Consider the following 113189-nt stretch of genomic DNA (forward strand, 5'->3'; position numbering starts at 1 on the left):
CGGCAGACAGGAACCTGGACGTCGCGGCCCGCGAGGTCTCCGGCACGTCACCACCGAGGTAGCGGTCGGTGAGGAGCCCCTGCGCAAGCGGCGAGAACACGATCCCGCCGGCCCCGACCTCATCCAGCACGGGCAGCAGGCCCCGCTCGATGTGGCGGTCGAACATCGAGTACCTGGGCTGGTGGATGGTGAGCGGGATGCCGTGGCCCGCGAGGAGGCGCGCCGCCTCGCGCGTCTGGGCGGGGTCGTAGTTCGAGACGCCGACGTAGAGGGCCCGTCCGGAGTCGACCGCCGTGGCGAGTGCCCCCATCGTCTCCTCGAGCGGCGTCTCCGGGTCGAATCGGTGCGAGTAGAAGATGTCGACGTAGTCGAGGCCCAGGCGGCCGAGCGACTGGTCGAGCGAGGCGAGCACGCTCTTGCGTGACCCCCACTCTCCGTATGGCCCCGACCACATGGCGTAGCCCGCCTTCGAGGAGACGAGGATCTCGTCGCGGTGGGCGGCGAGGTCCTGCGCGAAGATCCGGCCGAAGTTCTCCTCGGCCGAGCCGGGCGGCGGGCCGTAGTTGTTCGCCAGGTCGAAATGGGTGATGCCGAGGTCGAACGCCCGGCGCAGGATCGCCCGCTGCGTCTCGAGGGGCCGCTCCCGCCCGAAGTTGTGCCAGAGGCCGAGGGAGAGCTCTGGGAGCTTCAGCCCGCTCCTCCCGGAACGGCTGTAGCGCATCCGCTCGTACCGGTCGGGGGCGGCCTCGTAGGCGGGGCGCGATTCGTCGGTCATGCACCGATTCAGCCACTTTCACTTTCGTAAGTCAATGGCGCGTCTAATTTACGATGACGTAAGCTCTCTCGGGTGAACACATCGACGTGGATGCCCGGCCCCCAGAAGATCCGCTTCGGCGGCGACTACAACCCCGAGCAGTGGCCTCGTGAAGTGTGGGACGAGGACATCCGCCTCATGCGCGACGCCGGCATCAACCTCGTCAGCATCGGCATCTTCTCGTGGGCCCTCATCGAGCCAGAGGAGGGCGTCTACGACTTCACGGTGCTCGACGAGATCATCGGGCTGCTCCACGCCGCCGGTATCGACGTCGACCTCGCGACGCCGACCGCCTCCCCGCCCGCCTGGTTCTACCGGAAGTACCCGCACACGAGGGCCGTCACTCGCGACGGCGTCCCCCTGGCCTTCGGCTCGCGCGGCATCGTCAGCCCGAGCTCCCCGGAATACCGCCTCGCGGCGACGGCCGTCGCGGCGAAGCTCGCAGAACGATACGCGCAGCACCCGGCAGTCGTGCTCTGGCACGTGCACAACGAGTACGGCGCCCCGATCACGGAGAGCTATGACGACGCCTCCGTCACCGCGTTCCGCGCCTGGCTGCAGGACCGCTACGCCACACTCGACACCCTCAACGCGGCCTGGGGCACGAACTTCTGGGGACAGCGCTACGGCTCCTGGGACGAGATCGACGCCCCTCGCACCTCGGGAACGGCGAGCAACCCCGCCCACCGCCTCGACTTCCATCGCTTCAGCTCGGCGGCGCTGCTCGAGTGCTTCAAGGCCGAACGCGACGTGATCCGCGAGCACGCCCCGCAGCCGATCACCACGAACTTCATGGCAGGCATCTGCCCGAGCGTCGACCTGTGGCAGTGGGCCGACGAGGTCGACATCGTCGCCAACGACCACTACCTCACCGCCGAGCAGGACGACAACCACATCCAGCTCTCACGCGCCGCCGACCTGACACGCTCACTCGCCCGAGGCAAGCCGTGGATCCTCATGGAGCACTCGACCTCCGCCGTGAACTGGCAGCCCCGCAACATCGCCAAGCGCCCGGGCGAGATGCGGCGCAACAGCCTCGCACACGCGGCCCGTGGCGCCGACGCGGTGCTGTTCTTCCAGGTGCGGGCAGGACAGAAGGGCGCAGAGAAGTTCCACTCCGCCCTCATCCCCCAGGCCGGCGAGGCATCGCGGAAGTGGCGCGAGTCCGTCGCGCTCGGAGCCGACCTGACCGCCCTCGCCCCGATCCTCGGGTCCCGAGTGCACGCTCGGGTCGCGATCGCCTGGGACTGGACCTCCTTCTGGGCGCAGGACCTCGACTGGCGGCCGTCCGTCGACCTCGACCACCGGGAACGGGTCGAAGCGTTCTACTCGGCACTCTGGCGCCGCGGCGTGACGGTCGACTTCGTCCACCCCGCCGCCGACGTCACCGGTTACGACGTCGTGTTCGCCCCCTCCCTGTACCTCATCGAGGACGACGCCGCCGCCAACCTCCGCGACTACGCCTCAGGAGGCGGCACGCTCGCCTTCTCCTACTTCTCCGGCATCGTCTCGAGCAACGACGACGTGCCGACCGGCCCATACCCGGGGCAGCTCCGCAACGTGCTCGGACTTGTCATCGAGGAGTTCCTCCCCCTGCGCGCCGGGGAGCGGACGACGCTCGCCGACGGATCGATAGGCCGTGTCTGGAGCGACGACATCGAGCTCCAGGGCGCACACAGCGTCACCGACTTCGCCGACGGGCCCGGCGCGGGCCGACCGGCGATCACCCGGAACAGCTTCGGAGAGGGCACCGCCTGGTACCTCTCCACCGCGCTCGACGGTGCAGACCTCGACGGGTTCGTCACGGCCGTGCTCGACAGCGCCGACTCCCCATACTCACCGATCAGCGACCTCGAGACCGTCGTGCGCCACGGCGACGGCACCGACTACGTGTTCCAGATCAACCACGGGGCGCTGGATGCGGGCGCGGGCATCGCCGGGCACGACCTCCTCGCCGACAGGGCGGTGAGCTCCGACGACACCGTCCCGGGCGGGAGCGTCCGCGTCGTCGCCGTTCCGCGCGCCGACGACTGACGGGCGCACTCCGAAATGGTCAGGGTCTCGTCACGGCGCGCTGATAGGAACGAGTCATGACACCCCAGACGACGCCCGCGTTCGGCACGCCCCAGTTCGATGCGAGCTCGACGGCCCTCGACGTCGTCGAGGGTGTCGACCTCACCGGCAGGACCGCGCTCGTGACGGGCGCGAGCTCCGGCATCGGCGTCGAGACGGCCCGTGCGCTCGCCTCGGCGGGGGCGGCGGTGACGCTCGCCGTCCGCGACCTCGACGCTGGCCAGCGCACCGCGGCCGACATTCGCGCATCCACCGGCAACCCGGACGTGCGCGTCGAGCACCTGGACCTCGCCGACCTCGCGACCGTGCAGAGGCTCGCCCAGGCCTGGACCGGGCCCCTGCACCTGCTCGTGAACAACGCCGGCATCATGCACACCCCGGAGCTCAGAACCCCGGGCGGCTGGGAGCTGCAGTTCGCCGTCAACCACCTCGGGCACTTCGCGCTCGCCAATGCGCTGCTGCCCGCCCTCACCGAGGCGGGGAACGCGCGCGTCGTGGTCGTGAGCTCGAGCGGGCACGCCTCGAGCGGCATCCGCTTCGACGACCCCTTCTTCGTCGGGGACGACTACGACTCCGGGCTCGCCTACGGGCAGTCGAAGACCGCGAACGTGCTCTTCGCGCTCGAGGCGACGCGGCGCTGGGCCGACCGCGGCATCACGGCCGCGGCGCTCATGCCCGGAGGGATCTGGACGAACTTGCAGCGACACTGGGACCCCGAGGTGCTCGCCGACATGAAGCGACGCTTCCCGACCAAGACACCCGAGCAGGGCGCCGCGACGTCCGTGTACGTCGCAACCCGCGCCGAGCTCGGACCCGGCACGCCGGCCTACTACGAGGACTGCCACCCGGCGCAGCTCGTCGAGGAGGTCACCGACGGCGTGCACGGCGTCGTCCCGCACGCCGTCGACCCTGATGCCGCTCGCAGACTCTGGGAGCTCTCAGAGTCACTCCTCGCGGACGAGGCCTCCAGGCCCCGCGAATGCTGACCGCGCTCCGAGAGCTGCTGGCTGAACCGGCACGGGAGTAGGCACGGAGGTGGGCGCGCGAGGTGGGCGCGCGAGGTGGGCGCGCGAGGTGGGCGCGCGAGGTGGGCGCGCGCGGTGGGCGCGCGCGCCCGTGATGACACGGGTCGGGGCGTCGGCGGGTCGCGGTGCCTTCGTGAGCATTCCCATCGGGACCAGCTTCCGCCTCACTAAAATTTTGTGAACGCTATTTCACGTGCTCACAGGACAGTTAATCGTACACAGCTACGAATATTGACCAAGCTGAGTGCCTGCCGTTTCTGGGGATATCTCCCTTGAACGCCCGCATATGGCTTCGGGAGCCTGAAAAAGTTATGCACGACCCTCCCGACAATCGGACCGGTCCGGTAGACTAGGGTCCATGCAACAGCACCGCAGCAACGACGTGGCCGATCCGGGGTTCGACCCTTTGGACCCGGCTTCTGTCGCGGCTCGACGGTCCGAGATCCTCGCGATGGAGGAAGCAGCCGCGGCGATGCTCGCGGCCGGCGCCGCCCTGCAGCTGCGAGCCCACGCCGCCGCGTACGACTTCGGGCACGCCCTCGATGTCGCCGAGGGGTGCGCGGAATCGGCCATGCACGTGCGATCGATCGCGAACGAGGTCGGCCTGCTCGTGAAGCTCGCCGCCGGCACCGCCCAGGGACACCTCTCGTCAGCATCCGTGACGCTGCGCGAGTTCCCGGCCCTCGCCCTCGCGCTCGAGAGCAATCTCGTGCCCCCCGCGCAGGTGCACAAGCTCGTCGAGACCGGCCTGAAGGTCAACCACGACGACCCGGCCGAGCAGACCCTCCGGCGGGGAGAGTTCGTCCAGGTCATGCTGGAGCGCGTGCGCCGGGAGCCGCTCCCGCCGGCAGCGCTGCAGCACGCGGCCGAGCGCGTCGCGGAAGAGCTCACCGGGGAGTCCATCGATCAACGCCACGAACGCGCGAAGCAACGGCGCCGCGTGAGCGTTGAGGACCTCGGCGACGGCATGAGCATCCTGCGGGTGCTCATGAGCTCGTTCGTCGCGCACGCGATCCGCGACCGCGCGCGGAAGCAGAGCAAAGCCATCATCAGAGCCCGCCCCAAGCAAGCCACCAACACCACCCCCAAGAGCAGCACAGCCGGTCGGGCCGGCGAGACCGCCGAAACGGGCGAGACAGGTGACACGGTCGCGCCGGATGAGCGCACCCTCGATCAGGTCATGTCCGACGTGATCGCGGACCTGCTCCTCACCAGCGACCCCACCGTCTCGAGCGCCGCGAAGGGCATTCAAGCCACCGTGCAGCTCAGCATCCCCATCACGACACTCTTCCCCGACCCCACCCGGCCGGGTCGAGCGCCGGCGCTGCTTCAGGGCATGTCCCCTATGCCCATCGAAGACGCGAAACGCCTCGCCGCGACCGCACCCGCCTTCATCCGCCTCCTCACCCACCCCATCACCGGAGCACTCCAAACCGTCGACTCCTACACCCCCACCGCGGCCATGCGCGCCTTCCTGAAAGCCCGCGACATCCACTGCCGCTTCATCGGCTGCCGCCAACCCGCCACGAACTGCGAACTCGACCACACCATCGACCACCAATACGGCGGCACAACCGCCACCTGGAACCTCAGCGACTTCTGCAAAAACCACCACATCATCAAGCACCACACCGCCTGGACCGTCACCCAACACGACGGCGGCACCCTCGAATGGACCACCCCAAGCGGAAAAACCTACATCGATCACCCCGAACCCCACGGCCCCACCTTCACACCCACCGATCAACTCTTCAGACCAGCGGACGAGCACCCAGGGCCCAACTCGAGTGAGCGCTCGGCCCCTGAAGAAGACCCGCCGCCGCAGCTCGGCCCCGCCTCCAGCGCGCCACCGTTCTGACTCGGCGACGCGACCCCGGGCGACGCGACCCGCGGGCGACGCGCTGCCTCCACGAGGTGCGCTCGCAGAGGTGCGCCCTCGCTCGTGAAACGAGCGAGGGCGCACCCAAGTGGAAGTCGCGAGTCGCTCCGCGCTGCTCGCTCTCTCCTTCTTGCTACTTCACACTTCCCGCCGCCTACCGTTGGTCGCCGACGGGCTCCGGCTACCGAGCCCCGACTAGGCCGGGCGACGCACCCACGCGGTCGCCTCGCCCGCCAACTTCGTGCCACCGTCGAAGTCGCTGCGCAGCAGCACCTCAGCGTCAGCGCCCAGGTCGAACGGCTCGGACCCGAAGTTCGTCACGATCTCCCAGCCGTTCGGGCGGGCGAAGCGAAGCACGTCCGCTCTCCCGCTCGGCAGCCACTCGAGCTCCTCCCCGCTCTGCAGCTCGTGCCGCAGCGCGAGGGCCTTCCGGTAGAGCGCAAGCACCGAACCGGCGTCCTCTTCCTGGAGCTCGACGGCCGACGCGCCGAACCATCCGGGCTGGGGAAGGTGCGCATCCGCTTCCCCGAACCCGAACGATCGACCCTCGGCAACCCAAGGCAGAGGAACACGGCACCCGTCGCGGCCGATGTCGACGCCGGGGTTGCGGAAGAAGGTGGGGTCCTGGCGCTCCGCATCTGGGATGTCTGCGACCTCGTGGAGCCCGAGCTCCTCACCCTGGTACAGGTACGCAGAACCCGGCAGCCCGAGCGTGAACAGGGTCGCCGCCCGCGCCCGACGCAGCCCACCCTCCGCGTCGAGCACAGGGTGCTCGCCACCCGAGAGCAGCCACTCGGAGCCGTGCTTCACGACCGGGTGCCCCTTCTCGCTGCGCTGCGGATGCGGGAGTCCGTAGCGCGTCGCGTGACGGACCACGTCGTGGTTCGACAGCACCCACGTGGTCGACGACCCAGAGCGCTCGGCGAGCTCTAGGTTGTCGGTCACGATGCTCGAGAACTGGCGGGCATCGAAGTCGGCCTCGAGGAGATCGAAGTTGAACGCCTGCCCGAGCCCCTCCGGGCTCGCGTAGCGCGGGCGGCGGTCACGCTCGACCCACGCCTCGGCGACGGCCGTCCGCGGTGGGTCGTACGAGTTGAAGACCTTGCGCCACTCGGCGTAGACCTCGTGCACGTCGTCGCGGTCGATGATGGGGTGATTGCCGTCGAAGGGCAACGCGTCGAGCACCGCCTTCGACGGCAGCTCGCCGCTGAGGTCCTTCGTCAGCATGTGGGCGACGTCGATGCGGAAGCCATCAACACCTCGGTCTGACCAGAACCGCAGGGTGTGCAGGAAATCGGCCCGCACCTCGGGGTTCGCCCAGTTGAAGTCGGGCTGCTCGACCGCGAAGTTGTGGAAGTACCACTGGCCGTCCTCGACACGATGCCAAGCCGGTCCGCCGAACACCGACTCCCAATCCGTGGGCGCCTCCGCCCCGTCCGGCCCATTGCCGTCGCGGAAGATGTAGCGGTCGCGCTCCGGGGAGCCAGGCCCAGCGGCAAGAGCCGCCTGGAACCACTCGTGCTGGTCGGACGAGTGGTTCGGGACGATGTCCACGATCACGCGGATCCCGGCACCGTGCAGGGCCGCGACCATGCGGTCGAAGTCCTCGAGCGTGCCCAGGCGGGGATCCACGTTGCGGTAGTCGGCAACGTCGTAGCCGCCGTCGGCGAGCTCAGACGGATAGAAGGGGCTGAGCCAGACGGCGTCGATGCCAAGCGCCTGCAGGTACGGCACCTTCGCGGTGATGCCCGGCAGGTCGCCGAGCCCGTCGCCGTTGGCGTCCGCGAAGCTGCGCGGATAGATCTGGTAGACCGCCGCCTGACGCCACCAGTTGGCGTCCTGCGGGCGGGCGCGGGTGAGGACGTCGGTCTCTGCGGAGAAGGTCGAGCTCATAGTCGGGTATTCCTCGGGTTGTTGGTGGTCTGTGACTGAGAGAGGGTTCTGGGTTCGAGAGGACTCGCGGTAGGCGCGAGATGCTCCTGTGGAAGCGCGTGCAGCGTCCGCGAAGCGGTCATCCCTTGACGGCGCCCTGCGTGACGCCCTCCATGACCCACCGCTGCGTGAACAGGTAGGCGATGAGCGCCGGCGCCATCGCCATCAGGTAGGAGGCGAAGGACACGTTGTAGTTGTTGCTGAACTGGGTCTGGAAGATCTTCTGCACCACGGGCAGGGTCTGCATCGCCGGATCGGAGATGATGAGCGACGGCATCATGAAGTCGTTCCAGGAGGCGAGGAAGGCGAAGATGCCGACCGTCGCGCTCATCGGGGCGAGGAGCGGGAAGATGACCCGCCAGAACGTCTGCCACGTGCTGGCACCGTCGATGCGGGCGCTCTCCTCGAGCTCGCCCGGGATCGACCTCAGGAACGCGGTGAAGAGCAGGATCGAGAAGCTGAGCTGGAACATGACGTGGAGGATGATGACGCCGACCGGGTTGTCGAGCCCGAAGAGTCCGCTCATCTGGATCTGTGGGAGGGCGACAGCCGGGAAGGGCAGGAACATCGCCGCCAGCAGGTAGTAGAAGGAGCCCCGGAAGAACCGGTTGTTCCAGTTGCGCGTGATGGCGTACGAGGCGAGAGCCGCGAGCAGGATGACGCCAGCGACGGTGCCCGCCGTGATGAACACGGAGACGCTGAACGCCTGCGGGAAGTTGGTGAGATTCCAGGCCTCGACGAATCCGTCGAAGCTGAAGGGCGCAGGCAGCGCGAACACGTTGCCGCTGACGGCCTGAGAGGTGGTCTTGAAGGCGGTCACCACGGTCACGTAGAGCGGGATGAGCACGGTCACGGCGCAGAGGAGCAGGATGATCGTCGTCGACCATCGACCTCGTCCGCCACGGTTCCTGCTCGCCGGGGCCACTCGTGCGCGGCTGACGATGGGCTGTTGAAGTGCCATCAGAGTTGGTTCTTTCCCTGGGTGAGGCGGAGCTGGAGGAGGGAGATGACGACGACGAGGACGAAGAAGAACGTCGCGTTGGCCATCTGGTAGGCGTAGTCGCCGCCGCTGAAGCCGGTGAAGATCGTCATGGCGATGCTTCTGGTCGACGTGCCCGGGCCGCCGTCCGTGAGGCCGACGATGATGTCGTAGGCGTTGAGGAAGTTCTTGAAGCCGAGGATCACGTTGATGACGACGTAGCCGGCGACGAGCGGCAGCGTGATCTGCAGCATCTGCTGCCACTTCGAGGCGCCATCGAGGTCTGCCGCCTCGTAGACGTCGCCGGGAACCGCGAGGAGACCGGCGATGTAGATGAGCAGCGTGCCGGGGATCGCCTGCCAGGCCGTCACGATGACGATGCCGATCCAAGCGAGGTTCGGGTTCGCGAGGATGCTCTCCGACAGCCACGGGATGTTCAGACTCTGCCCGAACGCCGGCACGGCGTTGGAGAACAGGAAGTTGAACACGAACGCGATGACGATGCCCGAGATGACCATGGGGATCACGAACACGGTGCGCAGCGGAGCTTTGAGGCGGATGCGCGCGACGAGGCCGATCGCGAGGAGGAACGCGAGCACGTTGACGAGGATCACCGTGACGGCCGCGAAGCCCATCGTGAACCCGTAGCTCTGCCAGATGGCGGGGTCGCCGAACATGGCGATGTAGTTGGTGATGCCGACGAAGTTCCATTCGCCGAAGCCGATGGAGTTCGTGAAGCTGAAGAAGATGCCGATGACGGCGGGGATGGTGATGGCGATCGTGAAGAGCACGAGCGTCGGGACGAGGAAGAGGTAGTGGACGCGGTCGATGCGACGTGAGCTTCGCGGCCTGATCTTCTTGCCTTCGCGGGCGGCTTCCTCGGTGCGGATCGCCTCCGTGGTGGTTGCCTCGATGGTGGTCGACATTGGTGTCTCCGGTCCGGTTCTTGATCGAGTTGGGCTGGCCGTCATTGGCGCAGCGCGAGGCGGGCCCAGTCGGCGTCGAGCGTGCTGAGCGTCGAGTCGACGCTCGCTCCCCCGGTGACGAGTCCCTGCATGTAGTTCTCGGTGGGGATCGTCAGCGGGATCGCCTTCGACGGCCCCTGGTAGAAGGCGGCGTTCTCGTAGTACGGCTGGAGTTCGACGAGCCGCGGGTCGGTGACCGGGTCGGCATCGACGGTCGTGCCGAAGCCGAGCTGGGCCGCGTTGTAGGCGTTGATGACCTCCGGCTGGAAGAGGTACTGGAGGAACTCGCGCGCTTCCTCCTTGTGCTTGGAGGCCTCCGGGATCCAGGCGGCGAGGTCGATGTTGACGCGCACCTCGCGGTCGTCGGCGTTCTCCGTCATCGGGAGGGGGAACATGCCGAGGTTCGCGTCCGGGTTGGTCTTGGCGATCTCGCCGAGCGCCCATGGACCCTGGAGGTACATGGCGGCCTTGCCCTCGGCGAAGGCCACGTTGCCGTCGCCGTAGCCCCGGCTGCCCGCATCCGCGTTCGTGTAGGTGCTCGCGAGCTCCGTCATCCGCGTGACCGGGTCGGTCATGGTCGACTCGAACGAGACGGGCGAGTCCGGTCCGACGTCGGTGCCGAGCTCGTTGAGCTCGTCGTAGAAGCCCGCGACGTCGATGGAGCCGCCCACCGTGTAGTCGAACCATCCCTGGCTCACCGTCCACGGGTCCTTGAAGGTGGCGTAGAACGGGTCGATGCCGGCCGACTTGAGCTGATCGCAGACCTCGATGAGCTCGCTGTAGGTGGTCGGCACCTCGAGGCCCTGCTCTTCGAAGATGTCCTTGTTGTAGATGACGGATGCGGCCATGACCGAGTAGGGCAGCACGCTCGTGCGCCCCGGGTAGCTGGCGTACTGGTCGACGAGGCCCTGGATCTCCGGCAGGATGCGGTCGGCCTCGGGCAGGTCGGACAGGTCTGAGAGCGCGCCGCGTTCCATGAAGCGGGCCATCTCCATGTTGTAGTTGAGGAGCCCCAGGTCCGGCGGGTTGCCGCGAAGGAACCCGGCCTGCAGGTTGGAGGAGGTGTCGAGGACGACTCGCACCTCGCTCTGCGAGGAGTTGTAGTCCTGGATGAGCTCTCGGAAGTACGGGATGGCTTCCGGCTTGCTGAGGAAGAAGCGCACCTCGGTGGGCCCAGTGCTGGTGCAGGCTGCGAGTCCTGAGCCGGCGAGCGCGATCACGAGCGCGGCGACAAGCGCACGCAGCAGGGCGCGGGGCCGGAAGCGTTTCGAAGGTGTTGGCACGTCGTTGTCCCTTGGGCTGAGCTGGCCGCTGCGGACGCTGGCCAGACATTGAAACGAACACTAAATTTTGTGTCTAAATTTACTGCTGGAGGTAATGTAAACCCACGGCCAGCGAAAGGTCAACACCGTGTTCAGCCTTCCCAGCACCCCACCTCCCCTGAAGCGCGCCAACCTGCAGCTACTGCTCGAGTACGCCTGGAGCTGCGAGGCATTCACCGCGACGGATGCCATGAGCATCGGCCTCACGAGGTCGACCATCATCGACCTCCTTGACGAGCTCGCCGCGTGTGGGCTCGTCACCGAGCTCCCCAACTCGCGACAGGACGGCAGCTACCAGAAGGGGCGACCCGCGCGCCGCTTCGAGTTCGCGGCGGACGCAGGAGTCGTCGTCGGCGTCGACGCCGGACGCGAGCACCTGACGACGACGGTGTCGAACCTCCGTGGCTCGACGATCAGCACCGGCCAGGTCGAGGTCGACCCGGAGGCCGACTCCCCCGAGACGAGGCGGGACCTCCTGCGCCGGGTCGTCACCGACCAGCTCGGCGTGACCGGGCACGCCTTCAAGGAGGTCGCGGCGATCTGCATCGGTGTCCCAGCGCCCGTCGACGCGCGCGGCACCTCCCCCACGCACGTCGACAGGTTCTGGCAGCGCACCAACCCGGACTTCGTGACGGTCTTCGAGGAGCAGATCCCGATCATCCGCGTCGAGAACGACGCCCTGCTCGCCGCCGTCGCGGAGGGCAGCGTGGGTGGAGGCGTCGGCAGCAGCGACTTCGTGACCTTCCTGAGCGGCGAACGCTTCGGTGCGGGCATCGTCGTCGATGGGCGACTGCTCCGTGGCGCCCACGGCGGGGTCGGCGAGATGCTCGGCCTCGACCTCGTGGCCGGCGCGGGAGGCGTCGACGGCCTCGGGCTGCGCGCTGCGCGGCTCGCCAGGGCGGCCGTCGCCGACGGGAACGTGCTGCCCGGGAGCGCACTCCTGCGGGTGGAACCGGAGCAGCTCAATGGCAAGCTCGTGCTCGAAGCGGCCAGGGACGGAGACCCGGACGCTCGTCGGGTCGTCACGGAAGTCGGCGGAGTGCTGGCTCGCATCGTGGGCCTCGTCGCAAGCCTCTTCGACCCCGAGCGGGTCATCATCGCGGGAGGCGTCGCGCCGGGCGCCGACGGCATCATCGCGGCGGCCCGAGAGGAACTTCCCGCACTCCTGCACCTGCCCGTTCCGCAACTCGTGCGCTCAGAGCTCGGCGCCGGAGTCGTGTCGATCGGAGCCGTGCAGCATGCGCTCAGCTCCGTGAGAACCAGCGTCCTCGACCTCTGAACGAGGAGCTCCCCGAACGAGGACTTCCTGAACACGGGCTGCCCGAGCGCGCAACACGCCCGCACGGAATGCGAGCGGGCGTGCCGCTGTTCGATCTGTGGGGCTGCGCATGAGCGGGCCCCGCGATCCGAAAGGCAGTCCCAGTGGACCTCTTCTCCCCCTTGACTCTCGGCGACATCGAGCTCGCCAACCGTGTCGTCATGGCGCCGCTGACCCGCACCCGCGCAGACGCTGCAGGCGTACCGGGTGAGCTCGTCGCGGAGCACTACGCGCAGCGCGCGAGCCTTGGCCTGATCATCACCGAGGGCACCTACCCGAGCGCCGAGTCGCGCGCCTACCCGGGCCAGCCCGGCATCGTCACCCCCGAACAGGCCGAGGGCTGGCGCCGTGTCGCCGAGGCCGTGCACGCCCGCGGCGGGCGCATCGTGATGCAGCTCATGAACGGCGGCCGCGTCTCGCACACCGAGATCACGGGCACCGACCGGATCGTCGCTCCGAGCGCCATCGCGATCGACGGCGAGGTGCGCACCCCGAACGGGAAGCTCCCCTACCCGGTTCCGCACGCACTCACGACGGCTGAGCTCGCCGAGGTCCGCGAGGAGTTCGTGGATGCCGCCAGGCGCGCCATCGAGGCCGGCCTCGACGGCGTCGAGATCCACGGCGCGAACGGCTACCTCCTGCACGAGTTCCTCTCGCCCGTATCGAACCAGCGCACCGACGAGTACGGCGGCTCGCCCGCGGCCCGCGCCCGGTTCGTCGTCGAGGTGACGGCAGCCGTCGCGGAGGCGATCGGCGCGGGACGCGTCGGCGTGCGCCTGTCGCCCGCCCACAACATCCAGGACGTCGTCGAGACGGACGAGGCTGACGTGCGCGCAACCTACGACGCGGTGGCCGATGGCCTCGCCCCACTCGGCCTCGCGTACCTGAGCGTGCTGCACGCCGACCCGGAAGGCGCGCTGGTGCAGGACCTGCGGGCCCGCTTCGGCGGCGCCTTCATCGCGAACAGCGGCTTCAGCAGCGTCACGACCCGCGAGGAGGCCCTCAACCTCGTCGGCCAGGGCAACGCGGATGCGGTGGCCGTCGGCCGCCTCGCGATCGCGAACCCCGACCTCGTCGAGCGCTGGCAGGGCGACCACCCCGAGAACGAGCCGAACCCGGCGACCTTCTACGGCGAAGGGGCGGTCGGCTACACCGACTACCCGCGGCTCTCCGCGTAACCCGCGCAGCCCAGCGAGGCGCGCGCCACCCTGCCAGAACGGCAGGACGGCAGGACGGCAGGACGGCAGCTCGCGCACGACGCCACCCGACTGATCTAGGGGTGGCGTCGTGCGCGGTTCGATCACGCACCGATGTCGTGCGTCGTTGCTCCACACCGCCATTGCGGATCTCCGCCCCCGTGCTAGCATGCGTTATACGATTAACTGATCCACGAGGAGGTGGGCAATGGCGAGACGCCCCAAGACGACGACGATGTCACAGGTGGCAGAGCACGCCGGTGTATCGCAGGCCACGGTGTCGCTGGTGCTCAACAACGTCGCGGGCTCCCGCGTCGCCGAAGCCACCAAGGAGCGCGTTCTGGAAGCGGTCCGCGAGCTCGACTACCGGACGAACGCCTTCGCGAAGACCCTGCGGAGCGGCGAGTCCGAGATGATCGGCTTCATCTCCGACGAAGTGGCCAGCTCCCCCTTCGCCGGCGGGCTCCTGAAAGGCGCACAGCGCCTCGCTTGGGAGAACGGCAACGTGATCCTGACCGTCGACACCTACAACGACGCTGGACTCGAGCAGGCCGCCGTCGAGATGATGCAGTCCTACCGAGTGCGCGGCGTCGTCTACGCCTCGATGTACCACCGGATCCTCGATGTCCCCGAGGCACTCAGCGGAGTGCCCACCGTCGTCGTCAACGCGCAGGACCGCGCCGGCCTCGTGCCGAGCGTGTTCCCCGACGAGGAGATGGGTGGCTACGCGGCAACGCGCCAGCTGCTCGACGCGGGCCACACGAAGCTGGCGATGATCAACATCCAGCCCCAGATCAGCGACCTGCCGGCCGGTATCGGACGCCTCGCCGGGTTCCGGCGAGCGCTCACCGAAGCTGGCCTCTCACCGAGGCCCGAGTGGATCCTCCCCGGCACCGGAATCGTCGAGGATGGCCTGCGACTCACGAAGGAGCTCATGGCGGGCGACGACCGACCGACGGCGATCTTCTGCGGCAACGACCGAACCGCCTGGGGCGCCTACCGCGCCCTCGAGGCCCTCGGCCTCAGCGTGCCAGACGACTGCTCCATCATCGGCTTCGACAACCACGAGATGCTCGCGCCCCACCTCGACCCCGGCCTGACCACGGTCGCCCTTCCCTACGAGCAGATGGCGCGGACCGCCATCGACCTGCTCCTCGAACCGACATCCTCCCCATCCCTTCACATCCCACTCGAGTGCACCGTCGTGACTCGCGGGTCTGTAGCAAAGGCCAAAGCATGACCACGAAGATCACCCTCCCGGCACGCAAACCACGGCAGTCCCGGCAGCCGCGCCGCCCGCGACGAGATTTCAGAACTGAAGTCCACCGCGCCATGCGGAGCTGGCAGTTATACGTATTACTTCTCCCCGCACTCGCCTCGGTGCTGGTCTTCAAGTACTGGCCCATGTACGGCGCGCAGATCGCCTTCCGCAACTACAACCCGGCAGACGGATTCGCCGGGAGCCCCTGGGTGGGGCTCGAGCACTTCGAACGCTTCGTCACCTCGTTCCAGTTCGAGCGACTCATCGCGAACACCCTGACGCTGAACGCACTCGGGCTGCTCATCGCGTTCCCCGTGCCGATCATCCTGGCGCTCATCGTCAACCAGCTGCAGAGCGAGCGCTTCAAGAAGTTCACGCAGACCGTCCTCTACTCGCCGTCGTTCATCTCGGTGGTGGTCGTCGTCGGCATGATCTACCTGCTCTTCTCGCCGAGATCCGGAATCGTCAACAACGCCATCACGGTGTTGGGCGGCGACCCCATCTTCTTCATGGGCTCGGCGGAGTGGTTCAGGCCCCTCTACATCGGCTCGGACATCTGGCAGAACGCGGGATTCTCGATGATCGTCTACCTCGCCGCCCTGACCGCCATCGACCCGTCGCTCCACGAAGCGGCGCGCGTCGACGGGGCCAACAAGTGGCAGCGGATCCGGCACATCGACATCCCCGGGATCCTCCCCGTCATCACGATCCTCTTCATCCTCGCGATCGGGAACCTCTTCAACCTCGGCTTCGAGAAGGTCCTCCTCATGCAGACCGACCTCAACCTGCCGACCTCCGAGGTCATCCAGACCTACGTGTACCAAGCCGGCCTCAAGCAGGCCCAGTTCAGCTACTCGGCCGCCATCGGCCTCTTCAACTCCCTCATCAACATGGTGCTGCTCCTGACCTTCAACTGGGTCGCGAAGCGTGCAGGCCAGTCGACTCTCTGGTGATGAACATGACTTCAACGGCCTCACGCCCCCAATCCGATGCACCCGCGCCGCTCGACCACGGCGCGCGACCCCGGGTGGCTCCCCACCCTGTGCCGCGCCGACGGGACCCCTGGCGCAAGCGCATGGCAGACCCGGTCTTCAACACCTTCGCGGTTGGGACCCTGCTGCTCGCCATCGCCGCCGTCCTGTACCCGCTGTACTTCATCGTGATCGCCTCCGTCAGCGAACCCGCCGAGATCCTCAACGGCAACGTCTGGCTGTGGCCCCAGGGGTTCACCCTCGAGGGCTACGCCAGGATCTTCGCGGACGCGGCCATCTGGCAGGGCTTCGGGAACTCCGTGCTCTACACGAGCGTCGGCACCCTCATCAGCGTCGTGTCGATCCTCTGCGGCGCGTACGCGCTCTCGCGGAAGGACCTGTACGGGCGCAAGGTCCTCATGCTCGTCTTCATCCTCACGATGTTCATCGACGGCGGCCTCATCGCCCGCTACCTCGTCGTGCGCGACCTCGGCATGCTGGACACGATCTGGGCCGTCGTGCTCCCCGGTGCGGTCGGCGTCTGGAACCTCATCATCGCGAGGGCCTTCTTCGAGAACAACGTCCCGAGCGAGCTCCGGGAAGCCGCTCAGATCGATGGAGCGAACGACTTCCGCTTCTTCTTCCAGATCGTGCTCCCGCTCTCGAAGCCCCTCATCTTCCTCATGATCATGATCCACCTCGTCGCGAACTGGAACGCCTTCTTCGACGCCCTCATCTACCTCGACGACGAGAGCAAGTACCCACTCCAGCTTGTCCTCAGAAACGTGCTCATCCAGTCGGAGGTCAACTCCGCAGGAGGCACGGGCGCAGTCGATTCCTACGCCGCCGCTCAGCGCCTGGGCGAGCTCATGAAGTACGGAATGATCGTCATCTCGAGCCTGCCGCTGCTCATCGTTCTGCCCTTCATGCAGAAGCACTTCACCAAGGGCGCCCTTCTCGGCGCCGTCAAGAGCTGAACAGCTCCTCATCCCACCATCGCTCGACAAGAAAGACAGAACGAACATGAAACAGCGACGTTTCGCGACCTCGATCGCCCTCGTGACCGTGAGCGGCCTCCTGCTGACCGGATGCACCGGCGGCAGCGGCGGCGGCGAGCTCACCGACCTCTCCTCCGACTACGGATTCAACGCCGAAGGGCTGCCCATCGTCACCGAGCCCCTGAGTCTCACGTTCGGCGGCACCAAGTCAGCGCTCGCCCCCGACTACGCCTCCATGGAACTCGTCCAGCAATGGGCAGCGGACACCAACATCACGATCGACTGGCGCAACCTGCCCGAGCAGGTCTACGCCGAGAAGAAGAACCTCATGCTGGCCGGAGACGAGCTCCCCGACGTGCTCTTCAACTCGGGCCTGAGCGACTCCGAGATCGTCCAGAACGGCTCGAACGGCACCCTCATCCCGCTCGAGGACCTCATCGCAGCGCACGCGCCCACCCTCTCCGGCATCCTCGACGCTCGACCTGACATCAGGGCCGCGCTCACCGCATCCGACGGGCACATCTACACGCTCCCCTCCGTCGAGGAGCTCGGCATCCTCCAGTACCCGAACTTCCTCTACATCAACAAGCAGTGGCTCGACACCCTGGGCCTCCCGATGCCGACCACGATCGACGAATACCAGGCTGCGCTCGAGGCGTTCAAGACACGCGACCCGAACGGCAACGGCAAGGCCGACGAGGTCCCACTTTCGTTCCGAACCGACTCCTTCGCCGCCAACCCCTCCGACCTCATCACCGCCCTCGGCGGCCAGCCGGAGAACAACGACCACCGCATCGTCCGCGACGGGACCGTGGAATTCACCGCCAACACGAGCGAGTACCGTGCCGGCGTCGAAGCGCTCGGCGAGTGGTACGCGGACGGGCTCATCGACCCCGAATCGTTCTCGCAGGACGACGTCGCCTACCTGTCCAAGGGCAAGGCGGAGACGCCGATCCTCGGGTCCTTCTTCTGGTGGGAGCTCGAAGAGATGGTCGGCGAGGACAAGAGCGGCGACTACGAGCTGGTCGGCGTCCTCGAGGGCACGAACGGCGAGCGCCTCGCGAGCGTCTCCAACAACCAGGAGATCAACCGCGGCGCCATGGCGCTCACCCGCGCCAACCAGTACCCGTCAGCGACCATCCGCTGGGCAGATCGCCTCTTCGACCCGGTCATGTCGGCCCAGACCAGCTGGGGACCCATCGGCGTGACGCTGGAAGAGGACGCAGCTGGCATCCTCGTGCAGATCCCCGCCCCGGAGGGCGAGTCCGAAGGCGAACGACGCCAGAAGGTCGCCCCGGGCGGCCCCAAGATCACGACAGCCGAGGACTTCGAGACGGTCGTCGCGCCAGAGCCCCGCGCGAAGCTGCGCCAGGACCTCGTGAACGAGAACTACGCGCCATACGCCGCCAACGAGGCGTACCCACCAGTGCTGCTGTCGAACGAGGAGCTCGACCAGACCGCCTTCGCGCTCACCGACATCAACAGCCTCGTGAAGGAGAAGTTCGCGAGCTGGGTCGTGAACGGGAACATCGACGCCGAATGGGAGAGCTACACGTCTCAGCTCGAGGGTCTCGGCGTCGCAGAGGTCACCGACATCTACCAGCAGGCCTACGACCGGTTCCAGCAAGGCGGCGAGTAGCCGAGGTGCGGCGGGACTCTCCCGGTCCCGCCGCCATCGCGCCTACCCCGTCCGAAGCGCAGAACCGCCCCGCACGAGCTGCCACCGGCAGAGATCAGCTGCCTGAGCTCACGTGCAAGAGATCTCCCGTGAGCGCTCACCCGTGAGTGCTCACCTTCAAGAACGGAACGCATCCATGACCATGACTCCCCCGACGACCACGGCCGTCACCCCGCTGCGGCCATCCGCTCACTTCACGTCCCACACGTCCTGGCTGAACGACCCGAACGGACTCGTCTACCACCAGGGCGTCTACCACCTGTTCTTCCAGACGAACCCGTTCGGCAGCACCTGGGGCAACATCTCCTGGGGGCACGCCACGTCCACCGACCTCGTGTCCTGGACGGAGCAGACCGTCGCGATTCCCGCTACCGACGAGGAGATGGCGTTCTCGGGAAGCGCCGTCGTCGACACCCGCAACACGGCCGGCTTCGCGAACGACGGCGAGACGGCCCTCGTCGCCATCTACACGAGCGCACGCCCACCCGTGGGAGAGAAGCCCGGCCTGCAGGCGCAGTCGCTCGCCTTCAGCACCGATGACGGCGCCACCTGGACGCGGTACGCGGGGAACCCGGTCCTCGACATCGGCTCGTCCGAGTTCCGAGACCCGAAGGTCTTCTGGCACGGCGGCGACGACGGCAACTGGGTCATGGTGGTGGTGGATGCGGTCGCCAGGAAGGTGCTGTTCTACACCTCGAACAACCTCATCGACTGGACGTTCGCGTCGGACTTCGGGCCAGCGCACGCGACGAGTGGCGTCTGGGAATGCCCCGACCTCTTCCCGCTCCGAGTCGAGGAGACCGGGGAGACGCGGTGGGTGCTGATCGTGAGCATGAACCCCGGAGCGCGGGCCGGCGGGTCCGGCACGCAGTACTTCGTCGGCGACTTCGACGGCACCACCTTCGTCGCCGAGCGCCTGACCGCCTCCGACGATCTTGAGGAGTACGACTGGCTCGACCACGGGCGGGACTACTACGCGGCCGTTTCCTTCGACAACGCCCCGGACAACCGCCGCCTCATGATCGGCTGGGCGAGCAACTGGGACTACGCCAACGAGACGCCGACCTCGCCGTGGCGCTCCGCGATGTCGCTCGTCCGCGAGATGAGGCTCGTGCGCTGTGCCGACGGCCGCCACCGGCTGGGCCAGGTTCCGGTCATCGGGGAAGGCCACGCGGGCATGACCATCTCGGAGCACACGATCGCCGTCGAGCCGGGTAGTCGGTCGACGATCGTGCTCGACAGCGATGGGGCTACCGACGAGCAGGTGCTGGTCCACTTCGATCGCGACGCGCACTCCGCCAGCCTCACCCTCGAGCGCGGGAGCAGCGGCATCGTGGACTTCCATCCCCGGTTCGCGGCCCCCAACCGAGTGCCGATCGGCGCGCACATCGCGTCACCCATCGACGTCAGGATCGTGGTGGACGCGACCGTCATCGAGATCTTCCTCGCCGACGGCACGCAGACGGTGACGGAGCAGATCTTCCCGAGTGTTCCGCTGAGCCGCGCACGAACACAGCAGTGAGCAGCGGCACGGACCTCGGATCACGTGGGACAGTTGGCCATGCGCATCGCCGACTTCCCCGTCCCTGATTCCGCCGCCGCCCGAGGCGCGCTCGAGCTGGCGCTCCAGTACCAGACGGCGTCGCTCACCGCCCACGCCGTCCGCTCGTGGCTGTGGGCGGAGGGCATCGCCGCGGTCGAGGGCCGAGCTGGTGTCGACCACGAGCTGCTCTACGTCGCAGCTCTCCTCCACGACATCGGGACGGTGACGGAGTACGACAACCACACCGTCTCCTACGAGCACGCGGGCGGGCACGTCGCCGTCGCCCTGACGGCCGGTGCGGGCTGGGCCGCGGAGCGTCGAGCGCGGGTCCTCGACGTGATCGTGCGCCACAACTGGACGAGCGTCGACCCACGATTGGATCTCGAGGGGTACCTGCTCGAACGCGCAACCGGCCTCGACATCACCGGGAGCAGGCCGGATGCCCTGCCGGAGGGATTCCTGCGGGAGGTCCTGGCAGCGCATCCGCGAGGCGCGATCGCCGCCGAGTTCGGTGCATGCGTGACCGACCAGGCGGCGAGGAAGCCGACGACCTCCGCCCGCAGGCTCGTCGACGGCGGCCTCCTCCAGAAGCTCGCGGCGAACCCGCTGGAGCAGCTCGGGTAGTCGCTGAGTTCCGGCGGTTCCAGCGGCTCCACCGGGACTCATCCCCGTTCTCGTTCAGGTTCACTGCCACCGTCACTCGTAGCGCAGCGACTCCACCGGGTCGGCTCGTGCGGCTCGAGCCGCAGGCAGCGTCCCTGCCAGGAACGCGATGACCATGACGACGAGGATGACCACGCCGATCGAGACCGGGTCGAACGCGATGAGCGTCAGCCCCGGCAGGTCCGCCAGCAGCGTCGTCGCGAGCGAGGCACTGATGACCGTCCCGGCGACCACCGCGACGACCGCACCGATCGCGCTCCCCAGCAAGCCGATGAACGCCGCCTCGATGCTGAACAGCGTGAACACTCGGCCGCTGCCCATCCCCATGGCCTTCATCAACCCGATCTCGCGAGTTCGCTCCTGCACGGACATCAGCAGCGTGTTGACGATGCCGAAGCTCGCAGCGAGGAGCGCGATCACCGCGAAGGCGTTCAGCACGAGCACGATCCCGTCGATCACCGTCTTGATCGTGCCGAGCTGATCGGCGACGGTGCTCCCGGTGTAGCCGGCATCCGAGAGCCGCTGCTTGAGGAGATCGATGTCGCCGCTGCTCGCATCCAGGCTGAACCAGACCGTGGCCTGTGCGTAGCGCTCAACCTGATCCGCAGGGATCCCGATGTTCTGCGTGGCGTAGAGCTGATCCGTGAGCGCGTCGTTCGGCACGAGCGCTGCCCCCGTCGGCGAGGCGATGCTCTCCTCGGCGACGCCGACGACAACCGCCTGGGTCTCGTGGGTGCCGCGGAGCGCATCCGTGCTGCCGATCGTCACGGTCTGGCCGACCGCCGAATCCGCGTCGGCGAAGCCGAGCGGCTCGACGTAGGACGTCGGCAGCAGCACCTGCAGCTCGCCGCTCGCATCATCGGGATCGGAGCCGGCCTGCAGCTGGACGGTCTGACCCTCCACGAGACTTCCCGCCCCCACCGCGAACCTCGTGCCAGCACCGGCCTGCACGAAGTCGACCGAGAGCGACTTCGTGGCCTGCACGTCGACGACACCCTCGATGCCCGCGAGCGACTCCAGGTCGGCGGGCAGGAGCGCGGTGACGGTCGACCCTGGAGGGCCTGCGCTCGCAACGGCGTCCGGGTTGTATTCGAGCGGGCCGGACTCGCCGCTGCCGAAGCCCGTCGCGTCGCTCGTCTTCGTCACCGTCAAGGTGTCCGCCGCCCCCACCCCGTTGACGGTGTCGTCGATGTAAGCGTTGATGCCCGTGCCGAGCCCATTCGTGAGCGTCAGCGTGAACGCTCCGACGAAGATCGCCAGGATCGTGAGGAGCAGGCGAGTCTTCGAGCGGAACGTGTTCGAGACGGCGGTGCCGATGAGGTCCATGGTTCTCATGCCGCCACCTGCGCAGAGTCTTCGACGATCAGGCCATCGCGGATCAGGATGCGGCGATCGCAGCGCGCCGCGAGGTCCTCATCGTGGGTGACGACGATCAAGGTGATGCCGTTCTCCCGGTTCAGACGGAACAGGATGTCCTCGACAACTCCGCCGGTGCCGGTGTCGAGATTGCCCGTCGGCTCATCCGCGAAGATGATCCTCGGATTGTTGACGAGCGCACGCGCGATCACGGTCCGCTGCTTCTGGCCGCCAGACAGGTTGAGGGCCTTGCTCCTCGCCTTGTCATCGAGCTCGAGCTGCTCGAGCGCCGCCAGCCCGCGCTTGCGCCGCTCGCCGCGCGGAACGCCGGCGATTTTCATGGGGAGCACCACGTTCTCGAGCACGGAGACGTTCGGGGTGAGGAAGAACTGCTGGAACACGAAGCCGAACGTCTTGTTCCTGGTTCGGTTGAGCCTCTTCCCCCGCAGCGTCCGGGTGTCGGTGCCCTCCAACTCCACGGTGCCCGAGGTCGGCACGTCCAAGAGCGCGAGCACGTGCATGAGGGTCGACTTCCCCGAGCCGCTCTTCCCGACGATGGCCAGGCTCTCCCCCTCGCGGATGTCGAAGCTCACGCCCTTCAGGGCTTCGAAGCGGTTCTGTCCCCGACCGTACGAGCGACGGACATCGCGGACGGAGATGATCGGTGCTGGCATGCTGCCTCCTAGCTGGTGCCGAGGTCTCGACCCTCTGATGCTCGCGGCTCCCCGAGCGCCGCGCGTCCCCCGACCGCGGTCACCGAGTACTGCGGATGCGGTACAGCCGTGCTCTCGACGGGGGACGCGCGAGCAAGATGCGGCGGGCACACTTGGTCCATGCAGGAATCCCGCAGCACCGCGCCCGGCCAGGGCAGGCCGCACTCGCCGATGGCAGGCCGCGCCAGGACGCTCCCCCGAGCGCCATCCTGGGTCGTCGACGTGCTGGCTGCGCTCTTCATCGTCGGCGTCGCCGTCATGCCGTTCGGCGGGGACGAGTTTCGACCGAGCACACCCTTCGCGTTCGCGATGGTCCTGGCCCCGGCCGCCCTCCTGCCGTTCCGCCGCCGCTACCCGGTCACCGTGCTCGTCGCGACGCTCGTGATCTACGGAGCCACCGCACTGACCGGAACCCTCTCACCCGGCGTCGTCCTGGCCGCAGCGATGGCGATGTTCAGCGTCGCGACGCAGTCGACCCGCCGCAGGGCGGCCCTCACCGCGGCCCTCGCCGTCCTCGGCGTCGCCCTGCTCAGTCTGTTCGCAGCGCTCGGAAGCGTCTTCGATCCGCGTGCGATCCAGTTCGCGGTCACCATCGCCTTCGCCGCGGCCGCCGGAGACGCGACCCGCTCCCGGCGCGAGTACATCGTCGCGATCACCGAGCGAGCCGAACGCGCCGAGCAGACCCGCGAATCGGAGGCACGCCGTCGTGTCACCGAGGAGAGGCTTCGGATCGCGCGCGACCTGCACGACGCCGTCGCCCACCAGATCTCCGTCATCAGTCTGAACGCCGGGGTCGCCTCGAGCACCCTCCGGACCCGCCCCGAGCGAGCCGAGGACGCGCTCCTCACCATCCGAGGGGCTGCACGCTCAGTGCTCGCCGAGATCGGCGACCTGCTCACCGTGCTCCGCGCCGACGACACAGGCGACGCATCCGCCGCCCCACAGCCTGGACTCGAACGGCTCGACGCCCTCGTCGAGTCGTTCGGCGAAGCAGGACTCCACGTCAAGGTGCGAGCTGAGGGCGAGCTGCAGCAGGTCACGGGCGCGACGAGCCTCGTCGCGTACCGCGTCATCCAGGAATCGCTGACGAACGCGCACAAGCACGGCGCCGAGAACCGCGCGCACGTCCTGCTTGCCCTCACGGAGACGGAGCTGCGCGTCATCGTCACGAACCCCGTGTCGGGCCCAGTCGCGGCGGCGGACTCGCCCCTTGCCACGGACGAGCCGGACGCCCGCGCGTCGGGCGGGCTTGGGCTCCTCGGCCTCCGCGAGCGGGTCGCCTCGGTGCGCGGCACCGTCACGACAGGCACAGCCGCGGGCGGCTACCGTGTGGCTGTGACCCTCCCCCGGCAGGACCGTCCGCACCTCGGCGCAGCCGCCCACGGAGACCCCCGATGACCCGCGTGCTCGTCGTCGACGACCAGGCCCTCATCCGGCAGGCCGTTTCCGACATCCTGGGCCAGGAGCCCGGCATCGACGTCGTCGGCGAGGCACGAAACGGCAGGGAGGCCGTGGCGCTCGTCGCCACGCTGCGACCCGACGTCGTGCTGATGGACATCCGGATGCCGGAGCTCGACGGGATCGAGGCGACCGCCGCCATCTGCGGCGATCCGCGGAACACCGACGTGCGCGTGCTCATCCTGACCACCTTCGAAGAGGACGAGTACCTGCTGGCCGCCCTCCGCGCCGGAGCGAGCGGCTTCATCGGGAAGGGTGCAGAACCCGACGACATCGTCCGAGCCGTCCGCGCGGTCCACGCCGGCGACGCACTGCTCTCTCCGGCCGCGACCCGCAGCCTCATCACGAGATACGTGCTCCGCTCGCAGCCAACAGGCACCTCCGTCGTGCCGCAGCAGCTCGAGCAGCTGACGGATCGCGAGCGCGAGGTGCTGCTCCTCGTCGCTCGCGGACACGCCAACGCCGAGATCGCCGAGCTGCTCTTCATCTCGCCGCACACGGCGAAGACGCACGTGAACCGCATCATGGCGAAGGTCCACGCCCACGACCGGGCGCAGCTCGTGATCATCGCCTACGAGAGCGGACTCTTATCGCCCGGAGGGCACTGAGACTCGTCTGGGGAGCACAGCGACTCACCGGAGAGCACGGAGAAGAGACGGTGCAGAGACCTGGCGGTGCCAGCACCGTGCGGGCCGTCACAGCGCATCAGCGGAGGGCGCCGCACACGCAGACGCCCCGCCGGAACCGGGTGGTTCAGGCGGGGCGTGTGACGTGCGTGCGGCAACCCGTGGTGGCTAGGCGGCGCCGTCGAACATGGAGGTGACCGATCCGTCGGTGAAGACCTCGGTGATCGCGCGAGCGAGCGTCGGGGCGATCGGCAGGATCGTGAGCTTGTCGAAGCGCTTCTCGGGCGGCAACGGCAGCGTGTCGGTGACGACGACCTCGTCGATCGCATCCGAGCTCAGACGCTCGACGGCCGGGTGCGAGAACACGGCGTGCGTGGCCGCGACGACGACACCGATCGCACCGGCGGCCTTGAGCGCCTCGGCGGCCTTCACGATGGTTCCGCCCGTGTCGATCAGATCGTCGACGAGCAGGCAGACGCGACCCTTCACGTCACCCACGATCTCGTGCACGCTCACCTGGTTCGCGACCCTCGGGTCGCGGCGCTTGTGGATGATCGCCAGCGGCGCATCCAGCTGATCGCTCCACACGTCGGCGACGCGCACGCGCCCCATGTCCGGGGACACGACGGTGAGGGTCGCCGGGTCGAGCTTCTCGCGGAAGTGCTGCAGCAGCACCGGCATCGCGAAGAGGTGGTCGACGGGCCCGTCGAAGAAGCCCTGCACCTGCGGGGCGTGCAGGTCGACCGACATGATGCGGTCGGCGCCGGCCGCCTTGAAGAGGTCGGCGACGAGACGGGCCGAGATCGGCTCGCGACCGCGACCCTTCTTGTCCTGACGCGCGTAGGGGTAGAACGGTGCGACGACCGTGATGCGCTTCGCCGACGCGCGCTTGAGCGCGTCCAGCATGATGAGCTGCTCCATCAGCCACTCGTTGATGGGCGGGCAGTGCGACTGGAGCACGAACACGTCGGCCCCTCGCATGCTCTCGCCGTAGCGAGCGTAGATCTCGCCGTTCGCGAAGGTGCGCGACTCGGTCTCTCCGAGCTCGATGCCCAGTTCTGCGGCGACTGCCTCGGCGAGCTCAGGATGAGCTCTGCCCGAGACGAGAACAAGTCGCTTCTCCGTGGAGGTGATGATGCCAGACACGCTGTACCGCCCGTTTCCTGTGCTTGCTCTGTTGTTACGCGTTCGGTGTGGAATCTGCAGCAGAGGCTGCCTCGGCGGCCTCTGCCGCGGCGGTGCCCGCTCGGTTCTTCAGCACCCACCCCTCAGCGTTGCGCTGAGGTGCGACGTTGATGGCGAGTGCACCAGCCGGAACGTCCTTGCGGACGACGGTCCCGGCCCCTGTGTAGGCTCCGTCGCCAATCCTAACCGGGGCGACGAAGACGTTGTGCGAGCCGGAGCGGACGTTGCTGCCCACCGTGGTGCGGTGCTTGTTCACCCCGTCGTAGTTGGCCGTGATCGTGCCAGCGCCGACGTTCGAGTTCTGACCCACCTCGGTGTCCCCGATGTAGGAGAGGTGCGGGACCTTCGAGCCGTCGCCGATCTGCGCGTTCTTCGTCTCCACGAACGTGCCGATCTTGCCTCCGACCCCGAGGATCGTGTTCGGCCGAAGGTACGCCCACGGGCCGACGGTCGCACCAGCGCCGATGACGCTGAGGGTCGCGTCGGTGCGCTTCACGACGGCGCCCTCGCCGACCTCGCAGTCGACGAGCGTCGTGTCCGGCCCGATGATGGCACCCTCGGCGACGGACGTCGCCCCGCGCAGCTGGGTTCCTGGGAGCAGCTCGACGTCTCGGCCGAGTGAGACGTTGCCCTCGATGACGGTCGTCGCCGGGTCGTGCACCGTGACGCCCTCGAGCTGCCAGTGCCGTATCTGACGCGCGTTGTAGTAACGCTGCGCCTCCGCGAGCTGCACGCGGTCGTTGATGCCCTGCACGATCTCCGGGTCGGTGACGGCGATCGCCTCGATGCGCCCCGCATCCGCCTTGATGAGCTTCGCCGCGTCGGTGAGGTACTTCTCCCGCTGCGAGTTCGAGTCGTCGATTCGGCCGAGCACCTGACGCACCGTGCGGGCGTCGAACGCGTACACCCCTGCGTTGATCTCGGTGATGCGCAGCAGCTCCTCGCTCGCGTCCTTGTGCTCGACGATCTCGTCGAAGTCGCCGCCGGCGGAGCGCACGATGCGCCCGAAGCCCGCGGGCTCCTGCACGAAGGCGCTCAGCAGCGTGAGCTGGTTCTGCGCGCGACGGTGTTGCTCGATCATCCGCCCGATCGTGCCGGAGTCGAGCAGCGGCACGTCGCCGGAGAGCACGACGACGACGCCGTCGAAGTCAGCGGGGAGCGACTCGAGGCCGACCTCGAGGGCACGACCGGTGCCGGGGACCTCGTCCTGGTCGGCGAACTGCGTGTCGGGGGCCAGATCTTGGATCGCCGAGACGACGCGGTCGCGATCGTGCCGGACCACCGTGACGGTGTGCGCGGGGCCAAGCTCGGCGGCCGTGTGCAGCACGTGCCCCACGAGCGGGATGCCACCGAGCCGGTGCAGCACCTTCGGGGTGCTCGAGCGCATCCGCGTGCCCTGGCCAGCCGCCAGGATGACGATTGCGAGTTCTCGATCGGTCACAGATCCTCCTCGTTGTGGGCGCCGTGATTCGAACGCCATCACGGTCCACGGTGGCATGCAGCACCCCCGCGCCGCTCCTCCCCCAGGATTCGAACCTGGACCTAACAGCTCCAAAGGCTGTCGTGCTGCCGTTACACCAAGGAGGAACGTGCCCGCTCACGCGCGCACTCGCCAATTGTGCCAGAACCGGAGAGACCGCGGGCAAGCGCCACTGGTGCTGTGGAGGGGATTGGGCCAGACTGCGAAGCAGAAGACACAAGGAGGCGTCATGTCCGAAGCCCTGTCCATCGCGCGGCGATTCACCGACACCTACTCGGCAGCCGTCGCAGGTCGCGACAAAGCCGCCATCATGTCGCTCTACGCGCCCGACGTGCGCGTCTTCGACCTCTGGAGCACCTGGTCCCACGAGGGAGCTGACGCCTGGGGCACCTCACTCGACGCCTGGTTCGACTCCATCGAGTCGGGCACGCACGCGGCCACCTTCACCGATCTGCGGGCCTACGGAGACCACGACGTCGTCGTCGTCGAGAGCTTCGTCCGCTACTCCTGGCAGAGCCCCGAGGGCGAGCTCGAGTGGATGGACAACCGCCTCACCTGGGCGATCGTGCAGCACAGGGGCGACTGGGTGGTCGCGCACGAGCACACCTCAGCGCCCGTGGGCGCCGACGACGGCCTCGTCGTGACGAAGCGCGACGTGGACGCGCACCACCCGAACTCCTAGGAACCGAGCGTTCCTCCGCGGCAGGGAGACCGCGCCGCGACGAGTCGGCGGACGCGCCGCGCCAGCGGAACGAAGGGCCCGCCCCTGGCTCGTCAACGTGCACTCGCGGGACTCGCCATAATGGGACGTATGGATGCCCCCAGACGTGCAGCTCACCAGCGTGACGTTCCGCGCGCGACGGTCGAGCTCAGCGGGGGCGGGCACGGCGAGGTCGGGCACGGCGGCCACGCCGCGCATCCGACCGACACGGTCGACACGATCGTGCGCGACTGGTCGCGGGAACGGCCCGACCTGGACGTCGACCCGCTGCGCATCTTCTCCCGCGTGAAGCGCATCGCGAAGCAGCTCGACGCGCTCCGCAAGGCCGCGTTCGCGGAGACCGGGCTCGAGCTGTGGGAGTTCGACGTCCTCTCGGCGCTGCGTCGCGCCGGGTCCCCGCACCGCCTCAGCCCCAAGCACCTGCTCGCGTCGAACCTCGTCTCGAGCGGCACCATGACGAACCGCATCGATCGCCTCGTCAGCCGGGGCCTCGTGACCCGCGAGGTCGACCCCAACGACGGCCGCGGCATCCTCGTCACCATGACCGCAAACGGGCGCGATCTCGTCGACCAGGCCCTCACTCGGCTCGTCGCCGCCGAGCGCGAGCTGCTCGCCGAGCTCGACCTCGAGACGCGGGACGACCTCGCGACCGCCCTGCGCACACTCTCGCTCCGGATGGACGACCCCGCTCACTGAGCGCCCACCGCCCTCGCTCGGAGGCCACCGGGCCTCCCCGGCCTTAAGCTGGTCTGATGGCCCATCTTCTCGGCGCGGAAGCGCTCCACCTCGAGTTCCCGACTCGAGTCGTCTTCGACAGCGTCTCCGTCGGCATCCAAGAGGGCGACCGCATCGGCATCGTCGGACGCAACGGCGACGGCAAGTCGACCCTGCTCAAGCTGCTCGCCGACCGCATCCAGCCCGATGGCGGCAAGGTCACACGGCGGCGGGGCGTGCGCGTCGGGATGCTCGACCAAGCCGACACCCTCGACCCGGAGCTCACCGTCAAGCAGGCCATCGTCGGCGACATGGACGACCACGACTGGGCTTCCGACGCGAAGATCCGCGACGTCGTGAACGGGCTCGCGGGCGACCTCGAATGGACCGACAAGATCGGCGACCTCTCCGGTGGCCAGCAGCGCCGTGTGGCCCTCGCGGCCCTGCTCATCGGCGACGACGACATCATCATGCTCGACGAGCCCACCAACCACCTCGACGTCGAGGGCATCGCCTGGCTCGCCAAGCACCTCAACGGCCGCTGGTCGAAGAACCAGGGCGGGCTCGTCGTCGTGACGCACGACCGGTGGTTCCTCGATGCGGTCTGCGAGACGACGTGGGAGGTGCACGACCGCGTTCTCGACCCGTTCGAGGGAGGCTACGCGGCGTACATCCTGCAGCGCGTCGAGCGCGACCGGCAATCTGCCGCCATCGAGTCGAAGCGGCAGAACCTCATGCGCAAGGAGCTCGCGTGGTTGCGCCGCGGCGCCCCAGCCCGCACGGCGAAGCCGAAGTTCCGCATCGAGGCCGCGACGCAGCTCATCGAGGACGAACCTCCCGTGCGCAACCCCGTCGAGCTGTCGCAGCTCGCGACGGCGCGCCTCGGCAAGGACGTCGTCGACCTCCTCGACGTCGGCGTCACCTTCGGCGACAAGGAGGTGCTCCGCGACATCGAGTGGCGCATCGCACCTGGCGAGCGCACCGGCATCCTCGGCGTGAACGGGGCGGGCAAGTCGACGCTCCTCAACCTCGTCGCGGGCACCCTCGAGCCGACGAGCGGCAAGGTGAAGCGCGGCAAAACCGTCAAGATCGCGACCCTGTCGCAGCGTCTCGCCGAACTCGACGAGCACCAGAACGACCGCGTCCGCGAGGTCGTCGCGCGCCAGAAGTCGAGCTACGTGTCCGGCGGCAAGGAAATGACGCCGTCGCAGCTGCTCGAGCGCCTCGGCTTCACGACCACGCAGCTCCAGACCCCCGTGAAGGACCTATCCGGTGGTCAGCGCAGGCGCCTCCAGCTGCTCCTCATCCTCCTCGACGAGCCGAACGTGCTCATCCTCGACGAGCCCACCAACGACCTCGACACCGACATGCTCGCCGCGATGGAAGACCTTCTCGACACGTGGCCGGGCACCCTCCTCGTCGTGTCGCACGACCGGTACCTGCTCGAACGCGTCACCGACCAGCAGTACGCCGTGTGGGACGGCGGCTTCCGCCACCTTCCCGGCGGCGTCGACCAGTACCTCGAGCTGCGCGCCAACAGCCTCAAGGGCTCAGCCCCCGCGACGCTCTCCAGCACGACGGATGCGACCGCCGGCGGTTCCTCGTCGGCTTCAGCCTCCAGCGCCTCCGGCCTCTCCATCGGCGGCGCCGACCGCCGCAGCGCCGAGAAGGAGGTGCAGGGCATCGCCCGCAAGATCCAGAAGATCGAGCAGTCCATGAAGAAGGTCGACGCCGAACTCGCCGCCCACGACCAGGGCGACTACGAGGGACTCGGGACCATCACTGCCAAGCGGCAAGCCCTCGCGGCCGACATCGACGCGCTCGAGGAACGCTGGCTCGAGCTCTCCGAGATCCTCGAGGCGTAGCCTGAGCTCATGAAGGTCAGCGCGCCCCGCGTCCGTCTCACCTCGGCGGCGGCGCTGTGCGCCCTGGCGGTGGCATCGACCCTGGCGGCTTGCTCAACCGGGCCCGCCCAGAACGCCGGTGTGTTCATGGCACCGAGCCCCAACTTTGACCCGTACCCGAGCGACGGCAGCCCGGGGGTCGTGCCCTACTTCGAGTGGGTCGACGAGACGCACTTCACGATGAGCACCTGGAACAGTCGCGCGCAGTGCGGTTCGGGGGCGCCGACGGTCGTCGCAGCGTCGACGACCGAGCTGCACATCCACTACGCGATCACTGATCGGGATGCGGTGTGCGAAGCCTCGGAACGGACGCTTGGCTACGAGTTCGAGTTGCCGGAGGACGCGACCGGCCGCCCCCTGCAGATCACGGTCACGGCAGAGAACATGAAGCACGTCGACCACGGCACACTCGAATGAGGGGACCGGACCTGGCAACCGGCGTCTCTGTCACGCCGCCCGCGGACTACGATCCTCTCGACGCGGGCACCAACGAGGATGTGGCACCGAGCTTCGCCTGGGTCGCCGCGTCGAGGTTCCGACTCGACATGCTCAACAACCGGCCCCTGTGCGGCGCGGGAGACCCCGAACTGCTCGTCACCTCGGCGGGCGAGGTGCGCATCCACTTCCCCATCGTCGACCCGGACGCCATCTGCATCCTCATGCTCGCACCCGTCTCGTTCGAGTTCGAGCTGCCGGAGAGCGCGAGCAGTCGGCCGCTCACCATCACCGTCACCTACGAGGGCGGCCCGCAGGTCGACACGGCGACGCTGCACTGAGCACCCACCTCTGCGCACCCACCCATGCGCGACTCCCGCGTCAGGTCGCCTGCGCAAGAGTCACCCAGATGCACGTTGCGCTCGACGGGGAGATGCATCTCCCTGACGTTTGTGCGGACTCGGTCGGCTCGAGCTACGGAAGGGACTGCTAGCCGAGGGTGCGCTCGGCGTAGATGCGCATCGCGTCGCGCACGAACTCAGCACCCGTGGCATGGACGCGCGTGTAGTTCTTGCCGAAGCGCTCATCGGCGACGTACATCTCGCCGAGGTTCGTGAACAGCTCAGCGGTCGGGGCTTTGCCCTGCCAGCTGTCCCTGATCCACGCGAATTGGCGGGCGGCGGCCGCCTGCGCCTCGTCGCTGCCAGGCCCGAGCCCCGCCGACTGGGCTGCGCTGAACGCATCCTGGATCCGCGTCTGCTCCTCCAGGAAGCCCTTCTTGCCGTCCACGCCGAGGCCGCGCCACCACGCGTCGCTCCCGGCAGAGGCTTCGGCTCCCCACCGCTCCGCGACTTCGTCCTTGTACTGCGTGTGGTCGAATCCGTCGAACATCTGCTCGGGCATGAGCTGTTCCTCTCCCTTGAGCGCGGCGAGTGTCGCACGCACCGATCCGATCTGCGTCGTGAGGCGGCCGCGCTCGTCGTGCAGCCAGCCGAGGTGCGTCTCGAGCGCAGCGACGTCGTCGGTGCGGCCGGCGAGGGCGTCTCCGATCGCCGCCAGGCCAACGCCCAGCTCGCGGAGGAGCAGGATGCGCTGCAGCCGAACCAGCGCGCCCTCGTCGTAGTAGCGGTAGCCGTTGGCGCCCGTTCGGCTCGGCCGAAGCAGGCCGATGCTCTCGTAATGCCGCAGCGTCCGCGAGGTCACCCCCGACCGCTTCGAGACCTCGCCGATCGACCATTCCATGGCGGGCGTCCTCTCGCTCAGATCGTGTGAGCGGCTCCCCCGTTCTCGGGAGATCCGAACCGCTCGAGAACGACTGTAAAAGTTGACGCTGCGTCAAGGTCAAGCGGGTGCACGAGATTGCCCGAGCCCCCGAACGGGTGCATCAAGCTCGTCAAGCCCGTCAAGCTCGCGTCAGGCGGACAGGAAGCCTCGGACGACGTGATCGAGGCCGCGCACCGTGAGGTCGATGGACTCGAGGTCGAGGCGCTCGTTCGCGGAGTGGAACCTGTTGCGGGCGACCGAGAAGGTCAGCTCTGAGCTGAGTATCCCGAACCCGAAGGCGTTCGCGCCGTGCAGCCGGTAGAAGCGCGCATCGGAGCCGCCGACACCGAGGATGGGGGCGGGCTTCGCTCCTGGCACGAACTCGGCGAGTGCCTCCTCGATCTGCCCGTAGAGGCGAGTCGTGGTGGGTGACTCGTTCGCCGCCGAGAACCACTCCCCCTCGACGCTCACGAGGCCCGGGAACTCGGCGGCCACGGCGGCGAGGTGTGCCTCGACGTCGTCCTCGGTCACGCCGGGCAGCACCCGGATGTCGAGCGAGATCGACCCGCTGTCTGGGATGACGTTGACCTTCGACCCGGCGTCGACGACGGTGACGGCGACGGTCGTGTGCGTCCAGGCGTGGACAAACGGGGCGAGCTCGCCGAGCTCGGGGTGCGCGCTGAGCTCGGCGATGGCCTCGTCGATGGTGTCAGGATGCGCGAGCCGCGTGCTCAGCTCGGCCGGCAGGTCGAGGGCTGCGAGCGTGTCGAGCCACTGCTCGCTGATGCGGGGCTTCGGCGCACCGGCCTGGAGGCGGTCGATGACCTTGGCGAGGGTGACGGCCGCGTTCGATCTGCCCCACGGGGCCGAGGCGTGCGCCGCGTCGCCGCGCACGACGATGCGCCGTGGGGCTGCCCCCTTCTCGCCGACGCCCACAGTGATGGCGGTGCTGCCGATGCCGCCGAGGCGCGCGCCTCCCCACTCGGTGAGCACGTTGTCGGCGGCGATCGTGGCCCAGTCGTGCTCGGAGAACCAGCCGACCCCCGCCCGGCTGCCCTGCTCCTCGTCGGCGACGGCCGCGAACACGAGGTCGCCGGTGGGGGCGAAGCCGCTCGTCGCGAGGCGCTTGAAGATGACCGCGTAGGAGGCGGTGAGGAACAGCATGTCCACCGCACCGCGGCCCCAGACCTCGCCGTCGACGAGCTCGCCCGAATGCGGCGGATGCACCCAGTCGCTCGCCTTCACGGGAACGACGTCGGTGTGGCCGACGAGGGCCAGCGACTCCGCGGCAGGGTCACTGCCCGCGAGGCGTGCCACGACGGAGACACGACCGGGGAACGGCTCGACGCGCGCGAGCTCGACGCCGCTGCCGGCGAAGAACTCCTCGATGACCGCCGCGGCCCGCCACTCGTTGCCCGAGTCGAGCGCACCGTCGTTGACGGTCTCGGCGCGGATGAGCTGCTGCAGGAGGGTGACGGTCTCGTCGCGAAGCGAAGTCATTCCCCAATCCTCGGCGGAAGGGAGCCGAGGCGCGCGCCGGAGCGTTGCGCGGAGTAACGCGCCAGGCTGAACGAAGTCACGCGACCCCTCCTGTCACATCCCCCACCTTCACCGGGGTGCCCTGGCTCAGACGCTCGCGGGCACCAGATCGCCGACGGCCGCGGGCAGACCGAGGTTCTCGCGCAGCGTCGTTCCCGGGTACTCGGTGCGGTAGGAGCCGCGCTCCTGGAGCGCCGGGATGAGCTGGTCGACGATGTCGTCGAGCCCCGAGGGCACGAGGTACGGGGTCAGGTTGATGCCCGTCACGGCTCCGCTGCGGGCCAGCTCGGTGAGCGTGTCGGCGACCTCGTCGACGCCGCCGACGAAGCCACGCTGCGAGGAGAGGTGGATCACGAATTCGCGGATCGACAGTCCGAGCGCCTCCGACTTCTCCCGCCACTGCTGCGCGAGCTCGAGCGCCTTCGCGTTCTGGAACGCGCTGCCGCGGGTGCCGTCGGTGACGGCCACCACCGGATCCTCCACCGGCAGCGGACCGTCCGGGTCGAGGTGGGAGAGGTCCTTGCCCCAGAACTGCTCGAGATAGCGAAGCGACGTCGAGGGCGAGATCTGATGCTCGCGCACCCAGCGGGCCTTCTCCTCCGCCTCCTTGGGAGTTCCGGCGACGATGATCGTCGCGCCAGGGAAGAACGCGAGCTCGTCGCGTGCACGGCCGAACTTCGTGAGCCGCTCGCGCAGATCGGCGGCGAACGCCGTCGCACCCTCCAGCTCGGGGTGCGCGGAGAAGATGACGTCGGCGTGCTCGGCACCGAAGTCGCGCCCCTGGCTCGAGTCGCCAGCCTGGAACAGCACGGGCCTCGACTGCGGGCTCTGCGGGAGGACCCGCTCGGAGACGAAGTGGATGAACTCACCATCGAAATCGACGCGGCCCCGGTTCGCCCACAGCTCCTTGGCTGCTCGCACGAACTCGGCCGCCCGGTCGTAGCGGTGCTCGTGCGCGAGGTGACCGCCGCGGCGGAAGTTCGCGCCGGTCCACGCGTTGTCGGTCGTGACGATGTTCCACGCCGCGCGCCCCTCGCTGAGGAGGTCGAGGCTCGCGAGCCGGTAGGCCAGGTCGGCCGGCTCGTTGTAGGTCGTGTTCTGCGTGGCGACGAGGCCGATCTTCTCGGTGATGGGCGCGAGCGCGGCGAGCTGCGTGATGCCATCCGGTCGCCCGGCCACGTCGTTGTCGTGGATCTTGCCGAGATGCTCGCGCAGCCGCAGCCCCTCACCGAGGAAGAAGGCGGAGAAGAGTCCACGTTCGGCGGTCTGCGCGATGCGGCGGAACGACTCGAACTCGGTCTGCGATCCACTCTGCTCGCTCGACCAGATGGTCGTCGAGTTCACGCCCTGGAAGAAGACCCCGAACTGGATCTGGCCTGCGCCCGCCGCTCCCGAGGCAGGCCGCGTCGGACCTGTGCTGTGCTGTGTCATCGTCGTGATCCTTCGCGTTCAGAGGGCCTGGGCGGCGTAGCGGTTGGCAGGGTGCGCGAGCCCGAGAGCGTCGCGCAGATGCTCGCCGGCGCGCGGAGAGGTGAAGACGCCTGCGCGGCGAAGCGCTGGGAGCACGGCGCGGCCGAGCTCCTGCACATCCGCGCCGAAGTCGGCGGGCAGCAGGCGCACGCCGTTCGCGAACGACGCGACCTCGGTGATGAGCTCGACGAGCCCGGCCGCGTCCCCGGAGTAGTGGATGCGACCCGCCGCCTGCGCGTCGGCCGCGAACGCACCGGCCCGGTCGGCTGCGGGGCGTCCTGGCGCGTCGAGCGCGAACGAGACCTCGATGATCGTGCGGGCGATGCCCTGGGAGTCGGCCTGCCCGGCCGCGGCGCTCGCCTCGAGGACCGTGCGCTCGCGGATGAGCGCGACGTCGACGAGCTCGGGCGCTGCCGAGCCGTACGGCGCGAAGGTCGGCAGCTGCCCCTGGTGCGGGCGCGGGATGATGGACGGGCCCTTCACGCTGAAGCGTGCGCCCTCGAAATCGGCGTAGTGGAGCTTGTCTCGGTCGAGGTAGCGGCCGGTCTCGACATCGCGGATGACGGCGTCGTCCTCCCAGGAGTCCCAGAGCCTGCCGAGCACTTCGATGGTGTCGTCGAGTTCGGTGCGGCGGGCCTCGGACCCGTCGAGCGGAGGCCGGTCGAACGCGGCCGCTTCGATCTCGCTGCCGTCGACGTCGCCGATCCACCCTGCCCTGCCGTGCGACGCGTAGTCGAGCGTCGCGAGCTGCGTCGCAAGGTGGAACGGCTCGACCGCCGAGACCCGGATGAGCGGCACGAGGCCGGTCGCCCCGGAGAGCGGGGCGGCGAACGCGGCCTGCTCGATGGCGTCCAGCCGCGGAGCCGCCGCCCTGAGGTCGCGGAAGCCGATGTCCTCGAACGTGGCGATGGTCACGCCGAAGCGCTCGAGCGCGGCGATCGCCGCGCGGATTCGCTGTGGGCCGACGCCTTCGCTGCCCGCTTCGACGGCGATGGCAAACGGCGGGTTCTCGTGAGTCATGCCTCGAAGACTAGGAAGCGCACGTCGCCGGTTGGATGTCGACGCTTCACCTGCCGCCCCGGGAGGACTTCTGGCGCAACACTGGGTGCGGGCCTCGTGAAGTGAGGCGTACGGTACCCACCAACGAAGCAGCAGCCCGCCCCGCACTGGAGCGAACCGCACAACCCCGACCGTGGAAGGAGCATGAAGATGACACACACGACAACAGGCCTGAACTTCATGTGCCAGCAGCGCGTCGAGACTGGCAGGCCGGTCCTGCAATGAGCCTCGGGCTGCACACGTCGATCGGCAATGCCGTCCGTGTGACCACGACCCGAGCGGGCAGCGGCCGCGTCGAGTTCCACGCCATTCCCTTCGACGGCACACGAGTCGTCGCGAGCGCCGTGCTCTCCGGCCCCCTCGACGCCGTCGGCTCGGAGCTCGTGTTCGACGAGCTCTGGGTCGCCCCGGACGTGCGCGGAACCGGCATCGGGACCCGGGTGACGAGGGCCGCCATCACCTGGGCGGATCTGCACCTGGCTGCCGGAATCGACACCTACGTGCCGGAGGAGAACGTCGCCATGCAGCGCCTCCTGGAGCAGCTCGGCTTCGAGCGTCGGCCCGAGCTCGAGCACGGCGAGGAGAGCTGGACGCAGATCTTCGCGCTCACCCTCGAGCTCGCCGGTTAGCTCACCGTTCAGCTGACCGGCTCGAGCGACGGCACCGGCCCGGCGCCCGACATCCCGATGACCACGAGCGCCGGTCGGCTCACCGCGTTCCCGGCCTCGTCCTCCCAGGTCAGGGCGAGGCGCGAGCGGTCGACGACACCGCCAGAACCGGCGAAGCTGGTCGTGCCGCCAGACGCGGCGATGTCGAACGAGGTGATCTCGCGGGTGCCCGCGACGACGAGCACGTCCACACCGTCATCTCGGACCCACCTGGCCGCGATCACGGGCAGCTGCGGTGCGCCGTTCACCGGTCTCGCGACGTCCCCCGCCCCGAGCACGACCGGGTCCTCGTCGCCGCGCACGGCGATGACCGCCGCCCAGAGGACCCCAGAGCCGCGGCCCTGGCTTTCCAGGTGGGAGACCGAGGCGAGCGCGAGCCGTTCACCGGATGGCAGCGGCTGATCGTCGAGGATGGATGCTCGCAGCCGGTACCCGCGCTGCTCGTCCCGGGCGGTGATGATGCCGCGCGAGAGCGCCGCGAAACGCGCGTTGCCGCGCTTGGGATCGGTGACCGCGCTCCAGTCCCGGTCGGCATCCTCGGTCTGCAGCATCGTCAGCCCCGAGCTGGGATGCACGTAGGCGAACCCCGCGTAGACGTCCGCCGCAGCCGTGCCTCCCGCGTCCGGGATGCGCAGCAGCGCACGCGCCGACAGGAGGAGGAGCCCGTCGGAGGTCGGCGTCTCGCTCAGCGCGGGTGCCGTCTCGGTGGAGAAGGTCGCCGTCTCGAGCGATATGCCGCGCTGCATCCGCTCATGGAAGAGCAGCACGCCGCGCGCGACCGTGAACCCGCGCTCGTAGCGGCTCGTCGTGATGGAGGAGGCCCCGAGCATCGTGAACGCCGTGTCGTCGTCGCTGCCGGCACCGTCGAGCGGACGCGCAAGGGCCGCTACGGCGTCGTCGGAGCGGAGGATCACGAGCCGCGCCGAGAACGAGCTGCGGAGCCCCGGCACCGAACCGAGCGCAAGAGAGTCGACATCGCCGGCCCAGAGCAGCTCGATCACCTGCCCGTCCGGGATCTCGATGCCGTCACTCCCGCCCGTCACGTCGGCGCTGTCGGTCACGTCGTCCGCGCCGCCCTCCCGCCAGAGGTCGGCGGCGGCCACAAGCGCACGCTGGTCGTCGAGGTCGGCTCGGGGGCCCCGCGTGGGGTAGCCGGGCAGCGTCGACTCGCTCACGGCATCCGTCGGAGAGGTGTCCGACTCGTCCGTGAACGCGAGGACGACCCAGCCAGCGGCGAGGACAAGAACGGTGACGATGGCGACGATCGTGATGGTGCGCGCACGACGCGGAGGCGCCCCAGGAACACGACGGGCTGCAGATGTGTCGCCCATGACCGCTCCCTCGACGCGCTGCGCGAGCACCGACCTCGTTGTGGTGCCCGAAGCTAGTCTGCCCCAGTCGGCTCGACGGTGCGCGCCGCATTCCCAGGCGTCCCCATCCGTTCCCAGGCGTTCCCTGATCCGATGGAGTCACGAGGGCCCGGGTGCCCCTCGCCGAGCTCAGTCTTCGGGAGTCCAGGCCTCCGCGAGCCGCACGTAGTCGTCGATGCCGACCGTCTCGCCGCGGGCGGTGGGGTCGATGCCAGATGCCTCGAGCACAAGCGAGGTCGCAGCCGCGTTCTCGCCGAGCAACGGCGACAGCGCCTGGCGCAGCATCTTGCGGCGCTGACCGAACGCGGCATCCACGATGCGGAACACCTTGCGACGCAGCTCCTCCGAGCCGCGCGGCTCAGCACGTTCCGTGTACGAGATGAGGATGGAGTCGACGTTCGGCACCGGCCAGAACACCTTGCGGCCCACGAGGCCCGCACTCGACCACGTGCCGTACCAGGCGGCCTTCACGCTCGGCGAGCCGTATACCTTCGATCCGGGTCCGGCGACGATGCGCTCCCCCACCTCGGCCTGCACCATGACCACACCGCGCTGCAGCGACGGCAACCGCTCGAGGAGGTGCAGCAGCACGGGCACCGACACGTTGTACGGCAGGTTCGCGACGAGCGCGACCGGCTCGCCCGGCACCTCCTGAACCTGCAGGGCGTCGGAGACGATCACGTCGAGATGCGCGCCAGCCGCGTGCTCCTCCACCGTCTGCGGCAGTCGGGCGGCGAGGCGCTCGTCGATCTCGATGGCCGTGACACTCGCGCCCGTCTCGAGGAGACCGAGCGTGAGCGAGCCGAGGCCGGGCCCCACCTCGAGGATGTGCTCCCCCGAGCGGACCTTGGCGGTCTGCACGATGCGCCGCACCGTTCCCGGGTCGTGCACGAAGTTCTGTCCGAGCTTCTTCGTGGGCGTCACATCGAGCTCGGCCGCGAGCTCGCGGATCTCGTTGGCGCCGAGCAGGCTGACGCTCATGCGGTCTCTCTCTCGTCGGAGGTGAGGTCACCGGCGAGGGCGCCTTGGCCTGGTGCCTGATGCCAGCTGCCGTAGACGGCCTCGGTGTTCGAGGCGACCTGGGCGCTCAGCGCATCCACCGCGATCCCCAGATGCTCGGCCATCGCCCGAAGGGTGACCGGGATGAGGTACGGCGCGTTGGGGCGGCCACGGAAGGGCACCGGCGTGAGGAACGGAGCATCCGTCTCCACGAGGATGCGCTCGATCGGCGTCACCGACAGCGCCTCCCTCAGGGAAGCGGCGTTCTTGAACGTGACCGTGCCCGCGAACGAGAGGTACCAGCCCTCCGCCGCCGCGATGCGCGCCATGTCCGCGTCGCCGGAGAAGCAGTGGAAGACCGTGCGCTCCGGGGCACCGACCCGCTTGAGAGTCGAGATGACGTCGTCGTGCGCATCCCGGTCGTGGATCTGCATGGCGAGCCCATGCTTCTTCGCGAGCCCGATGTGCCGCTCGAACGCCTCGACCTGCAGCAGCTGGTCGGCCTTCTCCGGCGTGCGGAAGTAGTCGAGCCCCGTCTCGCCGATGGCCCGCACCCGCGGCTCGGCCGCGAGGCGGTCGATCTCGGCGATCGCGTCCTCCAGGGTGCCAGCGGCGGCGAGCTCCGGCACGACGTTCGGGTGCAGCGCGACCGCCGCGAGCACGCGCTCGTGCGACGCCGCGACGCGCGCCGACCACCGGCTCGACGGCACGTCGTTGCCGACCTGCACGACCCCCTTGACACCCGCTGCGACTGCGGCGGCGAGGTGCTCGTCGAGCGTCAGGCGCTCGTCCTCCTCACCATCCTCGATCTCGAGGTGCGTGTGGTTGTCGTAGCAGGGCACGGCAAGCGCCTCGGGGTACGGCGGGTACGCCAGGATGCGCGTGTGCCCGGACTCGCTTGTCGCAGAGCGGCGGCGCAGCCTCTCGGCGTCACCCGGCGCTCCGGCGTCCGGGGCCCCGGCGTCGTGAGCTCCGGCGTCGTGCTGGGATTCGGTCACCGCTAGCGCTGGACTTCCTGCTCGATGCGCGGGAAGAGCGGCGGCAGCTCGCTCAGCGGCCGAGAGCCGACAAGCGCGTACGCGTTGTCGATGCGGGTCGAGGCGAGCTCGCCGTTGCCGCCGATCGCGAACCACAGCTTCTCGGCCGCGATCGGGACGAACGGGTTGAGCAGCACGGCCAGGTGGCCGAGGCAGCGGGTCGTGACCTCGAGCACCGCGGCGAGGCGCGCACGGCCCTCATCGCCCTGCTTGGAGAGCGCCCACGGCTCCTGCTCCGTGATGTACCCGTTGAGCGCATCCACCAGCCGCCAGATGTGCGCAAGAGCGCCATCGATGTCGAACGCCAGCATCGCCTCGTCGGCCTTCGCCGCGACCTCGGTCGCGAGGTCGATGATGACCTGCTCCGACTCCAGCATCGTGGACTGCTCCGGGACGACCCCGTCGAAGTACTTGTTCACCATCGCGATGACCCGCGACGCGAGGTTCCCGAACCCGTTCGCGAGCTCAGCCTGGTAGCGAGCCGACAGGTCCTCCCACGAGAACGAGCCGTCCTGCCCGAAGTGGATGGCGCGCAGGAAGTAGTAGCGGAACGCGTCGGAGCCGAAGACATCGGTGATCTCCGTCGGCGCGATGCCCGTCAGCTTCGACTTCGACATCTTCTCGCCGCCCACGAGCAGCCAGCCGTGCGCGAAGATGCCGGCCGGAACCTGCAGGCCGGCGGCCATGAGCATCGCCGGCCAGATGACGGCGTGGAAGCGCAGGATGTCCTTGCCGACGATGTGGTGCGCCGGCCAGAACTTCTCGAGCTCCGACTCGTCGTCGCCGTAGCCGATGGCCGTGATGTAGTTGAGGAGCGCGTCGAACCACACGTAGACGACGTGCGACTCGTCCCACGGCACCTTCACGCCCCAGTCGAACGTGGTGCGCGAGATCGAAAGGTCGCGGAGTCCCGAGCGCACGAACGAGATGACCTCGTTGCGCGCCGACGACGGCTGGATGAACTCCGGGTTCTCCTCGTAGAGCGCCAGCAGGCGGTCCTGGAACTCGCTGAGCTTGAAGAAGTAGTTCTGCTCCTGCAGCAGCTCGAGCGGCTTCGAGTGGATGGCGCAGACCTTCTCGCCCTCGTACTGGCCGGTGCCGGCGACGATCTCGGACTCCGGCTTGAACTCCTCGCAGCCCACGCAGTAGAGCGCCTCGAACTCGGCGTCGTAGATGAAGCCGGCGTCGTTGAGCTTCTGCAGGAAGCGCTGCACGCGAGTCTCGTGCCGCTCGTCCGTCGTGCGGATGAAGTCGTCGTTCGAGATGTTGAGCGTCTCGAGCATGGGCTTCCACGCCTCGTTGACGAGCTTGTCGGCCCACGCCTGCGGGGTGACGTTGTTCGCGAGCGCCGAGCGCATGATCTTCTGACCGTGCTCATCGGTGCCCGTGAGCAGCCACGTGGTGTCGCCACGCTGACGGTGCCACCTGGCGAGCGCGTCGACGGCGACCTCCGTGTACGCGTGACCGATGTGGGGGACGTCGTTGACGTAGAAGATCGGTGTCGTGATGTAGAACGATTCGCCGGAAGCCATGGGGATCATCCTATTGTCGGCCGAGCACTGTTACGACGCGAGGTGCCCCTGAGCGCCACCCCTGGCCCACTATTTCGCGAGCTGGCCCTGGTAGAGGTCTCTCTTGCTCATGCCTGTCTCGGAGGCGACCTGCGCGGCCGCGTCCTTCAGGCGCATCCCGCCCGCTACGAGCTCCGCGACCATCGCCTGGGCCCCAGCCTCGTCGACGACTGCGGGGGCCGCACCCTCCACGACGATCACGATCTCGCCGCGCACCCCTTCCTCCGCCCACGGAACCAGCTCAGCCGCGGTTCCCCGCCTGACCTCCTCGTAGAGCTTCGTGAGCTCCCGGCAGACGGCGATGCGACGATCGGCCGGCCAGATCGCGGCCATGTCGGCGAGCGTGCGCGCCAGGCGGTGCGGCGACTCGAACAGGACCACCGTGCGCGGCTCCCTCGAGAGCGAGCGCAGGAACGTCTCCCGCTCCCCCGCCTTGCGAGGCAGGAAGCCGTCGAACGTGAAGCGGTCGGTCGGCAGCCCCGAGATCGCGAGCGCCGTGATGACGGCGCTCGGCCCCGGCACGCTCGTCACCGTCACCCCCTCCTTCGCCGCGAGCGCCACGATCGGGTAGCCCGGGTCGGAGATTCCCGGCATACCGGCGTCGCTGACGAGCACCACATCGGCCTCGCGAGCCTGCTCGACGATGGTCTTCGCGAGCTCGTCCTCGTTGTGCTCGTGGAGCGCGACGAGCCGCGGGCGGTTCTCGACGCCCAGCATCCCGAGCAGCTTCGCCGTCGAACGGGTGTCCTCGCACGCCACGAGGGTGGCGTTCTTGAACGTGTCGATGAGGCGCGCCGAAGCGTCGCCGAGGTTCCCGATGGGGGTGCCGGCCAGGATGATCATGGCTGCGATCCTCCCACGCGCTCGCCCCGCGGCCCCCTACGATTGCTTGGGTGAGCGAGCAAGCAGACACGGGAACACCAGACGAGGCGGCCGAGTCGTCCGCGACGACGGCCCCCGCGACGGCGACGAGCGGCACGGTGACCGCATCCGCTGCCCCTGCCGCGCCGGCGGCGAAGGCGCCGGCGGCTCCGGTGGCGCGCGGCTCGGTGTTCGACGACCTCTGGGCGCGAGTCACGAGCACCCCCAGGCTGCGCGTGCGCACCGAGTGGATCCTCCTCGGCGTCGTCACCCTCCTCGCCGCCGTCCTCCGGTTCTGGAACCTCGGCGGCGCGCACTTCCTGATCTTCGACGAGACGTTCTACGTGAAAGACGCGTGGACCCTCCTCAACCTCGGCTACGAGGCCGAGTGGCCCGAGAACCCGAACGACGCGTTCAACGCAGGAGACCCGAACGGGTACACGACCGACCCGTCGTACGTCGTGCATCCGCCCCTCGGGAAGTACCTCATCGGGCTCGGGATGCTCGTGTTCGGTGCCGACAACCCCTTCGGATGGCGATTCGCCGTCGCCCTGCTCGGCACCCTGGCCGTGCCGCTCCTCTGGGTCATCGCCAAGAAGCTGTTCCGCTCGCCCGTGCTCGCCACGATCGGCGCCGGGATGCTCGCCATCGACGGGCACGCGATCGTCATGTCGCGCGTCGGGATCCTCGACGGCATCCTCATGTTCTTCGTACTGCTCGCCTTCCTCTTCGTCCTCCTCGACCGCGAGGACCAGCAGCGGAAGCTGCGCACGAAGATCATGGCCTGGCGCGCGGAGGAGGGCCTCGACGGCGACCCGATTCCGACGAAGGCCACGACCACCTCGCGAGCGCCCGACGTGAAGCCCGTCGGACCCGACTGGGGGCCCCGCCTCTGGTGGCGGCCCTGGCTCATGGCGGCGGCCGTCACCCTCGGGGCCGCGTCGGCCGTGAAGTGGTCAGGCCTCTACTTCCTCGCCGCGTTCTGCGTCTACACGCTCGTCATCGACATGATCGAGCGGAAGCGGCTCGGCGTGACCTTCTGGGGCTCCGCCGCGATCCTCATGCAGGGCCCCGTGTCGTTCCTCCTGACCGTGCCGCTCGCAGCCCTCACCTACCTCGCGACCTGGACCCGCTGGCTCACCACCACGGGCGGCTTCTACCGCGGCTGGGCCGAGGAGGCGGGCAACGCGTGGACCGGACTGCTCTCGTGGGTGCCGCTGCCCCTGCAGAGCCTCTGGCACTACCAGGTCGAGGCGTACAACTTCCACCGCGGACTCAGCGCCGAGCATCCCTACCAGTCGGGGCCGCAGGAGTGGCCGTTCCTCATCCGCCCCACCGCGTTCAGCTACGTCTACTCGGAGGCGGGCGACGGCTCATCCTGCGACGTCGGACAGTGCGTCGAGGCGATCACGTCGATCTCGAACCCCATCATCTTCTGGTTCGGCACCGTGTCGATCCTGTTCCTCATCATCATGTGCTTCCTGCGCCCGAAATGGCAGTACTTCGCGATCCTCGTCGGCTACGGGGCCGGCTACTTCCCGTGGCTCGCGTACCTCGAGCGCCAGGCCGTCTTCCACTTCTACGCGATCGCGTTCCTGCCGTTCATGATCCTCGCCTCCCTCGTGGTCATCCAGACCATCGCCGGCGACCGCGAGACCCCGCGCCCCTCCAGGACCATCGGCGTCTCCGCGGTCGGAGTGCTGCTCGTGATCATGGCGCTCGTCTCCGTGCTCTTCTGGCCCGTGTGGACCGGCCAGATGATCTCCACCTCCTACTGGTCGCTCACGCACTGGCTGCCCAGCTGGCGGTAGGCGCGCGGCGGCCGGCGCCCCGCGCGCCCCGCATCCGCGACCCCCGCGCCGGATGGGTCACTTTGCCCCCATCGAACCGCGCAGCACGGGCCCAAAGTGACCTCTTCAGGCGCGGCGACGCCGACCTGCGCAGGTTCCCGGCATGGCCGCGCGCATCCCCCGCACGCGCCCCCGCGCCGAATGGGCCACTTTCGTCCCATCGGGCCGCGCCACACGGGCCCAAAGTGACCTCTTCACGAGGCGCGGCGAGGCCGAGATCGCCAGGAGATGCGGCGGGCTGCGGAGAATTTCAGCGCCGCGACGCCGACCTTCGTAGGTTTCCGGCATAGCCGCGCGCATCCCCCGCACGCGCCCCCGCGTCGAATGGGCCACTTTCGCCCCATCGGGCCGCGCCACACGGGCTCAAAGTGACCTCTTCACGAGGCGCGGCGACGCCGGAGGCGGAAACCGCGGTGAGCGGTGAGCGGTCAGCGGTCAGCGGATGTGCCGAGCCGTGGATGCGTCGGGCATCGGGGGCGGCGGGCTGTGGAGAACTTCAGCGCGACGACGCCGACATACGTAGGTTTCCGGCATGGCCGCGCGCATCCCGATCCCCGAGGAGCTCAGAGACCGCGCGTTCAGCATCGCGGAGGGGAACGCCGCGGGTCTCACGAAGAAAGCCCTCGCCCGGCAGAGCCTCGCTCGGCCCTACCGCGGAGTGCGAGCGACGGAACCCGCACTGACCAGCAGGGAGCAGGTCCTCCGCTTCGGGCCGCGGCTCCGCGGTGGCCAGGCGCTGAGCGGGCCCTCCGCGCTGCGGGTCTACGGGCTGCCGGTACCGCGGCGCCACCGCTCGGAGACCGTCGACGTGCTTGCCAGGCAGTCGGCCTCGAGACCACGAGCGGCGGGCGTCCGTGCGCGGCGCATCCGGGATGACCTCTGGGAGGCCGACCTCGTCGAGGGGGTCCGGGTGGTTCCCGTGCCGCTGCTCTTCACTCTTCTGGCGAGTTCGTTCAGCGAGACGGAGCTGGTCACGGTCGGCGACGCGATGATCAGCGACTTCGACCGCTACCCGGGGCGGGTTTCGTCCGGCTCGCTGACCCAGCTCACCTGCTTGGAGGACGCCGTAGAGCGTTGGGGCCGACTCCGTGGCTGCTCGGTGCTGCGCGGCGCCCTGCCGCGCCTTCGGGAGCACGTTGCCTCGCCACCGGAGAGCTGGCTTCGCTGCCTCATCGTGGACGCGGGCATCGAGGAACCCGCCGTCAACGCCGATATCCACGCGGGCGGACGCTTCCTGGCACGAGGCGACCTCGTCTTCCGAGCCCAGCGCGTCGTCGTGGAGTACGAGGGCGAAGTGCACCTGAGCCCCGCGCAGTTCCGGCGCGACATAACCCGCACGGAGGCGCTGATCGCGGCCGGATGGCGCGTCATCCGCGTCACCCACGCTGACCTGTTCCCCGACGCCGCCGCCTTCCTCGCGCGGTTGCGTGCGGCGCTGTCCCGGTAGCGCGGCAACCCGGTAGCGCGGTAGCGCCGAGGCCCACTTGGGCCACTTTCACCCTATTTCGGAGCCGTCTGGAAGGGTGAAAGCGACCCAAACGGGCCAGGCGGAGCCGTCGGCAGGGCGAAAGTGACCTAACTAGCCCTGGCGGAGACATCTGGAGGGGTGAAAGTGACCCAAACGGGCCAGGCGGAGCCGTCTGGAGAGGTGAAAGCGACCCAAACGGGCCTGGCGGAGCCGTCTGGAGGGGTGAAAGCGACCTACCTGGCCCATCTGCCGAGCGCGCTCAGCCGGGAGGTGCTCAGCCGGAAGCGGCCAGCCGGGATGCGCTCAGGGGATGAGGCGGTCGGCGCGGTAGCGCGCGAAGAGGTCGGCGAAGGCCTGGTCGGTTCGGCGGAAGCTGAGGAAACCGGCGGCGCGGCTCTTGCCCATGTCGGTGACGACCTCCATCTCGCGTCCGAGGTCGGCGTCGGTGTGCCACCAGGATGCGAGCCGCGAGATGTCCGACTCGACGAGGTCGTGCTCGGCGGCGATGGCCGGCCAGTGCTGCTCGAGCTGCGCCATCTGCTCCTCGAGGGGGCGCGCCTGCCCGTCGAACCCGACGACCTGCTCGGCGGGGACGCCGAGCATCTCGGCGAGGCGAGGCCACATCCACCGCCAACGGAAGATGTCCCCGTTGACGATGTTGAAGGCCTCGTTGCGGCCAGCCGGCTCCGTCGACGCCCACACCATCTGCTCGGCGAGGACCCCCGCGTCAGTCATGTCGGTGAGGCCGTTCCACTGCGCCGCACTGCCGGGGAACACGAAGGGCACGCCGAGGTGCTTCGCGATCGTGGCCTGCACGGCGATCGTCAGGCCCATGTTCATGGCGTTGCCGACGGCATGCCCGATGACGGTGTGCGACCGATGCACCGACCACCTGAACTGCTGGCGGACTGCTGCTGCGAAGAGCTCGTCCTCCTGCGCGTAGTAGAAGTTCGGGGTGTCGAGCCGCTCCGACTCCTCACGGAACGGGGTGTCGGGCATCTCCCCCGCGGCGTAGGCCTCGAATGGGCCCAGGTAGTGCTTGAGTCCGGTGACCAGGGCGGCGTGCTCCACGGGGGCGTGGTCGAGCGCCGCGAGCAGGTCACGGACCATGGCGCCGTTCACGGCGATGTTCTCCGCCTCCGTCGCCTGTCGCTGCCACGCGGTGAAGAACACGTGCGTGGGGCGCTCGTCCGCGAGCGCAGCGCGCAGGCTCGCCGGGTCGCGGAGGTCGGCGGCGATGCCCCGCACGGTGCCGCTCGTCACGGCGCGGCGGGAGAGAGCGAGCACCTCCCAGCCGTCCTGGCTCAGGCGATCGACGAGGGCGGAGCCGGTGATCCCGGAGGCGCCCACAACAAGCGCGGTCCTCGGTGCGTTGGTGGTGCTGTTCGAGTTCGAGGTCATCAGGGGTGCAACGAGGCTGCCGCGATGGCTATTCCATGGCCGCGCGGTTCGGGATGCGCACCGCAGGCCCAGAATGGCGCGGTTCTACACTGGTTCGGTGAATGAACCCGCGTCTGCCCCTGACCCCAGCACGCTGCATCCGATCGACGGTCAGGAGCGGGTCATCCTCCTGAAGCCGCTCGTCACCAGCCCGCTCATCAGCGTCGGAGACTTCACCTACTACGACGACCCCGACGACCCCTCGGCGTTCGAGACGCGCAACGTGCTGCACCACTACGGGCCTGAGCGTCTGGTCATCGGGAAGTTCTGCGCCATCGCCTCCGGCGTGCGGTTCATCATGAACGGCGCCAACCACCGCATGTCTGGGCCGTCCACGTATCCGTTCCCCATCATGGGCGGAGCCTGGGGGCAGCACGTCGACCTCGTCAGCGACCTGCCGAGCCGCGGCGACACGGTCGTCGGCAACGACGTCTGGATCGGCGGGGACGTCACCATCATGCCGGGGGTGCGTATCGGCGACGGGGCGATCATCTCCACTGGATCCGTCGTGACGAAGGATGTGCCCGACTACGGCATCGTGGGCGGCAACCCGGTGACGCTCATCCGCCGCCGCTTCGATGACGACGACGTCCGGACGCTCCTCGAGGTCGCCTGGTGGGACTGGCCCCTCGAGGCGATCACGGAGCATGTCCGTGTCATCTCCGACGGTTCAGTGGCCGAGCTCGCTTCGATCGCCGACAACTTGGCGTAGCCGCGGCGCTGCACGGCCACGCCGCAGCGCGGCGCCGCTGCACAGCACCGCGGCGCCGCGGTCGGCTTTACGGGTAGGCGACGTAGAGGCGGTACATGCCCCCGAACGTGCCCGTCGTGTCCTGCGAGCAGGCGTTCGGCCCGATGTACACGTTCGATCCGGTTCCGACGGAGCCGCCGACGACGGCTCCCCACTTCGCCATGCACGCCGCCTGGGTCTCGAAGGCGTAGTAGGCCGAACCGGCGGCGCTGGCAGGGGTAGCGGCGAAGAGCGCTCCCGCGAGCGCGCCGACCGCGGCGAGTCCACTGAGCCCTGCAAACTTGCGAGTCTTTGAATTCGTCATCCGGCAAGGCTAGGACGCCTCCTTGAGCGAGCCGTCCGAAGTCCCTCCGTATCCAGTGGGCGCAGGAGAAGCAGGAGATCCAGCTCAACGCCCGTTGACGATCGCGACCACAATCCAAAAGACCGTGTGCAGTGCCAGTGCGGTCGCAACGACTCCCGGCGCAAGCCACGCGGGCACGCGGAATCCTCGACCCACGACGGCGGCGAGCCAGACGGACAGCACGATCAGCCCAGCCGCAACAGCTCCCATACCGAGCGCCATGGACAGCGCTTCCTGCCGGTACGGATTCGAAGTGAAAGACGGGTCTCGCTGAAGGAAATCCATCAGCTCCAACGAGGCGAGCCCCCCGATGAAGAAGAACAGGAAGTTGCTGACCATGACGATGGCCGCGACCGCGAACCACGCGCGCAGCGGGCCATCGGCCTCATCGAGAGGCTCTTGGCCCTCGCTGGAGGCGCCGTCGCGCTGAGCGGTCTCGCTCACAGGAAGCCCCTCGGGAAGCGCATGCGACGAACCTAGCTCACGTCGGTCGGCTACGCGCTGACGTCCTCGACCTGGCGCAGCACGTTCGAGTCGAGCGCCGCGAGGGCGACGACCTTGTAGCCCTCCGACTCGAAGAAGATCGTCGCCCGGTCCTCTTCGACGCTGATGACCGTGCCTGCTCCCCACTCACGGTGCTCGACGGTCTCGTCGATGGCGAGCGGCGCATCCGCCGGCACGCTGTCTGCCTGCGCGTCCGACGTGTCCTCGCGCCGCTCGCAGCCGTCGCAGTTCCCGCACCATTCCGGCCCGTCGACCCCGAAGTAGTCGAGCAGCACGCGCCGGCGGCACTGCGTCTCCTCCGCGTAGGCGCGCATCATCGACAGTCGCGACTCGGCGATTCGCTCCCGCGCGGCGGATGCCTCCTTGACGGCCTTCACCACGACATCGACTCGAGTCTTGCGCAGCGGATGCACGCCCCCGGCCGTCTCGACGAGTTCGGCATCCACGAGCTGGTTGACGAGCCTCGAGACCGTTCTTGCGGGCTGACCGACGGCCTCGGCGAGGTCCCGGATGCTCGCCCCTGGCGTGCGCGTGATGGCGCGCCACAGGGTGCGCAGTCCGGCCTTGTCCACCGAGCGCTTCGCAAAGAAGCGCCGCAGCGCGAGGTCCTCGACGCGGTAATGCAGCACGGCCGTCGCGGGCTCGCCGTCCCGCCCCGCGCGGCCGACCTCCTGGTAGTAGGCGTCGAGCGACTCCGTCGTCGCCGCGTGCAGCACGAAGCGCACGTCACCCCGGTCGATGCCCATGCCGAACGCGGACGTCGCGACGACGACATCGAGTTCGCCGTCCCGCCAGCGGTCCTGCACCGCTCGGCGCTCTGCGACCTTGAGACCGGCGTGGTAGGCGGCAACCTCCCGCCCTTCCGCGGCGAGCTCGGCCGCGTACGACTCCGTCTCCCTGCGTGAGGCGACGTAGACGAGACCGGGGGCGGTCCAGCTGCGCGCTTCGTCGACGATCGCGGCCCGCTTGTCGTCCTCGCTCTCATGGCGCTGGACTGCCAGTCGGATCTCGGGTCGGTCGACGCCGTGCACCTGCACGTCCGGATCCCGCATCCGCAGCCGCTCGACGATGTCCGCCCGCACCGGCTTCGAGGCCGTCGCGGTCATCGCGAGCACCGGCGGGTCGCCGAGCGCTGATCGCACGTCGCCGAGCCTCAAGTAGTCGGGCCGGAAATCGTGCCCCCACGAGGAGACGCAGTGCGCCTCATCCACGACGAGCAGAGACACGTCCTGCGCCGCGAGGCGGGCGACGTTGTCCTCGTTCGCCAGCTGCTCCGGTGCGAGGAGCACGTACAGCGACCCGCCCGCCTCGATCCGCTCCCAGGCGCGGGCCACCGCAGAAGCGCCCCGTGACGAGTTGATGGCGACGACGTCGGGGGCATCCGGGGCGGCCTCGATCGATGCGCGCTGGTCTGCCTGCAGGGCGATGAGCGGCGAGACGACGAGAACGATGCCGCCGCGCGCAGCCCCCGCGACCTGGTAGACCGCTGATTTCCCGCCACCGGTCGCGAGCACGAGCAGCGTGTCGCGCCCCGCCGCAGCAGAGCGGATCGCGTCGCCTTGACCGGGGAGCAGCGACTCCCACCCGAACCGGTCCCGCGCGATGCGCTCGAGCGTGCGACGGGTTGGTGCGGAGGAACTCATGCACCGACGCTATCGCCGTCGAACTGGGTGAGGACTTCGCTTGACAGGCCCTCCCACGCCGTGTTCGCACCCCCTCTGCGGCCCGCACGACCGCGCCAACGACGAGACGGCCGGCGCCCCCTCTGGGGCACCGGCCGTCTCAGCAGCTGCTGGAAGCTAGTTCACTTCGTTGGGGTGCGCCGCGACTCGTCCTTCTTCGCCGCGCTCGAGTGCCGTGATGGCGTCGTACTCGGCGCCCGACAGCTCGAAGTCGAAGACCTGAGCGTTCTCGACCATGCGCTCACGCGACGTGGTCTTCGGGAAGACGATGTTGCCCTTCTGGAGGTGCCAGCGGATGACGACCTGCGCGGGCGTCTTGCCGTGTGCATCCGCTGCCGCCTTGACGGGCTCCAGCTCGAAGAGCGGGTACTTGGCCTGGCCAAGCGGTCCCCATGCTTCGGTCTTGATGTCCTCGGCTTGCAGGTAGGCGTCGAGCTCGGGCTGCTGGAAGATCGGGTGCTGCTCGATCTGGTTGACGACCGGCTTCACGCCGGTTGCCGAGATGATGTCGCGCAGGTGCGACTCGAAGAAGTTGCACACGCCGATGGACGTGGTCAGGCCGGCCTGCTGCAGCTCGACGAGCGCCTCCCAGCTCTCGACGAACTTGTTCTGCTTCGGCGTCGGCCAGTGGATGAGGTAGAGGTCGGCCTTCTCGAGGCCGAGGCGCTCGAGGCTCGCGTCAATCGCCGCGCGGGGCGTGTCGCGGCCCTGCTCGTCATTCCAGAGCTTCGTGGTCACGTAGAGCTCGTCGCGCGGGATGCCGGACTTCGCGATGGCCCTGCCCACGCCCTCCTCGTTGCCGTAGATCTTGGCGGTGTCGATGTGGCGGTAGCCGACCTCGAGGGCGTCGGACACGATGCGCTCGGTCTCTGCCGGGTCGACCTTGAAGACGCCGAAGCCGAGCTGGGGAATGCTGGTGCCGTCGTTGAGGGAAACGTTGGGGATCTGCAATGCGGTCATCCCTCTGTTCTAGCAAGCGGAACTGGTTCCGCGCTGACCGGACACGGCAATAGACTGTAATGCTCATGACTACGACTCCCCTCGAGATCTCCTACCCGCCGGAGCTGCCCGTCAGCCAGATGCGGGACGAGATCCGCGACGCCATCGCCGCCAACCAGGTGGTCATCGTCGCGGGCGAGACCGGGTCGGGCAAGACGACGCAGCTGCCGAAGATCTGCCTCGAGCTCGGCAGGCAGATGATCGGGCACACGCAGCCCCGACGCATCGCAGCGCGCACGATCGCGGAGCGGATCGCGGATGAGCTCGGCGGCGACATCGGCGGGCTCGTCGGCTACCAGGTGCGCTTCACCGACGAGGTGTCGGCCGAGACGCGCGTGAAGCTCATGACCGACGGCATCCTCCTCAACGAGATCCACCGCGACCGCCTGCTGCGCAAGTACGACACGATCATCATCGACGAGGCGCACGAGCGCAGCCTCAACATCGACTTCCTCCTCGGCTACCTGAAGACGCTCCTCCCGAAGCGGCCCGACCTGAAGGTCATCATCACGTCGGCGACGATCGACCCCGAGTCGTTCTCGAAGCACTTCAACGACGCCCCGATGATCGAGGTCTCCGGCCGCACGTTCCCCGTCGACGTCCGCTACCGGCCGCTCGTCGCCGACGCTCCGCTGCCCGGTGAGGAGGACGAGGACGCGGCCCCGCAGACGCCGGAGCGCGACATGTTCGAGGGCATCGTGGATGCGCTCGACGAGCTCGACCGCGACCTGCCCGGCGACGTGCTCGTGTTCCTGTCCGGCGAGCAGGAGATCCGGGACGCGCAGGACGCGATCCGCGCCCACGTCGCGCGCGACGCTCGCCCGGAGTCGACCGAGGTCCTCCCGCTCTTCGGCCGCCTCTCCTCCGCGGAGCAGCACCGTGTGTTCGAGTCGAAGCGTCCGCCCGGGGTGCGCCGGCGCGTGGTGCTCGCGACAAACGTCGCAGAGACGAGCCTCACGGTGCCAGGCATCGTCGCCGTCATCGACACGGGGACGGCGCGCATCTCCCGCTACTCCACGCGAGCGAAGGTGCAGCGCCTCCCGATCGAGGCCATCTCGCAGGCGTCCGCGAAGCAGCGTTCGGGCCGCGCCGGCCGCACCTCCGCTGGCGTCGCCATCCGCCTCTACTCGGAGGCCGACTTCGATCGCCGCCCCGAGTTCACCGAACCCGAGATCCTCCGCACGAACCTCGCGAGCGTGCTCCTGCAGATGCTCGAGCTGGGCCTCGGGGCCCTCTCCGAGTTCCCGTTCCTGCAGCCGCCGGACGCGCGCGGCATCAAGGACGGCACCGACCTCCTCAGTGAGCTGGGGGCCGTCGAACCCGGCAAGGCCAGCCACGGGAAGGACAGCCAGCTGCGCCTCACGAAGACGGGCCGCAGCCTCGCCCGCCTCCCCATCGACCCCCGATTCGGCCGCATGGTCATCGAGTCGAAGCAGCACGACGTGAGCCGCGAGATCCTCATCATCGTCGCCGGCATGACGGTGCAGGACATCCGCGAGCGTCCGCTCGAGAAACGGCAGAAGGCCGACGAGCTGCACGCGCGGTTCCGCGACCCGTCCAGCGACTTCCTCACGCTCGTGAACGTGTGGAACTACCTCGAGGAGCAGAGCCACGAGCTCGGCTCGAGCGCGTTCCGTCGCAAGTGCCGAGACGAGTTCATCAACTTCGTCCGCTTCCGCGAGTGGCAGGACGTGTTCCGTCAGCTCCGCCAGCTCGCCGGCCCCATCGGCTTGAAGGTGCAGCGGCCAGCCGCCGGGCAGGTGCAGGAGCCCGGCGCCCTCGCCGACGCCATCCACCGCTCCATGCTCGCCGGGCTCCTCAGCCATATCGGCATCCGCGACGAGCTGAAGCGCGACTACGCGGGAGCACGCGGCACCCGGTTCCAGATCTTCCCCGGTTCCGGGCTCGCGAAGGCGAAGAAGCAGCCGGATGTCGTCATGGCGGCCGAGCTCGTCGAGACGAGCCGCCTCTTCGCGCGCACCGTCGCGAAGATCGACCCAGCCTGGGCCGAGGTGCTCGCGGGCTCCCTCGCGAAGCGCAACCACTCCGACCCGCACTGGGAGAAGACGCAGGGCTCCGCGGTCGCCATCGAGCGGGTGACCCTCTACGGCGTGCCCATCGTTCGAGGACGCACCGTGCAGTTCTCGAAGATCGACCCGGCCTGGTCGCGCGACCTGTTCATCCGCCACGCCCTCGTCGAGGGCGACTGGAACGGGCGCCACAGCTTCGACTCCAAGAACCGGGCGCTGCGCAAGAGCCTCGCCGACCTCGAGGAGCGCACCCGTTCGCGCGGTGCCTACACCGACGACGAGGACGCCGTCTTCGAGTTCTACGACGAGCGCCTCCCCAGGGATGTCGTCTCGCAGTCCACGTTCGAGAAGTGGTGGCAGGGCGCGCAGAAGCAGACCCCGCAGCTGCTCACCATGACGAGGGCGGATGTGCTCGGCGAGGAGCACGCCGACCCCGACGAGCAGGGTGCCGGGTTCCCCACCGAGTGGAAGCAGGGCGACCAGCGCCTCCGCCTCCGGTACCGCTTCGACCCGGGTGCGCCCGACGACGGCGTGACGGTCAACATCCCGCTGCCCCTGTTGTCGCGCCTCGACGACCGCGGCTTCGACTGGCAGGTGCCCGGCATGCGCCGGGAGCTGGTCATCGCGCTCCTGAAGTCGTTGCCGAAGGCCACCCGACGCAACTTCGTGCCCTCCGCGGACTGGGCCGACAAGCTGCTCGGCGAACTCGGCGAGGCAAGGCCAGACCTCGGCCAGGAGGTTCCCGGCGACTTCGACGACGCGCTGCGGCAGATCATGCAGCGGCAGGCGGGCATCCGCTTCGACGTGAGCGAGTTCGACTGGAGCCGCGTCCCCTCGCACCTTCGGGTGCGCTTCCGAGTGCTCGACGACCGCGGCCGGGAGCTCGGCACGGGAGAGGACCTCAGGGCGCTGCAGGAGAAGCTCAAGAAGGCGTCGGAGGCGTCGGTGCTGCGCGCGACGCAGCAGGTCGCGGCGCCCGCCCGCCCCGGGAACGGCGTGCGCGAGGCCGGTTCGGTGCCAGCGCAGAGCGCGTCGACCGCGGAGCTCCGCTACGACCAGCACGGGCTCACCGAGTGGCCGCTCGACGGGATCCCCGAGCTCATCGACATCAAGCGCAAGCACGGCGTGATCCGCGCCTACCCGTCGCTCGCCGTCGTCAAGGGAAGCATCGACCTGCGCCTCGTGACGACGCCAGAGGACCAGGCGCGCGAACATCCCATCGGCGTCGCTGCCCTCCTCGTCGCGTCGGTGCCCTCCCCTGCGAGCTACGTGCAGGAGCACCTGACGGCGAAGGAGAAGCTGGCCCTCGCGACGAGCCCGTACCACTCGACGCCGGCGCTCTTCGGCGACATCGTCGCGGCCCTCGCCCAGGATGCGGTTGCCGCGTACAGCCAGGAGCACGGCGGCCCCGTGCGCACGCGGGCCGCGTTCGATGAGCTGCGCGAGACGTTCAACGCGACCCTGCTCGACCGCATGTTCGCGCAGACGAAGCTCGTCTCCGAGATCCTCGACCGCTTCCGCGAGGCCAACAAGGCGCTCAAGGCGGCCAACCACATCTCGGTGCTGCCGTCGCTCTCCGACGCCCGCTCGCAGCTGCAGGCGCTCGTCTACCCGGGCTTCGTGTCGAAGACCGGCGTCACGCGGCTTGCGCACCTCCCCCGCTACCTGCGGGCGCTCACCTACCGCCTCGAGCGGGTGCTCAGCCATTCCAGCATCGAGCGGGCCGGCCTCATGCAGGTGGAGCAGGCGACGGCCCTGTACACGGAGGCGGGCGGCACGTTCCCCGCGAACCGCTCCGCCCCGGCATCCGTCGTCCAGGCGAGGTGGATGCTCGAGGAGTTCCGCGTGAGCCTCTTCGCGCAGCAGCTCGGCACGGCCGAGACGGTCTCGCTGAAGCGCATCCGCCAGGCCCTCGCGGAGAAGTAGCGCCGGGCGGGCGCGCCGTCCCGCAGCGCACCCCTGCGCGCTGCCGCATCGCCCCCGGCGCATCGCGCCCTGCTGCAATCCACCCCACCAAGCGCAAAAATCAGCCAGATGCGCGCTCCCGGTGGCGGGAGCGCGCATCTGGCTGATTCCTTGGACGCGAGCCGGGCTGCGCTGAGCCGGCCAGCCGTCGCTAGACGGCCGTGTAGCCGCCGTCGACGAGCACGTAGGAGCCCGTCATGAAGCTCGCCTTGTCGGAGAGCAGGTAGGTGGTGAGGTTCGCGACCTCTTCGGCCTTGCCGAGGCGCCCAAGCGGGTGCTTCGCGACGAGAGCATCGAGCTGCTCCTCGCTGAGGTGCTTCTCGAGCAGCGGCGTGGAGATGTACCCGGGTCCGACGGCGTTGATCCGAAGCCCCTGGGGGCCGTACTCGGCAGCCGAGTTCTTCGTGATGCCGACAACCGCGTGCTTGGAGGCCGTGTAGGCGCCGCTGCCGATCGCCGCGACCGTTCCGTGGATGGAGGCCATGTTGACGATGGCTCCCTCTTCGGCGCCGGCCTCGAGAATCGCGGGGATCTGCGCGCGGAGCCCGTATAGCACTCCGTTGAGGTTGATGTTGATGACGCGGTCCCAGTCGTCGACCTCGACGTCAGCGGCGGGGGCCGCCTTGCCGCCGATTCCGGCGTTGTTCACGGCGTAGTTGAGCTTGCCATAGGTGGCGACGGCGTGCTCGACCGTGCGGACGCTGTCCTCTGCGACGGCGGTGTTCGCCTCGAACGGCGAGGCGGTGCCGCCGGCTGCCTCGATCTCGGCGACCACTCGCTTCGCACCCTCGAGGTTGATGTCGGAGACGACCACCTGGACGCCGTTGGCGGCGAGCTCCTTCGAGATCGCCTCGCCGATTCCCGAACCGCCGCCGGTCACGATCGCGACTTTTCCTGCAAATGCCATGGTGCTGTTCCTCTCAGAGTGCGCGGCCGGTGGTCACCGGTTGCTCCTTCGAGTGTGCTCCCGCACATCCACAATTGGCTGTGTTTTGGGTCAGCGAACAGGCGTAGCATTCACCTGTTCTGTATCCCTGACTGGCCCCACGGCCTCCCCCGCGTGCACGCCCGGCGGCTACTCGGCGTCGGCCAGCCAGACCGTCGTATCGGTCGTCAAGAGACCTGCGTCCTCGACGTGCGCCACCTCGCTGCGGGCGAGCACTCGGAGCCCCTCCGGCAGCGCAACCGGCTGAGCGCCGAAGTTGGTGATCACCGTGACGTCGCCGTTGCGGTACGCGAGCACCTCGTCGCCGAAGCCGTCGACCCACGCGAAGCGGGCATCCCCCATGCCGAGGTCGTGCTCGCGGCGCAGCGCCAGCAGGGAGCGGTACAGGTTCAGGGTCGAGGAGGGGTCGTGCACCTGCTCGCCGCGCGCGAGCTCCGCCCACAGCTCCGGCTGCGGAAGCCACGACTCTCCCGTCGCGCTGAAGCCGTAGCTGCCGCCATCGGCCTCCCACGGAATCGGCACCCGGCAGCCGTCACGGCCGTACAGCTCACCCTCGGAGCGGATGAAGATCGGGTCCTGCCGCGCCTCGTCCGCGAGGTCGATGACATCGGGCAGGCCGAGCTCCTCGCCCTGGTACAGGTAGCTGGAGCCCGGCAGCCCGAGCATGAGCGCCGTCGCGGCTCGTGCGCGCCGCTCGCCGACCACGGGGTCCGGCTGGCCGGGGGTCTTCGGGCCGACGCCGGCTCCGTGCGCGTTCGGCTCGGTCAGGGCGAGGCGGGTCGCGTGGCGCACCGTGTCGTGATTCGAGAGCACCCAGGTGCTCGGCGCACCGGATGCGGCGAACGCGGCGAGCGACCGGGTCACGACCTCCTTCTGGCCGTCCGCATCCCACGGCGCGCGCAGGTAGGCGAAGTTGAAGGTCTGGTGCAGCTGGCCGGGGCGAACCCACTCGGCCATCTCCTCGACGCTCGGCAGCCACGCCTCGCCGCACAGCACGCGGTCGCCGTCGTACTCGGCAGCGAGGAGATGCCAGGCGCGGAAGATCTCGTGGACCGCCTCCTGGCCGAGGTACGGGGTGCGGGGGTCGCCGACGATGGGCAGGTCGCTCTCGACGGGGATGTAGTCCGGCAACCCGTCTTCCTTCGCGAGGCCGTGGGCCACGTCGATGCGGAAGCCGTCGACGCCGCGGTCGAGCCAGAAGCGCAGGATGTCCTCGAAATCCCGATGCACAACCGGGTTCGACCAGTCGAAGTCGGGCTGCGTGGAGTCGAACAGGTGCAGGTACCACTGGCCGGGCGTGCCGTCTGCTTCGGTGAGACGCGTCCATGCCGGCCCTCCGAAGAGCGACTGCCAGTTGTTCGGTGGCAGCTCGCCGTGCTCGCCCTTGCCCTCGCGGAACAGGTAGCGCGCACGCTCCGGGCTGCCGGGGCCGGCGGCGAGCGCGGCCTTGAACCAGGCGTGCTCCGACGAAGAGTGGTTGGGGACGATGTCGACGATGATGCGGATACCCCGCTCGTGGGCCGCCTCGAGCATCCGGTCGAACTCGTCGAGGGTGCCGAAGACGGGGTCGACGTCGCAGTAGTCGGCGACGTCGTAGCCGGCGTCGTTGAGGGGCGACGGGTAGAACGGGGAGAGCCAGATGGCGTCGATCCCGAGGTCGGCGAGGTCCGGGATGTGCGCCGTGACGCCAGCGAGGTCGCCGATGCCGTCGCCGCTCCCGTCTGCGAAGGAGCGCGGGTAGACCTGGTAGATGACGGCTGAGCGCCACCATTCGGATCCTGGGGTGGTGTCCTTCGCGAACTGGGCCTCTGTGGGTGCATCGTTGAGCGTCACCACGACAGGCTAGTGGATGCGGCGTGCCCCCTGTCCGCTGGACAGGGGGCACGTCGTCGTCGAGCGCCGGTGAGCGCGGTCGCTGTCAGATGTACAGCTAGAGGACCTTGCCGAGGAAGTCCTGCGTGCGCGGCTCCTTCGGGTTCCCGAAGAGCTCGTCGGGAGTGCCCGTCTCGACGATCTTGCCGTCGGCCATGAACACGACACGGTCGGCGACTTCGCGCGCGAAGCCCATCTCGTGGGTGACGAGGGCCATCGTCATGCCCGACTTGGCGAGGTCGCGGATGACCTGGAGCACTTCGCCCACCATCTCGGGGTCGAGGGCGCTCGTCGCCTCATCGAAGAGCATGATCTCCGGGTCCATGGCGAGCGCCCGGGCGATCGCCACGCGCTGCTTCTGGCCGCCGGACAGCTGCGAGGGGCGGCGGTCCATGAGGTGGTCGAGGCCCACTCGGCGCAGCAGCTCCTCGCCGCGCTTGTTGGCCGCATCCTTCGTGACGCCCTTGATCTCGCGGGGCGCCAGCGTCACGTTCTCGAGCACCGTCATGTGCGGGAAGAGGTTGAAGTGCTGGAACACCATGCCGATGCGCTGCCGAACCTTGTCGAGGTTCGTCTTCGGGGCGGTGATGTCGTCGTCGTCGACGAAGACGTGCCCCTTCGTGACCTCTTCGAGGCGGTTCAGGCAGCGGAGCAGCGTCGACTTCCCGGAGCCGGACGGGCCGATGATCGCGATGACCTCGCCGTTCGCGATCTCGAGATCGATGCCCTTGAGCACCTCCACGGGTCCGAAGGACTTGTGCATCTCGACGACCCGCACGCGCGGCTGGCCGGAGTTGACCGCGTCGAAGCGACCGGTGAATGGCGTCTGCTCCACGGCTGACGCATCCGACGCTGAGTTGTTCACGTCACTCATTTGTTGAACCTCTTGTCGACGTAGTTGGAGAGGACCGTCAGCAGGTAGATGACGATGAAGTAGAGCACGCCGACGACGAGCCAGATCTCGAACGACCGGAAGGTCGAGGCGATGACGATGCGGCCCTGGTAGGTGAGCTCAGCGAAGCCGAGGACGGACAGCAGCGAGGTGTCCTTCAGCGTGATGATGAACTGGTTGATGAGCGACGGCGTCATGATCTTGAACGCCTGCGGCAGCACGACCCGGCGCATCGACTTGCCGCGGGTCAGGCCGAGCGAGCGCGCGGCTTCCATCTGGCCGGGGTCCACAGACTGGATGCCGGAGCGCACCGTCTCCGTGATGTACGCGCCGGCGTTGAGGCTCAGCGTGATCACACCGGCGGTGAGCGCGTCGAGCGAGATGCCCGTCACGGCTGGCACGCCGAAGTAGAAGAAGAACGCCTGCACCAGCACCGGGGTGCCTCGGAAGATGTTCACGTACGTGGAGGCGATGCCGCGAAGCAGCACGTTCTTCGAGATCTTCAGGAAGCCGAACGCGAGGCCCAGGATCATCGCGAAGACGAGCGACAGGGCGGTGGCGAGCAGCGTGTAGCCGAGGCCGACCATGAGCGACGGGAAGGCGGCGACGACGAGCTCGAAGAAGCCGAGCTGGCCCGATTCCTCCTCGCTGCCGAGGTAGCGGTCGCTGATCGTCGCGAGCACGCCCGTGTCGTCGGCGTTGGCAAGGCCGGCGTCGAAGAGCTCGAGGAGCTCGGGGTTCTGGCCCTTGAGGACTGCGAAGCCGTACTCGCCGCCCTCGATGGGGTCGGTCACGGTCATGAGGCCGTTGCCCTGCTGGATGCCGTACTGCAGCACCGGGAAGTCCTCGAAGAGCGCGACGGAGTTGCCCGTCTGCACCTCCGCGATCATGTCGGCGGTGTCGGAGAACGTTCGGATCGTGAAGCCGTATTCGGAGGACAGCTCCTCGGCGGTGGTTGCGCCGACCGTGCCGGTCTTGACGGCCACGTTCTTGCCGGCGAGGTCCTCGTAGCCGGTGATGCTGGTGTCGCCGTCCTTGACGGCCATCTGCACGCCCGAGGTGAAGTAGGGCTCCGAGAAGTCGAAGACCTGCTTGCGCTCGTCGGTGATGGTCATGCCGGCGATGATGCCGTCCGCCTGGCCGGACTGCACGGCCTGGAGAGCGGCGTCGAAGCCCAGCGGCTTGATGTCGATCTCGAAGCCCTGGTTCGCGGCGATGGCGCGGATGAGGTCCATGTCGATGCCGAGGAGTTCGCCGTTCTGCTCGAACTCGAAGGGCGCGTAGGTGTTGTCCGTCGCGATGACGTACGAGCCCTTGTCCTTGGGGGTGTCGACGGCGAAGAGCGGGTTCTTGGGCAGCGTTCCGGGGCCGTCGTCCTCGATGACCTCGTTGCCGAGGGTGACGACGCCGCCGGAGATCTTGGTCGCATCCGGTGCGCCGTCTCCGAGGTACTCGTCGAGGATGCCCTGGTAGGTGCCGTTCTCGACGACGTTCTTGAGTCCGTCGTTGAAGGCCTCGCGGAGTTCCGCGTTCTGGCCCTTGTTGACGGCGAAGCCGTAGGAGGAGGCGCGCTCAGGCTCGGTGACCGTCTTGAGGTTGATCTCGCCGGTCTCGATGCCGTACTGGAGGATCGGGAAGTCGTCGAAGACTGCGACCGAGTTGCCGCTCGTGACGTCGTTGAACGCGTCGGACGCGTCCTGGAAGCCCGTGACGGTGAAGCCGATCTCCTTGCCGAGCGTCTCGGCGAAGGTGAAGCCCTCCGTGCCGTTCTTCGCGGCGACGGTCTTGCCCTCGAGGTCTTCGTAGCTGGTGACGTCGTTGTTGCTCTTGGCGACGGCCATCTGGATGCCGGAGTCGAAGTAGGGGTTCGAGAAGTCGAACGTGCCCTTCCGCTCGTCGGTGATCGACATTCCGGCGATCATGCCGTCGACGGCGTTGGTCTGCACTGCCTGCAGCGCGCCGTCGAAGCCGAGCGACTTGATCTCGACGTTGAAGCCCTGATCTTCCGCGATGGCGTTGATCAGGTCCATGTCGATCCCGCGGAGCTCGCCGTCGATCTCGAACTCGAACGGCGCCCACGTGGTGTCGGTGGCGATCGTGTAGGTCTGTCCCTCGACCGCGCTCTTGCCGATCGTGGCCGCTTGCGCGGTTCCCGCGATGGCTCCACCGGTCAACAGCAGCAGCAGTGCGACCGCGATGACGGACAGGACTTGGTTTCGTGAGTCTGCGACTCGTTGCAGGAGTGAGGTGAGCGAAGTTCGCATCGTGCTCCTCGGCCAGGGCAGTTTCTGGAGGAGCGTTGGAACCTGGCGGTACCCGGCGCAGCCCCCGCTTCTGCCGGTCTGTCAGCAGCCGCAGATCGCAGCAACCGAATTATGAGCGCAACGCTACCTGGCTGGGAGTCTGCTGTATGACACGATCCGTAGATCGTGTTCCCCTTGTGATGTTTTCGCGATGGCGTCTTGGGCCTCGAGGGCGCGGCGGGAGACGCCCTCGTGATTACGCTTGGCAGGGCCGGATCTGCGGTCGGGTTCGGCGGAGGGCGGAACGATGCGGGACGAGAACGACGTCAGCTTGCTGTGCGAGCCGTATCTGGTGCTGCCCGACGCTTCGGGCGTGGAGGTCGCCTGGGTGACGGACGGGGAGGCTCGCGACTCCCGCCTCATCGTCGTGCCGATCGAGCTCGGCGAGCGTCTCGCGGAGCTCTCGGTCGAGGAGCTGAAGGACCCTGCGCTCGCGAGCTCGCTGCCGGGCGCTCAGGTGACGAGATCCGCTGGCGTCCGACTGTCCGCGATGGCGGAGGACCGCGAGAGCTTCCTCCCCGCCGGGCTCGAGGACCTCCGGAACGCACTCGAGACGGAGACGACGGTCATGCGTGAGGTGTGGCGCCAGTCGGCTCGAGCCTCGGGCCTGGAGCCCGGAGTCGGCTGCGCGTATCGGGTCGTGAGCGGTGCCGCCGCTTCCCGGGTCGCACGCCTCTCCGCAGCTCCGCCCGCGGACGCCCCGCTCCTGCGTCTGCTGCTGACGAGCGACCACCAGCTCGGCGCTCCCGTCCCGGTAGCCATGCGGCAAGCGAGCGAAGCCGCTGGCCCCTTCGACGCCGTGCTGTACGCGGGCGACTTCGTGAATGTCCCCGACCGCGCCTCGGAATGGTTCGACGACGCTCGCGGCTCCGCGTTCTTCCCGTCCATGCGAGACATCCTGCCGAGCACGCCGATCTTCTCGGTGGTCGGCAACCACGAGGTCCAGGGCAGGCGAGAGCCTGGGCGGACGCTCTCGGAGTCCTTCGAGGGCGCATTGCCCGTGCGCGTGTCCGACGACGGTCTGAGCCTCTCGAACTACGAGACCCTGTTCCCCTCGCCGTCCGGCTCCCGCTTCTACGCGGTCACCTTCGGCGGGGTGCGCATCGTCGCCCTGAGCGCGACGCGGATTTGGCGCTCCGACCGGGCCGACGACGACCCCGCCGCTCGCCTCGTGTCGAGCCGCTACCAGGAGGCCGCGCACGCGCTTGAAGATCCGCTGGCTCAGCGCTACGGGTCGCACATCATCGACGACCTGCAGGCCGGGAGCCCGCAGTACGAGTGGCTGCGCCGCGAGCTCGCGAGCCCCGCCTTCACGGAAGCGAGGCTGCGCGTGGTCGTCATGCACGAGAGCCCGCACAGCATCGGCGTGAACGCGATGCCGCACTTCGCGCATCCCGTTCGCCTCGAGGAGCGCGACGGGCTCGGCGAGCTGACCGGCGTGCGCTACGACTACCCGTCGGCCGAGAGCATCCTGCTGCGCGACATCGCACCGCTCTTCGAAGCGGCGCGCGTCGACCTCGTCATCGGCGGGCACTCGCACCTGTGGTCGAGGTTCGCCTCAGCGGCGGGCGTGCAGTACCTCGAGACGTCGCACGCTGGGAGCACACACGGGGCATTCGATCAGAGCAGCGGCCGCCGTCGAACGCGCCCGTCGTTCCGGTGGAACGCGCACGATGCAGTGGCGCAGGGCGACGCTGGCGGCCTCGACCCCATCGTTCCGACGCGTGCCCCTCGGCTCGGAGCGGCCGGCGAGCCACTCCCCTACGTCGCGGAGCCGGGGCTGAGCGTGTTCAGCGTGCTGACCGTGTCTGCAGGTGCAGGCGCAGGCGCAGGCGAGAAAGCGGATGCGGCTGCCGTCGTCGAGAGCTACCTGTACGACGCCCGGACCCCCGAGGTGCCGGCTCAGGTCTTCGATGCGTTCGGCGTCGGCGAGGCGTGAGCCGCTCGGTCGCGCGCGTTCCTGAGGAGCCTGGGGCCGACCGTCCAGAGGAGCACCACGAGCCCGGCCACGGCTCCGCCTGCCCAGATTCCGGCGGTTGGCGAGACGACGAAGTCGAACACGAAGAGCACGATGCCCACGAAGAGCAGTGACGCTGCGATGAGGCAGAGGATGAGGATGACGCTGGCGGCGTGGACGAGCTGCGCTTTCGCCCCTTCGCCGAACAGGATGCGATGCAGCATGACGGGCGCGAGCGCGAGGAGCGTGACGAGGACGGCGAAGATGACGAGGCACAGGTAGAGCACGTGATCGAACGGACCGAGCTCCGTGAAGCGCTGCTGGAACGGCAGCGTCAGCAGGAAACCGGCCATGATCTGCGTGCCGGTCTGCAGCACGCGGAACTCCTGCATGAGCTCGCTCCAGTTGCGGTCCGAGCGTTCGTTGGGGGTCTCGTCTCGTCCGTCATCGGACGTGGTGTCGACGTCGCTGTCGATCATGGCTTCTCCTGCGGTGTTGGGAGGCGTTCGCCCATCGCTCGTCCCGCCGGGTGCCCGGCACGCGACTCGTGGCGTGCCGGGCTCAGCGGTCAGGCGAGGTCGCTGATGCCGTCCTGGCGTCGGCGGTCCTGCGATCCCTCGTCGTCGACGGCGCCGTCGCCGGTCTCGAACTTCTCGTCGCGACGTTCCTGGCGGTGCTCTTCCTGATGCTCGTGCTCTTCGCGCAGCTCTTCGTTCTTGTCGTGTCCCATGGGGTCTCCTCGATCGTCTTCGGCGCATCGTTGCGCAGCCCGCGCGGCGGAGTGCCGCAGGCTGAGCGTAGCGCTCGGCGCTTGGATCGCGGCAGGAATTGGCTCCTCCACACCAGGACGAGAATGCCCCTGACTTCGCACCGGGCAGGGCTGCCAAGGTCGAGGGCTGTGTTGTGGTCGTCACAACGCAGCGGAAGCGACCAGAAGTCCGCTCCCGACCTTGCGGGCAGCGGTTTGCCCGCCGGGCGCGGAGCGCTGCTCGGCGGGGGGTGTCGCCGGAGACGCCTCGAGGCGGTGCCCACCAGGAGTCCTGGTCGGCACCGCCTCGAGGGTGGCGCGTGGTGGAGACAGCTGGGCTTAGAAGTCCCAGTCCTCGTCTTCCGTGTTGACGGCCTTGCCGATGACGTAGGAGGAGCCCGACCCGGAGAAGAAGTCGTGGTTCTCGTCGGCGTTCGGCGAGAGCGCCGACAGGATCGCCGGGTTCACGTCGGTGACGCTCGAGGGGAACATGGGCTCGTACCCGAGGTTCATGAGCGCCTTGTTGGCGTTGTAGTGCAGGAACTTCTTGACGTCCTCGGCGAGGCCGACTTCGTCGTACAGGTCGTGCGTGTACTGCACTTCGTTCTCGTAGAGCTCGAAGAGCAGCTCGAACGTGTAGTCCTTGAGCTCCTGGCGCTTGGCCTCGTCGACCAGCTCGAGGCCCTTCTGGTACTTGTAGCCGATGTAGTAGCCGTGCACTGCCTCGTCGCGGATGATGAGGCGGATGAGGTCGGCCGTGTTGGTGAGCTTGGCGTGGCTCGACCAGTACATGGGCAGGTAGAAGCCCGAGTAGAACAGGAACGACTCCAGCAGCGTCGACGCGATCTTCCGCTTGAGCGGGTCGTTGCCGTGGTAGTAGTTCATGACGATCTGCGCCTTGCGCTGCAGATTCTCGTTCTCCGTCGACCAGCGGAACGCGTCGTCGATCTGCGGCGTGCTCGAGAGGGTCGAGAAGATCGACGAGTAGCTCTTGGCGTGCACCGACTCCATGAACGCGATGTTCGTGTAGACGGCCTCCTCGTGCGGCGTCAGCGAGTCGGGGATGAGGCTGACCGCGCCCACGGTTCCCTGGATCGTGTCGAGCAGGGTGAGCCCCGTGAAGACGCGCATGGTGAGCGTCTGCTCTGCAGGCGTGAGCGTGTTCCACGACTGCACGTCGTTCGACAGCGGCACCTTCTCGGGGAGCCAGAAGTTGTTGACGAGTCGGTTCCAGACCTCGACATCTTTCTCGTCTGGGATGCGGTTCCAGTTGATCGCCTGGACCTTCTCGAGAAGGTGGCTCGTCTCGGCCTGCGGGTTCATGTGCGTGGAGTTCTTTTCTGTCGCGTTCGTGCGGGAATGGTCGGGCAGCTCACCCGGAGGCAGGCCTCACTCGAAAGCAGGGCTGACTCGAAAGCAGGGAGGGGCCTACAGCATGCAGCTGACGCAGCCGTCGACCTCGGTGCCCTCGAGCGCGAGCTGGCGAAGACGAATGTAGTAGATCGTCTTGATGCCCTTCTTCCACGCGTAGATCTGCGCGCGGTTGATGTCGCGGGTCGTCGCCGTGTCCTTGAAGAAGAGCGTCAGCGACAGGCCCTGGTCGACGTGCTGCGTCGCCTCGGCGTAGGTGTCGATGATCTTCTCGTAGCCGATCTCGTAGGCGTCCTCGAAGTACTCGAGGTTGTCGTTCGAGAGGTAGGGCGCCGGGTAGTAGACGCGGCCGAGCTTGCCTTCCTTGCGGATCTCGATCTTCGACGCGATCGGGTGGATCGACGACGTCGAGTGGTTGATGTAGCTGATCGAACCGGTCGGCGGAACCGCCTGCAGGTTGCGGTTGTACATGCCGTGCTTCTGCACGAGCTCGCGCAGCTCGGCCCAGTCGGCCTGCGTCGGGATGTGCATGCCCTCGAAGAGCTCGCGGACGCGCTCCGTCTTGGGAGCCCACTCGACGTCGACGTACTTGTCGAAGAACTCGCCCGTCGCGTAGGTGGAGCGCTCGAAGCCCGCGAAGGACTTGCCACGCTCGGTCGCGATGAGGTTCGAGGCGCGGATCGCGTGGAACACGACCGTGTAGAAGTAGATGTTCGTGAAGTCGAGAGCCTCTTCGGAACCGTAGAAGATGCGCTCGCGACCGAGGAAGCCGTGCAGGTTCATCTGGCCGAGGCCGATGGCGTGCGACTCGTCGTTGCCCTTCGCGATGGAGGGTACCGACGCGATGTGGCTCATGTCGCTGACGGCGGTGAGGCCGCGGATCGCGGTCTCGACGGCCGTCGCGAGGTTGCGCGAGTCCATGGCGGCGGCGATGTTCATCGACCCGAGGTTGCAGGAGATGTCGTTGCCGATGGTCTCGTAGCCGAGGTCGTCGGTGTACGTCGTCGGCGAGTTGACCTGGAGGATCTCCGAGCACAGGTTCGACATGTTGATGCGGCCCTCGATGGGGTTCGCACGGTTCACCGTGTCCTCGTACATGATGTACGGGTATCCGGACTCGAACTGGATCTCGGCAAGCGTCTGGAACAGCTGGCGTGCGCTGATCTTCGTCTTCTGGATGCGTGCGTCGTCGACCATCTCGTAGTACTTCTCCGTGACGGAGATGTCGCCGAACGGCTTGCCGTAGACGCGCTCGACGTCGTACGGGGAGAAGAGGTACATGTCTTCGCCGCGCTTGGCGAGGTCGAACGTGATGTCCGGGACGACGACGCCGAGCGACAGCGTCTTGATGCGGATCTTCTCGTCGGCGTTCTCGCGCTTGGTGTCGAGGAACCGCATGATGTCGGGGTGGTGCACGTTGAGGTACACGGCTCCAGCACCCTGACGCGCGCCGAGCTGGTTCGCGTAGGAGAAGGAGTCTTCCAGCAGCTTCATGATCGGGATGATTCCCGAGGACTGGTTCTGGATCTGCTTGATCGGCGCACCCGACTCGCGGATGTTCGACAGGTTGAAGGCGACGCCGCCTCCGCGCTTCGAGAGCTGCAGGGCGGAGTTGATGGAGCGGCCGATCGACTCCATGTTGTCCTCGATACGGAGGAGGAAGCAGGAGACGAGCTCGCCTCGCTGCTTCTTGCCCGTGTTAAGGAACGTCGGGGTCGCGGGCTGGAAGCGCCCGGCGATCATCTCGTCGGCGAGCGACGTGGCGAGGGTCTCGTCGCCCTGCGCCAGGCCGAGCGCGACCATGAGCACGCGGTCCTCGAAGCGCTCGAGGTACCGCTTGCCGTCGAACGTCTTGAGCGCGTACGAGGTGTAGAACTTGAAGGCGCCGAGGAAGGTCGGGAAGCGGAACTTCTTCGCGTAGAGGCGGTTGCGGAGCCCCTCGATGAAGGAGTGCGCGTACATCGCCAGGGTCTCGGGCTCGTAGTACTCGTTCTCGACGAGGTACTCGAGGCGCTCCTCCAGGTCGTGGAAGAACACCGTGTTCTGGTTGACGTGCTGGATGAAGTACTGGTGAGCGGCTTCGCGATCCTTGTCGAACTGGATCTGGCCGTTCTCGTCGTACAGGTTGAGCATCGCGTTGAGCGAGTGGTAGTCGAGCGTGTTCGCCGCGGTTGGTGCGTTCATCGTGATGACACTTGCGTCGTCGAGAGCGGTTGTTGCTGCCAAAACCTGTCCAATCCAGAGTTGACTGCGGCGACGTCGTCTGGCGTGCCGAAGAGTTCGAAGCGATACAGCGTGGGTACGCCGCACTTCGAGGAGATGATGTCGGCGGCGAGGCCGTAGCCTTTGCCGAAGTTCGTGTTTCCGCCGGCGATGACGCCGCGGAGGAGCTCGCGGTTGCGTGGCTCGTTGAGGAATCTGATGACCTGCTTGGGGACGGCCCCGCGCCCATCTCCCCCGCCGTAGGTGGGGAGGATGAGCACGTAGGGCTCGTCCGCGACAAGCTGGGGTTCGCTCGGGAAGAGCGGGATGCGGCTCGCTGGCCGGTCGAGCTTCTCGACGAAGCGGCGCGTGTTCTCGGAGACGCTCGAGAAGTAGATGAGCCCGGTCATGGGTGCAGTCCCTTCTTCATCCGCGTCATACCTGGATGCGCGTCATGAGTCGCGTTTCGAGATGCGAGCGCTCAGAGCGGTGAACGACGATCAGCGCAGTGAGCGTCGCCCGGTGCGACGGCTAGGCCGTTGCGAGAGCAGCCAGCTGGCTGATCTTGTCGGGGCGGAAGCCCGACCAGTGGTCATCGCCCGCGATGACGACGGGAGCCTGCATGTAGCCGAGCTCCTTGACGGTCTGCAGCGCCTTCTCGTCTGCGGAGACGTCGAAGATCTCGTACTCGATGCCCTGCTTGTCGAGGGCACGGTAGGTGGCGGTGCACTGCACGCATGACGGCTTGCTGTAGACGGCGATTGCCATGGTTTTCTCCTGGTTCCTAAGTGCTTGGGGAGTGCTATTCGTGCAGTGTGTTGAAAGCGTCTCGCCCGGTCTCTCGCGGCCCTGCCGAAGCAGTCTCACGCGGTGCCAGGTGGATGAACCCCCGTTGTGTCGCAGTTTCCCGCGGCCACTACATCTTGTGCTCGATGAGGCTACCACCACTAGATAGGGTGTTACAACCGTGTAGTTCTCCACAAGTCCTCCACAGAAAATGCCCCAGTTTCCGGCGTTTCTCCACCGTTTTCCGGCGGTTGTGCACAGTCTGTCCCCAACCACCGACATTCCCCGTCCGAGGCGTACGATTGTCGGCGCCGTGACGAACTACGCGACTGTACTCAGAACCCCAGGCCTGACACGACTCCTGCTCTCGCAGCTCGTCGCCAGGTTCCCCGCCGGCATGCTCTCGCTCGCGATCCTCATGCACGTCGAGGACACCTACGACAACTTCACCTCCGCCGGCGTGGTCCTCGCCGCCCTGAGCATCGGCCAGGCGGTCTCGGGCCCGGTCGCCGGGCGCCTCATGACCGTCTGGGGCATGAGGCCCGTGCTGATCTTCACGATGATCGCGTGCTCGCTCTCGCTCACGGCGCTCGCGCTCTGGCCACCGGTGCTCTGGCAGGCGGCGATCCTCGCGGTGCTGGCTGGGCTCAGCATCCCTCCCGTCTCCCCCGCCGTCCGGACGATCTACCCCAAGGTCGTCACCGCATCGCAGCTGTCGCGCCTCTTCTCGCTCGACGCCTCCCTCCAGGAGGTCATCTGGGTGATCGGGCCCGTCGCCACGACCGCCGTCGCGTTCGCGATCTCGCCAGCAGCCGGCATCCTCGTCGGTGCCGGCATCACCCTCGTCGGCGGCCTCTGGTTCGTGGCAGCCCCCGAGGTGGGCAAGGTGCGCATCCCGAAGTCGCGACGCAGAGCGGGGGCGGTGCTGCGCAAACCGGTCGTCGTCCTCATGTCCGTGACGGGCGCCCTCCTCGTCGGCGCCTGCGCCGCCATCGAGGCCGCCGTCGTGGCGGAGTTCGGCCACGAGCGCGCGGAGACCGGCATCCTGCTCGCCGTCTTGGCCGTGGGCTCCCTCGTCGGCGGCCTCGCCTTCGGGCACCTGCCGCTTGCGCCCCTCTCCCTCGCCCGCCGCATGGGGATCGTGTTCCTCGGCATCGGCCTCGCGCTGATCTCGACGAACCCGATCTGGCTCGGCGCCGCATTCTTCGTGAGCGGCCTCGGCATCGCGCCCGTCTTCTCCGGCAGCTTCTCGGCCGTCTCCTCGAGCGTCCGCTTCAGCGAGAGCGCCGAGTCATACGGCTGGATGGCAACGGGGCAGCTCATCGGAGCCGCGGCTGGGTCCGCGCTCGCCGGCATCGCGAACGACCTGGCGGGTTCCCTCGGCGGCTTCCTGGTGAGCGCCGCGTTCGCCCTCGCGGGCGCAGTCGTCGCCCTCCTCTGGCGCGGGCATATCCCGGACCTGCGTGGTGCCGACATCGCGCCGCGACCCGACACCGAGCCCATGAACGTCCTGAACGCCCCTTCCTGATGCCGCTCCCGGTGCTCAGAACGCCGACCGAAAGGCCCAGATGACCTCGCCGCTCACCCCCAGCCTGACCATGAACGACGGCATCCAGATCCCCCAACTCGGTCTCGGCGTCTACAAGGTCCCTGACCTCGAGGCGACCAGGGTCGTGGTGGATGCCATCGACCTGGGCTACCGACACCTCGACACGGCGGCGTTCTACGACAACGAGGCGGGCGTCGGCCGCGGCATCCGCGAGAGCGGGGCTCCCCGCGAGGAGCTCTTCGTGGCGACGAAGGTCTGGCACGACCGACACGGCTTCGAGGAGACGCTCGCCTCCTTCGACGAGAGCCTCGAGAAGCTCGGCCTCGACTACGTCGACCTCTACCTCATCCACTGGCCTGCCCCGGCGCAGGGCAGGTACGTCGAGACCTGGCGAGCGCTCGAGCGGCTCCATGGCGAGGGGCGTGCCCGATCCATCGGCGTCTCGAACTTCAAAGGACACCACCTCGACCGCCTCGCGGAAGAGACCGAGACCGTGCCGGCCGTCAACCAGATCGAGCTGCATCCTCGCCTCCCGCAGGTCGAGACCCGCGCGTACAACCGAGCGCACGGCATCCTCACGGAGGCGTGGTCGCCGCTCGCACGGGGCACGCTGCTCGACGAGCCTGCGCTCGTCGCCCTGGCCGACAAGCACGGCAAGACGGTCGCCCAGGTCGTGCTGCGCTGGCAGCTGGACCTCGGCAACGTCGTCATCCCGAAGTCGGTGCACCGCGAGCGACTCGCCTCGAACCTCGAGGTCTTCGACTTCGCGCTCGACGCCGAAGACCTCGCCGTCATCGCCGCCCTCGAGTCCGGCGAACGCACCGGCAAGGACCCAGACCTGTTCTTCTGACCGCGCGCCCGCAGTGGATCTCTGGGGGAACTCGGAGCACGCCGAGCCCCGCCAGGTGCTTGCATGACTCCTATGCGCACCACATTCCGGCGGCTCGGCGCCGCGACCGCCCTCGCCCTCAGTGCGCTCCTGCTCTCCGGATGCGCGAGCGGCATGTCCTCGACCGAGTCGCAGTCCGAATCGGCGCCGCAGGGCGTCGCGCAGGACTCCGCGGGTGTCCCGGAGGCGGCCGCTGACGCCACGCAGGAGAATCGGGACGTGGTCACGACGGGCTACGTGGGGATCCAGACCGGCGACGTGCCCGGGGCCCGCACGCAGGTGGAGGCCCTCGTGGAGGCCCGCGACGGGCGCATCGACGCCCGATCGGAGACGGGAGGCGACTCCATCTCGGCGCAGCTGACCGCGCGGGTGCCGGCAGCAGACTACGACGCGTTCATCACCGAGCTGCGCGAGGTCGGAGAGGTGGTCTCCGTCGAGACCTCCGCCGTCGACGTCACACTGCAGAAGACGGACATGTCCTCACGCGTCTCGACCCTCGAAGCGTCAGTGACCTCGCTGCGAGGGATGCTCTCCTCGGCCACGGAGGTCGACGACCTCCTCGCGATCGAGACGACGCTGACCGAGCGCACGAGCGAGCTGCAGAGCCTCCGCGCGCAGCTCGAGGTGCTCGAGGAGAGCATCGCGTACTCGACCGTCTCCATCTCCATCTCGAGCGACGCCCCGTCCCCCGGGGAGGAGCCCGCTGGCTTCCTCGCGGGCCTGCAGGACGGCATGGCGGCACTGCTACGCGGGTTCGCCTCGTTCTGGACCGCGCTGGGTTTCGCGCTCCCCGGTCTCGCGCTCCTCGCCGTGCTCGGCGCCGCGGCCTGGGTCATCGTGCGCCTCAGCATGCGTTCCTCGGCTGCCCGAGCGGCCCGCCGGGCAGAGGCGTCGGCCGCTGCCGCCGCCGCCGCACAGCCGGCTTCCGCGGCACCGGACGCCGGAGGCCGAGTGCCCGCCGAGCCCGCCTCGTAGCGCCGATTCGGCCAGCGCACCGCTGCAATCGCTAGTCTTGTGCAGGTCGTTCGTGCGCACGTGGGCACGGATGGCCCGCCACATCCACGTTGACCGAGGAGCACAGCATGGCTGCCGACGACACGAACACCAAGTTCGACCCCGATTTCGAGCCGCGCGACGAGGACACCACGCGCATCGAGGCCGCGGGTGTCCCCGACGAGGACCTGGCTCCGGGCGACACGATCGGGGACCTCGCAGACGACCCCATCGAGCCGCCCCAGGACACCGACGAAACCTCGGACTCACTTGCCGCCGGCACCGGCCACGTGAGCGGCGAGAGCAGCGCAGCCGCCCAGCTCAAGGCCCACGAGGCGAAGCTCACCCGCATCTTCCAGGCGACCGTCTTCGGCCCGGGCGACGAGCGGATCGGCCGTGTCGGCCAGGTGTACCTCGACGACCAGACGCGCGACCCCAACTGGGTCACGGTGAAGACGGGCCTCTTCGGCACCAAGGAGTTCTTCATCCCGCTCGATGTCGCGGAACTGGACGAGAAGCGCATCCTCGTGCCCTACTCGAAGTCGCTCGTGACGAGCGCTCCCAGCACGGAGGTCGACCAGAACCTCAGCCCTGCCGAGGAGGACGCGCTGTACGTGCACTACGAGGTTCCGGGGCGCATGCCCGAGAACGGCACGGAGACGAGCCTCGTCGAGGATGGAACCGAGCTCCGTCCTGGCAGCGCCCCCGTCATCATGGAGCAGAGCGGTGACGACTTCGGCGACGCCGACGAGGCGACGCGGACCGAGGACGCGCTGCTCGCCGAGACCGTCGCCGATTCCGCCTTCGACACCGAGGCCAGCATCGACGCCCGCGAGACGGCGGCGCCCCTGCTCTCAGCCGACGACGACGACACTCGCCTCATCGCGACTGCGGAAGCCGCGGCGAGCGACGACGAGTTCGAGGCGCCGACGGTGACCGAGTGGGAGGAAGTCAGCTTCCAGCGGCCGAGCGACGAGCCGACCGACCCGACCAGCCCCGACCGGAACTAGGAGCCTCCGTGCCTCTCTTCGCCACGATCTACCACTACGCAGACGATTCAGCCGACACCCGCGACGAGCACCGCCCCGCGCACCGGGCCTGGCTCGGCGAGCAGAAGGACGCGGGCCTCCTGAAGGCCTCTGGCCCTTGGGCCGCTCCTCACTCGGGCGCGCTGCTCCTCTGGGAGAGCGACGACGAGGCGTCCCTGCGGGAGCTCCTCCCCGCCGACCCCTTCGCCGCAGTCGGCGTCATCCGCCAGACCGACGTCTACGAGTGGACACAGGTCTTCGGACCGTTCACCCCGTAGCTGGCGAACTCCCCAGCACCTCGACGAAGCCGGTCGCCGCACTCGCGGCGGCCGGCTTCGTCACGAGCTAGGCCTGCTCGTGGGTCTGCGCAGGCTCGGCGGAGCTGCCGGGTGCCGCTGCCCTTGGCTTCTCGAAGAACAGCACGACGACCGCTCCCGCGAGGAAGGCGGCGATCGGCAGCAGCAGCGACTGCCCCAGGGCCGCGGAGAACCCCTCGGCGACCGCGGGCGGCAGCGCGCCGCTGCTCTGCTCTGCGGCATCCGCCGGCATGCCGGGCAGCTCGGCCGCGAGGCGCGAGCTGATGAGGGCGGCGATCGCGGCCGACCCGAGCACCGAGCCGACCTGGCGGGTCATGTTGTAGACGCCGGATCCCGCTCCAGCGAGTGCGGGAGGCAGGTTCCGCGTAGCGCTCGTCGCGAGCGGTGCCCAGAGGCCGGACATCCCGAGGCCGAGGAAGGCGGGTGGGATGAGCAGCTGCCAGAGCGGCGTGTCGGCCGTCATGAGCAGCGACATCCACCCGAGCGCGGCAGCCACGATGAGGAATCCCGCGAACGCGATCCAGCGTGGCTCGGTGCGGTCGGTGAGGCGGCCCACGAACGGCGCCATGACCCCGGACACGACGGCCATGGGAACCAGCATGAGGGCCGCCTGCGTCGGCTCGAGTGCGCGCGCCGTCTGGAAGTAGAACGCGATCGGGAGCGGCATGGAGACGATCGCGAGGCCCAGCACCGAGATGCCGAGGTTCGCGACCGTGAAGTTCCTGTCGCGGAAGAGCCCGAGCGGCAGGAGCGGCTCCTTGCGGTTGAAGCGCTGCCAGACGACGAAGCCGACGAGCACGACCACTCCGGAGACGATGAGTCCCCACACGGAGATGGGTCCGACGATCTGCCCCCAATCGAACGTCTCGCCTTCCTGGATGCCGAACACGAGCAGGAAGAGACCTACAGCGCTAAGCACCACGCCCAGCCAGTCGAACGAGTGCGCCTTGGTCTCGAGATCGGGCACGAGACGCCAGGCCAGGATGAACGCGACGACACCGACGGGCACGTTGACGAAGAAGATCCACTCCCAGCCGAGGCCGTCGACGAGGAACCCTCCGAGGATAGGGCCGACGAGGGTGGCGACTCCGGCGACCGCACCCCAGAGCCCCATGGCGGCACCTCGCTTGTCCGGCGCGAAGATCCGAGTGATGACCGACATGGTCTGCGGGGTCATGAGAGCGGCGCCGAGGCCCTGCACGGCACGCGCCGCGATGAGCATCCCGATGTCACCCGAGAAGCCGCACCAGAGCGATGCGAGGGTGAAGACGACGAGGCCGATGAGGTAGATGCGCTTCGGGCCGAAGCGGTCGCCGAGGCGACCGGTGATGAGCAGCGGCACGGCGTAGCTGAGCAGGTACGCGCTGGTCACCCAGATGACGGCGGTGATGTCGGTCTGGAGATCCCTGAGGATGGCCGGGTTCGCGATGGAGACGATCGTCGAGTCGACCAGGATCATGAAGAAGCCGATGACGAGGGCCCAGAGGGCGGGCCAGGGGCGGGAGACTGTTTCCACGAGGGTGGATGCTACGCCCCTTGTCGGGCCGTTGCGCGCCACGCGAGGAATAGCCGGCGGGCGGGGCGCGTTGTGCTCCCCGTACGCCCAGAGACAGGAGACGCATGCCAACCATCGACATCACCACCGAGACGTTCAAGGACACGGTTGCCTCCGAGGGCATCGTGCTCATCGACTTCTGGGCCGAATGGTGCGGCCCCTGCCGCCAGTTCGGTCCCATCTACTCCGCCGCTTCGGAGCGCCACGAGGACATCACGTTCGCGAAGGTCGACACGGAGAACAACCAGGAGCTGTCCGCCGGCCTGCAGATCACGTCGATCCCGACGCTGATGGCGTTCCGCGACGGCGTGCTGCTCTACCGCGAGGCCGGGGCCATGCCGCTCGCGGGGGTCGAGAAGCTCATCGAGGCCCTCGAGAACGTCGACATGGATCAGGTTCGCGCTGAGATCGCCGAGAAGTCGGGCGCTGCGCCCGCCAACGAGGCGCAGTAGGCCCAGAGCTTCTCCCCCAGCTCGGGGTCGTAGCTGCGCCAGTGCGAGGTGCCGATAACGGGCATTCCCCGCGTGAGGTGGGCGGGGACGATCGTCTCCCCGCCTGCCAGCTGCGGGTCGGTGACGGCCCTGAGCTGGCAGAGGGCACCCTCGTGCTTGCCTTGCGCCGCGAAGGCGAGGAGGCTGTCCAGGGTGCGTTTGCCGAGCGACGGTTCGTGGACGCCCGGGATCGTCGGGGTGAGACCGCCCGTCGAGTAGCCGGGATGCGCGACGAGGCTGCGCACGTGCCCGCCAGCGGCGCGCGCTCGACGGTCCCCCTCGATCGCGAGCACCTGCGTCGCGAGCTTCGACTGCGCGTAGGCGTTCCAGGACGTGTAGCCGCCGCGCAGCTGCACATCCTCGAGGTGTGCCCTCGTGAGGGCGGGCGCGATGCTGCCGAGCCACACGACCGCGGCGTCTTCTCGGAGCGTGGCCCCCACTGAGAGGTGGCTCAGGAGGGCGAAGTGGCCGAGCGCGTTCGTTGCGAAGACCCGCTCGATGCCGTCGCTCGTCTCTTCCCGCTCGGTCGGCGGATGCACGACTCCGGCGTTGAGGACAAGACCGTCGAACCCGGACCCAGCTGACGACGGGTCGCCGATGAGTGTGGACGCCGCGCCGCGGATCGCCTCGAGCTCCGCGATATCGAAGGCGAGGGTCGTGACGAGCTCGGATCGTCCCATGGCTGCGGCCGCAGCCTCGAGCCTCGCGGCGCTTCGTCCCGTGATGACGACGTTCGCGCCCCGGGCAGCCAGGCTCTTCGCCGTGAAGAAGCCGAGCCCCGTCGACGCGCCCGTGATGAGGTAGCGCCTGCCGGAGAGGTCGTGGGGCCCGAACTCAGCTGCGGCGCTCACGCGTCGTCGCCTTCATCGAAGTGCTCGTACCGCGGCATGGTCCGCTCCTCTTGGCTGTGGCTGAGAGATCCTGCCCCAGCAGTCTAGGAGCGTCAGATCTCCAGAGCTGGGGAGGCCTGCAGGTCGTAGCCGAACGCGTAGAGATGTACGACGACGCCGGGGGCGACCTCCTTGGGCCCCTCCCGGTCGGTGAGGTGCACGAAGCCGAGCCGCTCGTACAGGCGGTGGGCGCCGAGCATCTCCGGGCCACTGTTCATGACGACCCGCGACGCGCCCCGATCACGCCCGAGGGCGATGACGTGGCCCGCGAGCGTCTGTCCGATGCCGCGCCCGCGCGCCTCGGGGGCTACGGCGAGCATCCTGAAGTCGAGCTCGCCCTGCCTTGCGAGCTGCGAGATCCGCTGCCCTGGTCGTGGCGTCCAGACGGATCCGAGGATCGTTCCGGTCGCGATGTCCTCGGCAACCCAGACCTCGTCTTCACTGGCTCGGCTCGCGGCGTCCCGCAGGTCCTCGGCGTAGCTCGCCGTGACCACGTAGTCGTTGCTGTACGCGCGCTCGGTGAGGCGCCCGACCAGCTCGACCTCGTCGTGCCGAACCAGGCGGAGGCGAACGCCTTCGGTCTGCGTGAGGTCGTAGCGGTAGGCGAGCTCGGCTCCGAACGTCTCATCGTCAGTGTCGCGCCCTTTGACCCGCGAGAAGCCGACTCGTTCCGCCAGCCGCCGCGCCTGCGAGTTCGAGACGCCGACATCGAGCACTGCCGCGCGGGCACCGCTCCGCCGGGCGAGGTCGAGAGCGGCGTGGACAAGCGCGTCTGCGACCCCCGCGCCGCGAGCTTCGGGGGCGACGGCGGTGAAGCGCAGCTCCGCCTCGTCACCGCGGGCGAGACGCGCCGGTTCGGTGCCGGCGCGCAGCAACGTCGAGGTTCCGAGGATCTCGGGAGCGCCGTGCTCGGGTTCGTCCGTGACGGCGACGAGCACGGTCCCGGCTTCGCTGCGGGCGGCGACGTCGAGTTCGGCTGCCCGGCGGGACTCGCGCCAGCGCTCATTGCCGTGCCCGCCCGAGTCGAACGATCGAACCGTGAGTGCCCCGATGGCGGCGAATTCGTCCGCTCGGGCCTCTCGAACGGTGAAGGTGCCAGGGTTCGTGTTCGTGTGGGGATCGACGCTTGGTGCGACGCTCATAGACCATCCAATACTTCTCCGGGCAAGCCGCGCCCGCATGTGCAACTGTCCAGCATACGACGCCGGAGGCACACGCGCGGCGGCACGGGACCGCTCTGGAGTCAGCGCTCGTCGTCGTCAGGCGCGATGATGCGGTGCGAACCGGTCGCCGGATGCGCGGCCCTGGCCCGCACGGAGGCGAACTGGCTCTCGACGATGTCGGCGACGACGGCGATCGACTGCTCATCGAAGCGGTCGTGCTGCCCCTCGGCGACTTCCTGCGCGTCGACGTGGCGCAACCACGACGTGGTGGCGCTGACCGACGATGGTGTGTAGCCGTTCGTCTCGGCCACAGCACCGCCGAACAGGAACGCGACGGGAACACGGAGACCCGCGAGGGCGTCGCGTGAGGAGGAGCCATCGTCGTCGGCGGGCAGGGTGTCGCCGAGGCCGCCGTTGACGAGAACCAGGGCTCCGACACGTTCCGGGTGGGCGGCGGCGACCGCGACGGCGAGGTCCGCGCCCGTCTCCGTGCCGACGAGCACCGCTCGCTCGACGGAGAAGTGGTCCATCAGCTCGACGACCGCGTGCGCGGTCGTGTCCCTCGCCGCTCTCGAACGCTGCGGCCAGCCCAGATCGTCGATGGACGGCGCCAGGATGTGTGCATCCGGGAGGAGCCCGGCGAGCGTCTCGGCCGTGGCACCATGCGGCTCCCCGAGCAGCAGGAGATTGTCGTGCTTGCGTCCCTCTCTGGAGACGCGGACCAGCACTCCGACGCTGCCGCCGGTGAGGTCGACACTGAGCCCTCTTGGCCCGATCGAATGCGGTTCCGCCTTGGCGGAGCCGAGTGGTCGCAGCGCGCGAACGGGAGCGTCTGCCTCGTCACCCGTCATGCGATCCACTCCTTCGCTGGCTCTCAATGCTACGCACCCTCGCTCCAGCGTAGACGCGGCACCGTGTGCACCGCGGACAGCGCACCTCTCGGATCCACCCACTGGCCCAGCTGCACCCCCGCGACTAAGGTAAACCTAACTCACGAAGGAGCGACCATGTCGAACATCACCACCGTGCACGCCGCGAGCGGTCTCGTCAGGTCGCGCCTCGCGGCCAGAGAGCGCGTGAGCGAGCACGTCGTGCGCGTGACGCTGGAGGGCGATGACTTCGCCCGCTTCCAAGGCCTCGGCTTCGACCAGTGGTTCCGCCTGCTGCTCCCCCAGCAGGACGAGACCGTCTTCGATCGCGTGCACGACCGCATCGACTTCAAGGGCTACCTCAAATACCTGCTCATCTCGCAGTCCACGCGCCCCGCCATCCGCAACTACACCGTGCGCGAGTTCCGCCAAGCCCAACGACAGCTCGACATCGACGTGATCGTGCACGGCGACGCCGGCATCGCCGACCCGTGGGCTCGCGACGCACAGATCGGCGCGCCCGTCGCGCTCATCGACCAGGGCTGCGGATTCGCGCCACCAGCATCCACCGACTGGCAGCTGCTGGTCGCCGACGAGACCGGGATGCCCGCGATCGTCGGCATCCTCCGCGACCTGCCGAGGACAGCCCGCGGGCACGCGATCGTGGAGATCCCATCTCAAGGGGACGCGCAGCCCGTGGAACTGCCTTCGGGATTCACGCTCGACTGGGTGACACGCCCGGACGGGGCTCGCCCTGGCCAGACGGCGCTGCAGGCAGTACGAGACACCCGACTCGAGGGCTCGACGCCCTACGCCTTCGCCGTCGGCGAGTCGCAGCTCGCGACCGGCGTCCGCCGACACCTGGTCAGAGACCTCGCCGTACCGAAGACCCAGGTGACCTTCGCCGGCTACTGGAAACTCGGCCGCAGCGAAGCCGCGCAGGCCTGACCGAACGGTGGAAATCGAGTGCGTGACCCCGCGTGACTTTTCCGCGAGAAAACACCTTCGATTGCGGGCGCGGAGCGTGATAGCGTTGGTTTCACGCGCTGAGCGTCGGGAAGCCGTCCAGTAGCACCGCAGTTAACACGGGTCGAGCGCGCGCCCCATCCGAATCGGAACTGCCCCCAGACAGCACCGAGCCCAAGAACTTATCCACCCCTTATCTTTGCTCTCCTACGGCGCCGTGGAAGAGCAGCCCGAATCGTCAGAGATTCGGCAGCGCATTCCTGCGCGAAATAAACCGTGCCTAATAAGCACAGATCCGTTCGCGGATCACCCGCCCGAAGTACGGGCTGCATAACAATGAAGGAAGAAAAACATGGCAACTGGCATCGTGAAGTGGTTCAACGCAGACAAGGGCTACGGCTTCATCGCTCCGGACGACGGAACGCCCGACGTCTTCGCGCACCACTCCGCAATCGACGTCCAGGGTTTCCGCACGCTTGAAGAGAACCAGCGCGTGGAGTTCGATGTGACCCAGGGACCCAAGGGTCTCCAGGCCGAGAGCATCCGCCCGCTCTAAATACAGGCTCTCAGCGGTCCCCGTCCTCTGACGGGATGACCACGCACAACGAGTGCGACCTTCGGGTCGCACTCGTTTTGTCTGTCCCGGCGAGTGCATCCCGTTGACCACTCACCACGAATGACCCCGCGGTTCGCAAAGCAGAAGCCGACTTCACCTCGCCCGCAGCCTCCGATCTGTCAACGACGACGATCGCGGCGAACCCCGTGTGCCCCCTTGGTGGAGCGGGAGAGCAGAGCACTCGCCTCACCGACGCGGAATGGGCAGTTCCGTCTGCTCGCGCTGGCGGCTGGCGGCGCTTATGGCTCCCGCCACCGAGGCCAGACACGATCCGCGTGAGGGCGGCATTCGTCGTTCACGGGGAGTCCTCCCCCGTGAGCCGAGGATCTGGTGTGTTCCAGGGTCGACTGGCAGGGAGGAAGGTATCCTTCTTGGGCGAGGCGCGGACCCCCGACCGCGAAATGCCTCGTTCACTACCAGCACCAGACCTCGAACGGAGCAACACTCCCTCCATGACCACTCCCCCCACGTGGCCTCATACCCCAGTCGTCCGCCCCAAGGACCGCAAGCAGCGCATCGAGTCCGCCGCCACTCAGGCATTCGCCCTGCGCGGCTACCACCAGGTGAGCATGAGCGACGTGGCAGCGTCGGTCGGCATCTCGGCCCCCGCCCTCTACCGTCACTTCGCGAACAAGTACGACCTCTTCAAGCACACGGCGTTCGGCATCGTCGACGCGGTCGAGACGGCCACTGACGACGCGGCAGAGAGCGCAGCGGTCATCGGCGCTCCCCCGGCCGAGCAGTCCTCTGCGCTGATCAGCGCGACGCTGGACAGCCTCATCAAGCGCCGCGGCACCGGAGAGATCATCCGCTGGGAGTCCCGCTACCTCGAGCCCGCCGATCGCGCGTCCGTCGACCAGCGCCTCGCCAAGGTCTACGGTCGCTTCTCGACGGTGCTCAAGGAACTGCGCCCGAACCTGCGTACCGAGGACGCCGCCCTGCAGAGTCGTGCGGCCTTCGCCGTGCTCGCGAGCGTCTCGATGCACCGCACCAGCATCTCGTCGGCCGCCGCCGACTACCTCCGTGCGGCTGCCCAGCGCGCATTCGAGGCAGAGCTGCCCGAGATCGAGTCGTACGTCGCTCCCGCAGCCACCGGAATCCCTTCAACGGCGAAGCGCGAGCAGATCGTCGCCCGGTCCATCGAGCTCTTCTTCGCCCGCGGATACAACCTCGTGAGCATCGAGGAGATCGGCGGTGCCGTCGGCATCACCGCCTCCGGCGTGTACCGGCACTTCGAGAGCAAGAGCGGCATCCTCGCCGCTGCGTGCTCACGTGCCGCCGAGTACCTCGGCCAGGTGACCCGCGAGGTCTTCGCCGCCGTCGACAGCCACGAAGCCGCGCTCGATGGCCTGATCGACGCCTACGTGGAAGCCCAGCTCGCGCACCACCGGCTCCTGCAGGTCTACATCGCCGAGTCGACGAACCTCGGCGACGACGAGCGGGAGCGTCTCATCGCCCTCCAGCGCGACCACGTCGAGGAGTGGGCAGGACTCCTGCGCGCCGTGAAGCCGCAGTTCTCCGCCTCGGAAGCGCGCTGCGTCGCGCACGCCGGATTCCACGTCGTGGACTCGCTCGGGCGAGTGCTCGCCTGGCAGGACACGCCGAGCAACCGAACGCGCGTCGCCCACATGCTCCGCGCGGTCCTCGACGTCTGACGTTCGAGCACACGACGAGCCGTGGCCCGCCCCGTCCAGGGTGCGGGCCACATTCGTCTCTCGACCCGGCACCTCAGACGACGGTGCGCCCCTCATCGGCCCCGGTCGCACCTGCAGACTCGGGACGGCCTGCCGCTCTGACCTGGTCGGCCAGCAGCTGTGCGCCGCTCGTGGTGAGGGCACGGCGCCACGGCAGCACACCCTCGATCTCGATCTGGATGGACATGCTCAGCACCGTTCGGATCACGACGATGAGTCCCAGGATGAGAGCGTCCTCAAGCGAGGGCTTCGACGTGATCGTGCGGACGAGGTCGGCGGCAACGAGCACCTCCAGTCCGAGCAGGATGCCAGCTCCGAGTGAGGTGCGGAGCGTCGCGAGGGCGACCTTGCCGCCCTTCCCTCGCACGAGGGCCAGCACGGCGAGCACCACCGCGATGACGATGCCGATGACGATGGCCGACGCGCCGAGCGCCTCGACGACGACCGCGACGATCTCGAACACCTGGTCCATGGATTGCTGCATGCCTGCTCCTAGGAGGTCGGATCTGATCGGCGAGTGCGCCCCGCGAGGACGCCTGCGCACAGGAACGCCACGATTCCGGCGATCGGAACCACGATAAGCCCGACGCGGAGCGACGTCGCGTCGGCGAGCAGGCCGACGAGGGGCGGTGCGGCGAGGAAGCCGAGGCGCATGAGCCACGACACCAACGTGATGGCCGTGCCCGGCTTGAACCCTGGCAGCTCATCGGCCGCATGCAGGGCCGCGGGCACCAGCGTGGCGATTCCGAGACCAGCGGCCGCGAAGCCCGCGATCGTCCCCCCGACGCTCGGGAACAGCAGCGCGACGCCCATTCCGAGCGCGGTCACGAGGCCACCCGCCTGCGCGACCCGCCGCTCGCCGAAGCGGTCGACGAGCCGGTCCCCGAGCATCCGCCCCACGAACTGCGCCCCGACGAGCGCGATGAAGCCGAAGGCCGCGAGCGCCTGCGGGGCCTCGAGCGAACCGGACAGGTAGAGCGCCGCCCAGGTGCTGCCCGAATCCTCGACGACCGAGCCCGCCACGGTGAGCAGCACGAGCGCGAGCAGCACCAGGTACTTCGCCGAACCGCCGCGAGCGGATGCCCCGGCCTTGACGACCCTGATCCCCGCCGTCGTGACCTCGACGTCGTCGTGCTCCGGGCCGGGGATCATCCACCGGTAGGCGAGGACCGCGACGAGCGTGAACAGGGCGCCGCTGACGCCGAGGTGCAGCGGGAGCGGCACCTGGAGCGCCACCGCGGCGGCTCCCATGAGGCCGCCGAGCACGGCCCCGATCGACCAGATCGCATGGAAGCCGTTGATGATGGAGCGCCCGAAGCGACGCTGGACCCGCAGCCCGTGCGAGTTCTGCGCCACGTCAGTGAGTGCATCCGCCGCCCCACCGAACGCGAAGGCGGCCGCCAGCAGCAGTCCGTTGGGGGCGAAGCTCGCGGCGAACAGTGCGACGCTCGTGATGGCCGTGCCGGCCACGGCGAGACGCGATGACCAGAAGCGACGGATGAGCGCTGCGGCCGCCAGCCCCGCGAGAAGGGCCCCGCTCGGGTAGGCGGCGACGACGAGCCCGAACTCGACGTTGCTCAGCGCGAGCTCGGCCTTCAGCCCCGGATAGCGTGGCAGCAGATTCGCGAAGAGCGCCCCGTTGGTGAGGAACATGGCCGCGACTGCGATGCGCGCGCGCCGGTCAACCCGGGAGGTCACTCCCCGACCGCGATGTCATGGTTCTTGCTGAGCATGCAGCAATCCAAGCACAGCGCGAGCAGTACTCGCGGCGCTGGCTCATTCCACCGTCTGCGAGGCGCGGGGCGCCGCGAGGGCCGCGAACCGCTGGCCGGTCCAGGTCACGGCCGCCTCCAGCGGGCCGCGCCGCTGCCACCAGAAGAAGACCGCACCGACAGCCAGGGCCCCCGCCACGTGGATCAGCCAGATCGGGGCGCTCGAGACGAGCCAGAACAGCTCGGGGGCCTCCGCGAGCCACCCTCCGCTGACGAGGGTCGTGTAGGTCACACCCGCGACGACCACATGCAGCGCGTAGATGGTGAGCGGTGTTGCCCCAGCGCCCAGCGCGGGTCCGAGCACGCGGATGGCCGTGTCGCCGAGTCGGAGGCAGACAGCCAGGCACAGGCCGATCGCGATGAGCGAGGTGCCGGCTGTGATGGCGAGATCGAACGTCGTTCCCGAGTGCGGCGCGGGTGAGGCGAGGAACCAGCTGCTCTCCGTCGGCGTGGTGCCGAACGCCGCCGAGTAGAAGAGCTCGGAGGCCTGCGCCCCCGTGCCTGTCGAGGCACCGATCGAGTTGAGGCCGCCGAAGGGGCCCGCCAGCAGCATGCTGATGCCGACTCCGACCAGCGCGAGGAGCGCGCCGACTGCCGTGAGTCCGAAGCTCAGCTGCAGGATCGTGCCTCGTTCTCGGGCCGCCAGCAGCATCCGCCCGACCACCATGCCGACGATCGCGTAGACCACCCAGGTGAGCACGGGGTAGGTGCCCGTCACGAAGAGTCCGCGCAGCAGCTCGAGCGGATGTGCCAGGTCGAACCAGTTCGGCGTTCCGAGCTCAGAGCCCACGTTGAGCGGCGCCCGCAGCAGCATGGAGAGGAAGGGCCACAGGCCGGCCCACGCGGTCGCGACCATGAGCAGGGAGAGGTTCGAGAGCCGCAGCAGTGGGATGAGGAGCCAGAAGACGAGCCCGTAGTAGACGAGGATCACGGCGATCGGTGTGGGGACGAGACCGAGCGTCATGCCGATCAGCATGAGGGCGAGGCCGCGCCCGAAGACGTTGAGGGCCGCGGCGCCGAACGCTCGGCGCTCGCGCTGTCGCTGCGTCGTCAGCACGACCCCGATGCCTGCGAGCACGGCGAACAGGGCTGCGGCCTTGCCGCCGAGGAACGCGGCCAGCGCCGGCGTCGAACCGTCGGCGTTCGTGACCCAGACGTGGGTCGCCATCATGCCGATGAGCGCGAGGAACCTCGCAAGGTCCAGGCCGGAGATGCGTCCGCCGCGCCGAGAGCCCGCGCCGCCCCCGATCCGCCGGCGACCGAGAGAGGAGGTGGCCGGGTTGCCTGCGGGGTTCGGGGCGCTCACACCCTCACGCTACCGGCAGAGGGCACCGCGCCGCACTCCGCCGACGGGCACGGGCCTCAGGCGCGGAGGATCTTCTCCATCGCCTTGCCCTTGGCCAGCTCGTCGACGAGCTTGTCGAGGTAGCGGATCTCCTGCATGAGGGGCTCCTCGATCTCCTCGACGCGGATGCCGCAGACGACCCCGGTGATAAGCGACCGCTTGGGCTGCATGAGCGGCGCATCGCGGAAGAACGCCTCGAAGTCGACGCGCGTCTCGATCGTGCCACCGAGCTGCGCTTCGCTGTAGCCGGTGAGCCAGCGGATGATCTCGTCGACCTCGGCCTTGGTGCGTCCTTTGCGCTCCGCCTTCGCCACGTAGTGGGGGTAGACGTCCGCGAATGCGGTTCCGTAGATGCGATGCCCGGCCATGTCAGCTCCTCCGTGTCGTCGCGATTCTACCGGCGTCACATTCCGTCACCCGGTGTCATCTCGGAAGAGCCGCCACCCTCCGCGAGTTGTCTCGAGCATGACAACTCTTGGAATCATCGGAGCAGGGAACATCGGCAGCCAGGTCGCGCGCAAGGCGATCGAGGCGGGCTACGACGTGGTCATCGGCAACTCGCGCGGACCGGAGACGCTAGCCGCGCTGGTGGCGGAGCTCGGACCGAATGCCCGCGCAGCGACCGCGCTCGAAGTCGCGGAGGCCGCCGACGTCGCGGTCGTGACGGTGCCGCTGCACGCGTACCAGAGCATCCCCGTCGACGCCCTCGCCGGCAAGATCGTGCTCGACACCAACAACTACTACCCGCAGCGCGACGGCAGCATCGCCGAGCTCGACGATGAGTCGACCACAACTGCCGAGCTCCTCCAGGCGCACCTGCCCGGATCCCGCGTCGTCAAGGCCTTCAACCACATCGCCGCGGCCGACATCACGGCCGACGCTCGCCCAGCGGGCTCCGATTCGCGTCGCGCGCTCGTCGCGGCGAGCGACAGCGACGAGGCGCTGGAGTTCGCGCGCGGTCTCTACGACCAGTTCGGGTTCGACACCGTTGCGCTCACCCCACTCTCGGAGGGCTGGCGCATCCAGCGCGACACCCCGGGTTACGGAGCGAAGGCGTCCGAGGCGGAGCTGCGGGACCTGGTCGCGGCCGCCAAGCGGTATCGCGAGACCGCCTGAGCGCATCCGACCGGCGCTGAACGTCCTGACTCGTGCACTCAGCCCGGCTCGCGCATCGCGCGTGGCGGAGCTGCCTCTGCTCCGCCTCGGGCCTGGGTGCCGACCTGGCGTGGTGCCGCGTAGCTGAGCCGCGCGATCTCCGCGCTGCCGTCCAGGTTGCAGGACTCGACGAGCACCGTCACCCCGGCGAGCACCCGAGTCGGCATCAGCGCCGGAATGCGCCCGTCCCCCAACGCGCGCAGGAGGCGGCGCGTCGCACGACGTACCGCATAGGTCTCCAGCAGCGAGCCGCCTTCCCTCAGTGCTGCCGCCACTGCCCGCACCGTCGGCGCCTCGATTCGACGCCCGACGAGTCCCTCACGGGTGGCACGCGCTGCGCTCTTCCATGCGCGCCGCGTCCCCGCGCCAAGAACCAACGTCCGAATGCCTCCCTGGTGACGAACGTCGAGCAGGGACAGCGGCGCAAGGACTCGCCGAAAACTGCAGCGCTGATCCACATCTTCCCCCTCGAACGATCAGAGACTAGCGAAGCGCAGCCGGGACGCAGCCGCGCTCCATCAGACCGGCGGTATTCGCGTCGAAAATGCACCAATTCGCAATGCTCTGGTCGTATTCGGGTGGCATTCCCGGCAAGCGCGCCGTCGGCAGAGAGGACGATCCAAGAACCCCGACGGCTCGTGCTGGCCGCACGGGTCACCGCGGAGGTGGGAGCGCAAGGCACGCCAACGCAGCAGCTCAAAGATCGGAACTCACGCCCACCCAGAACCACGTCCGCTGAGACCGGACACCAGCAAACAAAGAAGCCCGCCGGAGACCGGCGGGCTTCTTGTGTCTGGTGGACCTAAGGAGATTCGAACTCCTGACCTCCTCGATGCGAACGAGGCGCGCTACCAACTGCGCCATAGGCCCTGACGAACGGAAACTCTACCACCAGGCGCCCGACACCGCCAATCTCGCGGGAGCCCCACAGTCGACCATGAGCGCAGCGCCGACCAGCCATCACTCCTCGGCACCGCCAAAAGATGAGCTCGCAAGCGCAGAATTCCTGTACGCTTCTTGACTTCGCATATAAGAGCGTTGGAACGGTCCGAGCATGTGTAGCATGTCAGATTATGCACACCGCCGGACCGCTGCCCACATGGCAACCTGACCCTCGCACCCTCGTGCTCAAACCAGATATCTCGCCTCCTGCGTCGCTGCTTCCCGCGGCGACAGCGGCGCCCCGGCAGGAATCCGGCCAGCCACTCGAGTGGGGACCTCACTCCCACCCCGTCAGCCAGCTCCTCTCCGTGCAACGTGGAGTCCTGAAGCTCATCGTCGAACGAAGCGCCTGGGTCGTGCCGCCGCACTTCGCCGTCTGGGTCCCGGCGGGCACACCCCACACGAGCCGTGCATCGGCGCAGTGCGAATTCCAGGCAACATTCTTCTCGGAGCGTGAATCGTACCTCCGCCCGCGCGAAGCGTACGGGGTCACCGTCACACCCCTGCTCCACGAGCTCCTCACACGACTCGCGGCCGAGGGCATCTCGCAGGTGCAGCGTCGCAACATCGAACGAGTCCTGTTCGACAACCTCGACCCGGCCAGCCACGATCTCCAGGTCCGCATGCCTCGTGACCGGCGCATCGTCCCCATCGCGGATGCGCTCAGGGCACAACCGGGTGACCGCACGTCGCTTGAGGAGTGGGCCCTCTCCCTCGAGGTCAGCAGCAAGACGCTGGCGCGCATCTTCCAGAACGAGACGGGCGTCTCCTTCCACAGCTGGCGCCAGATGGTCCGAGTGCAGTCCGCGCTCGAGCAGCTCTCGAACGGGTCGAGCGTCGCCCTCGTGGCACGCTCGCTCGGCTACGCGCAGACGAGCACCTTCATCGATGCCTTCCGACGAGTCCTCGATGTCACGCCGGGCCACTACCGCGCGCGGGCCCTCACCGTCTGAGCGCCTTCCGGACGCGCGAAGCAGCGGAACCGCAGCGGCGGCTAGTCGCCGTTCGGGGCCGATGTGAAGTTGGGCCCACCGGTTGGCTTCGGCTCGGGCTTCGGATCCTTGGAGGGCTCAGGAGCGGACGTCTGCGAGGGTGCTGGCGCCTGAGTCAGCTGAGGCGCCTCCGTTGCGGGCGGCTGGGTCGCTGCGGAACTCGTCGGAGCTGGGGCGGCCGTCGTGGGCGCCGGTGGAACGTACGTCCTCCGGTTCCCGAAGTGCTCGGCGCGCGCGTCACCGACAACCTGGGGGATCTCGATGACGGCAGACACGAGCGCCGTGAGGTCCTGCCCGTCCGCATTCTCCCGAACGATCGCGATCAGCTCGGCCAGGCGCTCGTCGGTCTCGTACTCGGACTGGACGTATTCCTCGACCTGCGTCTCGGCGGCCGTCGCGACGCGCTGCGAGTATTCCGATACGAAGTACGGCACGGCCGCCTCCATCGTCGTGGCAGCACCGGCGGCATCATTCACGTTGATCTGCTCACGAGCTTCGGTCAGCATGTCGCCCATCTTCGTCTTCGACTCATCCGTGACGAGGCCGTTCGACATGACATAGGCGGGCTCGATGGCATCGACCTGCGCGCTGACCGCGAGAGTCTCGGCGCTCAGCACCACAACGGCTGGCTGGTCGGGAGCAGCGGTGGAGGCCGCGAGCGATTCCTTGCGGACCGTCGCGAAGGAGCCGATCGCAACGGGGATGACGACGACCACGACGAGGAGCGCGACCGCCGCGACGAACCAGCTCACGCGAGCAGCGGACGGCGCCGCCCGGAACCGTGCGAAGGGGCCGCCGAGCACCAGGCGCGCATTCGTCGCGCCAGTGCGGTCAAGCGTCTCGTCGCCCGCCGCGAAGATGCCGTTCGGCACATCGATCGATGCGTTGTCGGTCAGCGCGAAAGGATCGCCGTCTACTGGTGAAGCCATGATCCGACCACACTAGTGGATGGGGCGCGAAGCCCGGCGGCAACTAGCCGACGCGGCGGCGGCGCAGTGCTGCGTCGAGGTCGCCCATCCCGGGTTCGATCTCCTCGATGACTCCCATGCTCGCCCAGCGGCTCGGCCGCTTCTCGACGGGGGCGACGACGATCGGGTTCAGGACGACCTCGCTCAGCGCGGGCGACGACTGCGCGAGCCCCGCCCGGGTGGCAGCGGTCTGCGCAAGCGGCATGCCCTCCGTCGCAGCGGATGCGCGCGTCGAGAACGTCGCGATGCCCGGCTGCGCGTGTGCATCCCGGATCTTCTGCTCGGAGCGACGAGCAGCCTCGCGAAGCAGCTCGAGGTGGTTGACCTTCTCGACCTCGACGCCGCCACCGGGACCATCCGGCCCCGGACGACCGGAGGCGTCCCCGGTGTTCTCGACAGCTGTCAGCTCCTCGACTGGCTGGCGCTCGAGGTAGAGCGGCTTCGGCACGGGAACCGGAACCCAGCTCGCGAGCGGCTCAGCGTCATCCGCAGCCGCAATCGGCTGAATCTCGACGGTGGGCGCGTCGCTCACGGAGAAGTCGATCGTCGAGTCGGGGCGACGCTCAGCGCGCGGCACCCGTTGCGTGCCGCCCGCCGCGCGCACCGCGAGGCGCTGCGCGTTCGCGATGCGTGCCAGGCGCTGGAGGCCCGCGACTCCGGCGAGCACGGTCACGACGCCGGCGACGAGCACCCACCAGACGCCGATGCTCGAGCCGAGTGCGATTCCCACGCCGACAGCGATGAGACCGGCGAGCGTGAGCAGGGACGTGACGAGCCGGCCGCGACGCGTTGCGCGGGCGGCCCGCTGGCGGTCCTCGATGGAGCGTGGGACGGCGACCGTCGGAAGAGCACGCCGCGCGGCTTCGTCGCGTTCGCGTTCTGCGCGCTCTGCCTCAGCCTTCGCGCGCTTGATTCGTCGCTCCTGCTCGACGACGCTGCGACCGTCGGCGCGCACACGCGCCTGACCGAGCTCGCTCGTGTTCGCGAGCGAGTGGAGTGCCTGCTGCATCCGGATCGCGTTCTCCTCGGTTGCGAGGTAGTTGCGACGGCGCACCCACGTCGGCACGAAATAGGCGAGCCAGAGCGTCACCGCCAGGGCGAGGACGAGACTGCTGCCGAACTGCATGGCGTCAACATTAAGCGCGGACCGAGCCGCCGACCCCGATTGGTGCGGAGTGTCTGATTCGAGATTGTCGAAGTTCTTGCGACAACCGGCGAAGCAGGCGGATATCAACGCTCGCAGCGTCGCGGCGATTCAGACGAGGGGCTGCGCCGTCCGTTCCCAGTCAGCCTGAGGCACCTGCGCCTCGCGCTCGTCTGCGACGCCCTCGCGCCAGCGCCGCAGCACGCCCTGAGGGACCTCCTCGCGGACGACGCCGAAGCAGAAATGGTCGCGCCAGTCGCCGTCGATATGGATGTAGCGGCGACGCAGGCCTTCGTACCTGAAGCCCAGCTTCTCGACGACCCGCAGGGACTTTGCGTTCTCCGGCCGGATGCACACCTCCATGCGGTGCAGGCCGAGGCCCTGCAGGCAGTGGTCGGTGGCCATCGCGGTGGCGATCGTCGCGAGCCCCTTGCCGGCGAACTCACGTGCGACCCAGTAGCCGAGAGTCGCGGATGACAGGGCCCCGTAGCTGATGCCGGAGACCGTCAGCTGTCCGGCGAATCGACCCTCGTAGGTGATCACGAACGGCAGAGCCGTGTGCGCTGAGGCCTGGGAGAGGAGCGAGCGGATACCACCCCGAACATCCCAGCGGCCACCGCCGCCTGGGCTCGTCGCCTCCCACGGCAGCAGCCACTCGCGGTTCGCGAGCAGCACGGACTCCAGCTCCCGCGCATCCCGGACCCTGATGGGACGCAGCGACACGGGGCCGTGCGTCAGCGTGGGGACGGATGCGCTCATAGAAAGCGGAGTCTACTCGCCGATCGAGGCGGCGAACTGCTTCAGCCACGGGCTGAGCGCGGGTCCGAGCTTCGGGTCGTCGACGGCGAGCTCGACGGTCGCCTTGATGTAGTCGAGCTTGTTGCCCGTGTCGAAGCGCCGACCACGGTAGACGACACCGACCACGCCACCCAGCTCCTCGCGGTTCGCGGCGAGCACCTGCAGGGCGTCGGTCAGCTGGATCTCTCCCCCAGCGCCCGGCTTGGTCTGCTCGAGCACCCCGAAGACCTCAGGTCGCAGCAGGTAGCGGCCGATGACGGCGTAGTTCGACGGAGCGTCCTCGAGCGCGGGCTTCTCGACGAGCCCGGTGATCTGGATCGTGTCCGGCCCGGCCCCCGGGACGCCGTCTTCGACACTCGACGACGCGTCGTAGGCGGCGACGCCGTACGAGGAGATCATGGCCGGGTCGACTTCCTGGAGCGCGACGACGCTCGCGCCGGTCGCTTCGTGCACCTCGATCATGCGCGAGAGCAGCGAGCCGCCCGCCATGATGTCGTCGCCGAGCAGGACGGCGAAGGGCTCGTGGCCGACGTGCTGGTGGGCACGCAGGACCGCGTGCCCCAGACCGAGCGGATCCCCCTGGCGCAGATAGTGGACATCGGCGAGATTCGTGGCCGCGCGGACGCGATCGAGCTTCTCCGTCTCCCCGCGCGCCTCGAGCAGCGCTTCGATCTCGGCGACACGATCGAAGTGGTTCTCGAGCGTCGTCTTGTTGCGCCCCGTGATCATGAGCACGTCCGACAGGCCCGCCTCGACGGCTTCCTCGACCACGTACTGGATGGCGGGACGGTCGACGACCGGGAGCATCTCCTTGGGAATGGCTTTCGTCGCGGGCAGGAACCTCGTCCCGAGGCCCGCAGCTGGAATAACGGCCTTAGTGATGCGCGAGGACATAGGCCGTATCGTATGGCCACCGAATGCCATCGCGAAACGCAGGTGCACGTGGCGCGTCATTGCGGCACGAGCTCCGGGTTCTCGCCCAAGCTCTCCCCAACCCGCGAGGGGTCGCTTCGCTAGGCTCGTTCCCATGTCGACCGATGCGAAGACCGAGAAACGAGCACTCCGCGCCGACACCAGACAGCGCCGCCGCAGCCACGGGGAACTGCTCCTGGCAGAGCACGGGGAGCAGATCTCCCTCCGCCTGCAGCAGCTCGTCGCCGAGCACGGCGCGACGCGCATCTCCTGCTACCTGTCGGGCGAATTCGAACCGAGCACGCGGCCCTTCCTCGCCTGGGCCGGTGCAGCTGACATCACCGTCCTGTTGCCCGTCACGCGGGAGGACGGGCTCCTCGACTGGGTCGTCTCCGACGGGCAGTCTGAGCGCCCGCACGAGCTCGGATTCCCCGAGGCCACGGGCGATCTCCTCGGCCCCATCGCCCTGGGCGACGCCGACCTGCTCATCATCCCCGCCGCATCCGTCGACCTGGACGGCTACCGGATGGGCTGGGGTCGCGGCTACTTCGACCGCACGCTCGGCTCCATGGCCGGCCGCCCGCCCGTCTACGCGGTCGTCTACGACGACGAGCTCCTCGAGGTCGTTCCCCGCGAAGTGCACGACGAGCGAGTGGATGGGGTCGTCACCCCATCGGGAATCCGGCGTTTCTGAAGCATTTCCCCGCCGGCTCTCTCGCGCGATTATGCTGTTCTGGTCCCGAAAGCGAGATTATGCCTACCTACTCATACCGTTGCACCGAATGTGACAACGCCTTCGATATCCAGCAGGGGTTCGCTGACGCGAGCCTCACCGTCTGCGACAAGTGCGGAGGCAAGCTGCGCAAGGTCTTCGGTGCCGTCGGCGTCTCCTTCAAGGGATCCGGCTTCTACCGGACCGATTCCGCAGCCAGTGCGAAGAAGAGCTCGAGCTCTTCCTCCGCCTCGACTTCCGCGGAGGCGAAGCCCGCCGCGACCAAGAAGGAACCGGCACCCGCCGCCGCCTCGAGCGGCAGCAGCTCCCCCGCCGCGTCCTGAACTGACACGACTCAGCACTCCAGCACCGAACGAAAGGGGACCCCATGAAGGGATTCCGCGAATTCATCATGCGGGGCAATGTCATCGAGCTTGCCGTCGCCGTCATCATCGGCGCAGCGTTCACGAGCATCGTCAACGCCATCGTCGATGGCATCTTCAACCCGGTCATCGCCGCCCTGTTCAACGCGGACGACATCGCGGCCGCCACGGTCACGATCGGCACGGTGCCCATCGGCTTCGGCGCGGTCATCGCCGCGATCATCCAGTTCGTCCTGATCGCGGCGGTCGTGTACTTCGCGATCATCCTGCCGATCAACAAGCTCAACGACATGAGCTACCGTCTCATCCACGGCAAGCCGAAGCCTGCCGTCGAGGCCGCGGTCACCGAGAAGGACGTGCTCGAGGAGATCCGCGATCTTCTCAAGGCACAGCAGGAGGCACCCGCGAAGCTCCAGGGCGAGGGCCCCGAGACCCGCTCCTAGGACGCCGCGCTCAGCGCAGCAGCGCTACCAGCTCGGAGCACTGCGAAGAGACAGGAACGCCGCCGGTCACCCCGGCGGCGTTCCTGTCTCTGCATGCAGACGCTGCACGTCGCATCCAGCCGTGATGCCGCCACCGAAGCGCGCGCCACGTCGCCTCCAGCGCTTCCAGCGCTGACGGTGGGTCGGCTCAGGACGAGCGGAACGTCTCGCGGCCCCACACCCAGGACAGACAGGCGATGGCGAGCATCATCGAGGAGATGATGATCGCCCAGGTGAAGCCGAACAGGTCGGCGATGACGCCGGCGACGATGGGGCCGAGGATGCTGCCGGCGTCCTGCGTCATCTGGTAGGTGGAGAGCACCTGTCCACCGCTGCGGCCGTAGCCGATGATGTCCGAGATGACCGCCTGCTCGGCGGGCGCGGCCAATCCCGAGCCGAGCCCGAGCACGAAGCTGAGGGCGAGCATCGTGACGATGTCGCCGGCGAACGCGGTGGCGAACATCGCGACCGCGGAGACGCCGAGTCCGACGAGGATGAAGGGCCTTCGCCCGATGCGGTCGGTCTTCCGGCCGGCGTACTGGAGCGAGACGACGTTCCCAACGGCACCGACCGCGATGACGACGCCGATGACCCACGGTTCCTGGCTGATGCTCGTCGCGACGAACAGCGGGAGGATCGCGGTGCGGACCCCGAAGTTCGCCCATCCGTTGGCGAAGCCGAACACGAGGGACGCGCGATACGCGGAGTCCTGGAGCGCCTCGCGGAGCGACTTCGGCTCGAGCTTCTTGGCCGCGGGCGCACGGTCGTCGCCGGCGTCGTGCAGGCCGGCCTCCTCGGCGGTCTTCTTCGCCGTGATGCGGTGGGCGCGGCCCATCATGATGCCGACGATGGCCGCCGCGATCACGAGGGTTCCCGAGTAGACGAGGAACGGCACCCCGATGCCGAACTGGGCAAGCGCCCCGCCGACCGCCGGGCCCGCGATGTTCCCGACGAGGAAGATGCCACCCCAGAGGGCGGAGATGCGGCCGCGGATCTGCGGCGGCGAGTAGCGGGCGATCATGCCGGCCGCCGAGATCGTGAACATGACCGATCCGACTCCGCCGAGTCCACGGAACACGAGCAGCTGCCAGTAGTCCTGCGCGAACGCGACGGCAGCGGTGGAGGCGGCGACGATCAGCAGTCCGGCGACGTAGATGCGCCGCTCCCCCAACCGGTTGATGAGAGCTCCCGCCCCGGGCGCGAAGACGAGTCGCATGAACGCGAATGCACTCACGACGACCGATACGAGCGTCGCGCCGACGCCGAAGCTCAACGCGTACTGCGGGAGGACGGGAACGATGAGCGCGAAGCCGATCGCGATGAAGAAGGTCGCGACGAGCAGGACCCAGATCTCGGCGGGGATGGGCGGCCGCGCGTCGTCGGCGTTCGAGACGATGGGGACCTGGCCGGTCGTCGGATGCTCGGGGTCGGAGCCGGGGACCGTCGGGTCGTTCGGCTCTATCGCCCGCTCAGCCATAGTGCGGTGGCTTGTCGGCGCGCAGCCGGTCGTCGTTGGGCCCGCGGGGGCTCTCCACCCGGTCGTCGGCGTAGCGGACGGGTGCGTCGCCCCAGGCTGCGGGCGAATCCTCGCCGGCGAGCACGGCGGGCCCGTTCGAGCCGTCAGGCGATTGGGGGTTCGGATCGCTGCCGGGAGGTGGTTCCGTGGTGACTCGGCGTCGCGGCTTCCGTGGTGCAGGCGTGCCGGGGTTCACGCTCAGCTCGCACCGCCCGGCTCGCCAGGGCGGCCGATAGCGATCTGCTGGTTCCCGTCCGGCAGGGTGACCGACTCGAGGTTGGCCCTGGATGCCGCGCCGCTCGGGGCTGCGGCACCGGAGGTGAGCTGACCGAGCTCGCCCTGCAGGGAACCGGCCGTGACAACCGCGGTCTCCGCAGGCAGCGGCACCTTGAGGGCCTTCGCGATGCGTCGGGCCACTGCTTCCGGGTGCGCGAAGAGCTCGAAGGAGTGCACTCGCAGGTAGTACCAGCCGAGGCGCTTGAGGAGCTCAGGGCGCAGACGCAACGTCTCCCGCAGCGTCGCGTCGGCCGAGCCCGCGATCCTCAGGTCGAGGCCGTCGGTGTCGATCGCGATGGCGCGCCCCTTGTACGCCGCGGCGAGGGGGACGCGGCCACGGTGGAACAGCTCGACCGTCATGCCGAACGACTCGAGACGGTTCGCGAGATCGAGCAGCATGGGCGGCGCCTCCACCTCGCGGTCGTCGCCCTCGGTGCCGTCGTCGCCGGAGGCTGGCGTCTCCTCGCCTGCGCCCTGCTCGAGGCCTGGGCCCGCGCTCGGCGCATCGCCCTTGGTCTCTGCCTCTCCGAGGATCTGCGCGAGTCCGAGCACTCCCCGGGACATGCGCGAAGGGTCGAGCTCGCCGGGGCGGATGCACGAGACGATGACGAGTGAGCGACGCGCCCTCGTCATGGCGACGGCAAGCGCGCGCTCCCCGAGCTCGGTGCCGAGCACTCCGAAGTTCGCGAGAACACGGCCGTGGGGAGTACGGCCGAAGCCGATGGAGAAGATCACGCGGTCGCGCGACTGCGCTGTGGCCAGCTCGATCGTGGTGACCGTGAACGGTTCCCCACGTGCTGCCGTGAAGAAGTCGGCGATGTCGCTCCGGCGCGAGGCGGCCGAGTAGACCGCCTGCTCGACCCGGCGGGCGTGCAGCGCGGAAGCCGTGACGACCATGAGCGATTCGCGGGGCCGGTGCACGGCGTGGTCGACGACGAGCTCCACGACGCGGCTGACCTCGCCGTCGGTGGATTCCACCCCTCCCGTGATCGGGTCAGGCAGGCCCGTGCCGTTCTCGACGAAGGAGAAGCTGAGGCTCGAGTGCCCGAGCAGGGTCCCCGCCCACGGCATGGAGCGGATGCGCCCCTTGTAGAAGCGCCTGTTGATGAGCTCCGCGAGGTCTTCGCCGCCGGCCCGATAGCTGCGCGTGAGCGCGTGCTCCGGCAGGAACTCCGCGAGCCGCGAATACACGGACTCGCCGACGGCGTGCTCGTGGCGCAGCCCCCACGCGTCGGTGCTGTCCGCCGCCGGGCGGGTCACGGCGACCGTGAACGGCGTCGGGTACTGGGTGACGGGGTCGCCGAATGCGACGACCTGGTCGCCTCTGCGGATCGCGCCGATGCTCTCGGCGATCGACATGGTTCCAGCATCCACGAGCACAACCGTGTCGAAGTGGATGCGCTCGCTCACGAGCGGCACGTCGTACGGGGTGGTCAGCCACAGCTGGGCGATGCTCTTGGAGACGTCGCCGGCCTCGACGGCCAGCTTCGTGGAGGGGACGCCGGGACGGCGCAGGAGCTGGCGGAGCGCATCCGCCTGCTCGCTGTAGTCGACGATGGCGACCTTCCACGCTTCGGCGAGCTGCCAGGCGAGCTGGGCGGCCGAGTGGTCGGTGTGGGCCTGGTCGACGACTCGGAAGTCGCTCTCGAGGCGAGTCACGACTCGCGTGTTGGCGTTCAGGAGCGCCTTGTCGCGGTCGAGGAGATCTTCGAGCACCGACTGCCACCAGGCGAGCTCGAGCTCGTCGCCGAGCGCCTCGGCCTCGACGTGGCGTTCGGAGAGGTCCTCGAGCAGCGGCGTGAGGCCGAGGTTCTCGAGGCGCTCGATGATGGTGAGGCGCTCGACGAGGTTGTGCAGCACCTCGCTGTCGGCCGCGAGCTCCGTGATGCGCGCGGGGAGCTCGGCCAGCGGCAGCTCGCTGAGCGAGACGGCTCCGGCGTCGACGAGCGGCTCGTCGAGGAGGCGCAGCTTCTCCGCGACCTCGCGGTGGAACTTGCGCACGTCGGAGATGCCCGTCGGGACGGTCGGCGTGGAGCCGTCCGTGACGTAGCGGTGCCAGAGGATGCGCTGGCGCTGGGCGAGCTTGAGCGACTCGTGGAGGTCGTCCACGACGACGCCGGGCCGCACGTAGTCCTTCGCGAGCTGGCGCAGCTGGCGGCGGCGGGCCGACGTCAGGTCGCTGCCGTCGCGCTTCGGGTTCGTGGCGTGGATGACGTCCGTCAGCGAGTGGTCGAAGACCGCGGGGCGGAACCGGTCGAGGGTCTCGCGCAGGTCGAGCAGGAGGCGCAGGTAGATGCCGAGCTCGCCGTAGGTCTCTGCCGGGCGCATCCTGGTGCGTCCGACGAGTTCCTGGGCACGGTCGATGACCTCGACGAGGGTGCCGGCGTCGAGCTCGATGGCGGCTTCCTGCGCGCGGTTCGCCTCATCGGTCGACTCGAAGGAGACGCCGTACCAGGGCGAGTCGTCCGGGCCGTACTTGAACTGGCCGAGCTCGCCGGCGGCGCGCAGCTGGCGGGCGATGGCGTCGCGGCCAGTCGCGATGGCCTCGATGGCGTCGCGGTCGAGTCGAGCGGTCGTCGTCGGCGGCTGCTCGCGCAGCTCGAGGCGGGAGAGCTCCTCGAGCGCGTCGAGGGCCGAGACGCCGAGGGCGGGGTCGGGGTGCACGAGCGCGTCGCGGTAGTCGGCGAGCACGTGGCGGAGGCGGACGAGGGCGTCGTCGAGCTCGTGCATCGCGGGCTTGCGGGCCTTCTCGTTGCGCGAGATCGAGGCGATCGCGTCGCGGCGCAGGGTGCGCGGCGTGACGGCGAGCCCCTCGAGTCCGACGCTCTTGAGGCGCGCCCGAATGGCGCGGATGCTCGCGGAACGGGGCGTGACGACGAGCACGCGCTTGCCGTCGGCGACGAGCAGACCGAGCGCGTTGATGACGGTCTGCGTGAGGCCTGTGCCCGGCATGGTGTTGATGACGGCCGAGTTGCCGGCAGCGATGGCGTCGACGACGCGCTCCTGCTCGGTGTCCGCGTCGAGGAGGAACCGGTCCCCCACGGGGTCGCGGCGGTCAGGGCTCGGCCGCTGCTCAGCCGGCTGCACGGCGGCCACCTTCTGGCGCGCCTCCTCGTCTCCGGCGAGTGCCCGCAGGACGGGGTGCGTGAGCTCGTTCGTGTCGCGGAGCATGGCGCTTGCGACCTCCCCGAAGCTCGAGATGACGGCGCGCGCCGAGACCGTGAACTGCGGGATGGATGCGCCGAGTGCGCGCATGCGGTCGAAGACGTGCTGCGGGAGGAAGGCGTCGTTCGACTTCGCCAGCTCGAGTAGCTCGGCAACCGGGAGACGCACTCCGAAGTGCTGCGCGAGGTGCCTTGCAAGGGACGCGTTCACTCGGCTGGGGCCCTTGAGGGTGAACTCGTAGTCGCGGCCCGCGCGGCGCAGGTCGACCGTGCGGGTCAGGATGGGGGCGCGGAAGTGGGTGCCGTCCTGCGTCCACTCGGCGAAGCCCGTGGCCAGCTGGATCGTGCTCATGCCGCGGCCAGCGAGCAGCTCGGTGCCCTTCTGCGCGATGAGGTCGGCCGCGTCGCGCGCCCCGCGGAACGAGGAGTGCTCGCGGACGAGGGCAGACAGCAGCACGGTCTTGCCCGCCGCGAAGGGGGCGATGCCGCCCGGGTGCGCGCTGGTCAGCTCGACGTACGTGCCGGGTTCGTCGGCGAAGTCGAGAAGAGGGGATGGTCCGCCGAGCTGCGCGAGCTCGTGCAGCCATGAATCCTGCGCCGCGTCGACTGCGGCTTCGAGCGCCCTCGCCTGTTCGGCGCGTTCGAGGTCGAGCGCAGTGAGCGCCTCCTCGTCGGCGGAGGGAACCGGGTGGGTCCTGCGCTCGTGCGCAACCGCATCTGCGACCCAGGAACGGCCTCGCGTGAGGCTCGGGCCGTCGCCACCTCGTGCCCTGACGCCGTCCTCGTGGTCGCGTCCGAGATCGAGATCGTCGTCCGCCTCGCGGGCCTCGCTGTCGCGCGCCTCACGCTCACGTTCGAGGCGCTCGCGCACTGGACTGAGGTCGGGTATCGGCTCCGTCTCATTGTTTGTGGGCGCACCCTTGCCGGAGCCGTGACCGTCGCTCTTCGCGTCGCCCGGCTCTGAACCTCGTTTACGAAACAGACCCCACACGCGTGACACTGTAGGTGTCTGGGCCCTTCGGCGGGTGGAGGCGCGCGTGCGTCGCCCGCACCTCGACCAACTTTTCGTCCCGAAATCAGGCACCACTGCACACGGGAGGCCGCCAGCACCGGTAGCATTGTCGCGCCAGCCTCTGTAGCTCAATGGAAGAGCAGTTGCGTCCTAAGCAAACGGTTGGGGGTTCGAGTCCCTCCAGGGGCACTTTTCATTCCGTGCGGCAGTCTGCGCATGTGCCAGACTCACGGCTCGCCAGATGGCGGTGCCTAGACTCGCACGATGACGACGATCTTCGACGCGCAGGACCGCCCAGAGCCGCCCCTCGGTGAGGACGAGTGGTCGACGCTCAACGGCTTTCTCGATTTCCACCGGGCGACGCTCGCCTGGAAGCTCTCGGGCCTCGGCTCGGCCGAACTGTCGAGGACGCTGCCGCCGAGCAGCATGACGCTCGGGGGCCTCGTCAAGCACCTCACGTACGTGGAGGACGACTGGTTCGGGGTTGTCCTCTTCGGCGAGGAGCAACGCGAGCCGTGGGCGTCCGTCGACTGGACGAAGACGCCCGACTGGGAGTGGGACGCCGCGGGCGCGCAGGAGCCAGCCGAGCTGCTCGCCGAGTGGGAGGCGTCGGTTGCACGCGCGCGGGCCGCCGCGGAGCGCGCGTTCCGCGCCGGGGGCCTCGCCTACCCCGCCGCGAAGGGGTTCTCGGACGGCCGGATTCCTCGCCTGCGGTGGATCCTCATCCACATGGTCGAGGAGTACTCCAGGCACAACGGCCACGCCGACCTGCTGCGCGAGGCGATCGACGGGAGCGTCGGCGAGTAGGGGGTCCCGCGCCTCGGCTCGGCTCGGCTCGGCTCGGCTCGGCTGCGTCGATACACCGTGCGGGGAGGATCATCGCCTAGCGTCGAGCTATGAGCACAGCGCAGACCTGGCTGATCACTGGCGCGAACCGCGGACTCGGACGCGCCCTGACCCTCGCCGCACTGGGCGCGTCGCACAACGTCGTCGCGACGGTGCGCGGCGAGCACTCACTCCCGGAGCACGACAGACTGCTGGTCCTCCCGCTCGATGTCCGTGACCGAGCGGCGGCCTTCGACGTCGTCGAGCGGGCCTCCTCGCATTTCGGGGCCGTCGACGTTCTCATCAACAACGCCGGGTACGGCCTTATCGCCGCGGCCGAGGAGGTCACTGAGCCGGAAGCTCGCAGCATCATCGACACCGATCTCCTCGGACCGCTCTGGCTCAGCCAGGCGGTGCTGCCCGGGATGCGGGCACGCGGCGCTGGCCACATCGTGCAGATCTCGACGGTCGGCGCGGTCGGCACTGTGCCGACGCTCGGCCTCTACAACGCGGCCAAGTGGGGACTCGAGGGCTTCAGCGAAGCGCTGGCCGCCGAGGTCGCCGGCTTCGGCATCCGAGTGACGATCGTGCAGCCGGGCGAGCTCGGCACCGACTGGGCCGGAGGCAGCATGCAGTTCAGCACGCCCATCGGCGCCTACGACGACCTGCGCACGCAGCTCTTCGGAACGCCGAGCGTCCCCTGGCCTGCGCCGCCGGCCGGTGTGGAACCGAGCGGCACCTCCCCCGCGTCTGCGGCGGAGGCGATCCTCTCGCACGTCGGCGACCCCGGCGACACTCGACTGCGTGTGCTCATCGGCGACGACGCACCACCCCAGGTGCACGCCGCCCTGACCGCCCGCCTCGACGACTACAGCCAGGACCCTCGCTTCCCCCAGTGAGATTCGGCCCCGCCGCGGCGAAAGCTGGGGTGGGGCCGATGCGCTGCGCACACGGCCCTCGCGCCCGACCTCAGCGCGGGGCCTCCTCGTCATCGACGCTCGCCCCGGTCACGATGAGCAGCGCGGCCGCGAGCACCGCCGCGTTCGCCCACAGGATGACGCTCACGCCGAGTGGCCCAGCGACCGCTCCGATGCCGAGCGGCAGCACGATCTGCGCGAAACGGTTCGCCGTCATGCGCAGGCCGAGCGCCTGCCCGTGCACCTCCTTCGGCGTGATGCGCACCACCCACGACATCGTGAGCGGCTGCGGGATGCCGAGGGCGACACCCAGTGCCACCATGACGGGAATCGCGCCGAGCGCGGCGACGAACGGCAACGCGACGAGCGCACCCACGCCGCAGCCGATGGAGACGAGCAGCAGCGCCTTGCGCCCGAAGCGGGACACGAGCCGGCTGAGCCCGACCCTCGAGACGACGGACACGAGGGCCCTGACGGCGAGCAGCGCACCCACGGCGACGCTCGACACACCCTTCTCCGAAGCCCACAGGGGAACGAACGTGTACAGGAGATCGACCGTCACGAGGACGGCGGCGCTCACGGCGACCGACCGCCACAGACCGTTGCCCCTGCCGAGATCGACGAGACGGGGGCGCCGCTTCGGCACCCCGCCACTCGCATCCGTCGCGGATTCGGCCTCGGCATGCTTCGCCGCTGCGGACTGCCGGTCGGCGCGCAGCAGCGCCGGCGTGCCGAGAAGTCCGAGCACCACCAGCACGATGCAGGCGATCGCCCCGAGCACAGTGTCAGGGGCACTCGCCTCGACGGCCCCGACCGAGGCGGTCAGGGTGACGATGGGCGGACCGACGAGCTGCCCGAGGGATGCGGCGGTGGTGAGCACCGCGAACGTGCCGTCGCTGGTGCCGTCGCGTCCGCGATGGGCCGTGAATGTCTGCTGCCCGATCATGACGAAGAGGCTGCCGATCCCCGTCGTCGCCGCCGCGACCACGAGGATCCAGAGCTCGTTGGCCCAGCAGAGCAGGACTGGGCCGCTCACGAAGACGGCGACGCCGAGCAGCGCGACCCTCGCTCCCCCGATCAGGTCAGACAGCCGTCCGACCGGAAGCGCCGCCACCAGTGCAGGCGCCGCGAACGAGGCCGCGACGAGCCCGAGCGCGAACCCCGTCGCACCGAGCTCGACCGCCTTGTAGCCGATCATGAGACGCGCGCCCACCCACGCTGACTGCAGCAGCGCCGCTTGGACGCTCAGCGCGAAGCGCCACGGCTGCTCACCGCCTGCTGCGGGTCGGCGTCGCCGCCCCGTCATGGACGCCGGGGAGCTTCCTCGGAGCCACCGAAGTGCCTGGTCAGGTCCTCGATCTGGCTGCGCACTGCGGCGTAGCGACTGCGGTCGAGGTGGAACACGGCGAGCTGGAGCGAATAGGTGAGAGCGATGGGCACCAGCGGCGTGCGGTAGCTGCTGTCGTCGCCGCGAGGAGCCGCGATGAGGTGGTCCGGGTTCGGCCGGAAGTGGAAACCGGGCACGTCGCTGATGAGCACAACCTTCCCGCCTCGGCGCTGGCACTCCGACATGAGCGGGGCGAGACGGATCGACGCCTCCCTGAGGGCGTACGCGATGAGCGTCGAATCACCATCGAATCCGACCATGTTCTCGGCGAGGTCCTTCGCGCTGTTCTCGAGCGTGACGACCGTGAACCCGAGCCGACGCATACGCCTCGCCGCGAGATCACGGAGGGGTCGTTCGTCGTCAGCGTCCGAGAAGACGTAGATCGTCGTCGACGCGTCGATCGCTCGAGCCGCGGCCTCCATGACGTCCTGCGGCACGTACTTCGCGAGCCGTTCGAGCGCCTCCGCTTCATCGCTCGCGAACGAGTAGAGGTCGTGGCCCGACTCTGCCCGCATGTAGCTCTCCTGCTCGGCAGCCTCAGAGCCCTCATCCCGCTGCAGATCGGCTCGCAGGTCGGGGTAGCCGCGGTAGCCGAGCTTCTGCGCCAGACGGACGACAGTCGACTCGTGGGTGCCCGCGCGCTGCGCGATCTCGGCCGCCGGCGCCTCCGAGACGCGCTCGCCTGACAGCAGCACGGCCATGACCTTGCGCTCTGAGCTGCTCAGCTGCTTGGTGCTGCTGGCGATGACCGATCTGAAACTCACCTGGACTCCTCATTGAGTGGATGCTGTTGCCCGTGCAACTGCCGCTGCTCACAGCAACACAGTGCCAGCTTTTCTTGCTCTGCTTGACACTCTCCCACAATCCTGCAAGCATGTGCAAGGTTGCAAGTTCACTCGAAGGGGCGAACGCTCCGGGAGCAGGGCTTTCCCGAAACGCACCAGGATTCGAACCGCAGAGAGGCGGAGGACAACGATGTCATCGAACAGGATCAGAGCCGAATGGGGCATCGCAGCCACCTGCGTCGTGGCGGCAATCGCCTTCGGCGGCGCCGCGATGAGCTACGGCCTCACCGCGGATACCGGGGTCGGAGCCGGCCTCATGCCGCTCGTCGCCGCGGTCTTCGTCGGCGGTGCCGGCCTCCTCTGGGCCCTCCGCCTCGCCGCAGAGCGAGTCCGCGGCGCGCCCCCAGCGCACCTCCCGGATCTCCCGACTGCGACCGGCTCGATCGGGACGGACGCACCCTTCGAGGCGCTCCTCGAAGGAGAAGAGAGCGACGAGATGGACGACGAGTCGCTGCCGGACAAGGCGGCGTGGCTCCGGATCGGCACGATCGTCGGAAGCGTCGCCCTCGGCGCCGCACTCCTCCCCCTCCTCGGCTACTCGGTCGTCATGGTGCTCATGCTCACGACCGTCCTCATCTTCGTCGGTGGGCGCCGCTGGTGGATCTCCCTCCTCGTCGCGCTCGTCGTGACGGGCCTCTCGCGCCTCGTCTTCGAGGTGTGGCTCAACACCGCGCTGCCGCACGCGAGCATCGCTCCCCTCAGCTGGATTGGACTCTGACATGGGCTTCGAGAACCTCATCGGCGGCCTCATCACCGTCCTCACCCCCGAGCACCTGCTCTTCGCCCTCCTCGGCTGCGTCATCGGCATGCTCGTGGGTGTGCTCCCCGGCTTCGGCCCAGCCGCCGCCGTCTCGCTGCTGATCCCGGTCACCTTCGGCCTGGACGCGACAACAGCCATCATCATGCTCGCCGCCATCCTCTACGGAGCGGCCTACGGCGGGACGATCACGGCCGTCCTCCTTCGCATACCCGGCGAGGCCTCGTCCATCGCGACGACGCTCGACGGCTACGAGATGGCCAAGAGGGGGCGAGGCGGACCCGCGCTCGTGATCGCAGCCCTCGCCTCGTTCGTCGGCGGCCTCATCGGGGTCATCGGATTCGTGCTCGTCGCCCCCTTCAGCCGACTCGCCCTCGAATTCGGCGCCCCCGAGCTCTTCCTCGTCTCGGTGCTGGGCATGGCGCTCGTCGCGAGCTTCGCCGGCCGCGACCCGGCCAAGGCGCTCCTCAGCGTCGGCGTCGGACTCGCCATCGCGAGCGTCGGCATCGACCAGGGCCAGGGAGTGCAGCGCTTCACCTTCGAGATGCCCGAGCTCTTCGACGGCCTCGGCCTCGTCGCGATCGTCATGGGCGTGTTCGGCATGAGCGAGGTGCTCGCCCAGGCGCGCGGCGGCAAGGACGGCATCCGCAAGCCCATCAAGGTCGGCAAGCTCCTCCCGACGGGTACCGACCTGCGGCGCTCCGCCGGACCCTTCATGCGCGGATCCTTCATCGGGTTCGTCATGGGCCTCCTGCCCGGCTCACCCGGCGCCGCGACCTCGCTCGCCTCCTACGCCCTCGAGAAGCGCATCTCGCGCCGGGGCGGGGAATTCGGAAAGGGCGCCGTCGAGGGCGTCGCGGGGCCGGAGGCGGCGAACAACGCACTCGCCGTCTCCTCCATGATCCCGCTCTTCACGCTCGGCATCCCGACGAGCGCCACCGTGGCCATCATGGCCGGCGCCTTCACGATCAACGGCCTCATCCCCGGCCCGCTCCTGTTCCGCGACAACCCTGAGGTCGCCTGGGCGATCATCGCGAGCCTCCTCGTCGGCAACGTGATCCTCCTCATCCTCAACGTGCCGCTCGCGCGAGTGTGGATCGCGGTGCTCAAGGTGCCGTTCCACTACCTGATGGCCGTCATCATCGCGTTCATGTTCCTCGGCACCTACAGCATCAACGGCTCAGCATTCGACATCTTCGTGATGCTCGGGGCAGGCATCGTCGGCTACCTCTTCCACCTGTTCGCGGTGCCCCTCACCCCGCTGGTGCTCGCCGTGATCCTCGGGCCGATGCTCGAGGAGAACTTCCAGCGCTCCCTCGCCCTCTCACGCGGCGACTACTCCGTGTTCCTCAGCAGCGGCATCAGCGTGACGCTGCTCATCGTGATCGTCGTCGCGGTGCTGTTCGGTGCCGCCCGCCCGCTCCTCAGCTCGCTGCTCGCGAAGCGCGTCGCGCGGATGAACGCGAAGCGGCTCGCCCTGGAGCTCGAGGAGCAGACCCCCGAGATGCAGACCACCTCATCCACCAACCGTTAGCACCCCTGGACCGACGAAGGAGTCAGTCAATGTTCACCACACCCAGAATCGAGAACACCCCCGCGTCGCCGAAGCGCCGCGGCTGGGCGAGCAGGAGCACGCGCCTGACGGCGGTCGTCGCAGCCGCCGCCATCGCGTCCCTGTTGAGCGCCTGCGCGACGGGAACCGCTGGGGCCGCCGACGACGGTGCCGAGTTCCCGGAAGCCGGATCCACGATCGAGTGGATCGTGCCTTCTGCGGCCGGAGCCGGCAACGACATCCTCGCCCGCATCATGGCCCCCGCCATGGGCGAAGACCTCGGCGTCAACATCAAGGTCGTCAACAAGGAGGGCGGCAACCAGGTCATCGGCCTCAACGCCCTGGCCTCCGCCAAGCCGGACGGGCTCACGCTGGGCTTCACGAACATCCCCTCGATCTTCGGCCGCTACCTCGACCCGAGCAAGCAGGCCGGTTTCGACCGGGAGAGCTTCGCACCCGTCGGCTCGTTCGCGCTCAACGACATCGTCATCGGCGTCAACAAGGACAGCCCGTACACGAGCACGCAGGAGCTCTTCGATGCCGTCAAGGCGAGCCCCGGCACCATCACCGTCGGCACCGACTCGCGTGCGGGAGACGACCACGTCAACCTCCGCACCCTCGAGAAGGAGCTCGGCCTCGAATTCAACATCGTGCATTACAACAGCGGAGCTGACAAGATCGCAGCTCTCGTCTCCGGCGAGGTCGATTTCGCGCTCGGGGGCGTCTCCTCGTTCATCGGGCAGGCCAAGTCAGGTGAGATCAATGTGCTCTCGGTCCTCAGCGACGTCCCGAGCCCCTTCTTCCCCGACGTCACGACGTTGAACGAACAGGGCTTCGAAGTGGCGCCGATGTCGAACAACTTCGCCGTCTCGGTCCCGGCCGGAACGCCAGCCGCAACGGTCGCCGCGCTCGAGGCAGCCCTCCAAGCCGCAACCGAGGATCCCGACGTCGTCGCCGCGCTCGAGAATGCGGGAACGGTACCCAACTGGATGCCAGCCGCAGACGTGGCCACGCTCTGGGAGGAGCGAGAAGCGACGACGAAGCCGATCATCGCGGAGCTGATCGCCGGTGAGTAGCACCGCCTCCACTCGACCGACCGCCCCATCAGCCGCTCGACCAGCAGGAGATCGACGCATGAACAGCGAGCACGCAAGCAGCACCGCGACGACCAGCGACCGCCTCATCGACCGCGCTCGGGGCATCCCGAGCGCCAACATCGGCGATGCGCAGGACCGGCTCGGCACGGCCTCAGGGATACGGCCGGTCTGGGATGGCGCGAAGCTCGCGGGCCGCGCGCTTCCCGTCTGGACCCGCCCGGGCGACAACCTCATCATCCACAAGGCCCTCGACGTCGCGCAGCCGGGTGACGTGCTGGTCGTCAACGGCGGCGGCGACGTGAGCCGAGCGCTCATCGGCGACCTCATCGGGCTCCGAGCCCTGCGCCTCGGTGTCGCCGGGTTCGTCATCGACGGGGCGATCCGCGATGCCGTGGGCCTCGGCGAGATCGGACTCCCGGTCTTCGCCCGCGCGGTGACGCCAGCCGGCCCCTACAAGTTCGGCCCGGGTCGCATTGGCATCCCGGTCGCGATCAGCGGTGTGGTCGTCGAAGCTGGGGACCTCATCGTGGCCGACGACGACGGGGTTGTCGTCGTTCGCAGCGAAGAGGCCGACGAGGTCATCACCCGCGCCGAGGAGATCGAGGCGGGCGAGCGCCGCAAGCGGATCGCGATCGAGGAGGCGGCTCGGGTTCGGGTCTAGCCGCCAGAGCCAGGACGAAGGACACACCTCGGCCGCAGCCCCGCAGAGGAGCTGCGGCCGACGTCACTGCAACCGCTGAGATCAGGCGTTCTCGTCCGCGACGCGGATGAGCACCTTCCCCACGGCTCCACCCTCGACCGCGTCGTGCGCCTGGGCCGTCTCCTCGAGCGGGAACCACGTGATGGGCAGGCCAGCCGGCTCCCCCACGGGAAGCGCGCCGTCGACGAGCGCCGCCGTCACGTCCTCGGCCGCCGCGTGCAGCGCATCCGGACCCACCGTGTAGAGCAGCAGCCCCTGCCAGCGGACGTTCTTCGCGAAGCTCGCGATGATGGGCACGGTGAAGTCGTCGCCGTTGTTGTTCGCGTAGTAGGCGATGCTGCCGTGGTTGGCGATGACCTCGACGTCGAGCGCCGCGTTCTGCGTGGGCGACACCTCGACGATGTGGTCGACGCCGTTCGGAGCCAGTTCCCGGATGCGCTCGGCGAGCGAGGCGTCCGGGTAGCGGACCACGTGGTGCGCCCCGGCTGCGAGGGCCAGGGCTTCCTTCTCGTCGCTGCTCACCGACGTGATCACCGTCGCACCTGCCCACACCGAGAGCTGGATGGCCGCGTGGCCCACCGCTCCTGCGCCGCCGTGCACCAGCACCGTGCGGCCCGCGAGCGCCTCGGGCGAGAGACGGGCGGGGCCGTGCTCGTGCACCGTGAGTGCCCGGTGCGCCGTCATGGCGGGCACGCCGAGGCTCGCGGCGACGTCGAAGTCGATGCCGTCCGGCAACGCGACGACACGGTCGGCGGGCAGCACCGTGAACTCCTGCGCCGTGCCCGTCGGCCGGTTGTGCGCCGCGAGGTACACCCAGACACGGTCGCCGACGGCGAGCGTGTCCACGCCGTCGCCGAGAGCATCAACGACGCCCGCACCGTCCTGGTTCGGGACCACCTCCGGGAAGCCGAGCAGACTGCCCGCGCCACCGCCGTCGCGGGCCTTCCAATCGGTGGGGTTCACGCCAGAGGCGACGACCCTCACGCGGACTTCGCCTGGGCCAGGCTGCGCGACCTCGCGCTCGACCTGGGAGAGGACGCTGGATGGACCGGTGGCTGAGTAGACGATTGCCTTCATACCCGGGTTCAGCGAGCCGGCGCCCCGCGCTATTCCCTCCGTGGCGCGTCCACGGCGATGGCGGCATCCTGGGCCACCGCTCACAGCACGGTCCGCTCGCCCGGACGAAGACGCCGTCTCGTTCCGACAACAACCGGGCACGGGACGGCCGGACGGTGGCACGATGGCGTCATGAGCAGCGACGACGATGTGCGACGGCTGGCGCTCCGCCTGCCGGAGACCTCGGAGCGCACCGCCTACGGCACCCCGGCGTTCTACGTCGGGACGAAGATGTTCGCGCGCATCCACGACGAGCCCGGGGTGCTCGTGTGCTGGCGCGCCGACCTCGGCGAGCGCGAGGCTCTGCTCCAGGGCGAGCCGTCGGCGTTCTTCACGACACCCCACTACGACGGCCACCCGAGCGTGCTGGTGCGACTCGCGAACGTCCCCCCGCCGAGGCTCGGCGAACTGCTCCAGGAGGCGTGGGAGGCCAGGGCGACCAAGCGCATCCTGCGCGATGCGCAGTCCTCTCCCGAGCGGGACTGACCCACCTCGGGCACGCACCGCTGGCCGATGCCCGCAGGCGCCCGACGGGCCGCGTCGTACCACCCTGGGCCGCGCGTCCGCTCTATGATCAGCGGATGGTCAAGGTCATTGCAGTCATCCGTCCAGTAGCCAGCGAGACGATCGAGGCGGAAGCCGACTCCTACGAGGCGGCGAAGGCGAAGATCGAGGCGATGGTCCCTGAGGGCTACGAGCTGCTCTCCGTGCGCTCCGCGAAGTAGCGAGCGACGCGGCGACCGACGACGGCCGGCGGGCGCCGCAGCAGCGAGGGCCCGACCGGGGTGCCGGAGCCGCTAGTCGAACATCCCGTCGAGCAGCCCGCCGATCATGAGACCACCGAGCACGCCGCCAACGACGTCGCCCATGTCTCCGCCACGTCGGCCGCCGCGACCGCCGTAGCCGCCCTGGTAGCCGCCGCCACGCGGCTGGCCCCACTCGTCGTATCCCTGCTGCTGCTGCGGACGCGACTGGTCGATGTCGCGCTGCGCGAGCTGCAGTGCCTCGCTCGCGAGCGAACCCGCCCGGCGTGCCAGCGCAAGCGCCTGCTCGCGTTCGTCCTCACCGCCCCGGAAGCTCACGAGCTCGTTGCGGATGCGCTCCGCCTCGGCCAGCCGGGTGCGCGGCGCCGAGCCGATCCAGCCACGGTGGCCGGAGATGACGTCGTTGGCGACGGCGATCTGCCGATCCGCGTCATCGATGGCGGTCACGACCTGAGTCTGCGACGGGATGGGCCGCGCGGCCCTGTCCCTGGCCTTGGCGATTGCCTCGTCGAGTCCCGTGTTCGCGGCGCGGAGCCTCGAGAGCGACGCGAACGGGTCGGTTCGCTCGCCCGCGGGAGGGAGCGCGGCGAGCGCATCGGTGAGCCGCTTCGCGGCTTCCTCGACCTCCTGGCTGCGTGGCACGTCTCTCGCCGCGACGAGATCGCTCCTCGAGTCCGCGATCACGGCAGCGAGCGTCGACTCGGCGCGCAGTGCCTCGATCTCGTAGTTCTCGACGGCGTCGAGCAGCGTATGCACGCGGCGCACGGCCTCCGTGGACGCCTCGAGGGCAAGCCGCGACTGCTCGTTCTGCCCGGCCTCACGGCGGCGCAGCGACACGTCGGCGCTGTGCTCCGCGAAGGTCAGGAGCTGGGCCGCCTCGGCGGGGTTGTCGCCCACCTGGTGCAGCGCGGCGTCCGAGTAGCGCAGCGCGAGACGATCGATGCTGGCCTGCGCGTCCGGGATGCGCGCGCGCAGCCGCTCCGAGTCCCGCTTGACGCCCTCGAGCACGGCGGGCGTCTGCCGCACCACCGCGACGGCCTCCTCGAGCACCGAGGACTTCTCCTCGAGCAGCCCCATCGCCCACTCGCAGATCTGCACGATCCGCGCGTTCCTGGTGCGCAGCTCGTCTGGCGTGTCCGGGATGTCATCGACGTTCAGCTGGTTCAAGTGGAACGCCTCGCCCATGTACTTGCGCACGTTGACGAGCGTGTCCTTCAGGTCCTGTGTCGCGCCGGAACCCAGTTCGGCCTCCGCGAACGAGAGCTCGTCGTTCATGAGCCGGATGCGCTCATCGGCGTCGACGAGCGCAACACCCGCCTTCATCGCCAGGTCCTTGTCGTGGGCGTCGATCTCGGCCTGCTGCGCTTGCTTCGCGCGGCGAGCGCGCCCCCAGAATCCAGATGCCATATCGCAGATTCTAGTTGCGCGCCGCCCCGCCAAGCTGGCGATGTTCACCGTCGGCGGAGCGGCGCACCGCGGAGCTCAGTACCAGATGCCCGGCGAGGGCTCCGGCGAGACCCGCAGCACGCGTCCCGCGAGCTCCGCCGCCCCGTCGCTCAGCTCATGCAGGGAGCCTGCTGCGCGGAGCGCGGCGGGCGATACACCGCCGAGGAAGAGCGACCCGAGCGCGTCCACGCCCAGGCGCACGGCTGCCGAACCCTCGGGCAGAGCATCGACCGGCTCCGCCGTCCCGACGCCATCCGCGCCGACCGTGAGCACGAACGAGCCGCCCGCGAAGCCGAGCGCATCCTCGATCTCGAGTCCGAGCACGCCGGGCGACGAATACCGTCGCGCGTCCAGCACGGCCTTCGTGTCCAGGATGCGCAGCCACTGGTGGTCGGAGGTCGTGACGGTCGCGGCCCGCTGGTCGCCGAGCATCCACCTGATGGGCTCGTCGATGGCGAGCTGCTCCGCCTTGACGGTCGCGACGAGATCGGCCTCGAGGAAGAAGCGCCACAGCGCGGCGTAGGCGTCGTCGCTGACGGCGCGGAGGAACTCGACGTTCAGCGTGTGGCTCGCGTAGTCGTGGTCGCCGCCCTCGAGCTTGAACAGCGCTGCCCCCTCGAGGTCACCGGCCTCCGAGGTGTAGGTGATGGCGCGGAGCTTCTTGCCATCGCCGTCCTCGTCGTGCACCGTTCCCGCGAGGCGGGGCCACATTCCGTCCCAGCCCTCGATCTCCCCGACCCGCGCCACCCTGACGCGGTCGAAGAGGCCGCCGATCTGCTCGGCCCACTGCTCCCGCCCCACGTAGTCGACGCGACCGCCCGGGGTCGGGCCGGCCCAGCGGACGCGGCGCGTGTCGATGCTGAAGCTCGCGGCGAAGGTCGCGGGCCCAAAGCCGAACCGGCCGTAGATCGTCGACTCCGACACCGTGAGGGCCGCGAGCGGGAGGCCGAGGGCCGCGGCCGTGCGCAGCTCCCCCTCGAGCAGGTTCCTGGCGATCCCGCGGCGGCGGCGAGCCTGGGAGACGGTCACCGAGCTGATCGCCCAGCTGGTCAGCTGGCTGCCGCCCGGCAGCGTGAGATCGGCGGGCCACGAGCTCACCGTGGCGATGGGCTCCTCGACGAGCGGCGCCGAGTCGTCCCAGACGCCCGTCGTGCGGCGGTAGCCCAGGGATGCGCGCATCCCCTCGAGCTGCTTCTCGCTCGGCTCGGCGGCGAGGAATCCGCGGAGGTCTGCTCGCGCCCATGCGTTGAAGGTGGCCGCGTCATCGGTATCGAGCGTCTCGTAGCGCAGGCCGGACTCGGCGAGCTTCGCCGCGGAGGTCGGGTCGATGGGATGGCGCGCGAAGTCGTCGGCTGCAGTCATGCATCCAGGGTAGGGGCCAGGACAGCGCCGCGCTGGGCGCGTCCTCGACGCGACACCCCCAACTATGCCATTATCTGCGTATGCATGCAGATACGCAGGAAGACGGCGCGGGTTCACTCGGACACATCGAGCTCGACAACCCGACCGTCGAACTCGCCGCCGAGGTCTTCGGCATGCTCGCCGACGCGACGCGCGTGCGCATCGTGCTCGTCCTCGACGACGGGGAGCACTCCGTGAACGACATCGCCGAGGCCGTCGGCAAGACGCCGGCGAGCGTCTCGCAGCACCTCGCCAAGCTGCGCCTCGCCCGCATCGTCGCGACCAGGCAGGAAGGCACGCGCGTCTACTACCGGCTCATCAACGGGCACGCGAAGCGGCTCGTCGCCGACGCGCTGTTCCAGGCCGAGCACTCCGTCGCCGGAGTCGGAGGCGCCGACGCCATCCCACCCCACCACCGGCGAGACCCGCAGCCGAGTCGCGAGCTGCGCGGAGACGTCGATGCGTGAGGTCCTCGCCAACCGGGCGTTCCGGCGGCTCTTCTCCGCCCAGGTCATCGCGCTCGTCGGCACGGGGCTGCTCACGGTCGCGCTCGGCCTCCTCGCGTTCGACCTCGCGGGCGGCGACGCTGGCATCGTGCTCGGCACCGCGCTGACGATCAAGATGATCGCCTATG

102 protein-coding genes and 3 tRNA genes (2 of these 105 running past the window's edge) are annotated in these 113189 nt (G+C 68.8%); 49 read left to right on the forward strand and 56 right to left on the reverse strand.

The window, feature by feature from the left end; genetic code table 11:
• Nucleotides 1–775, reverse strand: the 5' portion of a protein-coding gene (locus C5E06_RS12200) for an aldo/keto reductase (protein ID WP_104241683.1). It extends 245 nt beyond the left edge of the window; the window shows 775 of its 1020 coding nt (coding positions 1–775); it begins with the start codon at nt 773–775; the stop codon falls past the left edge of the window.
• Between the two features lie 90 nt (nt 776–865).
• On the opposite strand from C5E06_RS12200, the gene C5E06_RS12205 reads away from it, so the two are divergent.
• From C5E06_RS12205 to C5E06_RS12215, 3 genes are all read left to right on the forward strand, one after another.
• On the forward strand, nt 866–2848 hold the full coding sequence (locus C5E06_RS12205; protein WP_104307290.1) for a beta-galactosidase: 1983 nt from the start codon (nt 866–868) through the stop codon (nt 2846–2848).
• 56 nt (nt 2849–2904) lie between these two features.
• A complete protein-coding gene (locus C5E06_RS12210; RefSeq protein WP_104307002.1) occupies nt 2905–3873 on the forward strand; it encodes an SDR family NAD(P)-dependent oxidoreductase in 969 nt (322 codons plus the stop codon).
• 397 nt (nt 3874–4270) lie between these two features.
• A complete protein-coding gene (locus C5E06_RS12215) occupies nt 4271–5770 on the forward strand; it encodes an HNH endonuclease signature motif containing protein (protein WP_104307003.1) in 1500 nt (499 codons plus the stop codon).
• 216 nt (nt 5771–5986) lie between these two features.
• On the opposite strand, the gene C5E06_RS12220 is transcribed toward C5E06_RS12215, so the two are convergent.
• The 4 genes from C5E06_RS12220 to C5E06_RS12235 all read right to left on the reverse strand — a co-directional run bounded on the left by C5E06_RS12220 (nt 5987) and on the right by C5E06_RS12235 (nt 10950).
• On the reverse strand, nt 5987–7684 hold the full coding sequence (locus C5E06_RS12220; RefSeq protein ID WP_104307004.1) for an alpha-amylase family glycosyl hydrolase: 1698 nt from the start codon (nt 7682–7684) through the stop codon (nt 5987–5989).
• Nucleotides 7685–7802: 118 nt separating this feature from the next.
• Nucleotides 7803–8684 (reverse strand): carbohydrate ABC transporter permease, encoded by an 882-nt coding sequence (locus C5E06_RS12225; protein ID WP_104241687.1) that lies wholly within the window; start codon nt 8682–8684, stop codon nt 7803–7805.
• Nucleotides 8684–9628, reverse strand: coding sequence for a carbohydrate ABC transporter permease (locus tag C5E06_RS12230; RefSeq protein ID WP_104307005.1), 945 nt, complete (start codon nt 9626–9628; stop codon nt 8684–8686). Before C5E06_RS12230 ends, C5E06_RS12225 begins: the two co-directional genes overlap by 1 nt.
• Before the next feature lie 41 nt (nt 9629–9669).
• Nucleotides 9670–10950, reverse strand: a complete 1281-nt coding sequence (locus tag C5E06_RS12235) for an ABC transporter substrate-binding protein (protein ID WP_258063143.1) — start codon at nt 10948–10950, stop codon at nt 9670–9672.
• 127 nt (nt 10951–11077) lie between these two features.
• Between C5E06_RS12235 and C5E06_RS12240 the strand changes: the two genes are divergently transcribed.
• From C5E06_RS12240 to C5E06_RS12275, 8 genes are all read left to right on the forward strand, one after another.
• A complete protein-coding gene (locus tag C5E06_RS12240) occupies nt 11078–12268 on the forward strand; it encodes an ROK family protein (protein ID WP_258067590.1) in 1191 nt (396 codons plus the stop codon).
• A 143-nt stretch (nt 12269–12411) separates the two neighbouring features.
• On the forward strand, nt 12412–13485 hold the full coding sequence (locus C5E06_RS12245; protein WP_104307006.1) for an alkene reductase: 1074 nt from the start codon (nt 12412–12414) through the stop codon (nt 13483–13485).
• A 226-nt stretch (nt 13486–13711) separates the two neighbouring features.
• Nucleotides 13712–14743 (forward strand): LacI family DNA-binding transcriptional regulator, encoded by a 1032-nt coding sequence (locus C5E06_RS12250; protein WP_104307007.1) that lies wholly within the window; start codon nt 13712–13714, stop codon nt 14741–14743.
• Complete coding sequence (locus C5E06_RS12255; protein WP_104307008.1) at nt 14740–15717, forward strand: sugar ABC transporter permease; 978 nt, start codon at nt 14740–14742, stop codon at nt 15715–15717. The genes C5E06_RS12250 and C5E06_RS12255 overlap by 4 nt, the downstream gene beginning before the upstream one ends.
• Before the next feature lie 122 nt (nt 15718–15839).
• Nucleotides 15840–16712, forward strand: coding sequence for a carbohydrate ABC transporter permease (locus C5E06_RS12260; protein WP_228496612.1), 873 nt, complete (start codon nt 15840–15842; stop codon nt 16710–16712).
• Between the two features lie 46 nt (nt 16713–16758).
• Nucleotides 16759–18372, forward strand: coding sequence for an extracellular solute-binding protein (locus tag C5E06_RS12265; protein WP_104307009.1), 1614 nt, complete (start codon nt 16759–16761; stop codon nt 18370–18372).
• Nucleotides 18373–18547: 175 nt separating this feature from the next.
• Nucleotides 18548–19933, forward strand: a complete 1386-nt coding sequence (locus tag C5E06_RS12270) for a glycoside hydrolase family 32 protein (RefSeq protein ID WP_104307010.1) — start codon at nt 18548–18550, stop codon at nt 19931–19933.
• 39 nt (nt 19934–19972) lie between these two features.
• The gene (locus tag C5E06_RS12275) at nt 19973–20578 is read left to right on the forward strand and encodes an HD domain-containing protein (RefSeq protein WP_104307011.1); all 606 of its coding nucleotides are present in this window, start codon (nt 19973–19975) and stop codon (nt 20576–20578) included.
• Between the two features lie 72 nt (nt 20579–20650).
• Here C5E06_RS12275 and C5E06_RS12280 read toward each other — a convergent pair whose 3' ends face one another.
• Both C5E06_RS12280 and C5E06_RS12285 read right to left on the reverse strand, forming a co-directional pair.
• Nucleotides 20651–21952, reverse strand: coding sequence for an ABC transporter permease (locus C5E06_RS12280; RefSeq protein ID WP_104307012.1), 1302 nt, complete (start codon nt 21950–21952; stop codon nt 20651–20653).
• Nucleotides 21949–22647 (reverse strand): ABC transporter ATP-binding protein, encoded by a 699-nt coding sequence (locus C5E06_RS12285; protein ID WP_104241706.1) that lies wholly within the window; start codon nt 22645–22647, stop codon nt 21949–21951. Before C5E06_RS12285 ends, C5E06_RS12280 begins: the two co-directional genes overlap by 4 nt.
• Before the next feature lie 159 nt (nt 22648–22806).
• On the opposite strand from C5E06_RS12285, the gene C5E06_RS12290 reads away from it, so the two are divergent.
• Both C5E06_RS12290 and C5E06_RS12295 read left to right on the forward strand, forming a co-directional pair.
• Nucleotides 22807–24084: a sensor histidine kinase gene (locus C5E06_RS12290; RefSeq protein ID WP_258067591.1), complete on the forward strand. Its 1278-nt coding sequence runs from the start codon at nt 22807–22809 to the stop codon at nt 24082–24084.
• A complete protein-coding gene (locus tag C5E06_RS12295) occupies nt 24081–24752 on the forward strand; it encodes a response regulator transcription factor (RefSeq protein WP_104307013.1) in 672 nt (223 codons plus the stop codon). Before C5E06_RS12290 ends, C5E06_RS12295 begins: the two co-directional genes overlap by 4 nt.
• Nucleotides 24753–24938: 186 nt before the next feature.
• On the opposite strand, the gene C5E06_RS12300 is transcribed toward C5E06_RS12295, so the two are convergent.
• The 3 genes from C5E06_RS12300 to C5E06_RS12310 all read right to left on the reverse strand — a co-directional run bounded on the left by C5E06_RS12300 (nt 24939) and on the right by C5E06_RS12310 (nt 27542).
• Nucleotides 24939–25916 carry a ribose-phosphate diphosphokinase gene (locus C5E06_RS12300; RefSeq protein WP_104241709.1) on the reverse strand — a complete coding sequence of 326 codons (978 nt, stop codon included), beginning with the start codon at nt 25914–25916 and terminating at the stop codon, nt 24939–24941.
• Nucleotides 25917–25950: 34 nt separating this feature from the next.
• Complete coding sequence (gene glmU, locus C5E06_RS12305; RefSeq protein ID WP_104307014.1) at nt 25951–27396, reverse strand: bifunctional UDP-N-acetylglucosamine diphosphorylase/glucosamine-1-phosphate N-acetyltransferase GlmU; 1446 nt, start codon at nt 27394–27396, stop codon at nt 25951–25953.
• A gap of 74 nt (nt 27397–27470) precedes the next feature.
• Nucleotides 27471–27542: transfer RNA gene (locus C5E06_RS12310), tRNA-Gln, on the reverse strand.
• A 122-nt stretch (nt 27543–27664) separates the two neighbouring features.
• Here C5E06_RS12310 and C5E06_RS12315 point away from each other — a divergent pair.
• The 5 genes from C5E06_RS12315 to C5E06_RS12335 all read left to right on the forward strand — a co-directional run bounded on the left by C5E06_RS12315 (nt 27665) and on the right by C5E06_RS12335 (nt 31550).
• Nucleotides 27665–28117, forward strand: a complete 453-nt coding sequence (locus C5E06_RS12315; protein WP_104307015.1) for a nuclear transport factor 2 family protein — start codon at nt 27665–27667, stop codon at nt 28115–28117.
• A 129-nt stretch (nt 28118–28246) separates the two neighbouring features.
• Complete coding sequence (locus C5E06_RS12320) at nt 28247–28852, forward strand: MarR family winged helix-turn-helix transcriptional regulator (RefSeq protein WP_104307016.1); 606 nt, start codon at nt 28247–28249, stop codon at nt 28850–28852.
• 56 nt (nt 28853–28908) lie between these two features.
• Nucleotides 28909–30735 (forward strand): ABC-F family ATP-binding cassette domain-containing protein, encoded by a 1827-nt coding sequence (locus C5E06_RS12325; RefSeq protein ID WP_104307017.1) that lies wholly within the window; start codon nt 28909–28911, stop codon nt 30733–30735.
• A 9-nt stretch (nt 30736–30744) separates the two neighbouring features.
• Entirely contained in the window at nt 30745–31191 is a 447-nt protein-coding gene (locus C5E06_RS12330) for a hypothetical protein (RefSeq protein WP_104307018.1), read from the forward strand.
• Nucleotides 31188–31550, forward strand: a complete 363-nt coding sequence (locus C5E06_RS12335; protein WP_104307019.1) for a hypothetical protein — start codon at nt 31188–31190, stop codon at nt 31548–31550. Before C5E06_RS12330 ends, C5E06_RS12335 begins: the two co-directional genes overlap by 4 nt.
• A 148-nt stretch (nt 31551–31698) precedes the next feature.
• Here C5E06_RS12335 and C5E06_RS12340 read toward each other — a convergent pair whose 3' ends face one another.
• The 4 genes from C5E06_RS12340 to C5E06_RS12355 form a co-directional block, all read right to left on the reverse strand.
• Nucleotides 31699–32451: a MerR family transcriptional regulator gene (locus C5E06_RS12340; RefSeq protein ID WP_104307020.1), complete on the reverse strand. Its 753-nt coding sequence runs from the start codon at nt 32449–32451 to the stop codon at nt 31699–31701.
• 171 nt (nt 32452–32622) lie between these two features.
• The gene (locus C5E06_RS12345) at nt 32623–33972 is read right to left on the reverse strand and encodes a M20/M25/M40 family metallo-hydrolase (RefSeq protein ID WP_104307021.1); all 1350 of its coding nucleotides are present in this window, start codon (nt 33970–33972) and stop codon (nt 32623–32625) included.
• A gap of 126 nt (nt 33973–34098) precedes the next feature.
• Nucleotides 34099–35442: an LLM class flavin-dependent oxidoreductase gene (locus C5E06_RS12350; RefSeq protein WP_104307022.1), complete on the reverse strand. Its 1344-nt coding sequence runs from the start codon at nt 35440–35442 to the stop codon at nt 34099–34101.
• Nucleotides 35443–35460: 18 nt separating this feature from the next.
• Entirely contained in the window at nt 35461–36501 is a 1041-nt protein-coding gene (locus tag C5E06_RS12355) for an LLM class flavin-dependent oxidoreductase (protein WP_104307023.1), read from the reverse strand.
• 260 nt (nt 36502–36761) lie between these two features.
• Between C5E06_RS12355 and C5E06_RS19335 the strand changes: the two genes are divergently transcribed.
• On the forward strand, nt 36762–37169 hold the full coding sequence (locus C5E06_RS19335; protein WP_160073200.1) for an N-acetyltransferase: 408 nt from the start codon (nt 36762–36764) through the stop codon (nt 37167–37169).
• An 8-nt stretch (nt 37170–37177) separates the two neighbouring features.
• On the opposite strand, the gene C5E06_RS12365 is transcribed toward C5E06_RS19335, so the two are convergent.
• From C5E06_RS12365 to rsmI, 5 genes are all read right to left on the reverse strand, one after another.
• Entirely contained in the window at nt 37178–38539 is a 1362-nt protein-coding gene (locus tag C5E06_RS12365) for a hypothetical protein (protein WP_146081381.1), read from the reverse strand.
• A 168-nt stretch (nt 38540–38707) separates the two neighbouring features.
• The gene (gene rsmA / locus C5E06_RS12370; RefSeq protein WP_104241735.1) at nt 38708–39559 is read right to left on the reverse strand and encodes a 16S rRNA (adenine(1518)-N(6)/adenine(1519)-N(6))-dimethyltransferase RsmA; all 852 of its coding nucleotides are present in this window, start codon (nt 39557–39559) and stop codon (nt 38708–38710) included.
• Entirely contained in the window at nt 39556–40497 is a 942-nt protein-coding gene (locus tag C5E06_RS12375) for a TatD family hydrolase (protein WP_104307294.1), read from the reverse strand. Before C5E06_RS12375 ends, rsmA begins: the two co-directional genes overlap by 4 nt.
• Before the next feature lie 80 nt (nt 40498–40577).
• Nucleotides 40578–42146 (reverse strand): methionine--tRNA ligase, encoded by a 1569-nt coding sequence (gene metG, locus C5E06_RS12380; protein WP_104241737.1) that lies wholly within the window; start codon nt 42144–42146, stop codon nt 40578–40580.
• 69 nt (nt 42147–42215) lie between these two features.
• Nucleotides 42216–43028, reverse strand: coding sequence for a 16S rRNA (cytidine(1402)-2'-O)-methyltransferase (rsmI, locus tag C5E06_RS12385; RefSeq protein ID WP_104307026.1), 813 nt, complete (start codon nt 43026–43028; stop codon nt 42216–42218).
• Between the two features lie 50 nt (nt 43029–43078).
• On the opposite strand from rsmI, the gene C5E06_RS12390 reads away from it, so the two are divergent.
• Both C5E06_RS12390 and C5E06_RS12395 read left to right on the forward strand, forming a co-directional pair.
• On the forward strand, nt 43079–44857 hold the full coding sequence (locus tag C5E06_RS12390) for a dolichyl-phosphate-mannose--protein mannosyltransferase (protein WP_258067594.1): 1779 nt from the start codon (nt 43079–43081) through the stop codon (nt 44855–44857).
• Between the two features lie 571 nt (nt 44858–45428).
• On the forward strand, nt 45429–46343 hold the full coding sequence (locus C5E06_RS12395; RefSeq protein ID WP_104307027.1) for an endonuclease domain-containing protein: 915 nt from the start codon (nt 45429–45431) through the stop codon (nt 46341–46343).
• Between the two features lie 324 nt (nt 46344–46667).
• On the opposite strand, the gene C5E06_RS12400 is transcribed toward C5E06_RS12395, so the two are convergent.
• Complete coding sequence (locus C5E06_RS12400) at nt 46668–47765, reverse strand: SDR family oxidoreductase (protein ID WP_104307028.1); 1098 nt, start codon at nt 47763–47765, stop codon at nt 46668–46670.
• 97 nt (nt 47766–47862) lie between these two features.
• On the opposite strand from C5E06_RS12400, the gene C5E06_RS12405 reads away from it, so the two are divergent.
• On the forward strand, nt 47863–48516 hold the full coding sequence (locus C5E06_RS12405) for a CatB-related O-acetyltransferase (RefSeq protein WP_258067595.1): 654 nt from the start codon (nt 47863–47865) through the stop codon (nt 48514–48516).
• Between the two features lie 67 nt (nt 48517–48583).
• Here the strand turns inward: C5E06_RS12405 and C5E06_RS12410 are convergent, their stop codons facing one another.
• From C5E06_RS12410 to C5E06_RS12425, 4 genes are all read right to left on the reverse strand, one after another.
• The gene (locus C5E06_RS12410; protein ID WP_104307030.1) at nt 48584–48859 is read right to left on the reverse strand and encodes a hypothetical protein; all 276 of its coding nucleotides are present in this window, start codon (nt 48857–48859) and stop codon (nt 48584–48586) included.
• Nucleotides 48860–48943: 84 nt separating this feature from the next.
• Entirely contained in the window at nt 48944–49342 is a 399-nt protein-coding gene (locus tag C5E06_RS12415; RefSeq protein ID WP_104307031.1) for a hypothetical protein, read from the reverse strand.
• Between the two features lie 50 nt (nt 49343–49392).
• Nucleotides 49393–51045, reverse strand: a complete 1653-nt coding sequence (locus C5E06_RS12420; protein WP_104307032.1) for a RecQ family ATP-dependent DNA helicase — start codon at nt 51043–51045, stop codon at nt 49393–49395.
• Nucleotides 51046–51201: 156 nt separating this feature from the next.
• Nucleotides 51202–52044 carry an aldo/keto reductase gene (locus C5E06_RS12425; RefSeq protein WP_104307033.1) on the reverse strand — a complete coding sequence of 281 codons (843 nt, stop codon included), beginning with the start codon at nt 52042–52044 and terminating at the stop codon, nt 51202–51204.
• A gap of 65 nt (nt 52045–52109) precedes the next feature.
• Here C5E06_RS12425 and hrpA point away from each other — a divergent pair, with 65 nt between their 5' ends.
• Nucleotides 52110–56039, forward strand: a complete 3930-nt coding sequence (gene hrpA, locus C5E06_RS12430; RefSeq protein WP_104307296.1) for an ATP-dependent RNA helicase HrpA — start codon at nt 52110–52112, stop codon at nt 56037–56039.
• 190 nt (nt 56040–56229) lie between these two features.
• Here the strand turns inward: hrpA and C5E06_RS12435 are convergent, their stop codons facing one another.
• From C5E06_RS12435 to C5E06_RS12450, 4 genes are all read right to left on the reverse strand, one after another.
• Nucleotides 56230–56985, reverse strand: coding sequence for an SDR family NAD(P)-dependent oxidoreductase (locus C5E06_RS12435; RefSeq protein WP_104299276.1), 756 nt, complete (start codon nt 56983–56985; stop codon nt 56230–56232).
• Between the two features lie 168 nt (nt 56986–57153).
• Nucleotides 57154–58857, reverse strand: coding sequence for a glycoside hydrolase family 13 protein (locus C5E06_RS12440; RefSeq protein ID WP_258067597.1), 1704 nt, complete (start codon nt 58855–58857; stop codon nt 57154–57156).
• Between the two features lie 97 nt (nt 58858–58954).
• Nucleotides 58955–59659 (reverse strand): amino acid ABC transporter ATP-binding protein, encoded by a 705-nt coding sequence (locus C5E06_RS12445; protein WP_181057946.1) that lies wholly within the window; start codon nt 59657–59659, stop codon nt 58955–58957.
• 107 nt (nt 59660–59766) lie between these two features.
• A complete protein-coding gene (locus C5E06_RS12450) occupies nt 59767–62052 on the reverse strand; it encodes an amino acid ABC transporter substrate-binding protein/permease (protein ID WP_104307035.1) in 2286 nt (761 codons plus the stop codon).
• A gap of 286 nt (nt 62053–62338) precedes the next feature.
• Between C5E06_RS12450 and C5E06_RS12455 the strand changes: the two genes are divergently transcribed.
• The gene (locus tag C5E06_RS12455) at nt 62339–64030 is read left to right on the forward strand and encodes a metallophosphoesterase (RefSeq protein ID WP_104307036.1); all 1692 of its coding nucleotides are present in this window, start codon (nt 62339–62341) and stop codon (nt 64028–64030) included.
• Here the strand turns inward: C5E06_RS12455 and C5E06_RS12460 are convergent.
• The 6 genes from C5E06_RS12460 to nrdH form a co-directional block, all read right to left on the reverse strand.
• Nucleotides 63994–64527 carry a DUF6328 family protein gene (locus C5E06_RS12460; protein ID WP_104307037.1) on the reverse strand — a complete coding sequence of 178 codons (534 nt, stop codon included), beginning with the start codon at nt 64525–64527 and terminating at the stop codon, nt 63994–63996. The two genes, C5E06_RS12455 and C5E06_RS12460, sit on opposite strands and share 37 nt — an antisense overlap.
• Nucleotides 64528–64616: 89 nt before the next feature.
• On the reverse strand, nt 64617–64778 hold the full coding sequence (locus tag C5E06_RS19340) for a hypothetical protein (protein WP_160073323.1): 162 nt from the start codon (nt 64776–64778) through the stop codon (nt 64617–64619).
• Between the two features lie 357 nt (nt 64779–65135).
• Nucleotides 65136–66119, reverse strand: a complete 984-nt coding sequence (gene nrdF / locus C5E06_RS12465) for a class 1b ribonucleoside-diphosphate reductase subunit beta (protein ID WP_104241767.1) — start codon at nt 66117–66119, stop codon at nt 65136–65138.
• 105 nt (nt 66120–66224) lie between these two features.
• Nucleotides 66225–68351, reverse strand: coding sequence for a class 1b ribonucleoside-diphosphate reductase subunit alpha (gene nrdE / locus C5E06_RS12470; protein WP_104241769.1), 2127 nt, complete (start codon nt 68349–68351; stop codon nt 66225–66227).
• The gene (nrdI, locus tag C5E06_RS12475; RefSeq protein ID WP_104241771.1) at nt 68348–68779 is read right to left on the reverse strand and encodes a class Ib ribonucleoside-diphosphate reductase assembly flavoprotein NrdI; all 432 of its coding nucleotides are present in this window, start codon (nt 68777–68779) and stop codon (nt 68348–68350) included. Before nrdI ends, nrdE begins: the two co-directional genes overlap by 4 nt.
• Before the next feature lie 121 nt (nt 68780–68900).
• Nucleotides 68901–69137 carry a glutaredoxin-like protein NrdH gene (gene nrdH, locus C5E06_RS12480; protein WP_068478736.1) on the reverse strand — a complete coding sequence of 79 codons (237 nt, stop codon included), beginning with the start codon at nt 69135–69137 and terminating at the stop codon, nt 68901–68903.
• A 331-nt stretch (nt 69138–69468) separates the two neighbouring features.
• On the opposite strand from nrdH, the gene C5E06_RS12485 reads away from it, so the two are divergent.
• The 5 genes from C5E06_RS12485 to C5E06_RS12505 all read left to right on the forward strand — a co-directional run bounded on the left by C5E06_RS12485 (nt 69469) and on the right by C5E06_RS12505 (nt 73892).
• Nucleotides 69469–70683: an MFS transporter gene (locus C5E06_RS12485; protein ID WP_104307038.1), complete on the forward strand. Its 1215-nt coding sequence runs from the start codon at nt 69469–69471 to the stop codon at nt 70681–70683.
• A gap of 40 nt (nt 70684–70723) precedes the next feature.
• Nucleotides 70724–71554: an aldo/keto reductase gene (locus C5E06_RS12490; RefSeq protein ID WP_104307039.1), complete on the forward strand. Its 831-nt coding sequence runs from the start codon at nt 70724–70726 to the stop codon at nt 71552–71554.
• A 72-nt stretch (nt 71555–71626) separates the two neighbouring features.
• On the forward strand, nt 71627–72568 hold the full coding sequence (locus C5E06_RS12495; protein ID WP_181062967.1) for a DUF4349 domain-containing protein: 942 nt from the start codon (nt 71627–71629) through the stop codon (nt 72566–72568).
• Between the two features lie 107 nt (nt 72569–72675).
• Complete coding sequence (locus tag C5E06_RS12500; protein ID WP_104307041.1) at nt 72676–73596, forward strand: PRC-barrel domain-containing protein; 921 nt, start codon at nt 72676–72678, stop codon at nt 73594–73596.
• 8 nt (nt 73597–73604) lie between these two features.
• The gene (locus C5E06_RS12505) at nt 73605–73892 is read left to right on the forward strand and encodes a YciI family protein (protein ID WP_104241782.1); all 288 of its coding nucleotides are present in this window, start codon (nt 73605–73607) and stop codon (nt 73890–73892) included.
• 67 nt (nt 73893–73959) lie between these two features.
• Here C5E06_RS12505 and C5E06_RS12510 read toward each other — a convergent pair whose 3' ends face one another.
• Nucleotides 73960–75447, reverse strand: a complete 1488-nt coding sequence (locus C5E06_RS12510; RefSeq protein ID WP_104241784.1) for an MDR family MFS transporter — start codon at nt 75445–75447, stop codon at nt 73960–73962.
• Nucleotides 75448–75551: 104 nt separating this feature from the next.
• On the opposite strand from C5E06_RS12510, the gene trxA reads away from it, so the two are divergent.
• Entirely contained in the window at nt 75552–75938 is a 387-nt protein-coding gene (trxA, locus tag C5E06_RS12515; RefSeq protein WP_104241786.1) for a thioredoxin, read from the forward strand.
• Here trxA and C5E06_RS12520 read toward each other — a convergent pair.
• The 3 genes from C5E06_RS12520 to C5E06_RS12530 all read right to left on the reverse strand — a co-directional run bounded on the left by C5E06_RS12520 (nt 75878) and on the right by C5E06_RS12530 (nt 78881).
• Entirely contained in the window at nt 75878–76828 is a 951-nt protein-coding gene (locus C5E06_RS12520; RefSeq protein ID WP_104307042.1) for an SDR family NAD(P)-dependent oxidoreductase, read from the reverse strand. The two genes, trxA and C5E06_RS12520, sit on opposite strands and share 61 nt — an antisense overlap.
• A gap of 92 nt (nt 76829–76920) precedes the next feature.
• Nucleotides 76921–78009 carry a GNAT family N-acetyltransferase gene (locus tag C5E06_RS12525; RefSeq protein ID WP_181059361.1) on the reverse strand — a complete coding sequence of 363 codons (1089 nt, stop codon included), beginning with the start codon at nt 78007–78009 and terminating at the stop codon, nt 76921–76923.
• A 101-nt stretch (nt 78010–78110) separates the two neighbouring features.
• Entirely contained in the window at nt 78111–78881 is a 771-nt protein-coding gene (locus C5E06_RS12530) for an alpha/beta fold hydrolase (protein WP_104307044.1), read from the reverse strand.
• Nucleotides 78882–79037: 156 nt separating this feature from the next.
• Between C5E06_RS12530 and C5E06_RS12535 the strand changes: the two genes are divergently transcribed.
• From C5E06_RS12535 to C5E06_RS12545, 3 genes are all read left to right on the forward strand, one after another.
• Nucleotides 79038–79847 carry a siderophore-interacting protein gene (locus C5E06_RS12535; RefSeq protein WP_104307045.1) on the forward strand — a complete coding sequence of 270 codons (810 nt, stop codon included), beginning with the start codon at nt 79038–79040 and terminating at the stop codon, nt 79845–79847.
• Between the two features lie 370 nt (nt 79848–80217).
• Nucleotides 80218–80421, forward strand: coding sequence for a cold-shock protein (locus tag C5E06_RS12540; protein ID WP_068478769.1), 204 nt, complete (start codon nt 80218–80220; stop codon nt 80419–80421).
• Nucleotides 80422–80933: 512 nt separating this feature from the next.
• Nucleotides 80934–82136: a TetR/AcrR family transcriptional regulator gene (locus tag C5E06_RS12545; RefSeq protein ID WP_181062968.1), complete on the forward strand. Its 1203-nt coding sequence runs from the start codon at nt 80934–80936 to the stop codon at nt 82134–82136.
• Between the two features lie 73 nt (nt 82137–82209).
• Here the strand turns inward: C5E06_RS12545 and C5E06_RS12550 are convergent, their stop codons facing one another.
• From C5E06_RS12550 to C5E06_RS12565, 4 genes are all read right to left on the reverse strand, one after another.
• Nucleotides 82210–82659 (reverse strand): DUF1622 domain-containing protein, encoded by a 450-nt coding sequence (locus tag C5E06_RS12550; protein ID WP_104307047.1) that lies wholly within the window; start codon nt 82657–82659, stop codon nt 82210–82212.
• Nucleotides 82660–82667: 8 nt separating this feature from the next.
• Nucleotides 82668–83873, reverse strand: coding sequence for an MFS transporter (locus C5E06_RS12555; RefSeq protein WP_308471427.1), 1206 nt, complete (start codon nt 83871–83873; stop codon nt 82668–82670).
• A gap of 78 nt (nt 83874–83951) precedes the next feature.
• Nucleotides 83952–85253 (reverse strand): heparan-alpha-glucosaminide N-acetyltransferase domain-containing protein, encoded by a 1302-nt coding sequence (locus C5E06_RS12560; protein WP_104307048.1) that lies wholly within the window; start codon nt 85251–85253, stop codon nt 83952–83954.
• 56 nt (nt 85254–85309) lie between these two features.
• Nucleotides 85310–85660: a DUF2200 domain-containing protein gene (locus C5E06_RS12565; RefSeq protein ID WP_104307049.1), complete on the reverse strand. Its 351-nt coding sequence runs from the start codon at nt 85658–85660 to the stop codon at nt 85310–85312.
• A 97-nt stretch (nt 85661–85757) separates the two neighbouring features.
• Here C5E06_RS12565 and C5E06_RS12570 point away from each other — a divergent pair, with 97 nt between their 5' ends.
• Nucleotides 85758–86408 (forward strand): NADPH-dependent F420 reductase, encoded by a 651-nt coding sequence (locus C5E06_RS12570; RefSeq protein ID WP_104307050.1) that lies wholly within the window; start codon nt 85758–85760, stop codon nt 86406–86408.
• A gap of 38 nt (nt 86409–86446) precedes the next feature.
• Here the strand turns inward: C5E06_RS12570 and C5E06_RS12575 are convergent, their stop codons facing one another.
• A complete protein-coding gene (locus C5E06_RS12575; protein ID WP_104307051.1) occupies nt 86447–86722 on the reverse strand; it encodes a hypothetical protein in 276 nt (91 codons plus the stop codon).
• Nucleotides 86723–87241: 519 nt separating this feature from the next.
• Nucleotides 87242–87317, reverse strand: a tRNA-Ala gene (locus tag C5E06_RS12580).
• Nucleotides 87318–87571: 254 nt separating this feature from the next.
• Here C5E06_RS12580 and C5E06_RS12585 point away from each other — a divergent pair.
• On the forward strand, nt 87572–88342 hold the full coding sequence (locus C5E06_RS12585; RefSeq protein WP_181062969.1) for an AraC family transcriptional regulator: 771 nt from the start codon (nt 87572–87574) through the stop codon (nt 88340–88342).
• A 41-nt stretch (nt 88343–88383) separates the two neighbouring features.
• On the opposite strand, the gene C5E06_RS12590 is transcribed toward C5E06_RS12585, so the two are convergent.
• The 4 genes from C5E06_RS12590 to C5E06_RS12605 form a co-directional block, all read right to left on the reverse strand.
• Entirely contained in the window at nt 88384–89310 is a 927-nt protein-coding gene (locus C5E06_RS12590; RefSeq protein ID WP_104241810.1) for a hypothetical protein, read from the reverse strand.
• Nucleotides 89311–89353: 43 nt separating this feature from the next.
• Nucleotides 89354–90475 (reverse strand): hypothetical protein, encoded by a 1122-nt coding sequence (locus tag C5E06_RS12595; RefSeq protein ID WP_104241812.1) that lies wholly within the window; start codon nt 90473–90475, stop codon nt 89354–89356.
• 129 nt (nt 90476–90604) lie between these two features.
• The gene (locus C5E06_RS12600; RefSeq protein ID WP_104307053.1) at nt 90605–91252 is read right to left on the reverse strand and encodes a GNAT family N-acetyltransferase; all 648 of its coding nucleotides are present in this window, start codon (nt 91250–91252) and stop codon (nt 90605–90607) included.
• Nucleotides 91253–91264: 12 nt separating this feature from the next.
• On the reverse strand, nt 91265–92185 hold the full coding sequence (locus C5E06_RS12605) for a UTP--glucose-1-phosphate uridylyltransferase (protein WP_104307054.1): 921 nt from the start codon (nt 92183–92185) through the stop codon (nt 91265–91267).
• Nucleotides 92186–92318: 133 nt separating this feature from the next.
• Between C5E06_RS12605 and C5E06_RS12610 the strand changes: the two genes are divergently transcribed.
• Genes C5E06_RS12610 through mscL form a run of 3 tightly spaced genes read left to right on the forward strand, consistent with a single transcriptional unit; the run spans nt 92319 to nt 93741 of the window.
• Nucleotides 92319–92897 (forward strand): 5-formyltetrahydrofolate cyclo-ligase, encoded by a 579-nt coding sequence (locus C5E06_RS12610; RefSeq protein ID WP_104299299.1) that lies wholly within the window; start codon nt 92319–92321, stop codon nt 92895–92897.
• 59 nt (nt 92898–92956) lie between these two features.
• The gene (locus C5E06_RS12615; protein WP_104241820.1) at nt 92957–93259 is read left to right on the forward strand and encodes an FmdB family zinc ribbon protein; all 303 of its coding nucleotides are present in this window, start codon (nt 92957–92959) and stop codon (nt 93257–93259) included.
• A 44-nt stretch (nt 93260–93303) separates the two neighbouring features.
• On the forward strand, nt 93304–93741 hold the full coding sequence (gene mscL, locus C5E06_RS12620) for a large conductance mechanosensitive channel protein MscL (protein ID WP_104241822.1): 438 nt from the start codon (nt 93304–93306) through the stop codon (nt 93739–93741).
• A 187-nt stretch (nt 93742–93928) separates the two neighbouring features.
• On the opposite strand, the gene C5E06_RS12625 is transcribed toward mscL, so the two are convergent.
• From C5E06_RS12625 to C5E06_RS12630, 3 genes are read right to left on the reverse strand one after another with little or no spacing between them, the layout of a single operon-like run.
• Nucleotides 93929–95257, reverse strand: a complete 1329-nt coding sequence (locus C5E06_RS12625; protein WP_104241824.1) for an MFS transporter — start codon at nt 95255–95257, stop codon at nt 93929–93931.
• A complete protein-coding gene (locus C5E06_RS19345) occupies nt 95250–95492 on the reverse strand; it encodes a hypothetical protein (protein ID WP_181062970.1) in 243 nt (80 codons plus the stop codon). The genes C5E06_RS12625 and C5E06_RS19345 overlap by 8 nt, the downstream gene beginning before the upstream one ends.
• Nucleotides 95493–95494: 2 nt before the next feature.
• Nucleotides 95495–99607, reverse strand: a complete 4113-nt coding sequence (locus tag C5E06_RS12630) for an ATP-binding protein (RefSeq protein ID WP_104307055.1) — start codon at nt 99605–99607, stop codon at nt 95495–95497.
• A 258-nt stretch (nt 99608–99865) separates the two neighbouring features.
• On the opposite strand from C5E06_RS12630, the gene C5E06_RS12635 reads away from it, so the two are divergent.
• The 3 genes from C5E06_RS12635 (at nt 99866) to C5E06_RS12645 (ending at nt 101472) form a co-directional block, all read left to right on the forward strand.
• Nucleotides 99866–99937, forward strand: a tRNA-Arg gene (locus C5E06_RS12635).
• A 75-nt stretch (nt 99938–100012) separates the two neighbouring features.
• Complete coding sequence (locus C5E06_RS12640; RefSeq protein WP_104307056.1) at nt 100013–100555, forward strand: DinB family protein; 543 nt, start codon at nt 100013–100015, stop codon at nt 100553–100555.
• A gap of 89 nt (nt 100556–100644) precedes the next feature.
• A complete protein-coding gene (locus C5E06_RS12645; protein ID WP_181062971.1) occupies nt 100645–101472 on the forward strand; it encodes an SDR family NAD(P)-dependent oxidoreductase in 828 nt (275 codons plus the stop codon).
• 70 nt (nt 101473–101542) lie between these two features.
• On the opposite strand, the gene C5E06_RS12650 is transcribed toward C5E06_RS12645, so the two are convergent.
• The gene (locus tag C5E06_RS12650) at nt 101543–102796 is read right to left on the reverse strand and encodes an MFS transporter (protein WP_104307057.1); all 1254 of its coding nucleotides are present in this window, start codon (nt 102794–102796) and stop codon (nt 101543–101545) included.
• Nucleotides 102793–103641, reverse strand: coding sequence for a MurR/RpiR family transcriptional regulator (locus tag C5E06_RS12655; RefSeq protein WP_104241832.1), 849 nt, complete (start codon nt 103639–103641; stop codon nt 102793–102795). The genes C5E06_RS12650 and C5E06_RS12655 overlap by 4 nt, the downstream gene beginning before the upstream one ends.
• 211 nt (nt 103642–103852) lie before the next feature.
• On the opposite strand from C5E06_RS12655, the gene C5E06_RS12660 reads away from it, so the two are divergent.
• From C5E06_RS12660 to C5E06_RS12675, 4 genes are read left to right on the forward strand one after another with little or no spacing between them, the layout of a single operon-like run.
• On the forward strand, nt 103853–104440 hold the full coding sequence (locus C5E06_RS12660; RefSeq protein ID WP_104307058.1) for a tripartite tricarboxylate transporter TctB family protein: 588 nt from the start codon (nt 103853–103855) through the stop codon (nt 104438–104440).
• Between the two features lies 1 nt (nt 104441).
• The gene (locus C5E06_RS12665) at nt 104442–106013 is read left to right on the forward strand and encodes a tripartite tricarboxylate transporter permease (RefSeq protein ID WP_104307059.1); all 1572 of its coding nucleotides are present in this window, start codon (nt 104442–104444) and stop codon (nt 106011–106013) included.
• Nucleotides 106014–106042: 29 nt separating this feature from the next.
• Complete coding sequence (locus C5E06_RS12670; RefSeq protein ID WP_104241838.1) at nt 106043–107107, forward strand: tripartite tricarboxylate transporter substrate binding protein; 1065 nt, start codon at nt 106043–106045, stop codon at nt 107105–107107.
• 58 nt (nt 107108–107165) lie between these two features.
• Nucleotides 107166–107789 carry a methyltransferase gene (locus C5E06_RS12675; protein WP_104307060.1) on the forward strand — a complete coding sequence of 208 codons (624 nt, stop codon included), beginning with the start codon at nt 107166–107168 and terminating at the stop codon, nt 107787–107789.
• Nucleotides 107790–107870: 81 nt separating this feature from the next.
• Here C5E06_RS12675 and C5E06_RS12680 read toward each other — a convergent pair whose 3' ends face one another.
• Nucleotides 107871–108905 (reverse strand): NADPH:quinone reductase, encoded by a 1035-nt coding sequence (locus C5E06_RS12680; RefSeq protein WP_104307061.1) that lies wholly within the window; start codon nt 108903–108905, stop codon nt 107871–107873.
• Between the two features lie 171 nt (nt 108906–109076).
• Here C5E06_RS12680 and C5E06_RS12685 point away from each other — a divergent pair, with 171 nt between their 5' ends.
• Together C5E06_RS12685 and C5E06_RS19350 are read left to right on the forward strand one after the other, a co-directional pair.
• Entirely contained in the window at nt 109077–109430 is a 354-nt protein-coding gene (locus tag C5E06_RS12685) for an MmcQ/YjbR family DNA-binding protein (protein ID WP_104299323.1), read from the forward strand.
• A gap of 95 nt (nt 109431–109525) precedes the next feature.
• On the forward strand, nt 109526–109669 hold the full coding sequence (locus C5E06_RS19350; RefSeq protein WP_160073511.1) for a hypothetical protein: 144 nt from the start codon (nt 109526–109528) through the stop codon (nt 109667–109669).
• Between the two features lie 72 nt (nt 109670–109741).
• On the opposite strand, the gene C5E06_RS12690 is transcribed toward C5E06_RS19350, so the two are convergent.
• Both C5E06_RS12690 and C5E06_RS12695 read right to left on the reverse strand, forming a co-directional pair.
• Entirely contained in the window at nt 109742–111115 is a 1374-nt protein-coding gene (locus C5E06_RS12690; RefSeq protein WP_104307062.1) for a hypothetical protein, read from the reverse strand.
• Nucleotides 111116–111190: 75 nt separating this feature from the next.
• Nucleotides 111191–112516: a GNAT family N-acetyltransferase gene (locus C5E06_RS12695; protein WP_104307063.1), complete on the reverse strand. Its 1326-nt coding sequence runs from the start codon at nt 112514–112516 to the stop codon at nt 111191–111193.
• An 80-nt stretch (nt 112517–112596) separates the two neighbouring features.
• On the opposite strand from C5E06_RS12695, the gene C5E06_RS12700 reads away from it, so the two are divergent.
• Nucleotides 112597–113022: a metalloregulator ArsR/SmtB family transcription factor gene (locus C5E06_RS12700; RefSeq protein WP_104307064.1), complete on the forward strand. Its 426-nt coding sequence runs from the start codon at nt 112597–112599 to the stop codon at nt 113020–113022.
• On the forward strand, nt 113015–113189 hold the 5' end (the start) of the coding sequence (locus tag C5E06_RS12705; protein ID WP_104307065.1) for an MFS transporter. The gene runs 1058 nt beyond the window's last position; the window shows 175 of its 1233 coding nt (coding positions 1–175); it begins with the start codon at nt 113015–113017; its stop codon lies beyond the right edge, outside the window. Before C5E06_RS12700 ends, C5E06_RS12705 begins: the two co-directional genes overlap by 8 nt.

This window comes from Pseudoclavibacter sp. RFBI5 (assembly GCF_002931395.1).
Taxonomy (GTDB): domain Bacteria; phylum Actinomycetota; class Actinomycetes; order Actinomycetales; family Microbacteriaceae; genus Pseudoclavibacter.

Excerpts from the sequence above, each read along its gene's own strand:
- C5E06_RS19335 (WP_160073200.1), top strand. The coding sequence starts at position 36,762 with ATGAGCCTCGGGCTGCACACGTCGATCGGCAATGCCGTCCGTGTGACC.
- C5E06_RS12425 (WP_104307033.1), bottom strand. The coding sequence starts at position 52,044 with ATGACCGCATTGCAGATCCCCAACGTTTCCCTCAACGACGGCACCAGC.
- nrdI (WP_104241771.1), bottom strand. The coding sequence starts at position 68,779 with ATGACCGGGCTCATCTACTTCTCGAGCGTCTCCGAGAACACGCGCCGC.
- C5E06_RS12640 (WP_104307056.1), top strand. The coding sequence starts at position 100,013 with ATGACGACGATCTTCGACGCGCAGGACCGCCCAGAGCCGCCCCTCGGT.
- C5E06_RS12660 (WP_104307058.1), top strand. The coding sequence starts at position 103,853 with ATGTCATCGAACAGGATCAGAGCCGAATGGGGCATCGCAGCCACCTGC.
- C5E06_RS12460 (WP_104307037.1), bottom strand. The coding sequence starts at position 64,527 with ATGATCGACAGCGACGTCGACACCACGTCCGATGACGGACGAGACGAG.
- C5E06_RS12340 (WP_104307020.1), bottom strand. The coding sequence starts at position 32,451 with ATGGAATGGTCGATCGGCGAGGTCTCGAAGCGGTCGGGGGTGACCTCG.
- C5E06_RS12435 (WP_104299276.1), bottom strand. The coding sequence starts at position 56,985 with ATGGCATTTGCAGGAAAAGTCGCGATCGTGACCGGCGGCGGTTCGGGA.
- C5E06_RS12410 (WP_104307030.1), bottom strand. The coding sequence starts at position 48,859 with ATGACGAATTCAAAGACTCGCAAGTTTGCAGGGCTCAGTGGACTCGCC.
- C5E06_RS12700 (WP_104307064.1), top strand. The coding sequence starts at position 112,597 with ATGCATGCAGATACGCAGGAAGACGGCGCGGGTTCACTCGGACACATC.
- C5E06_RS12550 (WP_104307047.1), bottom strand. The coding sequence starts at position 82,659 with ATGCAGCAATCCATGGACCAGGTGTTCGAGATCGTCGCGGTCGTCGTC.
- nrdH (WP_068478736.1), bottom strand. The coding sequence starts at position 69,137 with ATGGCAATCGCCGTCTACAGCAAGCCGTCATGCGTGCAGTGCACCGCC.
- C5E06_RS12400 (WP_104307028.1), bottom strand. The coding sequence starts at position 47,765 with ATGACCTCGAACTCGAACAGCACCACCAACGCACCGAGGACCGCGCTT.
- C5E06_RS12265 (WP_104307009.1), top strand. The coding sequence starts at position 16,759 with ATGAAACAGCGACGTTTCGCGACCTCGATCGCCCTCGTGACCGTGAGC.
- C5E06_RS12275 (WP_104307011.1), top strand. The coding sequence starts at position 19,973 with ATGCGCATCGCCGACTTCCCCGTCCCTGATTCCGCCGCCGCCCGAGGC.
- C5E06_RS12610 (WP_104299299.1), top strand. The coding sequence starts at position 92,319 with ATGTCGACCGATGCGAAGACCGAGAAACGAGCACTCCGCGCCGACACC.
- C5E06_RS12285 (WP_104241706.1), bottom strand. The coding sequence starts at position 22,647 with ATGCCAGCACCGATCATCTCCGTCCGCGATGTCCGTCGCTCGTACGGT.
- C5E06_RS12680 (WP_104307061.1), bottom strand. The coding sequence starts at position 108,905 with ATGAAGGCAATCGTCTACTCAGCCACCGGTCCATCCAGCGTCCTCTCC.
- C5E06_RS12685 (WP_104299323.1), top strand. The coding sequence starts at position 109,077 with ATGAGCAGCGACGACGATGTGCGACGGCTGGCGCTCCGCCTGCCGGAG.
- C5E06_RS12590 (WP_104241810.1), bottom strand. The coding sequence starts at position 89,310 with ATGGCTTCACCAGTAGACGGCGATCCTTTCGCGCTGACCGACAACGCA.
- C5E06_RS12545 (WP_181062968.1), top strand. The coding sequence starts at position 80,934 with ATGACCACTCCCCCCACGTGGCCTCATACCCCAGTCGTCCGCCCCAAG.
- C5E06_RS12595 (WP_104241812.1), bottom strand. The coding sequence starts at position 90,475 with ATGCAGTTCGGCAGCAGTCTCGTCCTCGCCCTGGCGGTGACGCTCTGG.
- C5E06_RS12535 (WP_104307045.1), top strand. The coding sequence starts at position 79,038 with ATGTCGAACATCACCACCGTGCACGCCGCGAGCGGTCTCGTCAGGTCG.
- C5E06_RS12420 (WP_104307032.1), bottom strand. The coding sequence starts at position 51,045 with ATGAGTTCCTCCGCACCAACCCGTCGCACGCTCGAGCGCATCGCGCGG.
- C5E06_RS12670 (WP_104241838.1), top strand. The coding sequence starts at position 106,043 with ATGTTCACCACACCCAGAATCGAGAACACCCCCGCGTCGCCGAAGCGC.
- trxA (WP_104241786.1), top strand. The coding sequence starts at position 75,552 with ATGCCAACCATCGACATCACCACCGAGACGTTCAAGGACACGGTTGCC.
- C5E06_RS12695 (WP_104307063.1), bottom strand. The coding sequence starts at position 112,516 with ATGACTGCAGCCGACGACTTCGCGCGCCATCCCATCGACCCGACCTCC.
- C5E06_RS12210 (WP_104307002.1), top strand. The coding sequence starts at position 2,905 with ATGACACCCCAGACGACGCCCGCGTTCGGCACGCCCCAGTTCGATGCG.
- C5E06_RS12260 (WP_228496612.1), top strand. The coding sequence starts at position 15,840 with ATGGCAGACCCGGTCTTCAACACCTTCGCGGTTGGGACCCTGCTGCTC.
- C5E06_RS12450 (WP_104307035.1), bottom strand. The coding sequence starts at position 62,052 with ATGCGAACTTCGCTCACCTCACTCCTGCAACGAGTCGCAGACTCACGA.
- rsmI (WP_104307026.1), bottom strand. The coding sequence starts at position 43,028 with ATGATCATCCTGGCCGGCACCCCCATCGGGAACCTCGGCGACGCTTCG.
- C5E06_RS12215 (WP_104307003.1), top strand. The coding sequence starts at position 4,271 with ATGCAACAGCACCGCAGCAACGACGTGGCCGATCCGGGGTTCGACCCT.
- C5E06_RS12325 (WP_104307017.1), top strand. The coding sequence starts at position 28,909 with ATGGCCCATCTTCTCGGCGCGGAAGCGCTCCACCTCGAGTTCCCGACT.
- C5E06_RS12565 (WP_104307049.1), bottom strand. The coding sequence starts at position 85,660 with ATGGCCGGGCATCGCATCTACGGAACCGCATTCGCGGACGTCTACCCC.
- C5E06_RS12490 (WP_104307039.1), top strand. The coding sequence starts at position 70,724 with ATGACCTCGCCGCTCACCCCCAGCCTGACCATGAACGACGGCATCCAG.
- C5E06_RS12355 (WP_104307023.1), bottom strand. The coding sequence starts at position 36,501 with ATGACTCACGAGAACCCGCCGTTTGCCATCGCCGTCGAAGCGGGCAGC.
- C5E06_RS12570 (WP_104307050.1), top strand. The coding sequence starts at position 85,758 with ATGACAACTCTTGGAATCATCGGAGCAGGGAACATCGGCAGCCAGGTC.
- C5E06_RS12665 (WP_104307059.1), top strand. The coding sequence starts at position 104,442 with ATGGGCTTCGAGAACCTCATCGGCGGCCTCATCACCGTCCTCACCCCC.
- C5E06_RS12280 (WP_104307012.1), bottom strand. The coding sequence starts at position 21,952 with ATGAGAACCATGGACCTCATCGGCACCGCCGTCTCGAACACGTTCCGC.
- nrdE (WP_104241769.1), bottom strand. The coding sequence starts at position 68,351 with ATGAACGCACCAACCGCGGCGAACACGCTCGACTACCACTCGCTCAAC.
- C5E06_RS12615 (WP_104241820.1), top strand. The coding sequence starts at position 92,957 with ATGCCTACCTACTCATACCGTTGCACCGAATGTGACAACGCCTTCGAT.
- C5E06_RS12320 (WP_104307016.1), top strand. The coding sequence starts at position 28,247 with ATGGATGCCCCCAGACGTGCAGCTCACCAGCGTGACGTTCCGCGCGCG.
- metG (WP_104241737.1), bottom strand. The coding sequence starts at position 42,146 with ATGGCTTCCGGCGAATCGTTCTACATCACGACACCGATCTTCTACGTC.
- C5E06_RS12540 (WP_068478769.1), top strand. The coding sequence starts at position 80,218 with ATGGCAACTGGCATCGTGAAGTGGTTCAACGCAGACAAGGGCTACGGC.
- C5E06_RS12250 (WP_104307007.1), top strand. The coding sequence starts at position 13,712 with ATGGCGAGACGCCCCAAGACGACGACGATGTCACAGGTGGCAGAGCAC.
- C5E06_RS12295 (WP_104307013.1), top strand. The coding sequence starts at position 24,081 with ATGACCCGCGTGCTCGTCGTCGACGACCAGGCCCTCATCCGGCAGGCC.
- C5E06_RS12600 (WP_104307053.1), bottom strand. The coding sequence starts at position 91,252 with ATGAGCGCATCCGTCCCCACGCTGACGCACGGCCCCGTGTCGCTGCGT.
- C5E06_RS12270 (WP_104307010.1), top strand. The coding sequence starts at position 18,548 with ATGACCATGACTCCCCCGACGACCACGGCCGTCACCCCGCTGCGGCCA.
- C5E06_RS12330 (WP_104307018.1), top strand. The coding sequence starts at position 30,745 with ATGAAGGTCAGCGCGCCCCGCGTCCGTCTCACCTCGGCGGCGGCGCTG.
- C5E06_RS12350 (WP_104307022.1), bottom strand. The coding sequence starts at position 35,442 with ATGACACAGCACAGCACAGGTCCGACGCGGCCTGCCTCGGGAGCGGCG.
- C5E06_RS12365 (WP_146081381.1), bottom strand. The coding sequence starts at position 38,539 with ATGGGCGACACATCTGCAGCCCGTCGTGTTCCTGGGGCGCCTCCGCGT.
- C5E06_RS12690 (WP_104307062.1), bottom strand. The coding sequence starts at position 111,115 with ATGGCATCTGGATTCTGGGGGCGCGCTCGCCGCGCGAAGCAAGCGCAG.
- C5E06_RS12445 (WP_181057946.1), bottom strand. The coding sequence starts at position 59,659 with ATGCACAAGTCCTTCGGACCCGTGGAGGTGCTCAAGGGCATCGATCTC.
- C5E06_RS12345 (WP_104307021.1), bottom strand. The coding sequence starts at position 33,972 with ATGACTTCGCTTCGCGACGAGACCGTCACCCTCCTGCAGCAGCTCATC.
- hrpA (WP_104307296.1), top strand. The coding sequence starts at position 52,110 with ATGACTACGACTCCCCTCGAGATCTCCTACCCGCCGGAGCTGCCCGTC.
- C5E06_RS12645 (WP_181062971.1), top strand. The coding sequence starts at position 100,645 with ATGAGCACAGCGCAGACCTGGCTGATCACTGGCGCGAACCGCGGACTC.
- C5E06_RS12290 (WP_258067591.1), top strand. The coding sequence starts at position 22,807 with ATGCAGGAATCCCGCAGCACCGCGCCCGGCCAGGGCAGGCCGCACTCG.
- C5E06_RS12495 (WP_181062967.1), top strand. The coding sequence starts at position 71,627 with ATGCGCACCACATTCCGGCGGCTCGGCGCCGCGACCGCCCTCGCCCTC.
- C5E06_RS12335 (WP_104307019.1), top strand. The coding sequence starts at position 31,188 with ATGAGGGGACCGGACCTGGCAACCGGCGTCTCTGTCACGCCGCCCGCG.
- C5E06_RS12255 (WP_104307008.1), top strand. The coding sequence starts at position 14,740 with ATGACCACGAAGATCACCCTCCCGGCACGCAAACCACGGCAGTCCCGG.
- C5E06_RS19340 (WP_160073323.1), bottom strand. The coding sequence starts at position 64,778 with ATGGGACACGACAAGAACGAAGAGCTGCGCGAAGAGCACGAGCATCAG.
- C5E06_RS12650 (WP_104307057.1), bottom strand. The coding sequence starts at position 102,796 with ATGACGGGGCGGCGACGCCGACCCGCAGCAGGCGGTGAGCAGCCGTGG.
- C5E06_RS12625 (WP_104241824.1), bottom strand. The coding sequence starts at position 95,257 with ATGGCTGAGCGGGCGATAGAGCCGAACGACCCGACGGTCCCCGGCTCC.
- C5E06_RS12220 (WP_104307004.1), bottom strand. The coding sequence starts at position 7,684 with ATGAGCTCGACCTTCTCCGCAGAGACCGACGTCCTCACCCGCGCCCGC.
- rsmA (WP_104241735.1), bottom strand. The coding sequence starts at position 39,559 with ATGAGCGTCAGCCTGCTCGGCGCCAACGAGATCCGCGAGCTCGCGGCC.
- C5E06_RS12530 (WP_104307044.1), bottom strand. The coding sequence starts at position 78,881 with ATGACGGGTGACGAGGCAGACGCTCCCGTTCGCGCGCTGCGACCACTC.
- C5E06_RS12500 (WP_104307041.1), top strand. The coding sequence starts at position 72,676 with ATGGCTGCCGACGACACGAACACCAAGTTCGACCCCGATTTCGAGCCG.
- C5E06_RS12675 (WP_104307060.1), top strand. The coding sequence starts at position 107,166 with ATGAACAGCGAGCACGCAAGCAGCACCGCGACGACCAGCGACCGCCTC.
- C5E06_RS12205 (WP_104307290.1), top strand. The coding sequence starts at position 866 with ATGCCCGGCCCCCAGAAGATCCGCTTCGGCGGCGACTACAACCCCGAG.
- C5E06_RS19350 (WP_160073511.1), top strand. The coding sequence starts at position 109,526 with ATGGTCAAGGTCATTGCAGTCATCCGTCCAGTAGCCAGCGAGACGATC.
- C5E06_RS12225 (WP_104241687.1), bottom strand. The coding sequence starts at position 8,684 with ATGGCACTTCAACAGCCCATCGTCAGCCGCGCACGAGTGGCCCCGGCG.
- C5E06_RS12395 (WP_104307027.1), top strand. The coding sequence starts at position 45,429 with ATGGCCGCGCGCATCCCGATCCCCGAGGAGCTCAGAGACCGCGCGTTC.
- nrdF (WP_104241767.1), bottom strand. The coding sequence starts at position 66,119 with ATGAACCCGCAGGCCGAGACGAGCCACCTTCTCGAGAAGGTCCAGGCG.
- C5E06_RS12315 (WP_104307015.1), top strand. The coding sequence starts at position 27,665 with ATGTCCGAAGCCCTGTCCATCGCGCGGCGATTCACCGACACCTACTCG.
- C5E06_RS12230 (WP_104307005.1), bottom strand. The coding sequence starts at position 9,628 with ATGTCGACCACCATCGAGGCAACCACCACGGAGGCGATCCGCACCGAG.
- C5E06_RS12605 (WP_104307054.1), bottom strand. The coding sequence starts at position 92,185 with ATGTCCTCGCGCATCACTAAGGCCGTTATTCCAGCTGCGGGCCTCGGG.
- mscL (WP_104241822.1), top strand. The coding sequence starts at position 93,304 with ATGAAGGGATTCCGCGAATTCATCATGCGGGGCAATGTCATCGAGCTT.
- C5E06_RS12525 (WP_181059361.1), bottom strand. The coding sequence starts at position 78,009 with ATGAGCGTCGCACCAAGCGTCGATCCCCACACGAACACGAACCCTGGC.
- C5E06_RS12455 (WP_104307036.1), top strand. The coding sequence starts at position 62,339 with ATGCGGGACGAGAACGACGTCAGCTTGCTGTGCGAGCCGTATCTGGTG.